The following is a 114,900-nucleotide window of genomic DNA, read 5'->3' on the forward strand; positions in this document are numbered from 1 at the left end:
CACAGCAGGAAGACCTGCCCCTGGACCGAGAGGGACCAGAAGTGCTGGAACGGCGAGGCCGAGGAGTGGTCCGCCGCGTAGTAGTCCACCGCGTTGAAAGCGAGCGTCCAGTTCTCGAAGTACAGGATCGAGGCCACGCCCTGAAAACGGAAGTCCGCCACGTCCTGTGCGGGGTACAGCCACCACACGAGGAACAGCGTGGCCAGGATGACCACGGTCGCCAGCGGCAGCAGCCGCTTGAAGGTGTGGAGCCAGTAGCGGCCCAGCGCCAGGGGACGCCCGCCCTCGAGCTTGCGGACGAACGAGAGGGTCATGAAGAACGCGGAGATGAACAGGAAGACGTCCACACCACCGGACACCCGGCCCATGAACACGTGGTAGACGACCACCAGGAGCACGGCCACGGCCCGCAGCCCCTGCACCTCGGGGCGGAACCCCGAGAACCGGGCCACACGGGCCGCGGCATCCGAGGATCCCGGGGACGCGGACGCGGTCGGTGCCCCGGCGGAGGAGACGTTCCCCCAGGGCGCGGGCGCCGAGGACGGCGCAGCGGTGGCTGAGGTCTCGTCACGGGGAAGCACGCAGGCCATCGTAGACGTTTCCCCCAGTCGGGTGGCAGGCGGGACTCAGCGGGGCGCGTCGAGACCCGCTCCACCGTCCGCGCTCATCGCCTCCGCGGTGCGCTCTGCGAAGATCGGCGCGGTCGTGGCCGAGTACATGCCCGTGATGTGGTCGTCGTCCAGGTACACGTACACGTTGCCGATCACGGGGTGGCACTGCTCGCGCGGGCAGATCACGTCCGTCATGTCCACGGCCGAGAACCCGGGCAGCACCTCCGCGAGGGTCTGCTGCGGGTCCTCGGTGCCCAGCATCGGGTGGGTGCCCACGCACTGCGGGGCGTCCTCCCCGTTCTCCACGGCGCACTCGGACGGTGGCTGCGAGAAGCGGGGGACGTCGCGGATGCCCACCACGTCGATGCCCTGGGACACGAGGTCCCGCACCCGGGTCTCCAGACCGGCCTTCCAGAACTCCCCGTCCACGTTGGTGAAGGTTCCCTGGACGAACATGAGACCGGGGTGCACGGCGTCCACCATGGGCTGCGTCCCCTCGAACCATCGGTCGCACGTCTCGAACGGAGGTTGCTCCTCGGCCACGGTGTAGTAGCACCCGGGCTGGATGTAGTTCACGACCCGCCAGTTGTTGGCCTCGGCCAGGGCGGTGATGGCCGGCAGCCAGTGTTGCGCGTGGCTGTTACCCGTGACGAGCACGGTCTCGGCGGGGTTCTCCGCGGCCCTGGTCTCGTGGCAGAACTGCCGGAACTGCTCGGGCAGCTGGATGTCCTCGGGGCATGCGCCGCCCAGCTCCGCCGCGCTGCGGGACAGGTCCTCGGGCAGCGGCAGCGTGGGTGCTTCCGGGTCCCCCGCGAACTGGAAGCCGGGCAGCAGGGACACCGCGCCCGGGTTGTTCTCGGTCGCGTTCCACGTGAGCTGTTGCGTGCGGTGGCGTTCGACGGCGCTCCAGGCCCCCGCGGCGGCGACCACGAGTCCCATGCACACCGCGATCACGAGGCCCATGCGCCACTTCCGGGCCTCGGGCCACGCCCACCGCTTCATCGGCGCCTCGACCCACCGGGTCAGCGCCAGGGCCAGCACGACCGAGAGCACCACGAGCATCACACCCGAACGGGGGCCGGCCTCGGGGCGCTCACGGAGCACCAGGTAGCTGATCAGCAGCGGCCAGTGCACCAGGTAGAGCGCGTAGGCCGCATCCCCGAGTCGCACCACGGGGCCCCACGAGAGGAACCGGTCGAAACCGATCGGCGATCCCGTCTGCCCCGCCACGATGATCGCCGCCGCCGACAGCAGCGGCCACAGTGCGATCCACCCGGGGAACGCACCCTGTACGTCCACGAGGATGCCCACCAGGACCATGCTCACGAACCCGGCCCAGCCCAGCAGCACCCCCAAGCCCCGGCCCACGCGCAGGTAGGGCACCGCCAGGGCCAGCAAGGAGCCCAGTGCGAATTCCCACAGGCGGGCGCGGGTGTCGAAGTACGCGAACTCCTGCCGCGACGCCGTCGTCACCACGGAGAACGCGAGCGAGGCGACGAACACAAGGCCGAAACACCCCGCCAGCACGGGTACGCAGCTGCGCCCCGTGCGCCGTTTGACGAACCACGCGAGCGCGAAGATCAGCGGCCACACCAGGAAGACCTGACCCTGCACCGACAGGGACCAGAAGTGCTGGAACGGGGACGCCGTCGAATGATCCGCGGCGTAGTAGTCCACCTGGTTGGCGGCCAGCGCCCAGTTCTCGACGTACAGGATCGAGGCCACGCCCTGGGACCGGAACTCCGCGACGTCGGTGCGCGGGAACACGAACGCCACGAGGGCCAGCGTGCCCAGGATGATCACCGTGGCCAGCGGCAGCAACCGCTTGAAGGTGTGCAGCCAGTACCGGGCCAGCCCCAGCGGACGCCCACCTTCGATCCGGCGCACGAAGGAGAGGGTCATGAAGAACGCCGAGATCAGCAGGAAGATGTCCACGCCACCGGAGACCCGGCCCATGAACACGTGGTAGATCACCACCAGCAGCACGGCCACCGCCCGCAGCCCCTGCACCTCGGGACGGAATCCCGAGTACCGGGCCACCCGGGTGGCCGAGGCGGAGGAGCCCGGGGGCGCGGAGGCGGTGGGCATCCCGGCGGAGGAGACGTCCGTCCACGGGGCGGGGGCCGTGGTGGGTGACCCGGGGGCCGGCGGAACTGTCGTGACGGATCGATCGGGGGGAAGCACGCAGGCCATAGTAGACCTCCCCCGCCTGACAAGGAGTTACTCGGGTAACGCGATCCCCGTGATCCCGTCCTGCTGCAGGGCGTCCGAGACCCGCTGGGCGAAGCTGTGGGAGGCTGAGGCCGCGTACATCCCGGTGAGGTGGTCGTCGTCGAAGTACACGATCACGTTGCCCACGGCGGGCCGGCACGCGCCGTCGGGACACACGACGTCGGTCATGTCCACGGGCGCGAAACCCTCCAGTTCGGAGCCCAGGTGCCGCTGGGGGTCGGGGGTGTCGAGCATGGGGTGCACGATCTCGCACTCCGGGGACTCGAGGCCGCGCAGCGCGGCGCACTCGGCCGGGGCGTCGTGGAACCGCGGGGTGTCACGGATGCCCACCACCTGGATGCCGTCCGCCACGAGGGCGCGCACGCGGGTCTCCAGGCCCGGTTTCCACGTCTCCCCGTCCGGCTCACTGAAGGTGCCCTGCACGAACACGAGGTTCGGGTCCGCGGCGGCGAGCATCTCGTCGCTGCCCTCGAACCAGGTCGCGCACGCCTCGGCGTCCTCGAGTTCCGCGGCCACCGTGTAGGAGCACCCGTGCTGGATGTAGGCGAGCACGCGCCACCCGTTCGCGCGGGCCAGGGGTTCGAGCGCGGGGACCCAGTGCTGCATGTGGCTGTTGCCGATCACCACCACGGTGCGGGCGGGGTCCTCCGTGGCCACGGGCTCGCGGCAGAACTGCCGGAACTGCTCGGGGAGGTCGACGTCCTCGGGACAGCCCCCACCCAGGTCCGCGGCGCTGTGGGGCAGTTCCTCGGGGCGCGGCAGCGCGGGCGCGGTCGGGTCGCCGTGGAACTCGTAGCCCGGCAGCAGGGCGACGGCGCCGGGGTTGTTCGCGGACGCGTTCTCCCCCAGGCGCTGGTTGCGCTGCAGCTCCGCCCGTTCCCACGTCCCGGCGATCCCGGTCACGAGCCCCACGCACACCGCGATCACGAGCCCCGCGCGCCACGACCGGGCCTCGGGCCACGACCACCGTTTCAGAGGTTCTTCGAACCAGTGCGTGAGCACGAGGGCGAGTGCGATCGAGGCCAGCACGAGGGCGGTTCCCGCGACGGCTCCGGCGTCCGGGCGGTCGCGGATCACCAGGTAGGTGATCAGCAGGGGCCAGTGCACGAGGTAGAGCGCGTAGGCCGCGTCCCCCAGGCGCACGACCGGACCCCATGAGAGGAACCGGTCGAAACCGATCGGCGATCCCGTCTGCCCGGCCACGATGATCGCCGCCGCCGAGAGCAGCGGCCACAGGGCGATCCACCCGGGGAACGCGCCCTGCACGTCCACGAGCACGCCCACGGAGATCATGCTCACGAATCCGAGCCACCCCAGGAGCACCCCCGCCACCCGGCCGACCCGGACGTACGGGAGCGCCAGGGCCAGCAGGGAACCGAGCGCGAACTCCCACAGGCGGGCGCGGGTGTCGAAGTACGCGAACTCCTGCCGGGACGCCGTCGTCACCACGGAGAACGCCAGGGAGGTCGCGAAGACGAGACCGAAGCAGCCCGCGAGGACGGGCACGCAACTGCGGGCGGTGCGGCGTCGCCACCACCACGCGAGGGCGAAGATCAGCGGCCACACCAGGAAGACCTGACCCTGGACCGACAGGGACCAGAAATGCTGGAACGGGGACGCCGTCGAGTGGTCCGCGGCGTAGTAATCCACCTGTTCGGCAGCGAGCGCCCAGTTCTCCATGTACAGCACGGACGCCACACCCTGCGAACGGAACTGGGCGATCTGCGTGGCCGGGAAGAACGCCCACAGCGCGGCGAAGGTGAGCAGGATCGTGAGCGTGGCCAGGGGTAACAGGCGTTTGAACGTGTGCAGCCAGTACCGGCCCAGTCCAAGAGCCCGGCCACCCTCGATCCGGCGCACGAACGACAGCGTCATGAAAAAGGCGGAGATCAGCAGGAAGATGTCCACGCCGCCGGACACCCGGCTCATGAACACGTGGTAGATCACGACCAACAGCACCGCGACCGCCCGCAGCCCCTGTACCTCCGGGCGGAATCCCGAGTACCGGGCCACCCGGGCCGCGGCATCGGCGGGGCGCGCGTCCCGCGGTGCCGCGGGTCCGGTACGGGGGTGGGCGCCGTCGTCCGCGGAGGTGACCCCGGAAGCGACCGCGGCGCCGGTCACGGAACCGGCAGCGCTCGACCCGGGATCGTGCGAGGAGCGCTTCGGGGCGGACGGCATTGATTCAGCCAAGGGGGCGCCGCGGCAGGATGCGAACCGTTCGCGGTGCGGGTCCTTACGCGACACGACATGGGAAAAGGCGGCCCACTCCCGGGAGGAGTGGACCGCCGATTCCCGGTCACCCACCGAGGTGGGCGGGGTGGGACGCGTCAGGCGTCCTCGCCCTTGTGCTCGGCCACGAGCGTCTCGGTGGTGAGCACGAGCGCCGCGATGGACGCCGCGTTCTGCAGAGCGGAACGGGTGACCTTGACGGGGTCGATGATGCCCGCGGCGAGCAGGTCCTCGTACTCGTCCGTCAGGGCGTTGTAGCCGTTGCCGGGCTCGAGGTCCGCCACACGCGCCGCGACGACGTTGCCGTCCTGACCCGCGTTCTCCGCGATCCAGCGCAGGGGCTGGGTCAGGGCGCGCCTCACGATGGTCACGGCCGTAGCCGCGTCCCCGGTCAGACCGAGGTCCGTGCCGTCGAGCGCCTTGGAGGCGTGGACCAGCGCGGAACCGCCGCCGGCCACGATGCCCTCCTCGAGGGCCGCGCGGGTCGAGGACACGGCGTCCTCGATGCGGTGCTTGCGTTCCTTCTGCTCGACCTCGGTCGCGGCACCGACCTTGATCACCGAGATGCCACCGGCCAGGCGCGCGAGGCGCTCCTGGAGCTTCTCACGGTCCCACTCGGAGTCCGTGCGGGCGATCTCCGCCTTGATCTCCGCCACGCGCTCGGCCACGGCCTCCGAGGAGCCCGCACCGTCCACGAGCGTGGTCTGGTTCTTGGTCACGGTGATCCGGCGGGCGTTGCCCAGCTGGGACACGTCCACGCCCTCGAGCGAGATGCCGAGCTCGGGGGTGATCACGGTCGCATCCGTGAGCACGGCCAGGTCCTGCATGATCGCCTTGCGGCGGTCACCGAAACCGGGGGCCTTCAGGGCCACGACGTCGAGCGTGCCGCGCAGCTTGTTGACCACCAGGGTGGACAGGGCCTCGCCCTCGACGTCCTCGGCGATGATGGTCAGCGGCTTCTTGGCCTGCAGCACCTTCTCGAGCACGGGCATGAGGTCCTGGACCGAGGAGATCTTGCCCTGGAACAGCAGCACGAAGGTGTCGTCCAGGACGGCTTCCTGGCGCTCCGGGTCCGTGACGAAGGACGGGGACAGGTAGCCCTTGTCGAACTGCATGCCCTCGGTGACGTCCAGCTCCACCTCGGTGGAGGAACCGTCCTCGATGGTGATCACACCGTCCGTGCCCACGGTCTCGAAGGCGCGGGCGATCAGTTCGCCGATCTCCATGGACTGCGCGGAGATCGCGGCCACGTGGGCCACGTCCTTGCCCTCCACGGGGCGGGCGTTGTCGAGCAGACGCTGGGCCACGGTGGCCACGGCCGCTTCCACGCCGCGCTTGATGTCGCTCGGGGCCGCTCCGGCGGCCACGTTGCGCAGACCCTCCTTGACGATGGCCTGCGCGAGGACGGTCGCCGTGGTGGTGCCGTCACCGGCGACGTCATTGGTCTTGGTGGCCACTTCCTTGGCCAGCTGGGCGCCGAGGTTCTCGTAGGGATCCTCGAGCTCCACCTCACGGGCGATGGTCACGCCGTCGTTGGTGATGGTGGGTGCGCCCCACTTCTTGTCCAGGACCACGTTGCGCCCGCGGGGGCCCAGCGTGACCTTGACGGTGTCGGCCAGTCGGTTGACACCGGATTCGAGCGCTTTGCGAGCGGCGTCGTTGAACACCAACTGCTTGGGCATGTGTGCTCCTTACGAAACGAGAAGGGTGTGGAAATGACGGCGCGGTGCCCCCGTGGCCCGTTCTCGGGCGAACGTCCGGGCACCGCGCACGAAAGTCGTTGCGGGGATTACTTCTCGATGACGGCCAGCACGTCGCGCGCGGGGAGCACCAGGTACTCCTCGCCGTTGTACTTGACCTCGGTCCCGCCGTACTTGGAGAAGATGACCACGTCACCCTCCTTGACGTCCACGGGGATGCGGTTGCCCTTGTCGTCCACGCGGCCCGGGCCCACGGCCAGGACGGTGCCTTCCTGCGGCTTCTCCTTGGCGGTGTCCGGGATGACCAGACCGGAAGCGGTGGTCTGTTCAGCGGCCAGCGGCTGAACCACGATGCGATCCTCGAGAGGCTTGATGGAGACCGACACGATCTCTCCCTTTCTTCTAGGCGTGTGAGACGGTGTGCGAACGCGCCGTGTCATGGGGTCCCATGACCGCGTCCGCCACAGGCCAGTTGGCGTGCCAACCGTCGTCGCGGTGCCGATTGAGCGCCTGGCCTTTAGCACCCTCACCATGAGAGTGCTAATCATCACTGTAGGGAGACGGGCCGCGCGCGGTCAAGGCGCGCCCGCCGCGCTCGTCTCTGGGCACAATCCGCGGGTACGACGCCGCCGTCCCCGCGGCCGCGTCAGTCGAGGCCGGCGAGCCGTCCGTGCCGCGTCAGTAGTAGACCGCGAGCCGCCCGTGGGGACCGTCGTGGCACGTGACCGGGGTGTCGAACACGCGCGTGAGGGTCTCGTCCGTCATGATCTGCTCGGGCGGGCCGAACTCCACCACGCGACCGTCCTTCACGGCGCAGATCCAGTCCGAGTAGTGGCTCGCGAAGTTGATGTCGTGCAGCACGATCAGCACGGTGCGTCCGAGCTCGTCCGCGACGCGGCGCAAGTGATGCATCATGTGCACCGAGTGGCGCATGTCCAGGTTGTTCAGGGGCTCGTCCAGCAGGAGGTACTCGGTGTCCTGGCACAGCACCATGGCCACGTAGGCGCGCTGGCGCTGACCGCCCGAGAGCTGGTCCAGGTAGCGGTTCTGCAGGGGTCCCAGGTCGAAGAATTCGATCGACTCGGAGATGATCCGCTCGTCGTCTCGGGTGATCCGCCCACGCGTGTAGGGGAAGCGACCCAGCGCCACGAGCTGGCGCACGGTGAGCCGCGCGGTGAAGTGGTTCTCCTGGCGCAGCGTGGAGACGACCTTGGCGAGTTCACGCGGCGGCGTCCTGCTCACGTCGTGACCGCCGATCTCCACGGTGCCGGCCTCGGGACCCAACAGGTGACCCATCATGGTCAACAGCGTGGACTTCCCCGCGCCGTTGGGCCCCACGAGCGCGGTCACGCCACCGGCGGGGATCTGCAGATCCACCGGCCCGATCGCCAAGTCCGTGCCGTACTCCTTGACCAGTCCGGTCAACTGGATCACAGTCTGCCCCTCCTCAGGATCACGAAGAGGAAGACACTGCCACCCACCAGCTCGATGATGATGGACACAGCGCCCTCCGCGTAGAAGACGTTCTTCAGGACGAAATAGGCCCCGGACAGCACCGCGAAACCGATCAGCGCGGCCATGGGGAACACGTAGCGGTGGTCGTGGGTGTCCGCGAACTGGTACGCCAGGATCGCCACGAGGAACCCCAGGAACGTCATGGGCCCGATCAGGGACGTGGAGACCGCCATCAGAATGGACACCCAGAACAGGGTGAGCAGCAGCTCCCGGCGGTGGTCCATGCCCAGGTTCGTGGCCACGTCCCGCCCCATAGCCATGACATTGAGCGTGCGGGAGTGCACGTACAGGGCCACCGTGGCCACCACGCACAGCGGCACGGCCAGCGGGAAGTACCCGGGATCCGCGTTGGCCACCGAGCCGAACAAGCGGGCGCTGAGCACGTCGAACTCGCTCGGTGCGAGCAAGCGCTGCATGAAGGTGGACACCGCGCCGAGCCCGCCGCCCAGGACGATGCCGATCAGCAGCATCACCTGCACGTTGGCGTACTTGCCCGAGAGCAACCAACTGTAGAGCCCCAGCGCGAACACGATCATGAGGCTCACCTGCAGGGCGTACTGCGGCAGCCCCTGCACCGCACTGACCCCCACCGCACCCAGGAAGTAGACCGCCGAGGTCTGGATGAGCACGTACAGGGACTCGAAACCCATGATCGACGGCGTGATGATCCGGTTGTTCGCGGCGGTCTGGAACGCGACCGTGGCCATGGCTTGGCTCACCGCCACGATCAGGATCACCACCACGCTCGTGGCCCGGGACTCGGCGATCCGCCAGAACCCCGGAGTGCCGAACGGCAGGGGGTTGTCCCACGTGAGGATGCCCGCGCAGAACACGAGTCCCGCCACGAGCAGGGATAGCGCGGTGATCCAGTAGCGGCGACGGTGGGCCGGGGAGACGAAGGCCCCCGATCCAGTGCGCGCCCGGTCGTGGCGCAGCGCGGTCACCTCAGACATGGCGCCGGCTTCGCAGCAACAGGGCGATGAACACCGCAGCGCCCACGATGCCCAGGATCAGGGACACGGGGACCTCGAACGGCGCGATAATCGTGCGCCCGATCAGGTCACACACCGTGACCAGGCCGATCCCGAGCAGGCACACCCACGGCAGGTTGGAGCGCAGGTCGTCGCCCCGGAACAGGGACACCACGTTGGGCACGATCAACCCCAGGAACGGCAGGTTGCCCACGACCACCGTGACCACGCCGGTGGCCGCGGCCACGAGTCCGGTGCCGATCAGGATGATCCGGTTGTAGTTCAATCCCACGTTGGTCGCGATGTCCTCGCCGAGTCCCGCCACGGTGAGCCGGTCCGCGGTGATGACCACGAGCACCGCCACGAGTGCCACGACCCAGAGGGTCTCGTACTGGCCGCGCAGCACGGACGTGAAACTGCCGGCGAACCACACGCCCAGGTTCTGCAACCGGTCCGTGACGAGCGCCAGGTAGGTGGAGATCGACCCCACCACGGCCCCGAGCATGATCCCCACGATCGGCACGATCAGGGAGGAACGCAGCGTAACCCGGCGCAGGAACGCGAAGAACACCATGGTCCCCACGAACGCGGCCACGATCGCGCCGATCATCCGCGCACTCAACCCGGCGTCCGGGGCCAGGATCATCATGAGCAACAACCCCAGCCCGGCCCACTCGGTGGTGCCCGTGGTCGTGGGTTCCACGAACCGGTTCTGGGTGAGCAACTGCATGACCAACCCGGACATGGCCATCGCGGCACCGGCCAGGACCAGGGCCACCGTGCGGGGAATCCGGGTCAGACCCAGGAACTGCTCACCCTGGGCGTCCGAAAGGTCCGCGACCCCCGTGACCAGGGACAGCCAGAGCAGTCCCAGGACCACCAGCAGGGCGAGCCAGAACTTCCAGTCCCGGGCCACCCCCGTGCGGGTCGGACGTTGTGCAGTGAAGACCATCACGTGTGCTTCCTGGATCATGCCGAAGCCCCGCGGGAGGCTCCCGCGGGGCGTCGGTGGTCGTGCGGGGTGGGAGGGATCAGTTGCTCCGGCCTCCCAGTTTCTCCGCGATGTCGTCGAGGATCTCGGTGTAGGTCTGGATCCCCTCGTTCGTGTAGGTGTCCGCGGGCAGGTAGACCACGTTGCCGTTCTTCACTGCGGGGACGTCCTTGAGGGCCTCGGACTTCTCGATCACCTCGGACGCCGGGCTAGCACCCTCGGAGGTCTTCACGCCCGCGTCACGGTCCAGCACGATGAGCAGTTCCGGGCGGGACTGGGCGATGGCCTCCACGGAGATGTCGTCCCCCTGGTGGTTGTCGGAGCCCTCGACCTTCAGCGCGGGCTGCAGCCCCACCATGTCGAACAGCGGGCCGATCGTGCGTCCCTTGCTCGGTGCCACGTACCCGATGTCACCACCGGAGACGATCACGCCCATCGTGGACTGGCCGTCGTAGGCGTCCTTGGCGCGCTGGGCGGCCTGGTCGAGCCCGTCGGTGAGTCGGCGGGCTTCCTCCTGCTTGCCGAAGACCTCGCCCAGGGCCGTGGTCTGGCGCTTGAGTTCCTCGTCCAGCGGCTGATCGTCGCGCGGATCCAGTTCCAGCATGGCGGCGTCCGGGACGAGCTTTTTGATGTCGTCGTAGTACTGCGCGAAGCGCTGCCCGTTGATCACGAGGTCCGGGTCCACCCCGGCGATCGCCTCGAGATTCGGTTCACGGTGCGAACCCAGGTCCACCACGGCGTCGTCGTTCGCATAGGAGATGCCGTTCGGGATCAGCTGCTTGGGGGCGGCCTTGAGCTGTACGCCCCAGTCCGCGAGCGTCTCGAACACCCGGTTGTCGGTGGCCACCACGGACTGCGGCGGTGCGGGAACGGTCTGCTCGCCCTTGTTGTCCGTGACGGTCACGGTGGCCGAGGACGCCTGGGTGTCGGAGGCGTTCTGGGCGTTGGCACCGCATCCCACGAGGGCCAGTGCCGCCACGGCACTCAGCGCCACACCGGGGATCAATCGGTTCATGGACATGGATCTTCTCGCAATCTCGCGGGGTCGTCTGTTACGGGCGGCCAGCCACTAGGTGAGCCTAACCTAATTAGGGATGCGGATCGTAATGTAAATGGCTCTGTGACGGGCGTCGCGGCCCGCGCGTTCGCCGCGGCTTCCCCGCGCCGTGATGTGATGGACGTGTGAACGCCTCCACCGCCCCCGACGACGCCGAGACCCGCAGCCTCGCCCAGCTGCTGACCCCGCGGGGGATGCGGCTGCTGGATTCGCTGGGCCCCTACGACCCGGACGCCACGTTCGCGCTCTCCCAGTCCCTGCGAGCACAGGGCCATGACCCGGAGCTCGTGGCCGCGGTCCTCACCCAGTCCCGGTTGCGCGCCAAGGCCCACGCCAAGTTCGGGGACTTCGCCCGTCATATGGTCTTCACGCGCGATGGTGTGGAGCAGGCCACCCGGTGGTCGGTGGCCGCCCTGCACGCCCAGCGGTTCGCGCAAGCGGGGATCGAGCACGTGGTGGACCTGGGATGTGGGATCGGCGCGGACTCGCTGGCCCTGGCCGCGCTCGAGCGCACGGTCACCGCGGTCGAGCGGGACCCGGTCACCGCGGCCGTGGCGACCGTCAACCTCACGGGGTGGCCGCGCGCTCGCGTCGTGTGCGCGGACGCGCAGTCCTTGGACCTGGACGCCCTTGAGTCCGGTCCCGCGCAGGGCGTGTGGTTGGACCCCGCGCGCCGGGTCTCGGGTCATGGGCGCACGCGGCGGTTGTTCGACCCGGAGGCCTTCTCCCCTCCCCTGTCCTTCGTTACGGACCTCGCGGACCGGGGGCTCTCCGTGGGCGCCAAGCTCGGTCCCGGCATCCCCCACGAGCACGTCCCGCGCGCCGCGGAGGCCCAGTGGATCTCACAGCACGGTGACGTGGTGGAGGCCGCGCTGTGGTTCAACGCCGTGCGCCGCCCGGACGTCGCACGCGCCGCCCTGGTCCTCGGACACGACGGCGCACCCCGCCTTCCCGGCGCCGCCGACGACGCGCTCGTGCCGGGTGACGACGCGCCGGGTGCCGGGGACGGCCGGAGCGGTGACGCATCCCGGGACGGTGCCGCGGCGTCGTCGGCGGCCGAACTGACCTCCGCGACGTGGGAGTCGCCCGCGGCGGAAGGGGAACTGCTGGGCGCGGTGGGGCAGTACTTCTACGAGCCCGACGGCGCGGTGATCCGCGCGGGGCTCGTGACCGATCTCGCGCAGCGCATCGGAGCGCGTCTGATCCATCCCGCGATCGCGTACCTGAGCTCGGACACGCTCGTGCACACCCCGCTGGCCACCGCGTACGAGGTGCGCGAGGTGCTGCCCCACACCGTGAAGACCCTCAAGAAGTGGGTGCGGGAGCAGGACGTGGGGACCCTGGAGATCAAGAAACGCGGCACGGACGTGACCCCCGAGCAACTGCGTAAGCAACTTGCACCCCGGGGTTCGCAGCGAGCGACCCTGGTCATGACGCGACTCGAACAGGCGGGGAAGGAACGGCGCGTGGTGCTCGCCGTAAACCTCGTACACTGATACCCCTGTGTTCGGACCGCGCGCGACACCCCGGTGGTCGGCAACGACGTCCCGGTTCAGGTCACGACCGCCGATCCCGGTGCACCCATGAGAGGACCACGCCGTGCAGATTGATTTCCACAGCTCCGAACGTTCCACCCTGGGTGTGGAGTGGGAGGTCGCCCTGGTCGAGCGCGAGAGCGGCGAGCTCGCCCCGCGCGGCCAGGAGGTCCTCGATGCCCTCGTGGCGCAGCACCCGCAGTTCGGTGAGGAGGGGGACCACCCCCATGTCACGGGCGAGTTCCTGCAGAACACCGTGGAGATGGTGACCGGTGTGTGCGACACCGTGGGCGAGGCCGTGGACCAGCTCGCGGACACCCAGGACCGGATCCGGGAAATCACGGATCCTCGGTCCCTCGAGATCTTCGGCGCGGGGACCCACCCGTTCTCCCAGTGGGCGGACCAGCCCGTGGTGGACAAGGAACGCTACTTCAAGGTCCTGGACCGGGCGCAGTACTGGGGCCGGCAGATGGTGATCTTCGGGGCCCACGTGCACGTGGGCATCGACCACCGGGACAAGGCCCTGCCCGTCCTGGAGGGCCTGCTCAACTACTACCCCCACCTGCTCGCGTTGTCCGCGAACTCGCCGTACTGGTGCGGCCAGGACACGGGGTACGCGTCCCACCGGGCACTGATCTTCCAGCAGCTGTCCACGGCGGGGCTGCCCTTCCACTTCGACACGTGGGGCGAGTACGAGTCCTACGTCAACGACCTCATCGAGACCGGCGTGATCGAGGAGATCTCCGAGAACCGCTGGGACATCCGCCCCGTCCCCCGCTTCGGGACCGTGGAGATGCGCGTGTGCGACGGTCCCTCGACCCTGCGGGAGGTGGGCGCGATCGCCGCACTGACGCAGTGCCTGGTGGAGTCCTTCTCCCGTTCCCTCAACGACGGCGGGACGATCCCCGTGATGCCCCCGTGGCACCACCAGGAGAACAAGTGGCGCGCCGCGCGCTACGGTCTCGAGGCCGTGGTGATCCGGGACACCCGCAACCGCGAGCGCCTGGTCACGGAGGACCTCGCGGATCTGCTCACCGATCTGGAACCCCTCGCGGACGAGCTCGGCTGCGCCCGCGAGCTCGCGCACGTGGAGACCATGATGAGCGGGGCTGTGGGCTATCAGCGCCAACGGCGCGTGGCCCGGGAGAACGGCGGGGACCTGCGCGCCGTGGTCATGGACATCGTGGAGCGCAACCGCTCGGAACGCTGATCCGGATACGGCCCGGCAGGACTACGCCGCGGGCATCGACACCGCGGACACCGGCAGGCCGGGGTCCGCGGTGAACGAGATCCCGGTGGGCTGACGGCCCTGCGCCACCAGCCGGGAGCCCAGGGCGGCCACCATCGCGCCGTTGTCGGTGCACAGGGACAGCGGCGGGATCACCACGGGAATCCCGTGCTCACCGCACCGCGCGGTCACGACCTCCCGCAACCGGGAATTGGCGGCCACGCCCCCGCCCATGAGAAGGGTGGTGATCCCGTGTTCGGTGCACGCCAGCACGGTCTTGCGCGCGATCACGTCCACGACCGACTCCTGAAAGCTTGCGGCCACGTCCGCCACGGGGACGGGTTGACCGGCGGCGTCGAACGCCTCGACCACGCGGGCCACGGCCGTCTTCAAGCCGGAGAAGGACATGTCGTAACGGTGCGGACCGGGATTCTCGGCCGACCCCATGTACTTGCCCGCCGTCAGCCCCCGGGGGAACGCGAAAGCCGTCGGGTCGCCGTCCTTCGCGGCCTTGTCGATCGCCGGTCCACCGGGGTAGGAGAGTCCGAGCAGGCGGGCGACCTTGTCGTAGGCCTCGCCGGCGGCGTCGTCGATCGTGGCGCCCAGTAGCCGCACGTCGCTCGTGATGTCGGGGACGGCCAGGATCTCGGTGTGGCCCCCGGAGACGAGCAGCGCGCCCAGGCCGTCGGGCAGCTCACCGCGGTCGTCGAGCAGACCCACCCCCACGTGGGCCACGAGGTGGTTGATCGCGTACAGGGGTTTGCCCGTGGCCACCGCGAGTGCCTTGGCCGCCGCGACCCCTACCATGAGCGCCCCGGCGAGCCCGGGCCCGGAGGTCACGGCGATCGCGTCGAGCTGGTCCAGGGTCACACCGGCGTCGTCGAGCGCAGCACGCACCGCGGGGACGAACGCCTCGAGGTGCGCGCGCGAGGCGATCTCGGGGATCACCCCGCCGAAGCGCACGTGTTCGGCCATGGACGAGGACACCGTGTTGGTGAGCAGCTCGGTGCCCCGCACGATCCCGATACCCGTCTCGTCGCACGAGGACTCGATGCCCATGACGAGCGGTTCAGCGGTGTTCATGAATGGTCCTTCCGTCCGCGCTGCGGGTGGGCTCCTTCGCGGGAACCAGTTCGCAGCGCATGATCAGCGCGTCGTGGCCGGGCCCGTAGTAGTGCGCCCGGGTGTGGATGTGGTGATAGCCGAAGTGGCGGTACAGCTCTTGTGCCCGCGGATTGTCCGCCCGCACCTCGAGCATCATCTCGGTGGCGCCGCTGCGAATCGCGGCCTCGTGCAGCACGCGCAGCAGGGCACTGCCCAGGCCCTTGCCCTCGTGGTCCTTCGCGACCGCGATGGTCTGCACATCCGCGACCGGCGGGATGCTCATCATCCCCGCGTAGCCCACGATCTCCCGGTCCCGGGTGAGCACCCAGTACTGCCGTGTGGGGTGGGTCAGTTCCTCGTGGAACATGTGCCGGGGCCAGGCGTCCTCGGGGAACAGGACAGCCTCCAGCGCGTACACGTCCTCGAGGTCCCCAGGTTGCATGGGGCGCAGCGCGTAGCCCGCCGGTAACGACGACGCCGCTCCCACCGCAGCCGCGTGCCCTCCCGTCATGGGGTGGCCCGTCATCGTGTGGCCCGCTTGGGGGATGCGGGCACCTTGGCGTCGGAATCGCGCAGGTACAGGGGAGACGTGTCGGTGCTCAGTTCCTGACCGCGGCTCGTGATCGCCCACGCCGCCCGGGCGAGATCTGCGGCGGAGGGGTGCAGGTCCGAGAATCCCGGGACCGCGTGCGACAACCGATCGGGGTAGAGCCCCGCACCGGAGCCGTAGCACGGCAGCGCGGGAACGTCCTCCGGGGGGCCAACCCGGGGATCGCCCAGCGGGGTGATCACGGGTCCGCGCTCGTCCTCGTGCACCCGGTAGTCGCGGCGGTAGAGCTCCTTGCGGCGCGCATCGGTGACCACCACGAACTCCGCATGACCCGCGGCGAGCGCCTCCGGGGCCACGTGGAACGCCGCCGCGTCCAGGGAACACACCCCATGGACAGGCAAGGCCCATGCAAAGCCCAAGGTGCGACCGGTCACAAGTCCCGCGCGCAGACCCGTGAACGGTCCGGGACCGGTGCCCACGAGAACGGCGTCCAGGTCGGTGCCGGTGAGGCCCGCCTCCGCCATGAGGTCGTGCACGGCGGGAGCCAGGGCCTCGGCGTGGGATCGGGTGTCGACGGTGTCGAACCTGCTCAAGACCTCACCGTCCCGGGACAGTGCCACGGACGCGATCGACGAGGAATCCAGACTCAGCACAAGCACCCGAACAGTCTAAGCCCGGCCCCGCAACCGCTCCGGGCCCCGGCGACCGCCCGCCGCCATCACTCCGGGCTCCGGCCGCCCCTCACCCCGGCACTGCGTGGCGAGGTCACAACTGGAGGGGGTCCGCCCAACGGGGTCCGTAGCCGCGCACGATTACCGCGCGCGGTTCATCGCTGAGTTGCTCCGCGGATTTCCACTCGTCGTTGAGGGCGCGGATCACGTCCGCCGCGGAGGGGGAATGGCCCTCTCCGTCGGAACCTGATCCGCCGGAGAGCACCGCCCCCCTGAGATCCGCGGGGTCCTCACCGTCCGTGGTCCCCACGGTGGACTCCGCACCCGTCGCGTCCGACACCGGATCCGCCGAGCCGGGCCCGTCCTGCGTACCCCGCGCCCGGACGATGTCGATCACCAACCGGGAATCGCTGAGGTGTTCCACCTTGCCGGTCCCCCACTCCACGACGGTCACGCACGTGTCCACGGTGTCCTCGAGGTCGATGTCGTCCACGTCCGCCGCGGAGTCCAAGCGATAGGCGTCCACGTGCACGAGATCGGGTCCGCCCGGGCGGGGCCCGTCCGGATCGTTGGTGTGCACGCGGCTCAACACGAACGTGGGGGATATGATCCCGTCGCGCACGCCGAGGCCCCGGCCGAGCCCCTGGGTGAACGTGGTCTTCCCGGCGCCGAGGTCACCGTTGAGCATGACCAGGTCCCCGGCCCGCAGGTGCTCGGCCACCCGCTCGGCGAGCACCCGGGTGTCATGAGCGGTGTCGGGATGCCGAGTCACGGTCCAGGCAGCACCGTCCGCCGCGCTCCCGGCTGTTCCGACGCCGTCGGCATCGGGAGCGTTCACGTACTCCCGGGGTACGCGCGGCGAGATCCTCGTGACGATCTCGTAGTTGATCGTCCCCGCGGCATCCGCCCACCGCGTAGCGGACGGGTCCTCCCCCGCCCCGAACAGCACGGCCTCGTCCCCCACGCGCACGGGCGGTTCCGCCGCGGACGAGTCCACTCCGGGCGGTTCCGATCCGGACGACGACGCCGCGGGCTCCCCGCCCCGCGACAGGTCCACGACGCACTGGTCCATCGCGATCCGCCCCACCACGGGGTACACCCGGTCCCCGATCCGCACGGGGGCGCCCGTGGCTACCCGGGGAACGCCGTCGGCGTAGCCCAGCGGGATCAGCGCAAGGTGCGTTGGCCCGGTGGTGCGGTACGCGAAACCGTACGAGACCCCGTGGCCCGCGGGCACGGCTTTGACGTTGGCCACACGGGTCCGCAGGGTCATGACCGGGCGCAGGCCGAAGTCCTCGGGGGTGCGATCCGCGAACGGGCTCAGCCCGTACAGGCCCAGCCCCACCCGCACGGCGTCGCGGAGCACGAGATCGGGGTCCGCCATGTCCTGTGCCCCGAATAATCCGGGGGTGTTGGCCGCGTGGATCAGGGTGGGGTCCAGGCCCGCGTCGCGCGCGATCCGCACCGCATCGCTGAGTGCGTGTAATTGCGCAACGGTCTCGGCCTCGCGCTGCGGTTCGTCCGCGACGGCGAGGTGCGTGAAGATCCCTTCCACGCTCAGCAGACCGGCGTTCTGAGCTGCCACCACGCGCTCGACGAACCCGGGCCACTCCTCCACCGTGGCACCGTTGCGGCCGAGCCCGGAATCGAGTTTGAGGTGCACCGTGGCCGGGGTGCCCGTGTCGCGGGCGGCGGCCAGAACGGCGTCGAGCTCCCACCCGTTGAGACCCAGGCGGACGTCGCGTCGCAGCGCCTGTTCGAAGTCCGTGGCAGGGGTGTGCAGCCACGCGAGCACGGGGGCGGTGATGCCCGCGTCGCGCAGGGCCACCGCCTCGGACGCGTGCGCCGTGCCGAGCATATGGGCGCCGGCGGCGAGCACCGCGCGCGCCACCGGAACCGCCCCGTGGCCGTACGCATCTGCCTTGACCACGGCGATCAGCGTGCGCCCCCGGGCGAGTTCCGCGAGGCGCCGCACGTTGTGCTGCACGGCGGAGAGGTCCACCACCGCGCTGCGTTCGCTGGGTTGCCGGGGCTGTCGGTCTGTCATCGCACTCACCATTCCATTGTGCCCTGCGCCGCCGGCACGCCCGGCCCCGCCTGAGTCACGCGCACTCGTTCCCGGGCGGGCGGTCCCGGTACGCCGCCCCAGTAGGCTGGTCGCGTGTCCTCTCCCGATCGGCCCCGTGTCCTGCTGCTGAGCATGCACACGTCCCCCGTGGACCAGCCCGGGACCGGGGACGCCGGTGGCATGAACGTGTACGTGTGGCACCTAGCCCACGCGCTCGCCCACGCGGGCTGGGCCGTGGACATGGCCACCCTCGATCGCGATCCGTCCCATTCCCCCGGCATTCGCACGACGGACCTCGCCCCGGGCGTGCGGCTGCTCACCGTGGCGCTCGCGGGCGCCGCAGAGGTCCCCAAGGAGGGCCTGCCCCGGTTCGCTCGTGCCTTCGGCGAGGCCCTCGCACAGCATTACGCCGACGACGCCGCGCCCGTCGTGCACGCCCACTACTGGCTCTCCGGCGTGGCCGGGCTCCACGTGGCCAGCTTCCTCCGGGCTCCCCTCGTCCTGACCCTGCACACCTCCGCCGCCGCCAAGAACCTGCGCGCCGGATCGGACGAGTCCCCCGAACCGGCCGAGCGCGAGGCCGCCGAACGAGATCTGATCGCCCACGCCTGCCGCACCGTGGTGAACACCCCCGCGGAACAGCGGCAGGTCGTGGAGCTGTACGGCGCGGATCCGGCGAGCGTGGTCGTGATCCCGCCCGGGGTGGACCCCGAGGTCTTCCACCCGCCGGTCCCGGACGAACGGGACGAGTTACGGAACGGGCCCTTCACCGTCCTGTCCGCGGGACGCATGCAACCCCTCAAGGGACAGCAGATCCTGGTCCGCGCGCTCGGAGAGTTGCACCGCAGTCACCCCGACGTTCCCGTTCGCTTGATCCTGGCCGGTGTGGGCTCCCCCGATTTCCTGACCCACCTGCGCGGGCTGGCGGACGCGGGGGGCGTGGCGAGCGCCGTCGACTTCCGCGGCTCCCTGCCCCGCGAGGACCTCGCCCGACTCATGGGCCGGGTGGACGCGGTGGCCGTGGCGTCGTCGTCGGAGACGTTCGGGCTCGTGGCGGTCGAGGCCCAGGCGTGCGGGACGCCCGTCCTGGCCACGGACGTGGACGGATTGCGCTACACCGTGCGCGACGGTGAGACCGGCCGGCTCGTCCCGGACCGCGAGCCCGCGAGCTGGGCGGACGCCCTGTACCGCGCGGCCCGGGACCCGGGCGCGTGGCGAGCAATGTCACCCGCTGCTCGGCTGCGAGCGCGCGAGCTGACGTGGGACGACGTCGCCGCGCAGCACGCTGCGGCCTACCTCGCCTGTGCGGCGCGCGAGCACGACGCCTAAACTTTCCCGTGTGACCACCGCGTACCTGAGCCGTGATTCCCTTGCCCGTTACCTGGACCGCTCCCGGATCACCGGGGCCGTCGCAACCCCCCGTGAAGCCAACCTCCGCAACATCCAGGGTTTCCTGGACGGGGACCAGCACCAGCACATGGGGGTCGAGCGCATCAGGGACTGGGATTTCGACTCCGTCTTCGAGCTCATGCGCGACCGCGTGGGGATCAACGACGACCCCGAGTACGCCGAGGGCCAGGACTTCATTTCCGCGCAGCTGTGCGTGGCCGGACTCGACCGCTACGCCGAGCTGTTCAGCCGCGCGGTGCAGGGCCGCAAGCGGTTGTTGTTCGCGACCGGTCATCCCTCCGGCCTCGCGCCCGTCTACGCCCGCCTCGCGCGGGTGGCCCGCAAGTCCGGGGCGCGCGTGCTGCGCTTCGACGAGGCCCTGCCGTTCGAGGACGGGGACGTCCGCCAGATCGAGGACGTCGTGATGGTCGAGCAGTACGGCGGCCTGCGCCACACCCACTTCCCCGAGCCCATGCAGCTGGTCCTCGATCACCTGCGGGACCAGGGCCGCGAGGCGCCGGACCTCGTGATCGCCGATCACGGGATGGCCGGGTACGCGGGCTCGCGGGCGGGGCTGTCCACCATCGCGATGGGTGACTGCAACGACCCCGGGATCTTCGTCGCTGAGGCCCAGGGGCAGGTGGAGGTCGTGGTCCCGCTGGACGACAACGTCCCCCCGCACCTCTACGACCCCGTGGTGGACTACATCATTTCCCGTGCGGGGCTCGCGGGGCAGGAACGCGGCTGAGTTCGGCGATCCCGTCCGGCCACTCGCACGCCTGCCGCGCGGGCGGTCGGCCCTCGGCGGCGTCGTGCCGACCCACGTCCCCGAACCGGGACGCGCCCGCTGCCGCGAGGGTCTCGTCCAGCACGACGACGCCGCGCGAGAACGTCTCCCCGTACGTGCGGTCCCCGAGGCCGAACGCCGCGTAGCGCACGCTGCTCAGATCCGCGGCTCCTTCGGCCACCGCCGTCGCGAAGGCCCGCGCGGATGTGGGCAGCTCGCCACCCCCGTACGTGGAACACACCATGACGTGCGGGTGGGAGGTGTCCAGCGCGGCGGGATCCGTTCCTGGGCGTGGGGACGGAGCTGAGTCGGGAGGGACTACCCGTGGTGTGCCGCCCGGTGTCCCCGGGGAACGAACGGGAATCGGTCGTGCTGACCTGGCCGCGGGGTGTGACCGTGCCCCGGCGGGTCCGGGCGGTCGCGGACCTGGCGCGCGCGTCCGCCGAGGGCTGGGCGATCTTTCGCTGAACCGCGCGAGGGCCGGGCCGCACCCCCGCCCCCAGGGACCCGGGCCGCCGTACCGCGGGCCCGGGCCAGCGGCAGGACGCGCGCCCCCGGACGCGACCGAGGGCCGCCCGGTACGTGCCGGACGGCCCTCGCGGCGTCGTCGTGTGGTGCTACGAGACGATCAGCGCTCGACCTCGCCGCGGATGAACTTCTCCACGTTCTCGCGGGCGGTGTCGTCGTCGAACTGCTCGGGCGGGGACTTCATGAAGTAGGAGGACGCCGAGGTCAGCGGTCCCCCGATGCCGCGGTCCAGGCCGATCTTCGCAGCGCGGATCGCGTCGATGATCACACCGGCGGAGTTGGGCGAGTCCCACACCTCGAGCTTGTACTCGAGCGAGATCGGGGCGTTGCCGAAGCCGTGGCCCTCGAGGCGGACGAAGGCGAACTTGCGGTCGTCAAGCCACCCCACGTAGTCCGAGGGGCCGATGTGCACGTCCTTGGCCCGCATCTCGTGCGGCACGTTGGACGTCACGGCCTGGGTCTTGGAGATCTTCTTGGACTCGAGCCGCGAGCGCTCGAGCATGTTCTTGAAGTCCATGTTCCCGCCCACGTTGAGCTGGTACGTGCGGTCCAGGACGTAGCCGCGGTCCTCGAGCAGCTTGGCCAGCACGCGGTGGGTGATGGTCGCGCCCACCTGGGACTTGATGTCGTCGCCCACGATCGGCACGCCGGCGTCCGTGAACTTCTGCGCCCACTCGTCGGTCCCGGCAATGAACACGGGCAGGGCATTGACGAACGCCACACCGGCGTCGATCGCGGCCTGCGCGTAGTAGCGGTCGGCCTCCTCGGAACCCACCGGGAGGTAGGAGACGAGCACGTCCACCTCGCGTTCGCGCAGCACCTGCGCGACGTCCACGGGCTCGGCGTCCGATTCCGTGATGGTCTCGCGGTAGTACTGGCCCAGCCCGTCCAGGGTGGGTCCGCGCTGCACGTTCACGTCCAGGTTGGGGACCTTTGCGATCTCCATGGTGTTGTTCTCGGAGGCCAGGATCGCCTGGGAGAGGTCCAAGCCCACCTTGGCGGCGTCCACGTCGAACGCGGCCACGAACTGCACGTCCCCCACGTGGTAGTCACCGAAGCGCACGTGCATGAGCCCGGGCACGGTCTCGGAGGGGTCTGCGTCCCGGTAGAAGTGGACGCCCTGGATGAGCGATGTGGCGCAGTTGCCCACACCGGCAATGGCCACTCGGATGGGATTTTCGGACACGGTTCTCCTCAGCTCGGGTGATGACGGCCACGCGCACCTCGCGCGTTCGTGCGTGGGCACCGCATCCTGCCGTGCCACGCCGCACGCAACCGACTCCACAGTCTAGCCACGCGCTCGGACGTGCCTCGCCCGGGCACCGCCGTGACGACGACGCCGCTGCCGCCCTCACGCTGCACGGTCACCCGGCCAGGACGACCTCCACGAGCAACAACACCGCGACCAGCAGGAACACGACCCCGGCCGCGATCTCGACCTCGGCCGAACGCGCTTGGAACCGCCGCGCCAGCGCGGGGACGGAACCGAACCACGCGACGGCCAGGAACCATGCCAGGCCCACGGCCATGAGGAGCGCCAGGGTGATCAATCCCTCCCACCACAGGATGTCCGCGGGGACAACGGTCGCGAACAGGGCGATGAAGAAGACGATCGCCTTGGCGTTGGCCAGGTTGGTGATCGTCCCCTGGAGCAGGGCCTTGCCCGATGTGAGGTGGCGGGTCCCGAGCAGACCTCCGGCCTTGGAGAACGCGGGACCCCCGATTGTGCCCGTGGGTGCGGCGGGGCTCGCGGCGACGTCGGGGTCCACTGGTCCGCTGAATCCGGCCGAACCGCCGGGGCCGTCCTGCCCGTCGGTGCAGACCCGTGCGGCGAGGCCCGCTCGTGCATCGGGATCCGAGGTCTCCGCGTGACCCGTTCCACCGCGATTCAGCGCGCGCGTGGCCAGCCCGGCGCGCAGGGATCCGTAGCCCATGCGCGCCAGGAACAGGGCACCAGCGATCTGGATCACGAGTTTGAGCACGTGATTGCTGTTGATCACCAGCGTCACGCCCGTGAGCGAGAGCGTGATCCACATGAGGTTGCCGACCATCACCCCCGCCGCCGTGAGCATGGCCTTGCCACGTGTGGTGAGGAACGCATTGCGCAGAATCACCAGGACGTCCGGACCCGGGGAGATGATCCCCGCGATCCACAGTCCCAGCAGCGCGGCGTACTGCGCCGCGGTCATACGTGCTTGGACTCGGTGGCCGCCCCCCAGATGTTGATGTCCGCGTCCGAGACCAGCTCGTCGATCCGCTGCAGTTCATCGTCGGAGAAGTCCAGGTTCTGCACGGCGCGGGCGGAATCGGCGATCTGCTCGGGCGAGGACGCGCCCACGAGCGCCGTCGTGACCTGTCCCTCCGCCTGCGGACGCAACACCCACGCGATCGCCATCTGGGCCAACGTCTGCCCGCGGTCCCGGGCCATCGCGTTCAGTTCCCGAATCTGATCCAGGGTGTTCTCACTCAACCAGTCCGGGTTGAGTGACTTCCCAGCGGCCGCGCGGGAGTGCTCGGGTACACCGTTCAGGTACTTGTCGGTGAGCATGCCCTGGGCCAGCGGGGAGAAGCTGATAGAGCCCATGCCCGCTTCCGTGAGCGCGCCCAGCAGGTTCTTCCCGTCCGCGTGCTCGTCCGGCTGCTCGATCCAGCGGTTGAGCATGGAGTACGAGGGCTGGTGGATGAGCAGTGGAGTGCCCAGTTCCCGCATGATCCCCTGCGCGGCGAGCGTGAGGTCCGCGCTGTAGGACGAGATCCCCACGTAGCTCGCGCGGCCCGAGCGCACGATATGGTGCAGGGCACCCATGGTCTCCTCGAGGGGAGTGTCCGGGTCCGGGCGGTGGTGGTAGAAGATGTCCACGCGGTCCAGGCCCATGCGTTCGAGCGACTGGTCGATGGAATCGAGCAGGTACTTGCGTGAACCGCCCACACCGCCGTACGGGCCGGGCCACATCTGCCACCCGGCCTTCGTGGAGATCACGAGTTCCTGGCGGTACCGGGCGAAGTCCTCCCGTAGGATGCGCCCGAAGTTCAGCTCCGCGGAGCCCGCGGGCGGGCCGTAGTTGTTGGCCAAGTCGAAGTGCGTGATCCCCAGGTCGAACGCCCGGCGCAGCGTGGCCCGCATGGTCGCGAGCGGGGTGTCATCGCCGAAGTTATGCCACAACCCCAGGGACAGCGCGGGCAGCTTCAGCCCGGAGTTGCCCACCCGCCGGTACGGCATGGTCTCGTAGCGGTCCTCGGCCGCGGTCCAGACAGTGTCATCACCGAAAGTCAGCATGGGAACTAGTCTGCCACCTGACTCAAAGCGACCTGTTATTTGCCTCATAAGCTTTCTCTCGAACACGTCAGGGATACTTGGGGAGGCGGATTTCCGCCACCCCGTTAGTCCGTGTCTGACCACCAAATCTAGGAGATCGCACCGTGTCCCTCACCAATACCGCCATGGCCAAGTTGCGCGCCATGATCCTCAACGGTGAGCTGGGTCCCGGCGACAGGCTGCCCCCAGAGAAGGAACTGGCAGATCGCCTGGGCCTGTCACGCAGTTCGCTACGCGAAGCAGTCAAGGCGCTCGAAGTGGTGCGGATCCTGGACATCAGGCAGGGCGACGGCACCTACGTGACGGAGTTGAACACCCAGCACCTCTCCGAGGCCATCTCTTTTGTAGTGGAGTTGCATCAGAACTCATCAGTCCTGGAGCTGCTGGAAACCCGCCGCGTTCTGGAAGCTGCCGCGGTCGAATTAGCCGCAGCACGGATCTCGGAGGAGCAGCTCGAGAAAATCCAACGGACTCTGGACGACACGGATGTGGAGACCATCGACTCGCTCGTGGACCAGGACCTGGCCTTTCACGGCATCATCGGAGATGCCGCCGGCAATGGCTATCTGAGCTCCCTGACGGCCAGCCTTAACTCCCGAACTGTTCGGGCCCGCGCCTGGCGCGGTATGACGCAGCAGGGCTCGGCCGAACGCACCATGGAAGAGCACCAGGAGATTCTGGACGCCCTCCGCCGCAGGGACCCCGCACTGGCCCGCGCCGCCATGATCCACCACCTTCAGGGCGTGGAGCGCTGGCTGCGCATAGCCCTGACCGAAACCCCCCTCTTAGACATCCCGGAAGACCTCAACGGCCCGGCCGATTGAGCATGTCAACCGGCCGGGCCGTTCTGGGTCATTAACATCGATCACTCGGCAGGGCGCAGGCGCAGAGCCTCCATGCCACCGTCCACGGCAAGATCGACGCCACTGCTCGATGCATTGAGTGGGCTGGCCAGATAGCAAATCGCGGAGGCCACCTCATCCGGTTCCACGAGCCGCCCGTGCGGCTGACGAGCGTTCAGGGCTGTACGTTCAGCTTCGGGGTCCGGCGCCTTGGACAGCAAATTGCCGATCCAGGGGGTGTTGGCGGTTCCTGGATTCACACAGTTCACCCGGATTCCCTCACGCAGGTGATCGGCCGCCATGGCCCGGGTCATCGCGAGAATCGCACCCTTGGTAGCCGAGTACAGCACTCGTTCGGGCAGACCCGCGGTCGCCGCGATGGAGCACGTGTTGACCACGGAAGCATGCGCGGATTTCCGCAGATGAGGCAGTGCTGCGCGGGTCACTCGGACCATACCGACCACGTTGATGTCCCACACGCGGTGCCATTCATCGTCGTCGTTGGCGGCGACGTCACCCTGGGCCCCGATTCCGGCATTGTTAATCACCACGTCGATCCCGCCCAGCTCGGCCACGACCTTGTCGATCGCGTTCTGGACCGAGGCGTCGTCGGCGACGTCGCACTGGACCTGTACCGCACCCGTGGCAGCATTCGCGGGGTTGAGATCGAGAACGGCCACTTTGGCACCTTTAGCCTGCAAAGCCCGGGTCGCGGAATCTCCGATCCCCGAAGCGCCTCCGGTGACAACGGCCACCAGTCCATCGAATTCTTGTGAGCTCATAAAAGTCTCTCCTCGTTACTTCGGTGCTGGACGGTTCAGGAACGGGCAACCATGCGGTGATGCTGTTGACCGATACCCTCGATCTCCACCTCCACCACGTCGCCGTCCTTCAAATACGGGAACTTTCCGGAGAGCGCCACGCCCTTGGGCGTGCCGGTGGAGATGATGTCCCCCGGTTCCAACTGCATGTAATGGGACAGGTGCTTCACGATGTACTCGACCGAGAAGATCATGTCCGAGGTCCGTGATCCCTGCCGCGGCTCACCGTTGACCGAGGAGCCCAGTGACACGTCGTGCGGGTCGAACTCATCCGCGGTCACAACCACCGGGCCCAGTGGCATGTAGTCCTTGATGCACTTGCCCTTGGACCACTGGCCCCCCGAGTCTTCGATCTGATAGGCACGCTCGGACAGATCGTCCGCCAGGGTATAGCCGGCAATACATTCCGCAGCTGCCGCTTCGGTCTCCAAATAGGCCGCTTGCTTGCCTATCACGATGACCAGCTCCACTTCCCAGTCGCTCTTCTTCGATCCTGGAGGCAACGCGATGTTGTCGTTGGGGCCGGTCAAGGTGTTGGGAGTCTTGAAGAAAATGATGGGCAGCTCGGGCGGCGCGTCACCCGACTCGGCAGCGTGCTCTACATAGTTCTGGCCGATGCAGATCACCGCAGAAGGCCTTGTGAGTGGCGCACCGATGCGCTGACCGGTAATGTCCGCGGTCGGCAGCTCGCCGCGTTCCAGGGCGGACCGCAGGGATTCGATCCCCCCGGTCGCGAAAAACTCCGGGTCGAAATCCTTCACCGCTGCGGAAGCATCGTAATGCGCACCCTGATATTCGACGACCGGGATTTCTTGTCCCTTTTCGCCCACTCGCATCAGTTTCATGTGTTCCTCCGTGTATCTCGTTAAGCAGTAAGGTCTTTGGATCAGTGATTGGTGATGAGCCCCGCATCCGCGGCTGCGGACCAGAACTCATCCGGGACGGGTGTCTCGAAGAGCTCCACATTGCGGCGCACGTGATCCGGAGTCCTCATCCCCACCACGCTGGTCACGATCGCAGAATGGCGCATCGGGAAGGCCAGAGCTGCGGCAGGCAAGGTGGTGCCGTACTCTGCCGCGAGATCCGCCAGTTTCCTGGCCCGCGCGATGAGCTCCGGCGGAGCGGCGTCGTAGTTGTAATGCGCGTCGTCCGGGACGTCCTGGCGGGCCAGGAGACCCGAGTTGAAAACTCCCACCGCATTGACTTTCACATTGTGGTCTACGCACGCGGGCAGCAACGATTGGGCCGCCTCCTGTTCCAGGAGCGTGTACCGGCCGGCCAACATGATGATGTCCGGTTGAGTTTCCCTCACGAACCGTTCCAGCATTTGCCACTGGTTCATTCCAGCACCCCAGGCTTGGATCACGCCTTGCTCGCGCAGCTCTGAAAAAGCGGGTACTGCTCCGTGCAGCGCCTGATCCCAGTACCCATCCGGGTCGTGGATATAGGCGATGTCCACCTGGTCCAGCCCCAGGCGTTCCAAGGATTCCTCGAGGGACCGCTTCACGCCGTCCGAGGAGTAATCCCGCACGCGGTACAGGTCATCAGGAACTTCGAATCCCTCGGTGTCCTTTCCCTGAGGATGTGGGTTGTCCCGGAGCAAACGCCCCACCTTGGTGGAGAGAATGAACTCATCGCGAGGCTTGGTCTGTAGAAATGCGCCGAGCCTCCGTTCCGAGAGTCCCAACCCGTAGTGCGGTGCGGTGTCGAAGTGGCGAATTCCCAAGTCCCACGCCGTTTCGAGCGCCTCACGGGCCGTGGCGTCATCGACCGTGCGGTATAGGTTTCCGAGCTGTGCCGCCCCGTAACCCAGTCGACCGTGACGGGCGATTGCTTCTTCGAGTGATGGCTTCATAACGGTTGTCCTCTTGACGTTCACAAGTTGTTCTGGTGGTTGCTGCGCGGATCGCTCCCCGCGTTGGTAGCCGTCGCTGTCTGCTCACTCAGGCCGTAGATGCGCTGCGCGGTCAAGGATGCGATTGATTCGAGCGCTGGTCCGGTCAAGTCGGGTTTCAGCAGCTGGATCTGGAACTGGATGCAGTCCCGTGTTCGAACCCATCCCTTCCCCGATACCGGTGCGTCAGAACCGAGCATGACGCGTTCGTGGCCGAAGTTCCTGAGCGCGAATCGCAGCGGTGCGCTGCACAATTCAGCGGCCTCAGGTGTCAGCACTGTTCGCGAGGTCTGCTCGGTTGCTGGCTCCGATCTGGCTCTCTGCGGCTGATGCGGCGGGGGCATTTCGGCGACCAGGCCCGAACACTTCACAACCACCCGGGGGTCGGCGGCCAGCGTTGTAATGTCGTCACGCCATCGCGTCAGGTCCTGCCCCAGCGGGGGCTTTCCCAGGTGATCAAGCACCAGGATTCCGTCCGTGTCGAGCATCCGCAGCATGTGCGTCATCTCCACGAGCTGGTGGGCCCGCACACACACGTCGAACGGCAATCCGGCCGAATGCACTGCAGCAATGACGCCGACGACGTCGCGAGACGCCAATTCTCCCGGGCCAAGTTCTTGCAGGTTGTGTCTGACTCCAACCACGCGTGGTGTGTCTGCGAGCGCGCTCATCGTGTCCTGAGTGGCACCCATTCCATGGGGTAATGCAGCGATGATGCCCAGGACCTTGTCGTTCCGGTCGGCAATGTCGAGCAGCCATTTCAGCTCAGCTTTCTCGTAGCCGACGTCGACCCCCGCCTCCACCAGCACCGAGGGCAGAGGTTCCGATTCCTCGAACAGGTCCTCCGTGGGAAGGCCTGCTCCTCGCACCCAGTTCCAGGGCAGGTGGTGCAGATCCCACAGGTGACGGTGGGAATCCACCATGGGCACCAGGGTTTGTTCGGGGGCCGACGTCGTCTGATTCATTACTAAGCAGCCCTCCCTGCGCCGGTGGTGTTCACCAAGGGATCACGCCTACCGTGAGCAGGAGATTGGCGTACTGGCGCTGCTCACCGGTGGCGATGACCACAGCCACGTCATTCTCGCGAGCGCGGTCGTAGAACGTGAACCGTTCCAATCCCGTCAATTCGGCCTGGGATCCGAGGGTCTCGCCGTAGCCCTCGACGGCCGGCGAAGCGGCGCCCTCGGCGTTCTCCATGTACTCGGCGGCCTCTACCGGAACCGTGGTAATTAGGAGCTCCAGAACCTGGTCCGCCGTCAGCAACCCCGGTGCCACGTTGAGTGGGATCCGTGTGGCGCGATGGCCCACCCCCGTGACGTGGGGGTAGTTGCCATCGGCGATGAGGATCTTGGTTCCGTGACCGCACCGGGCCAATGCGGCCAACAACTCAGGATGGGTGATCGGTGTTCGCATCATGAGTTACTGCCCGCGGTCTGCTTGTCGGTTAGGGACTTGACCTCACCGAAAATCTCTTCTTCGATCTCCTCGAGGGAACGCCCCTTGGTCTCCGGCACCCGCAGAACCGTGTAAGCCGTTCCTGCCACTGACAGGACAGCGAAGACCATGAAGATCCACGGACCCATGCCTGCGAGCAGCATGGGGAACACCAGGGCGAAAGTCGCGTTGAGCAGGTACTGCGTAAAGGTGATGGCGCCAGTACCGATAGCGCGAGTCTGCAGCGGCAGGATCTCCGGAACGTACAGCCAGAACACCGGGCCCAGTCCGAAGCCGAAGGAGAAGGTGTAGACGAACACCGCCGCCACGGCGATCCACCCGGATTCCGCGAAGAAGGTCAAGACGACCATCGCCACTGCCTGACCAGCCATGGAAATGGCGAGCATTTTCACACGGCCCATCTTGTCGATCAGCGGTAGAGCAATGGCTGTGGAGATCACTAGGGCCGTGCCCACGCCGTAGTTGGCCACGGCACCGGGGTTGTTACCAAGCCCCTCCACGTCCTTGAAGATGATGGGCGCGTAGTAGACCACCGCGTTGATGCCGGTCCACACCTGGAAGAACGTCAGGATGGCAAGAATGGTGAGCGGTTTCCGCGCGTCGGACAGGACACCGCCCAGGCCCTTGGTGGGGCGGTCCAGGACCTCTTCGATTTCCTGGATTTCCTTGGCCGCGAATTCCTCACCACCGCGCATGGTCCGCAGAACATGGAGCGCGTCTCGGGAACGACCACGCATCATCAACCAGCGAGGTGAGGGCGGAGCGATGAACATACCCACGAAGAAGATCACGGCAGGAATTACGCCCAAACCGAGCATCCAGCGCCAGCCGTCGGGGGTGCTGTGGAAGATGTCGCCCACCGCGTAGGCGGCCAGGATTCCGACATTCACGGCAAGCTGGTACAGGCCGGTCAGCAGACCACGAACACGCGTGGGAGCCAACTCCGATAGGTAGATCAAGCCGAACATGTTGGCAATACCGATACCGAACCCCAGAAAGAACCGCGCAGCCATCAGACCAACGGGGCCCGAAACAATGGCGCAGAACAAGGATCCGAGGATGAAGATCACACCGCCAACCAGCAGGATCTGCCGCCGGTCGAAGCGACGAGCCGCAATGGTGGAGACCACGATGGAGGGCAGCGCGCCGTAGAGTAGCAGCGAGGTGATGAGGCCGGTCTGTGATGCCGTGAGGTCAAATTGACCCTCGAGCAATGGCAAGGCACCCGAGATGGCCCCGGAGTCGAAGCCATACAGCAGGCCGGACAAGCCCGCCAGTACCGCGACCAGGTACACCTTGCGCGGGATCGGCTCGCGCATGAAGTCTGTCTGGGCCGCCTTACCGGGAGCAGCCGACGTTGCTGCACCAGTTGTACGTGTGTCACGCGTTTCGCCGTGAATTTCAGGCGTGCCAGCGGCGCGCGGTGAACCAAAATTGGACATGAGAACCCCTAAAGGTCGTTCGTGGGTCGGCATCTTTGCTGGCCCTCACGTTGGATGAGGTAAAAATCAGAACTGAGACGGGCGTTGCTAGACGCTGACGCCCACGGGCGTATCGGTGGTCGCCCACTCGGCACCGTTCGGGAACTCGTACCGGGCCAAGGATGGCTGGGACATTTCCGCTGTGGATCCCGGTGCTTCGGGCGGCCAGTAGCGTCCGTCGTGCACGTCAACGGGAGTCAAGAAATGCTCGTGCAGGTGATCCACGAACTCGATCATCCGCGAGTTGTCCAGCTGCTTGGACACCGCGATCGAATCGAAGAAGGACAAGTGCTGGACCAGTTCGCACAGGCCCACTCCCCCAGCATGGGGGCATACCCGGACTCCGAAGTGCGCGGCGAGTAGCAGGATGGTGATGTTCTCGTTCACACCTGCCACGCGGCAAGCGTCCATCTGCAGAACTTGAAGACTCTTTGCCTGAAGCATCTGTTTGAACACCACGCGGTTCTGCACGTGCTCACCTGTTGCCACGGGAATTGGAGCGATCGCCTCGGCAATTGCCGCATGCCCGAGGACATCGTCCGGGCTGGTGGGCTCTTCAACCCAGGCCAGGTCGTAGGGAGCCAACTCACGAACCCATTCGATGGCATCTGAGACATCCCATCGCTGATTCGCGTCAATGGCGATCGGGAAATCCGGACCACACACCTCGCGAGCCTTGCGGACTCGACGGATATCGTCCTGAAGATTGGCCCCCACTTTGAGTTTGATCTGTGGGAAGCCGTCCGCCATGGCTTCACGCGCTAACCGCTCGAGCTTTTCATCGGAGTAACCCAGCCATCCCGGAGAGGTGGTGTAGGCGGCGTAACCCTCCGCTCGCAATCGGTCGATGCGTGCCCGCTTTCCTTCCGCTCCGCGCCGCAGGATATTCAGAGCCTCCTGCTCCGACATGGCATCGGTGAGGTATCGCAGATCGATGAGCCCGAACAGTTCCTCGGGCGACATCTCCGCCAACAGCAGCCACAAGGGCTTATTGGCCTTCTTGGCCTTGAGATCCCACAGAGCATTGATGACAGCGCCGATGGCCATGTGCATCACACCCTTTTCGGGGCCGAGCCAGCGCAACTGTGAATCGTTATTGAGCTCTCGCCACACACTTCCCAGGTCATCCAGGAGGGGTTCGACCTCCCGTCCGATGAACCGTTGGGCGACCACCTCAATGGCCGCTGCTTGGACGTCGTTGCCACGTCCGATGGTGAAAACGAAACCGTGGCCTTCCAATCCGTCGGTGTGGTCGGTGCGTAGTTCGAGGTACGCCGCTGAGTAATCGGGATCGGGGTTCATGGCGTCCGATCCGTCCAACTCTTTGGAGGTGGGGAACCGAATGTCTCGCACTCGGCTTTCGACAATGGTGCTCATGCTTGGCCTTTCGCAGGCGGATCGCTGAAGTGTGCTCTCGAGTCCAGGCGGCGGGTTCATCCGATGTCTGCTCGATGGTGTCTGTTGTGAGTCACCCACCGCTTATGACTGGAGTCACGTGATTAACGTCTCCCACAGAGTAAACATCTGATGTTTAGTCCGTCAAGAGCCCATTACGCAATTTTTTGCAGCTCTTTTTCCGGATTGGTCCGATGGCTATGGGAGTCTGCGACGCCGAAACCTGTAGCCAGAAGCGCACCAGCCACGTTGTGCCAGATGGTGGCCACCGCTGAGGGCAGTGCGCTCATGGGTTCAAAATTCTGATGACACAGCGCCGCAGCCAGTCCAGCGTTCTGCATACCCACTTCGACGCTGATTGCCCGGCGTTCGCGGTAGCCCAGCCGGGCCAACCTCGCCGCCGCCCAACCCAGGGCAAATCCGAAGGCGTTGTGCAGCACCACCGCCACGAAGACCATCCCCAGTGCGGACGCAAGAACCTGGGCGTTCGCGGCCATAATGCCCGCGATCACCACAGCCAGAGCGGCAATGGAGAGCCATGGGATCACGGAGCTGAGGTGAGAGACCAGACGTTTTGCGACGATGCGAACGAGCACGCCCAATAGCACGGGGATCAGGACAATGGTGAGGATCTGCTTGAGCATAGCGACAAAGGAGACGTCCACGTAGCTACCGGCCAGCCACAAAATCAGCAGCGGTGTCATGAGGGGTGCGATCAGGGTCGAAACGGCCGTGGTGCACACGGACAATGCAACGTTGCCATTCGCCAGATAGGCCACGATGTTCGATGAAGCCCCGCCCGGTGCCGACCCCAGAACAACCATCCCCACAATCAGAATCGGGTCGAGTTGCAGAGCTACACCCACGCCCAATCCGGCCAGGGGCATGATGAAGTACTGGGCAATCGCACCCAGGATCACCGTGTGGGGCTTGGTGGCAAGAATCTTCAGATCGGGTAAGGCAATGGTCATGCCCATGAAGAACATGACCACTCCGAGCAACGGCGTGATCACGGGGCCGAGCGCCGAAGCCTGCTCGTGGAATACCAAGCCGAGCAGGCCCGCAAAAATAATGATGATGGGGAAAGCCAACACTGAGATGCTGGATCGAGAGAGACGGGCCACGGGAGCTCCTGAGGTTCAGGAGCAGACATCGGATGATTATGACGTGAGCCTAATCGTACACACGCGGTGCGCGGATACCAGCTCATTGCGCACCGCCGACGGAACAACGGATGACCTCACGATCACCGACCCCGAGCTAACCGAATCCGTGAACGATCAGGTGTGCGTTTGTTTCGTTGAATCCAGAAACAGAAAAGCCGCGGCAACCAAGAATCCGTCGATCCCGGTCGCCGCGGCTTCAGCCCTGCTCAGACGCGCAGCACCGCAGCAGTATTCGGCGCCAGGGTTGCCTTACCGGGGGTTTCCAGTCCCGGTTCGACGCCGCTCGCAAACAGCACCTGGGGCGCGTCGCCTCCCATGAGGGGCAGGTCGCGCTCCTGGTCGGACAGATTGATCACCACGACCACGCCGTGCTCGGACTCCGGCTCGCTCATCCGCTTGAGTACGAACCACTGCTCGGAGTCGCTCGCCTGGGTGGCCACGGTGGCCCAGTTCTGATCGGTGAGCTCCGGGGTGTCGTGGCGCAGCGCGATCAGCTCCCGGTAGGCGTCCAGGATGCGCTGGTGCTCACCTTCGTGCACCTCGCCCCAGTCGAGCTTGGAACGTTCGAACGTCTGCGGGTCCTGGGGATCCGGGACGGTCGCGTGATCCCAGGCCATCGCGGCGAATTCCGCCTTGCGGCCCGTGGCCACGGCCTCCCCCAGTTCGGGTTCGGGGTGGGCCGTGAAGAACTGCCACGGCGTGCTGGCCCCGAACTCCTCGCCCATGAACAGCATGGGCGTGTAGGGCTGGGTGAGCAGCCACGTGGCGGCCGCGATCGCCCGGTCCACGCTCATGCCGTGGTTCATCCGGTCCCCGGCCGCGCGGTTGCCCACCTGGTCGTGGTTCTGCAGGAACGTCACGAACTGCCACGGCCGCTGCTCGGCAGGATCGATCTCGCGGCCGTGCGAGCGGCCACGGAACGTGGAGTACGTCCCGTTGTGGAAGTACGCCGTGTGCATGGTCTTCTCCAGGGCGTGCAGGGATGCGAAGTCCCCGTAGTACCCGTGGGTCTCCCCGGTGAACGCCACGTGCGCGGCGTGGTGGACGTCGTCGAGCCACTGCGCGTCCATGCCCAGACCGTGCCCCTCCGTACCCGCGATCATGCGGGGATCGTTGAGGTCGGATTCCGCGATGGCCACGAGCTCCTTGCCCGTGCGCTCGGACTCCGCCGCGATGCGCTGGGCGATCTGCTCCAGGATGTGCGTGGCGCGGGAATCGGCGAGCGCATGCACGGCATCCAGGCGGAACCCGTCCACGTGGTAGTCGCGCAGCCACATGGTGATGTTGTCCAGGATGTACTCGCGCACCCCGTCCGAACCCCACCCGTCCAGGTTGATCAGGTCCCCCCAGCTGGAGGCCCCGGGCTTGAAGTACTCCGCGAAGAGCGGCAGGTAGTTCCCGCTGGGTCCCAGGTGGTTGTAGACCACGTCCTGGATCACGGCGATGCCCTTGGTGTGGCACGCGTCCACGAACCGCTGATAGGCCTCGGGCCCACCGTAGGACTCATCCACGGTGTACCAGGCGACGCCGTCGTAGCCCCAGTTGTGGTCCCCGTTGAACCCGTTGACGGGCAACAGTTCCACGGCGTCCACGCCGAGGTCCACGAGGTGGTCCAACTTGCCGATCGCCGCATCGAGCGTGCCCTCCGGGGTGAACGTCCCGGGGTGCAGTTCATAGAGCACCGAGTCCCGCAGCGGACGCGGCCGCCACGCGGCGTCGTGCCATTCGAAGGCGTCCGGGTCGAACGTGCAGGACAAATCGTGCACACCTTGCGGCTGGCGGCGTGAGCGCGGGTCTGGAAGCACCTCGGACACCGAAGTGCGTTCCTTGTCCGTGCCCTCGTCGAAGACCTTGGTCAGCAGGTAGCCGTAGCGCACGGTGCCCCGGGGGACGTCGGCGTCGTCGGGCAGCGTCCACCAGCCGGGGCGATCGGCCAGGCCCTGCATGGGGTGGTCCACACCGTCGATGCGCACGGTGACCTTGCGGGCGTGGGGTGCCCACACGTCGAAACGATGGTCCTGGGTCATGTCTCAGCCGTCCTTCCGGCGCAGGATCGCCACGGGGTAGGTGAAGAGGAGGTCGGCCAGGCGCACGGCGCCGTCCTGGTCCGTGGTGTACTCGCGGTGCGTGAGGACGTCCTGCCACGTCCCCGGCGCGAGGACCACGGTCTCGTCCGTGAAGCCGCCCTCGGGGGCGAGGGTCGCGGGGAAGCGGGTGACCACGGTGGCCACGCCGCCGCGGTCGAAGCCCAGTGCGTGCTCGGCGAGCGCGCCCCGGAACTCCAGCGGTATGTACTCCGTGAACAGCTCGGGGTGCTCGCCGCGCAGCCGCAGGGCGCGCGAGGTCAACAGCATGCGCGCCGCCCCCGTGCCGTCCACGGGCGGGGTGGCGTCCGCGGAACCCGGCCGAGCGGCGTCGAGCCGTGCCAACATCTGCTCGCGCGCCGCGAAGTCCACGGGCCGACGGTTGTCGGGGTCCACGAGCGACGGTTCCCACAACTCCTGCCCCTGGTAGACGTCCGGGACGCCCGGCAGGGTCAGCTGCAGCGCGGTGGCCGCCAGGGCGTTGCTGAACCCCGGTGCGCTCACGCGCTCCACGCACCCCTCCACGATGCCGCGGGCGCGCGGGTTGCTGAAGAGGAAGTCGATGAACCGGGTCAGCTCCGCCTCGAAGTGCTCGTCCCCGTCCACCCACGCGGTGGACACGGACGCCTCGCGCACGGCCTTCATCGCGTAGTCCACGGCACGATTGCGCTCGAGCGGCCACGCACCCACCACGGCCTGCAGGACGAGGTTCACGGCGGGTCCGTCCGCCAGCTCGATCTGCGCGTCCTTGGCGCGGTTGACGAGCGTGGCCACGGTCTCGGACCAGGCCCTGGGCTGCTCCGAGAGCACCGTGATCCGCGCACGCACCGATGCCGAGCGCTTGGTGTCGTGGGTGGTCAGTGCGTTCATGGTCGCGGGCGATTCACGCTGCCGCCGCGCCGCCTCCGCGTGGAACTGCTCGGGCGTGAGCGAGAAGACCGAGGGGTCACCGCCCACCTCGGTGAGGGAGGAGAGCTTGGGGTATCGGTAGAACGCGGTGTCTTCCACGCCCTTGGCCATGACCATGCCCGAGGTCTGCTGGAAACGCTGCGCCACTCCGCTCAGGGTGCCGTTCACGTCCCCGCCGAGTTCACGCGCGAGGTCGTCGAGCACGTCCGCGAGCTCGGGGCGCCATCGCCGCGCGGCGGCGACCGCGTCGCGCAGGTACTGCGCACCCTCGGGCAGGTACGTGCGGTACACCGGGAAGTTGGCGAGGATCTCGGCGAGACCGTCATACGACGCCGCGGCCCCGTGCGGGAAGTCGGCCGGCAGTTCGCGCACCAGGCGGTGCACCTCTGCGGCCAGGCCAGCGTCCGCCATCCGGCGCTTGGTCTCGTGGATCAGCGGGTCCCAGCGCACGGGCTGACCACCGCGCAGCTTGGTGTCCAATGAGGCGAGCTCGTAGTGCCCGCGTGCGTCCGTGAGCACCCGGTCGATCCAGCCCAGCGAGTCGTAGCCCGTGGTCCCGGCCGTGCGCCACTGTTCGGGCAGGTACTCCCCCGGTTCCAAGATCTTCTCGACGACGGTCCACGCGCCGTCCGTGAGCCCGGCCAGCTTCCCGAGGTAGTCCTGCGGGTCCCGCACCCCGTCCGGGTGGTCGATGCGCAGCCCGTCCACGAGTCCCTCGCGGAACCAGCGCGCGACCTCCGCGTGGGATTCCTCGAAGACACGGGCGTCCTCGACCCGCACCCCGGCGAGCGTGGCCACGGTGAAGAACCGGCGGTAGTTCAGCTCGGAGTCACCGCGGCGCCAGTTGATCAGTTCGTAGTGCTGCCGCCCGTGCACCTCGGCGGGATCGTCGCCCTCGCGGTACGTGCCCTCGGCCAGGGGGTAGACGTTGTCGTAGTAGCGCAGCGTCCCGTCCTGGACGGTGAGCGCGGAGAGGTCCTCGTCACCGTCGCCGAGCACCGGGATCAAGATCTTGCCGCCGCCGGCCTGCCAGTCCACGTCGAACGCGTCCGCGTAGGGGCTGTCCTGCCCCTTCTCGAGCAGCGACCACCACCACGGGTTCTCCTGCGGGGCGGCCACGCCCTGGTGGTTGGGCACGATGTCCACGACGACGCCCAGTCCGGCCTCGTGCGCGGCATCGGACAGTGCCTTCAGCCCCTCCGATCCCCCGCGTTCGGGATCCACCTCGGTGGGATCTACGACGTCGTACCCGTGGTCCGAGCCGCTCGTGGCCCGCAGGATGGGCGAGAGGTACACCCACCCCGCCCCCAGACGCTTGATGTAGGGGACCAGTTCCGCCGCGCGATGCAGGTCCTGCTGGGTCGTGATTTGCAACCGGTACGTTGAAGTGGGTGTCAGCACCCTTACAGTCTTGCCGAATGCGCGCGCTCGGGCCAGTCACCCCGCGCTCAACGAGCACCGTGACGTAAACGGCGGACGCGCCACCCGTGTGGGGTGACGCGTCCGCAGTCGTGTTCAGCGCGGCGCGGGCTGCGGGCGATCTGCCCGGTCACGCACCGCGGGGCGCTCAGGCGTCGTCGGACGACGCCGCGTACACCGCTGCCGCGACGGACGCGGCCACGGAGGCGTCCGGCTCTTCCTCGGGGGCCTCCCACGCGCGCAACAGCACCGTGGACTTGCCTGCCATCCGCAACGTGGAGGAGTGCCCGCGCACGGCACCGTCCGCGTGCTCGCCGGCGGTGTCCACGATCTCCTCCCACTTCATGCCGTAGCTGGCCGGGGGTAGTGTGACGTCCACGGGCTCGGGGTTGGAGTTGAAGTACACGATGAAGTTCACGTCCGTGATCCGGCGACCGCGCATATCCACTCCCGTGATGCCCTGACCGTTGAGCCACATGCCCACGGCACGAGCCAGGGGCTCGTCCCAGTCGGCGGGCACCATGGGCGTGCCGTCCGTGTTGAGCCAGGCAATGTCCGGCATGGGATCGCCCTCGGCACGCTCGCCCATGTCCACGGGACGCCCGTCGAAGAACTGCGAGCGGCGGAACGTGGGGTGTTCGTGGCGCAGGTGGGTGATCACGGAGGTGAACTCCACGAGCGGGGTGTCCACCTTCTCCCAGTTGATCCACGTGAGCTCGTTGTCCTGGCAGTACGTGTTGTTGTTGCCCTTCTGGGTGCGCCCCGCCTCGTCACCGTGCAACAGCATGGGCGTGCCCTGGGACAGCATGAGCGTGGCGATGAAGTTGCGCTGCTGACGCGCACGCATCGCGAGCACCTCGGGATCGTCCGTGGGCCCCTCCTCACCGCAGTTCCACGAGCGGTTGTGGGACTCGCCGTCGTTGTTGTCCTCGCCGTTCTCCTCGTTGTGCTTCTCGTTGTAGGACACGAGGTCCCGCAGTGTGAAGCCGTCGTGGGCGGTCACGAAGTTCACCGAGGCGAAGGGGCGCCGGCCGCTGTTCTCGTAGAGGTCCGCAGAACCGGTGACACGGGACGCGAACTCCCCCAGGGTCGAGGGCTCCCCGCGCCAGAAATCACGCACGGTGTCCCGGTACTTGCCGTTCCACTCGGTCCACTGCGGCGGGAAGTTGCCCACCTGGTAGCCACCGGGACCGATGTCCCAGGGCTCGGCGATCAGCTTGACCTGCGAGACGATAGGGTCCTGCTGGACGAGTTCGAAGAACGTGGAGAGCTTGTCCACGTCGTAGAACTCACGGGCCAGCGTGGCGGCGAGGTCGAAACGGAAACCGTCCACGTGCATCTCGGTGACCCAGTAGCGCAGCGAGTCCATGATCAGCTGCAGCGAGTGGGGGTGACGCACGTTCAGGGAGTTACCGGTACCCGTGTAGTCCATGTAGAACTTCTGGTCGTCGTCCACGGTGCGGTAGTACGCGGTGTTGTCGATGCCCTTCATGGACAGTGTGGGGCCCATGTGGTTGCCCTCGGCCGTGTGGTTGTACACCACGTCCAGGATGACCTCGATGTCCGCTTGGTGCAGTGCGCGCACCATGGCCTTGAACTCCTGGACCTGGCTGCCCAGGTGGGAGGCCGCGCTGTACTCGTTGTGGGGCGCGAAGAACGCGATGGTGTTGTACCCCCAGTAGTTGCGCAGCCCCTTCTCGAGCAGCGTGGAGTCCTGGACGAACTGGTGCACGGGCATCAGTTCGATCGCGGTGACACCCAGCTTCTGCAGGTGTTCGATGACCGCGGGGTGGGACACACCGGCGTACGTGCCGCGCTGTTCCTCCGGGACCTCCGGGTGCTGCATGGTGAGGCCCTTGACGTGGGCCTCGTAGATCACGGACTTGTGGTACGGGGTGCGCGGGGTGCGGTCACCCTCCCAGTCGAAGAACGGGTTGATCACCACGCCCTTCATCATGTGTTCCGCGGAGTCCTGGTGGTTCTCGGAGTCCTCGTCGCCGAAGTTGTAGGAGAACAGGGACTCGTCCCAGTCGATCCCGCCCTCCACGGCCTTGGCGTAGGGGTCCAGGAGTAACTTGTCCGGGTTGCACCGCAACCCCTGGGACGGATCCCACGGCCCGTGCACCCGGTACCCGTAGCGCTGACCGGGCTGCACCTGGGGGAGGTAGCAGTGCCACACGTAGCTGTCCACGGCGGTGACCTCCACGCGCGTCTCCGTGCCGTCCTCCTCGAACAGGCACAGTTCCACGCGGTCCGCGACCTCGGAGAAGAGCGCGAAATTGGTCCCCGTGCCGTCGAACGTGGCGCCCAACGGGTACGGTTGTCCTGGCCAAACTTCCATGTACTTCTCCTCAGCGTGTCGTGGGGCTGTGAGCGGATCCCCGCTCACAGCCAGTCACTAACAATAGTCGTTCGGGTCGCGGCTCACGGACGGGTCAGCACCGCGCGCACGTTCTCCGCGAGCACCGACGGCGGGACGGGGCCCTCCCCATTTGCCCGTGAGGCCACCGCGTGCAGACCGGCCCCGAGGGCCGCGGCGGCCGCCCAGCGACCGTCCCCGCGGGCCCAGTCGCCCAGGACCGCGAGCGCGTCCGGGTGCTCGGCCACGTGGGCCACGACCGTGCCCAGGATTCCGGCGAGGGTGTCCCCCGAACCCGCCGTGGCCAGCCAGGGGCTCGCGTGGCCGATGCTCAGGCACAGGCATTCGTCGCGCCCGGAAGCGTTCCCGTCCTCGCATGCGTCCCCGTTCCGTCCCACGGGGGACGCGATCACGGTCGACGCGCCCTTGAGCAACACCGTGGCGCCCGTGAGGCGCGCGGCTTCACCGGCCCAGTGCACGGGGTTGGCCTCGATCTCGGAGCGCTCCACCGTGGAATCGCACACCCCGAAACCGTGGAGCCACTCGAAGACCTGGGACAGCTCCCCCGCGTGGGGCGTGAGGATCTTATGGGGGCCCAGAGCGGCGTCGAGCACGGATCGCGCGGCGGCGTCGAGCGCACCTGCGTCCAGCACAGCCGGCTCCTGGGCCTCGATGATTGCCTGCACGCGCGCGGCCTGGGACTCGTCCCCCACCACGCCGGGGCCCGCGAGCCACGCCTGGACGTGGACGTCCCACGGCTGGTCGTCCGAGCACACGACCTCCGGACTGCGCGCGAGCACCATGCCGCGCGTGGTCGAATCCCCCAGGAAGCGGACCATCCCCGCGCCAGCGTTGACCGCCGCCTGGGTGCACATGATCGCCGCGCCCGGATAGCTCGACGCGCCGGCCACGACGCCCAGTACACCTCGGGTGTACTTAGTGTCGGTCGCGCCGGGACGCGGCCACGCGGCGAGCACGTCACGCGGTTCGAGCCGGTGCACGGCGGGGTCGCTCAGCCGGTCCTCGATCCCGATGGGCACCACCGTGAGCGCCCCCGTGGCCTGCTCCCCCGGGGACACCACGTGGCCCGTCTTGGCCCCGCCGAACGTGATGGTCGCGTGGGCATGCAGGACCGGCTCGGGAGCCTCGCCGGTGTCCGCGCTGACGCCGGAGACGAGGTCGCACGCCACGATCCGTGGGAAGCGCCGTTCACGCGCGGCGGCGGGATCCCGCTGCCGTTCGGTGAACGCCCGCACGAGCTCAGCGGCCGTACCCCGCAGCCCGCCCTGCGCACCGGTGCCGAGCACGGCGTCCACGATCAGGTGGGCGTCGGCCATGAGGGAGACCGCGCGGGACACCTCCACCGGGTGCGCGGCGGCCACGGCGTCCGAGGGTTCGCGCTCCTCGCCGTCCTGGTCGGTGAGCCGCAGCGCGGTGCCGCCGCGAGCGAGCAGCGCCCGCAGGCCCTGTTCGTGCACGCGCGTGCCGGTCAGGATGGCCACGACCTTCACGCCGCTGCGGCGCAGGAATGCGCCCGCCCACAGTCCGTCCCCGCCGTTGTTGCCCGAGCCCACGAGCAGCACCGCCGTGGTGCCACCCAACAACCCTCTCCGGTTGGTCAGGCGCAACTGCGCTTCGCAGCCGCGGGCCAGTCCCAGGGCCGCACGACGCATCAGCACGTCCCCGTAGCCCTCGTCCAGCAGCGGCTGTTCCGCGGCGCGGATGCTCTCGCCCGAGTACGCCTCAATCATCGCGGTGTCCTCCCTGTCCCTCGGCCACGACGAACGCCACGGCCATGCCGCCGTCGTGGGAGATCGTTACGTGCCATGTTTCCACGCCCCTGCGCCGCGCCTGCTCGGCCACGGTGCCCGCGGTGTGCAGACGGGGAGCGCCGTGGGCGTCGTTGCTGATCCAGCAGTCCTGCCAGATCATCCCCGGCGGGGCCAGCAGCGCCTTGGCCGCGGCCTCCTTGACCGCGAAGCGCGCGGCCAGCGAGCGCGGGTGCAGTTCCCGTTCGTGCGGAACGAACAGGCGTTCCCGCAATCGCGGCGTGCGCTCCAGCTGTCGTTCGAAACGCGCGATGTCCACGATGTCCACGCCGGTGCCCACAATCATGTCGCCAGCCTACCGGCGCCGCCCGGCCCCCTCACGGGCGCCGCGGCACGGCCCGGGCCCCATGGGCGTCGCGGCATGCCCGGGTACGACGACGGCGGGTGACGCTCCCGTGGGAAGCGTCACCCGCCGTCGGATGGACGAACCGGATGATTACTCCACGGTCACGGACTTGGCCAGGTTGCGCGGCTGGTCCACGTCGTAGCCCTTGGCCCCGGCGAGTTCGCACGCGAAGATCTGCAGCGGCACCGTGGCCAGCAACGGCTGCAGCAGCGTGGGCGCCTCGGGGACGTAGAAGACGTGGTTGGCGAACTCGCGCACAGCGTCGTCGCCCTCCTCAGCGATCACGATGGTCTCGGCACCGCGAGCGCGGATCTCCTGGATGTTGGAGACCACCTTGGCGTGCAGCGAGTCCCGGCCGTTGGGCGAGGGGACGATCACGAACACGGGCTGGCCCTGGTCGATCAGCGCGATCGGCCCGTGCTTTAGCTCACCGGCGGCGAAGCCCTCCGCGTGGATGTACGCGATCTCCTTGAGCTTCAGGGCGCCCTCCATGGCCACGGGGAAGCCCACGTGACGACCCAGGAACAGCACGGATTCGGCGTCCTTCATCCCGGTCGCGAGTTCCTTGACCTGCGGCTCCACCTCGTCCAGCACGCGCTGGATCTTGGCGGGCATGGCCTCAAGCTCGGCCAGCATGGTGGAGATCTCGTCCTTGAACTTGTTGCCGCGCAACTGGGCCAGGTACAGGCCCAGCAGGTACGCCGCGGTGATCTGGGCGAGGAACGCCTTGGTGGAGGCCACCGCGATCTCGGGACCCGCGTGCGTGTAGAGCACGGCGTCCGCCTCGCGCGGGATTGTGGAACCGTTCGTGTTGCAGATCGCCACGACCTTGGCGCCCTGTTCCTGCGCGTGACGCACGGCCATGAGGGTGTCCATGGTCTCGCCGGACTGGGAGACCGCGACCACCAGGGTCTTCTCGTTCACGATCGGATCGCGGTAGCGGAACTCGTGCGCGAGCTCCACCTCGGTGGGGATCCGGCACCAGTGCTCGATCGCGTAGCGCGCGACCTGCCCGGCGTATGCTGCGGTACCGCATGCGATCACCACGATCTTGTCGATCGAGCGCAGCACGGTCTCGTCGATCTTGATCTCGTCCAGCGTGAGCCGGCCGTTCTCGTCCAGGCGGCCCAGCAGGGTGTCGCCCACGGCGGCGGGCTGGTCGTGGATCTCCTTCTCCATGAAGGACGGGTAGCCGTCCTTCTCCGCGGCGGCGGCGTCCCACTCGATGTCGAAGGGCTTGCCCTCGGCGGCGTTGCCGTGGAAGTCCACGATCGTGTAGTCGTCCGCGGTGATGGTCACGATCTGGTCCTGGCCCATCTCCACGGCCCGCTTGGTGTAGTCGATGAAACCGGAGACGTCCGAGCCCAGGAAGTTCTCGCCGTCGCCCAGCCCGATCACGAGCGGCGAGTTGCGGCGCGCAGCGACCACGCGGTCCGGGTGGTCCGCGTGCACGGCCAGCAGCGTGAACGCGCCCTCGAGGCGGCGACACGTGTCCTGCATGGCCACGGTGAGGTCCTTCTCGTCCGCGCCCTGCGCGTTGTACGTGCGGGCCAGCAGCACCGCGGCGACCTCGGTGTCCGTCTCGGACGTGAAACTCTCGCCCTGGGCGCTGAGTTCGCGCTTGATCTCGCTGAAGTTCTCGATGATCCCGTTGTGGATCATGGCCAGCTTGCCGCCGTCGACCACGTGGGGGTGCGCGTTGACGTCGGAGGGGCCTCCGTGGGTGGCCCAGCGGGTGTGGCCGATCCCGATGTTCGATTCCGGCAGGGGGTGCGCTTCGAGCTCACCGATCAGGTTGCTCAGCTTCCCGGCCTTCTTGCGGTACTCCACCGCACCGTCGGCGATCACTGCGACGCCCGCGGAGTCGTACCCGCGGTATTCCAGTCGACGAAGCCCCTCGAGGATCACCTCGAGCGCACCGTGCTGTCGCCCGTCAGCACGGTTCGAGCCCACATATCCCACAATTCCACACATGAAAAATACTGTACCGGAAACGCTACGCGCCCTAATGCCTTGCGGGAGGGGGCCCGGGCCTACACTGGTCCGAGCATGAGCACACAGCCCATAACCCACCGCGTCTCCCCTTTCGTGGAGTTGGATCGTCAGACCTGGTCCAGGCTTTCGCACGAGATCGACGTCCCGCTCACCGCGCAGGAGATCGAGAACCTGCGCGGTCTCGGTGACCGGTTGGACGTGGACGAGGTCCGCGAGGTCTATCTGCCCCTTTCGCGGTTGCTCACGCTGTACGACATGTCCTCCACGCAGCTCAATGCCGCCACCAACTCGTTCCTGGGCGAGCATCACGCGCGCACCCCGTTCGTGATCGGGATCGCCGGGTCCGTGGCGGCGGGTAAGTCCACCACGGCCCGCTTGCTGCGCGAGATGCTGGCCCGCTGGCCGTCCACCCCGAACGTGCAGCTCGTGACCACAGACGGTTTCCTCTACCCCAACGCCGAACTACGACGGCGTGGACTCATGGACCGCAAAGGCTTCCCCGAGTCCTACGACCGGCGCGGGCTGCTGCGCTTCGTCTCCGAGATCAAGTCCGGCGCCCCCGAGGTGCATGCCCCCAAGTACTCCCACGTCACCTACGACATCCTCCCGGACGAGGAAGTGGTAGTGACCCGCCCCGACGTCGTGATCGTGGAAGGCCTGAACGTGCTCGCGCCCGCGAAGCTGGAGAGCGGCAAACGCACCGCGCTCGCGCTGAGCGATTTCTTCGACTTCAGCATCTATGTGGACGCCCGCACCCAGGACATCGAACGCTGGTACGTGGAGCGCTTCCAGGCCCTGCGCTCCTCCGCGTTCTCGGACCCCGAGTCCTACTTCCACCGCTACGCGGACCTCACGGACGAGCAGGCACAGGACGTGGCCACGGACATCTGGCGGCGGATCAACGAACCTAACTTGGAGCAGAACGTGCGCCCCACACGCGGCCGCGCCCGGCTGATCCTCTCCAAAGACCACGATCACAAGATCCGCAGGGTGCTGCTGCGAAAGAACTGATATTTTAGGCCCGTTTTCACTGTACGATGAGCGCCATGCTCAGTGGTTTCAAAGAATTCATCATGAAGGGCAACGTGATGGATCTGGCCGTTGCCGTGATCATCGGCGCCGCCTTCTCCAAGATCGTCAATGCTCTCGTCGAGAACGTCCTCATGCCCGCCATCTCGGGACTCGTCGGTTCGCCCAACTTCGACAATTTCGCCGCCGTCACGTTCAACGGCAACCAGGTCAAGTTCGGTGTGCTGCTGACCGCGATCGTGAACTTCCTGCTCATCGCCGCCGCCGTGTACTTCTGCATCGTGCTGCCCATGAACAAGATGATCGAACGCCGCAACCGCCGGCTGGGCATCGAGCCCACCGAGGAGCCGGCCGATCCCAACACCGTGCTGCTCACCGAGATCCGCGACGCGCTCACCGGGCACAACGCCGACGCGCTGCGCACGGACGGCACGCAGACCGGCCTCTCGGGACAGCCCGGTACCACCGGAGGAACGATCCGCTGACCCCCACCACCCCTTCGACGTCAGGAAACGGCGAGGCCCCGCACCACTTCCGGTGCGGGGCCTCGCCGTTGGTCCGTTCGGTGACGCTACAGGCTGAGGTGCTGTTCCACCACGGACACGAGCTCTTCCGCCTCGAGCTGGGCGATGTCCTGCGAAGCCGCCTCCACCATGACCCGTACCACGGGTTCGGTGCCGGAGGGGCGTAACAGCACCCGGCCCTCGCTGCCGAGCCGCTCCTCCGTGCGGGCGACGGCGTCGAGCACCGGTTCGCTCGTTTTGGCCGCCGCCTTGTCCACGCCCTTGACGTTGATCATCACCTGGGGCATGCGCGTCATGGACTTGGCGAGCTCTTGCAACGGCATGCCCGTCTGAGCCACCCGTGAGGCGAGCATCAGACCCGTGAGCAGACCGTCACCGGTGGTCGCGTAATCCGCCATGATCACGTGCCCCGACTGTTCGCCACCCAGGTTGTAGCCGTTGGCCACCATGGATTCCAGGACGTAGCGGTCCCCCACGGAGGCGCGCACGAGCTGGATCCCGGCCTCGTCCAGTGCCAGTTGCAGACCCAGGTTGCTCATGACCGTGGCCACGAGCGTGTTCTGGTTGAGCCTGCCCGCGTCCTTCATGGCCATGGCCAGGATGCACATGATCTGGTCGCCGTCCACCTCCGTGCCGGTGTGGTCCACGGCCAGGCAGCGATCTGCGTCGCCGTCGTGTGCGATGCCCAGATCCGCGCCCAGCTCACGCACGGCCTGCTTGAGCGGACCCAGGTGGGTGGAGCCCACGCCGTCGTTGATGTTCAGCCCGTCCGGTTCCGCACCGATCACGTGCACCTTGGCACCGGCGCCGCGGAACGCGTCCGGCGAGGCGCCGGACGCCGCGCCGTTCGCGCAGTCGAGCACGATCGACAGCCCGTCCAGACGGTGCGGGATGGCACCGACCAGGTGCAGGATGTAGCGGTCCTCGGCGTCCGACAAGCGGGTCACGCGGCCCACTTCCGCACCCGTGGGGCGGCGGAAATCCTTGGCCTCGTAGACCTCCTGGATAGTGTCCTCGATCGCGTCCGGTAGTTTCTTGCCCCCGTGCGCCAGGAACTTAATGCCGTTGTCCGGCGCGGGGTTGTGGGACGCGGAGATCATTACGCCGAAATCGGCGTCGATGTCCCCCACCAGGTAGGCGGCTGCCGGCGTGGGCAGCATCCCGGCGTCGTAGACGTCCACGCCGGAGCTCGCGAGACCCGCGATCACGGCCGCGCCGAGGAACTCCCCGCTCGCGCGCCCGTCCCGTGCCACGACGGCGGTGGGTCGCTTCCCGGCCTCCGCGTGGCCGTGGCCCAGGACGATCGCCGCCGCCTGGGACAGCTCCATGGCAAGTTCTGCTGTGAGGAGGCCGTTCGCGAGACCGCGAACGCCGTCCGTTCCAAAGATTCTAGACATCGAGAGTCATCTTACGACCAACGCCCGCGCAAACCCTGCGCATTCGACTCAGCCCTTCCCAGGCCGGACCACCGGGAAACCGTCCGGGTTCTCGTTGCTGTCCTCCGTGAGATCCGCCGCCCCACCCACGATCTTGGTGTCCGGCGTGCCCACCACGGAGTGGTCCTTGTTGGGGTAGTCGAACTGCGTGAGGACGTAGCGCATGGCCTCGAGCCGCGCGCGTTTCTTGTCATTGGACTTGATCACGGTCCACGGGGCGTCCCCCGTGTCCGTGTAGAAGAACATGGCCTCCTTGGCCTCCGTGTAGTCGTCCCACTTGTCCAGGGATGCCACGTCCGTGGGCGAGAGCTTCCACTGCCGCACCGGGTCCGTCCGGCGGGACTGGAACCGCGCGAGCTGCTCCGCGCGCGTCACGGAGAACCAGAATTTGATCAGGTGCGTGTCCGAGTTCACGAGCATCCGTTCGAACTCCGGCGCCTGACGCATGAACTCGTAATACTGCTGGGACGTGCAGTAGCCCATAACCCGTTCCACACCCGCCCGGTTGTACCACGAGCGGTCCATCAGCACGATCTCTCCACCGGACGGCAGGTGCTTGACGTAGCGCTGGAAGTACCATTGCGTCTGCTCGATGTCCGTGGGCTTCTCGAGCGCCACGACCCGCGCACCACGGGGGTTCAGGTGCTCCGTGAACCGCTTGATCGCCCCGCCCTTGCCCGCGGCGTCCCGGCCCTCGAAGATGATGAGCAGCTTCTGGCCGGTCTCCTTGATCCACAACTGCAGCTTGAGCAGTTCGATCTGCAGGGCCCGCTTGGTGCGCTCGTAGTCCTTGCGAGGCAGCTTCTCGTCGTACGGGTAGCCCAGTTTCCACGCGGTGGACGGTTCCGCCCCGCTCGCGTCGCTGAGTTTCTTCCCGAGCTCCGCGATCTCGTCGAGTTCGGCCGCGTAGTCCTCCACCACGGAGACCCGGTGCTGTTCCTTCTTGAGGGCCTCGTCCACCGCCACCCGCTGCTCTGTGCGCTGTTCCGTCTCGGCCTGCTGCTCCTCGACGACGGCGTTCCCCGACTTCTGCTCCGACTGCTTGCTCATACGGGCCCTCTCTCGACGGTACGGCGGGAGCGACCTCGCTCCACACCTTCATGTTACGTCCGTCACCGCGGCAGGTGGCCGCATGGCAACGCCCGGGCAACGAAACAGGGTCCCGTTCCCCGGCCGAAACCGAGGAACGGGACCCTGCACGAAAACGCCCGGCCGAGGCTTGGGCTGCTTCGTTTTAGCGCTTGGAGTACTGCGGAGCCTTGCGGGCCTTCTTGAGGCCTGCCTTCTTGCGCTCGATGACGCGGGCGTCACGGGTCAGGAAGCCGGCCTTCTTGAGGGCGGGGCGGTTGTGCTCGGCGTCGATCTCGTTGAGCGCGCGGGCCACGCCGAGGCGCAGCGCACCGGCCTGGCCGGAGGGGCCACCGCCGCTGATGCGGGCGATGACGTCGTACGCGCCCTGCAGTTCGAGCAGGCGGAAGGGGTCGTTGACCTCCTGCTGGTGCAGCTTGTTGGGGAAGTACTCCTCGAGGCTGCGACCGTTGACGCTCCACTGCCCGGAACCGGGGACCACGCGCACGCGGGCGATGGCCTGCTTGCGGCGGCCCACGGCCTGGCCGGAAACGGTCAGGGCGGGGCGGTCGGACAGGGCGGCACCGGCGACGGGCTCGGTGGACTCGGAGGTGTAGCTGGTCAGCTCCACGTCCTCGGTGATCTGCTCTTCAGTGTTCTGAGCCACGATTCTCCTTATGTGTTATTCGTTGGCCCGAATTACTGGGCGACCTGGGTGAATTCGTAGGGCTTGGGCTGCTGAGCCTGGTGCGGGTGCTCCGCACCGGCGTAGACCTTCAGCTTGGACAGTTGCTGAGCGGCCAGCTTGTTCTTGGGCAGCATGCCCTTGACGGCCTTCTCCACGGCGCGCGTGGGGTTCTTCTCGAGCAACTCGGCGTAGCTGGTGGACTTGAGCCCACCCGGGTAGCCGGAGTGACGGTAGGCGCGCTTCTTCTCGAGCTTGGCACCCGTGAGGGCGACCTTTTCCGCGTTGATGATGATGACGAAATCGCCGGTGTCCACGTGGGGAGCGAAGGTCGGCTTGTGCTTCCCGCGCAGCAGTGTTGCGGTCTGGCTGGCAAGACGACCCAGGACGACGTCGGTGGCGTCGATGACGTGCCACTGACGCTGGACGTCACCGGGCTTCGGAGTGTACGTACGCACGTTGATCTGCCTTCGTTTGTCTGCTGATGACACGAATGCTCGTGTCCGATGGTTCCGCTGTGCTTCGGGGCCCGGGTGAGATCCGGGCGGCATCCGTGCGTCCACAACCCGGTGCACCGCACGGCCCTGCGCTCTGCAACATGAGCGACCGATGCGGGTACACGTGAACCGGGGCAGAACACGCACAACAGCATTCCATATTACCGGATCACCGCCCGCCCCGCCAGTCGTGGGGCGCTATTCGTCGTGTTGGGCGGGGCGCCGAGCGCGCGTGAGCCGGGCGCGTTCGGCGAGCTGGGACTGGTCGGGATAGCGCACGGCATCAAGGACGAGACCGTGCGCGGGTGCCATGAGGACGTTCGCGTCCCGGACCCGGGCGCGCAGCCGCTGACCCGGCCACGCGGCGTCGTACCGCCCCTCCCCCACGCGGACCACCGCGCCCACAATGCAGCGCACCATGTGGTGGCAGAAGGCATCCGCCTGCAGGGCGATTATGATCATGCCGCTCTCGTCGCGGTGCACGCCCGCGCGCTGCAGGTCGCGGATCGTGGTGGCGCCCTCGCGGGGTTTGCAGAAGCTCAGGAAGTCGTGCAGCCCCAGCAGTTCGCGCACGGCCCGGTCCATCGCGGTCACGTCGAGGTGCCAGGGGACCCACCACGAGAACGTGCGCGTCAGGGGGTCGTGGCCGGTCACGGCGTCCGCCACGCGGTACGTGTAGCCGCGGGAGAGCGCGGAGAACCGGGCGTCGAAGCCCTCGGGGGCCACGGCGACGTCGCGCACCACGATCGCACCCACGGCGGGGTCCCAGCCGTGGGCCGCACGGTCCTTACCCAGGACCCGGTTGAGGGCGCCGTTGAGCTTGCGCGTGAGCCCCGCGGCGGCGGCATCGCGGGCCGCGACGTCCTGCACGTCGGCGGGACCGCCTGCGCTGAGATCGCCGGTGTCGGCATCACTTGCCAGGGGCCCGCGGGGACGCGAGCACGCGAACCGGGCCCACAACGGCGCGGGAACGTCCACGTGGACGGTCTGCCGACGCGCATGCACACCCGTGTCCGTGCGCCCGGCCACGACCGTGGCGCACGGCGCGCGGAAGATCAGCTCGAGCGCGTCCTCGAGCGCGCCCTGCACGCTCGGCAGCCCGGGTTGCCGGGCCCAGCCCTTGAACGGGGCGCCGTCGTAGCCCAGTTCCACCCGCAGTCTGAGGGTCTCCCCCGTCATCTGTGCGTTCCTCCCGAGGACGACGACGCCGCCGCAGGAACCTGCGGCGGCGTCGTGACGGTCGTGCTACTCAGAAGTCCCGATCACTCGGAGATCTTCTGGGCGGCGGCACCGCCGGCGGGCTGGAAGCCGGCTGCCTCGGCATTGGCCGGGGAGTCGAACCAGATCTCGGCGGTCGTGCCGGAGTACCAGCGCGAACCGGGCACGTGGTACTTCATGGAGTTGCGGTTGCCCTTGACGGTGAAGCCTTCGGGGGCCTCGCCGGACTCGAGCGGCGCGTGGGAACCGGCGAACTCGGCGTCCTGGTTCTCCTCGGCGACCTCGGCGGCCTCCTCGGAGCCAATGGCCGGAGCCTGCTCTTCGGCGGGGATCTCGTTCTTCTTGACGTCCTCGGCGGTAGAACCGGCGGGGGTGTCCACGGGAGCGGCGGGCTCGGCGGCGGCCTTGGTCGTGGCGCGCTCGGCCTCGGCCACGGTCTCCCGCTTGGCCACGGGCTCCATGACGAGCTCGATCACGGCCATGGGGGCGTTGTCGCCCTTGCGGTTGCCGATCTTGGTGATGCGGGTGTACCCGCCGTCGCGGCCTTCCATGGCGGGCGCGATGCTGGTGAACAGCTCGTGCACCACGGACTTGTCGGTCAGCTGACGCATGACGCGACGGCGGGCCGCGAGGTCACCGCGCTTGGCGAACGTGATCAGGCGCTCGGCCACGGGACGCAGGCGCTTGGCCTTGGTCACGGTGGTGGTGATGCGCTTGTGCTCGAACAGCTGCTGCGACAGGTTCGAGAGGATCATGCGCTGGTGGGTCGGCCCGGCGCCGAGACGGGGTCCCTTGGTAGGGGTAGGCATAGTAGGTCTCCTGATGATCGGGCCCGTGCGGTCCGCTCAGCGGCCGCGGGGCACGGAAAGTGGTGTGGGCGTCAGTCGAGATCGACGTCGAACGGGTTGTTGTTCTCGTCCTCGTCCTCGAGCGACGCCGCGTGGGCGGCGAGGTCGTAACCCGGAGGGGAATCCTTCAGGGCCAGACCGAGCTCACCGAGCTTCTCCTTGACTTCATCGATGGACTTGGCACCGAAGTTGCGGATGTCCATGAGGTCCGCTTCGGAGCGGCCCACGAGTTCACCCACGCTGTGGATGCCCTCGCGCTTGAGGCAGTTGTACGAACGCACGGACAGCTCGAGGTCCTCGATGGGCAGCGCCATGTCCGCGGCAGCCGCGGCGTCCGTGGGCGAAGGCCCGATCTCGATGCCCTCGGCAGCCGAGTTCAGCTCGCGCGCCAGGCCGAACAGCTCGACCAGCGTGGTGCCCGCCGAAGCCACCGCGTCACGCGGGGAGATGGCTTCCTTGGTCTCGACGTCCAGGATGAGCTTGTCGAAGTCGGTGCGCTGTTCCACACGGGTGGCCTCCACGCGGAAGGTCACCTTCAGGACGGGGGAGTAGATGGAATCCACGGGGATCCGACCGACTTCCGCGTCACCCGACTTGTTCTGCGACGCCGAGACGTAACCGCGCCCGCGCTCGATGGTCAGCTCGATCTCGAGCTGGCCCTTGGAGTTCAAGGTCGCGATGTGCAGATCGGGGTTGTGGACCTCGACACCGGCCGGGGCGGAGATGTCCGCCGCGGTGACCTCGCCCGGGCCCTGCTTGCGCAGCCACGCGGTGACGGGCTCGTCCTCCTCGGAGGACAGGGAGAGTTTCTTGATGTTGAGGATGAGCTCGGTGACGTCCTCTTTGACACCCTCCACGGTGGAGAACTCGTGCAGCACACCGTCGATGCGGATGCTGGTCACGGAGGCCCCGGGGATGGAGGACAGGAGCGTACGGCGCAGGGAGTTACCGAGGGTGTAACCGAAACCCGGTTCCAGCGGTTCGATCACGAACCGGGAACGGTTCTCGGCCACAGCCTCTTCCGTGAGGGTGGGGCGCTGTGCGATGAGCACTGATGTTTCCTTTCAGCGTGCCTCCGCCATATGACGCACGCAGGTGGTGGAAAACAAAATGGGTGGGTGCCGCGGTGAGCAGGCGTGAAACACCGCGTCGAAGCGTGGTCACCCGCACCCAGGGGGCACGGGCGACCACGCGGGACGTGTCAGACGCGGCGGCGCTTGGGGGGCCGGCAGCCGTTGTGCGCGGACGGGGTGACGTCCTGGATGGACCCGACCTCCAACCCGGTGGCCTGCAGTGCGCGGATCGCGGTCTCGCGGCCCGAACCGGGGCCCTTAACGAACACGTCCACCTTGCGCATGCCGTGCTCCTGCGCGCCCTTGGCAGCGGCCTCGGCGGCCTGCTGCGCGGCGAACGGGGTGGACTTCCGCGAACCCTTGAAGCCCATGCCGCCGGCCGAGGCCCACGACAGGACCGCACCCGAGGGGTCGGTGATGGAAACGATGGTGTTGTTGAACGTGGACTTGATGTGGGCCTGGCCCTGCGTCACGTTCTTGTTAACCTTGCGACGCGGCTTGCGAGCAGCCGTCGCGCGAGTCTTCTGAGCCATGAATTCTCCTACAAAGATCTTCGACGTAGATCAGCCACCGGCGGCGGTGGCGACCACGATTACTTCTTCTTGCCGGCGACCGTGCGCTTGGGACCCTTGCGGGTGCGAGCGTTGGTCTTCGTGCGCTGGCCGTGGACCGGGAGGCCACGGCGGTGACGCAGTCCCTGGTAGCTGCCGATCTCGACCTTGCGGCGGATGTCGGCGGCAACCTCGCGGCGCAGATCACCTTCGACCTTGTAGTTGCCTTCGATGTAGTCGCGCAGCTCCACGAGCTGGGCGTCGGTGAGATCCTTGACGCGCACGTCGCCCGAGATGCCGGTGGCATCCAGGGTTGCGAGAGCGCGCGTGCGTCCCACGCCGTAGATGTAGGTCAGCGCGATTTCCAGCCGCTTTTCGCGGGGGAGGTCGACGCCTGCGAGACGAGCCATATCGGCGGTTCTCCTTGTACTGTCCGGAGGTCTTGAACACTGCGTCCCGGATGTTTCGTCACATCCGGTCTCCGGCCTCCGTGCCGGGGGTTGCCGCACCCGTGGGTGCCAGCTGCAGTGCCCGTTCTGTCAATCCACTTGCGTGGGGGCGTTCCCGTCAGCCCTGGCGCTGCTTGTGCCGGGGGTTCTCGCAGATCACCATGACCCGCCCGTTACGGCGAATCACCTTGCACTTGTCGCAGATCTGCTTGACGCTCGGTTGGACCTTCATCGCATTCCTTCGCGTACTCGTAATGGCGTGTGCACCGGAGACACCGCGCCCGGGCCGAGGTACCGGCCGTGCACGGTGGTTCTGGGTCTTACTTGTAGCGGTAGACGATCCGGCCTCGGGAAAGGTCATAGGGGCTGAGCTCCACCACGACGCGGTCCTCAGGGAGGATCCGGATGTAGTGCTGGCGCATCTTGCCAGAGATGTGGGCGAGCACCTTGTGACCGTTGGTCAGCTCAACACGGAACGACGCATTGGGCAGTGCCTCGACCACAGTGCCTTCGATCTCGATGACTCCGTCTTTCTTGGCCATATCCTCCGCTAACTTCTCGAGGGGTCCGGTTGTCCTACCGGACGGCGGTGCCCGGACCGGTAGTCCCCCCAGACGAACAACCCCGCACTACGATTCGCAGTGGGGGTCATGGGATGGGTGGGCACGGCTCGGTCTGCGAGCACAAACAACCAACGCACGACACTACGCTGTTTCGCCCGTCTTCGCAAGCTGGAGGGCAGCGCCACGACGACGCCGCGCTGCCCCGCCGTCAGCCCCCGGCACCGCGGTAGTGCTCTTCCGTGAGTGTGGTGCTCTTCCGTGAGTGTGGTCCCGCTAGTCCCTGAGCCTGGTCCCGTCGGCCGACACCGGGCCGCCCGTTCGCTGGGCCCACCCTCACGACGCGGGTGAGCGCGCGCCGGCTCAGACGTCCGTGGCCAACTGGCCGCACGCGCCGTCGATGTCGGAGCCGCGAGTGTCCCGCACCGTGGTGGGGATGCCGTGGGCGCGCAGGCGCTCCACGAAGTTCTGCTCCACGCCACGGCGCGAGGCCGTCCACTTGGAGCCGGGGGTGGGGTTGAGCGGGATGGGGTTCACGTGTACCCACCCGGCACCACGCTTGTTGAGCTTCTCCCCCAGCAGGTCCGCCCGCCAGCCCTGGTCGTTGATGTCACGGATCAGCGCGTACTCGATCGACACGCGCCGGCCGGTGGCGTCGTAGTAGTCGCGCGCGGCGTCGAGCGCCTCGTCCACCTTCCAGCGAGTGTTGATGGGGATCAGTTCGTCGCGCAGTTCGTCGTCCGGGGCGTGCAGGGACAGCGCCAGCGTGATGGGCAGCTTCTCGAGGGTGAACTTGCGGATCCCGGGAACCAGACCCACGGTGGACATGGTGAGCCCGCGCGCGGAGATCCCGAGTCCTTCCGGGGAGGGGTCGATGATCCGATGTACGGCGCCCATGGTGGCCTTGTAGTTGGCGAGGGCCTCCCCCATGCCCATGAACACGATGTTGGACACCCGCTGGGGCACGTCCTCCGGGTCCCCCACCACGCCGTCGCGCAGCGCCCGCACACCCTGGACCACTTGATCGGCGATCTCGGCGGCGGAGAGGTTGCGTGTGAGGCCGGACTGGCCGGTCGCACAGAACGGGCAGTTCATCCCGCACCCCGCCTGGGACGAAATGCACATGGTCACGCGCTTGTCGTAGCGCATGAGTACCGACTCGACCATAGCGCCGTCGAACAACCGGTGGACGGACTTGACGGTCATCCCCTGGTCCGCGCGCAATTGCCGCACGGTGGTCAACAGCGGCGGCAGGGCCTTGGCCGCGAGCTCGCCCCGCTGGGCGGCGGGCAGATCCGTCATGGCCGCGGGGTCCGCCTCGAAGCGCTCGAAGTAGTGCTTGGACAGCTGCGACGCCCGGAACGCGGGGTAGCCCGCGTCCTGTAGGAACTGCTTGCGCCCGGCCATGTCGAAGTCCGCGAGGTGCAGCGGGGGCTTGCCGCGCCGCGCGGGCTTGAACACGAGCTGGCCGGTCTTGGGTTTCGGGGTGATCTCAACGGGTTGTGCCGTCATGGGAATCCTCTCCCTGTTCTCGGGGTGGTTCTGTGGTGTCAGGGGTCGGGTGGACGTTGCGGGACGAGCTGTGACGATCGGACCTGCGGCGGCAGGCCGTCAGGCGGCGGGGCCGTCAGGCAGCGGGGATCGGGACCGGGCGGACCCCCAAGGGTTCGAGTTCGGAGCGGCCACCGTCCTCCGCGGTGAGCACCCACACGCCCTGGCTGTGGCGGCACACGGTGTGCTCCCACTGGCTCGCGCGCGAGCCGTCCGTGGTCACGACCGTCCATTCGTCCTCGAGCACGCGGGTCTCGATCCCGCCGCGCACGAGCATCGGTTCGATGGCCAGAGCCATGCCCGTGACGAGTTTGGGCCCGCGATTGCTGACCGCGTAGTTGGGGACGTCCGGGGCCATGTGCATCTCGGTGCCGATGCCGTGGCCCACGTAGTCCTCGAGGATCCCGAGACGCCCGCCCACGGTGTCCCGCACGTGGTCCTCGACCGCGCGGCCGATGTCCCCCACGTGGGTACCGGTGGCCATCGCGGCGATGCCGCGCCACATGGCCGCACGCGTGACGTCCGACAGTTCCTGGTCGGCGGGGTCGTGGGTGGTCCCCACGAGCACGGTGCGCGCGGAGTCCCCGTGCCAACCGGCCACGATCGCACCGCCGTCGATCGATACGATGTCACCGTCCGCCAAGACGCGCTGCCCGGGGATTCCGTGCACGACCTCGTCGTTGACGGAGGTGCACACCGTGGCCGGGTAGCCGTAGTAGCCCAGGAAGTTGGACTGCGCGTCGTACTCGTCCAGGACCTCGCGGAATGCACGGTCGAGGTCCGCGGTGGTGGCCCCGGGGACGGCGGCCGCGACCGCGGCGTCGAGCGCGAGTGACGTGACCACGCCCGCCCGGGACATGGCCGCCAACTCGGCGTCCGACTTCAATTGGATCTTGCGGCGTCCGAACACGGTGCTCGGGACCTCCCCTGATGGTTGATGTTCGTCTGACGGGCGAGCCCCCAGACCGACTCTTCGCGCCGGTCTGGGGGCTCGTGATGGTTCTGGTGTTCGACGGCGCGCCCCCCGGCCGCGGCCGAGCGGCGCCGTTCGTGTGGATTGCGGCTCAGGCGGGCAATGCCGCCAGGATGCGCTCGGTGACCTCGTCGATGCCGCCGAGTCCGTCCACGCGCGTGACGATGCCCCGGTCCTCGTACAGCTCCACGACCGGTGCGGTCTGCTCGTCGTAGACGTCCAGACGGTGCCGGATGACGTCCTCGGTGTCGTCCGTGCGGCCCTGGTCCTGGGCGCGGCCCAACAACCGGGAGACGAGTTCCTCGTTGTCCGCGGTAAGCAGCAGCACCACGTCCAGGGAGACCCCGTTGGCCTCGAGGATCCGGTCCAGTTCACGGACCTGGGCCACGGTGCGCGGGTACCCGTCCAGCAGGAAGCCGTCGCGGACGTCGTCGTGCGACAACCGGTCACGCACCATGTTGTTGGTCACGGAATCCGGGACCAGGTTCCCGGCGTCCGTGTAGCGCTGGGCTTCCTTGCCGAGTTCGGTCTGTTCCTTGATGTTGGCGCGAAAGATGTCACCGGTCGAGATGGCGGGAACGCCTAGTCGCTCGCAGATCCGCGCGGCCTGGGTGCCCTTGCCCGCGCCCGGCGGTCCAATGATCAACATGCGGGTCATGTTCTCTCCTTGCGTCAACGTCAGGTTCTCCCCCACTCTACCGGGCGGTGGACCCGCCTGCCGTGGCCGTGCACGGGCTCAGGTGCGCAGCAGACCCTCGTAGTGGCGCTGTTGCAACTGGGCGTCGATCTGCTTGACGGTGTCCAGACCCACGCCCACCATGATCAGCAGCGACGGGCCACCGAAGGGGAAGTTCTGGTTCGCGTCGAAGAGCACGAGCGCCACGAGCGGGATCATGGACACGATGCCCAGGTACAGCGCACCGGGCAGCGTAATCCGGGAGAGCACGTAGCGCAGGTAGTTCTCGGTGGGACGGCCCGCGCGGATCCCCGGGATGAAGCCGCCGTAGCGCTTCATGTTGTCGGAGACCTCTTCGGGGTTGAACGTGATGGACACGTAGAAGTACGTGAAGGCCACGATCAGCAGGAAGTAGACCGTCATGTAGATCGGGTGGTCACCGCGGGCCAGGTACGTGTTGACCCAGTTGACCCACCCCGGAACGGGGCTGCCGTCGTCGGGCATCGCGAACTGCGCGATCATCGTGGGCAGCATGAGCATGGAGGACGCGAAGATGATGGGGATCACGCCGGCCATGTTGACCTTGAGCGGGATGTAGGTGCTGGTCCCGCCGATGGTGCGGCGGCCCACCATGCGCTTGGCGTACTGCACCGGGATCCGGCGCTGCGACTGCTCCACGAACACCACGCATGTGATGACCACCAGTCCCAGGGCACACACGCCCAGGAACAGGCCCCAACCGCGGGTGCGCAGGATGTCACCGAGCGCGGACGGGAACGTGGCCGCAATGGAGGTGAAGATCAGCAGGGACATACCGTTACCCACGCCGCGGTCCGTGATGCGCTCACCGAGCCACATGATCACGGTGGTGCCCGCGGTCATCGTGAGGATCATGATCACGAGCACCAAGAGGGAGTCGTCCGGAATGACGGGCAGGGGGCAGTTGCCGAGCAGGTTGCCCGAACGCGCCAGGGAGATCACGGTGGTCGCGTTCAACGCGGCCAGCCCGATCGTGAGGTAGCGGGTGTACTGCGTGAGCTTGGTCTGCCCCTGCGCACCCTCCTCGTGCAGTTCCTGGAACCGCGGGATCACCACGCGCAGCAACTGCACGATGATGCTCGCGGTGATGTAGGGCATCACGCCCAGCGCGAAGATGGACAGCTGCAACAGGGCCCCACCGCTGAACAGGTTGACCAGGTCGTACGCGCCACCCGTGGTGTTGCCCAGGGCGAGACACTGCTGCACGTTGCCGTAGTCCACACCCGGTGCGGGGATGAACGTCCCCAACCGGTAGATCACAATGATCCCCAGTGTGAACAGCAGCTTGTTGCGCAGCTCCGGCGTGGTAAACGCCCGTGCGAAAGCACTGAGCACAGGTCCTCCTCCAAAAACGTGGTGGCCCGGTGGGTTCCGACCCCGGGCAAGTCTAGCGAAGGATCCGCCGCGACCCCGGCGGTCGGTCTTGCGACATCCTGGTAAAGCGATTCGGGCGACGCGGTCCGGGCGTCGTCGTGGGGGTAACGCAACGGGCCCCGCGCCGGCAATCCGGCGCGGGGCCCGTTCCAGTTCAGGGATTCACCCTACAACCGAACACTGGGATCGGTTCATGCGTTCTGCGTGGACCCACCAGCCGCGGCGATCTTCTCCGACGCGGACGCGGAGAACTTGTCCGCGGTGATGTTCAGTGCCACGGAGATCTCCCCGCTACCGAGCACCTTCACGGGCTGGTTCTTGCGCACCGCACCCTTGGCGACCAGGTCCGCGACGGTGACCGTGCCACCCTCGGGGAACAGCTCGCCCAGGCGGTCCAAGTTCACGACCTGGTACTCCACGCGGAACGGGTTCTTGAACCCGCGCAGCTTGGGCAGGCGCATGTGCAGCGGCAGCTGACCGCCCGCGAAACCGGCCTTGACCTGGTAACGCGCCTTGGTGCCCTTGGTACCACGGCCCGCGGTCTTACCCTTCGAGGCCTCGCCACGGCCAAGACGCGTCTTGGCCTGGTGCGAGCCGGGGGCGGGACGCAGGTGGTGGACCTTCAGAGCGTGGCGCTTGCTCTCGGTGTTTTCAGCCATGCTCAGGCCTCCTCAACCTCTACGAGATGCGACACCGTGTTGATCATGCCCACGGTGGCGGCATCGGCCTTGCGCTCCACGACCTGGCCCGGACGCTTGAGACCGAGCGAACGCAGCGTGTCGCGCATGTTCTGCTTCTGACCGACCACGGAGCGGACCTGCTTCACGCGCAGGGACGCGCCGGTGGCCTGAATGCGCTTTCCGTTCATCAGGCACCTGCCTTCTGGATGTCACGCAGCAACGGCGCGGGAACGACCTCGTCCATGGGCAGGCCACGGCGGGCCGCCACGGAGGCGGGCTCCTCGAGCTCACGCAGCGCCTGGATGGTCGCGTGCACGATGTTGATCTGGTTGGACGAGCCCAGGGACTTGGACAGCACGTCGTGGATACCGGCGCACTCGAGCACCGCACGCACCGGACCACCGGCGATCACACCGGTACCCGGGGTCGCCGGGCGCAGCATGACGACGCCAGCCGCGGCCTCACCCTGCACACGGTGCGGGATGGTGCGGTTCTCCACGCGGGGGACCCGGAAGAAGTTCTTCTTGGCCTCCTCCACGCCCTTGGAGATCGCGGCGGGAACTTCCTTGGCCTTGCCGTAGCCCACGCCGACCATGCCGTTGCCGTCACCGACGACCACGAGAGCGGTGAAGCTGAAGCGACGACCACCCTTGACGACCTTGGACACACGGTTGATGGTCACGACGCGCTCGAGGAACTTGTCCTTGTCGTCGTCGCGCCCGCCGCGGCCCCCACGACCACCACGGTCGTTGCGGCCACCGCGCTCGTTGCGACCGCCACGGTCGTTACGACCGCCGCGGCCACCGCGGTTCTCGTCGGTCCCCTGGCGCTCCGAGGTGTTCGCCTCGGTCGTCGTGTTGGAACCGTTGGTGGCTTCGCTCACCTGAGTTTCCTTCTCGTTCTTCTGCTCGCTCACAGCGCCAGACCTCCTTCACGGGCACCCTCGGCCACCGCGGCCACGCGGCCGTGGTACTTGTTGCCGCCGCGGTCGAACACGACGGTCTCGATCCCCGCAGCCTTGGCACGCTCGGCGATCAGCTCACCGATGCGCTTGGCCTTGGCGGTCTTGTCGTCGGACGACGCGCGCAGATCGCTTTCCATGGTGGACGCCGAGACCAGGGTGAAACCCTTGTCGTCGTCGATCACCTGGGCGACCATGTGGCGGGTGGAACGCGTGACCACCAGACGGGGGCGCAGCGCGGTTCCGGCGATGTGCTTGCGCACGCGGCGGTGACGCCGTGCCCGCTGAGCAGCCTTCGACTTTCCCTTGATTACGAGAGCCATGATTACTTACCAGCCTTTCCGGCCTTGCGGCGGATCTGCTCGCCGGCGTAGCGCACGCCCTTGCCCTTGTAGGGATCGGGCAGACGCAGGGAGCGGATCTTCGCGGCGACCTGGCCAACCTGCTGCTTGTCGATACCGGAAACGGTGACCTTGTTGGCGCCCTCGACGGACAGCGTGATGCCGTCCGGAGCGTTGAAGGGCACCGGGTGGCTGTAACCCAGAGCGAACTCCAGGTTGGCACCCCTGGCCTGGACACGGTAACCCGTGCCCACGATCTCCAGCTGCTTGGCGTAGCCCTGCGAGACACCCTGGATCATGTTGGAGATCAGGGTGCGCGTGAGGCCGTGCAAGGAACGGGATTCGCGCTCGTCGTTGGGGCGGGACACCTGCACGGTGCCGTCCTCGACGACCACGGTGATGGGCGCGGGCACGGTGTGGGTCAGTTCGCCCTTGGGGCCCTTGACCTGCACCACGGAACCGTCCACGGAGACCTCCACACCGGCGGGCACAGAGATCGGGAGACGTCCAATACGTGACATGTCTTCTTCCTTTCTTCTTCTGTGCTACCGGTTACCAGACGTACGCGAGGACTTCCCCGCCCACGCCCTTCTTGCCGGCCTGCTTGTCGGTCAGCAGTCCGGAGGACGTGGAGAGGATCGCGATGCCGAGGCCGCCGAACACGCGGGGCAGCTCGGTGGACTTCGCGTACACGCGCAGGCCCGGCTTGGAGATGCGGCGGACACCGGCGATCGAGCGCTCACGGTTGGAACCGAACTTCAGCGACAGGGTCAGGGTCTTGCCCACCCGGGCGGGTTCTTCGGACCAGTCGGCGATGTAGCCCTCGGCCTTGAGGATGTCCGCGATCCGAGCCTTGAGCTTGGAGTACGGCATGCTCACGGTGTCGTGGTAGGCCGAGTTCGCGTTGCGCAGCCGCGTCAGCATGTCTGCGACGGGATCTGTCATTGTCATGTGGGCTTCAGCCCTTCCTCGTCAGGGTTTCCCTGCCGGTTGCAGCCCGCAGGGACCTTCTGACGTCGATGGAATCAGTTGGTCTTGAACGGGAAACCGAGCGCCTTGAGCAGCGCGCGACCCTCGTCGTCGGTCTTGGCGGAGGTGACCACGGTGATGTCCATACCGCGCACGCGATCGATCTTGTCCTGATCGATCTCGTGGAACATGGACTGTTCCGTCAGACCGAAGGTGTAGTTGCCGTTGCCGTCGAAGTGACGGTCGGACAGACCACGGAAGTCACGGATACGCGGCAGCGCGAGCGTGACGAGACGGTCCAGGAATTCCCACATCCGCTCGCCACGCATGGTGACGTGCGCGCCGATGGGCATTCCCTCACGCAGCTTGAACTGCGCAATGGACTTCTTGGCCCGGTTGACCACGGGCTTCTGACCGGTGATGGCGGTGAGGTCCTTGATGGCGTTGTCCACCAGCTTGGAGTCCTTGGCCGCCTCGCCCAGACCCATGTTGACCACGACCTTGACCACGCGCGGCATCTGCATGACGTTCGCGTAGCCGAACTGCTCCTGCAGGGCCGGGACGACGGTCTCCTGGTACTTGGTCTTGAACCGGGGGGTGAACTTGGTTTCGGTGGTTTCGCTCATCACAGATCCTTGCCGGTGCTCTTGGACACGCGAACGCGGACGGTCTTCTGCTTGCCGTTGCGCTCCACGGTCTCGGTGCGGTAGCCCACACGGGTCGGCTTGCCGGTCTCCGGGTCCACGAGCATCACGTTGGAGATGTGGATCGGAGCCTCGGACTTGACGAGGCCGCCGGCTTCGCCCTGGGCGTTGGCGCGCTTGTGCTTGGTCACGACGTTGACGCCCTCGACCACCACGCGGGAGGTCTCGGTGATCACGCGCAGGACCTTGCCCTGCTCGCCCTTGTTCTTACCGGTGATGACCTGAACCAGGTCGCCGGTCTTGATCTTGAATTTCGCCATGTCAGAGCACCTCCGGGGCCAGCGAGACGATCTTCATGAACTTCTTGTCGCGCAGCTCGCGGCCCACGGGGCCGAAGATGCGCGTGCCGCGGGGGTCCCCGTCGTTCTTCAAGATCACTGCGGCGTTCTCGTCGAAACGGATGTAGGAACCGTCGGGACGGCGCCTCTGCTTCTTGGTACGGACCACAACCGCCTTGACGACGTCACCCTTCTTGACGTTGCCGCCGGGGATGGCGTCCTTGACGGTGGCGACGATGATGTCGCCAATGCCTGCGTAACGGCGTCCGGATCCACCGAGCACACGGATGGTGAGAATTTCCTTCGCACCCGTGTTGTCGGCGACCCTCAGCCGCGATTCCTGCTGAATCACTGATTTACTCCTGTCGTCGCGCTGGTTCTCATCCGATGGTGCTGAATGCCGAGCCTTGCGGAACGGTGGTCGTGTGAACGCTCCACGCCACGGTGTTCCCCGTGACCGTAGGAGGGGTCCGGGGCGTGCGCGGAGTTCGTACGCGATGATCGCTCACACATGGATGGCGAACGGGTTCGCCGTGCTGCCCTGCTCGGATTCGTGGCTGAATGCAGAATCAACGAGCAAGTTGTGGCAGCAACCGCGGCGTGCAACGCGCGGAGCCGCCCACGGACGCACCGTGGGGCTTGCCGCCGTCCCGGTACGGTGCGCACAGCGCACGTGGGGCGGACGTGGATTCTGACTCAGCAGGGTCGAAGTCAGAGTGGGCACACGTGTGTCGACACGCGTACTGATCTACTCTACCGCGCCCCGGCGGGTAACGCCAATCGATGTACAGGCCGGCGGCCGGGGCGCGGGTGGACGCGGGAACGGCGCCGGGCAGCGCCGTCGTGCACGCGCAAGGGCCCCCGACCGCAACCGGTCGGGGGCCCTTGACGCTGTCGAGGAGGACTTACTTGGCCTTCTCGATGATCTCCACGATCCGCCAGTTCTTGGTGGCGGACAGCGGACGGGTCTCGGCGATGCGCACGAGGTCCCCGACGCCGCAGGTGTTCTGCTCGTCGTGGGCCTTCACACGCTTGGACTTGCGCAGCACCTTGCCGTACAGGGCGTGCTTGACGCGGTCCTCGACCTGGACGACCACGGTCTTGTCCATCTTGTCGGAGACCACGTAGCCCTGGCGGGTCTTGCGGTCACCGCGCTCGGCCGCGGCCGATTCGTTGTTAACCTGCTCGCTCACTTGGCATCATCCTCAGACTTGGCAGCCTTCTTCGAGGCCTTCTTCTCGGTCTTCTCAGCAGCCGGCGCCACGTCCTCGCGGATCCCGAGCTCGCGCTCACGCAGCACGGTGTAGATCCGGGCAATGTCGCGTTTGACGGACTTGAGACGCCCGTTGCTCTCGAGCTGACCGGTCGCGGCCTGGAAGCGCAGGTTGAACAGCTCTTCCTTGGACTTGCGCAGCTGGTCGGTGAGGGCACCGGTGTCGAGAGCCGCGAGGTTCTCCATGTTCAGATCCTTGGATCCAATAGCCATTGATCATTCACCGCCTTCGCGACGCACGATGCGTGCCTTCATCGGGAGCTTGTGGATGGCCAGGCGCAGCGCCTCACGCGCCACGTCCTCGCTCACGCCGGAGATCTCGAACAACACGCGTCCGGGCTTGACGTTAGCGATCCACCACTCGGGGGAACCCTTACCGGAACCCATGCGGGTCTCGGCGGGCTTCTTGGTCAGGGGACGATCCGGGTAGATGTTGATCCAGACCTTGCCGCCACGCTTGATGTGACGGGTCATGGCGATACGCGCGGCCTCGATCTGACGGTTCGTGACGTACGCCGGGCTCAGCGCCTGGATGCCCCACTCGCCGAACGTGACCTGGGTTCCGCCCTTCGCCTGACCCCGACGACGCGGGTGGTGCTGCTTACGGAACTTCACACGACGTGGGATGAGCATTACTTACCACCCTCTGCGTTGGTCGCCTCCGCAGCGGTGTTCTGCTGCGGGGCTGCGGCGGAGTCGCGCTCACGGCGTCCACCACGGTCGTTACGGTCATTGCGACGACGCCGCTCGCCACCGCCGCGACGGTCGTTGCGTCCGCGCGAGGACGGAGCAGCGGCCTGCTGGGCGGCGAGTTCCTTATCGGTGAGGTCGCCCTTGTAGATCCAGACCTTCACGCCGATGCGGCCGAAGGTGGTCTTGGCCTCGAAGAAGCCGTAGTCGATGTTCGCGCGCAGGGTGTGCAGGGGCACACGGCCTTCGCGGTAGAACTCCGAACGGGACATCTCCGCGCCGCCGAGGCGGCCGGCGCACTGGATCCGGATGCCCTTGGCACCGGCGCGCTGCGCGGACTGGATGGCCTTCTTCATGGCGCGACGGAACGCGACACGGGAGGCCAGCTGCTCGGCGACACCCTGAGCGACGAGCTGGGCATCGGTCTCGGGGTTCTTGACCTCGAGGATGTTGAGCTGGATCTGCTTGCCGGTGAGCTTCTCGAGCTCACCGCGGATCCGGTCCGCCTCGGCGCCGCGGCGGCCGATCACGATGCCCGGGCGCGCCGTGTGGATGTCCACGCGGACGCGGTCACGGGTGCGCTCGATCTCGACCTTGGCGATGCCGGCGCGCTCCATGCCCGTGGACATGAGCTCGCGGATCTTCACGTCCTCGCGGATGTAGTCCTTGTAGCGCTGACCCGGCTGGTTCGAGTCCGCGTACCAGTGCGAGACGTGGTCGGTGGTGATACCCAGACGGAATCCGTTGGGGTTGATTTTCTGTCCCACTTAGCGGACCTCCTCCTTCTCCGGGGTCGCCACGACCACGGTCACGTGGCTCGTGCGCTTGTTGATGCGGAACGCACGGCCCTGGGCACGCGGCTGGAACCGCTTCATGGTGGGTCCCTCGTCCACGAAGGCCGCGGAGACCACGAGGTCTTCCGGCTTGAACGCGAGACCCTCGCGGTCGGCCTTCTGCCGGGCGTTGGCCACGGCGGATTCGAGAACCTTGAACACCGGCTCTGAAGCTGCCTGCGGGGCAAACTTCAGAATCGCCAACGCCTCATTCGCCTGCTGGCCACGAATCAGGTTGACGACGCGCCGGGCCTTCATAGGCGTCACGCGGATGTAGCGCGCAGATGCCTTGGCTTCCATTGCTTTCCTTCTCTCGTCTTGTCGAAGAAGTGCAACGTGCTCACCCCGAGGGGTCAGCGACGCTTGCCCTTCTTGTCGTCCTTCACATGGCCGCGGAACGTGCGGGTGGGGGCGAATTCGCCGAGCTTGTGCCCGACCATCGACTCAGTGATGAACACCGGGACATGCTTGCGTCCGTCGTGCACGGCAATCGTGTGTCCGAGCATGTCGGGCACGATCATCGAGCGGCGGGACCACGTCTTGATGACGTTCTTGGTGCCCTTCTCGTTCTCCTTGGCGACCTTCACGAAGAGGTGCTGATCAACGAAAGGGCCCTTCTTGAGGCTGCGTGGCATTAGTCAGGCTCCTTAGCGCTTGTTCTTGCCGGTACGACGACGACGCACAATGAGCTTGTCGCTTTCCTTGTTGGGGCGACGGGTGCGTCCCTCGGGCTTACCGTTGGGGTTGACCGGGTGACGACCACCGGAGGTCTTGCCCTCGCCACCACCGTGCGGGTGGTCCACGGGGTTCATGACCACACCGCGGACGGTCGGGCGGATGCCCTTCCAGCGGTTACGTCCGGCCTTGCCCCAGTTGATGTTGGACTGCTCGGCGTTACCGACCTCGCCCACGGTCGCGCGGCAGCGCACGTCCACGTTGCGGATTTCACCGGAGGGCAGGCGCAGCTGACCGTACTTGCCCTCACGGGCGACCAACTGCACGGATGCGCCGGCGGAACGGGCGAGCTTGGCTCCCCCACCCGGACGCAGCTCCACCGCGTGCAGCACGGTACCCACGGGGATGTTGCGCAGCGGCAGGTTGTTGCCCGGCTTGATGTCGGCATTGGGGCCAGACTCCACGACGTCGCCCTGACGCAGGCGGTTCGGCGCGATGATGTAGCGCTTGGTGCCGTCCACGTAGTGCAGCAGCGCGATCCGAGCCGTACGGTTCGGGTCGTACTCGATGTGGGCGACCTTCGCGTCCACGCCGTCCTTGTCGTGACGACGGAAGTCAATCACGCGGTACTGGCGCTTGTGCCCGCCACCCTTGTGACGGGTGGTGATGCGGCCGGTGTTGTTACGACCGCCCTTCTTGGGCAGCGGACGCACCAGGGACTTCTCGGGCGTGGTGCGCGTGATTTCTACGAAGTCCGCAACCGACGAGCCACGACGGCCCGGGGTTGTCGGCTTGTGCTTACGGATAGCCATGTTTTGAGTTCCTCGTTAAAGTGGTCTCCGCTCAAGAGAGCGGACCGCCGAAGATGTCGATGGAGCCTTCCCGGAGGGACACGATGGCACGCTTGGTGGCCTTACGCTGTCCCCAGCCGAAGCGCGTGCGCTTACGCTTACCGGGACGGTTGAGGGTGTTCACGGACGCGACCTTGACACCGAAGATGTGCTCGATCGCGTACTTGATCTCGGTCTTGTTGGCGGAGGGGGCCACCTGGAAGGTGTACTTGCCCTCGTCGATCAGACCGTAGGACTTCTCGGAGACCACGGGACGGATGATGACGTCGCGCGGGTCCTTGTTGTAGATAACGCTCACTTGGCGTCCTCCTGCTTGCTACCGGACGCGGCTGCGACGAACGAGTCGTAAGCGGCCTTGGTGAAGACCACGTCGTCCGAGACGAGCACGTCGTACGTGTTGAGCTGATCGGCGTACACGGCGTGCACGTTGACCAGGTTGCGCACGGACAGCGCGGCGTTGTCCTCGCCACGGTTCAGCACCACGAGCAGGTTCTTGCGCTCGGTGAGCGAACGCAGCGCCTCCTTGGCGGCCTTCGTGGACGGCTGCTCGCCGCTCACCAGGTCCGCGACCACGTGGATGCGGCCGTTACGGGCCCGGTCCGAGAGGGCACCGCGCAGGGCGGCAGCCTTCATCTTCTTGGGCGTGCGCTGGGAGTAGTCACGCGGCGTGGGGCCGTGCACCACGCCACCGCCGGTCATGTGCGGGGCGCGGATGGAGCCCTGACGAGCCCGGCCGGTGCCCTTCTGCTTGAACGGCTTGCGACCGGCGCCGGAGACCTCCGCGCGGGTCTTGGTCTTGTGCGTGCCCTGACGGGCGGCGGCCAGCTGGGCGACGACGACCTGGTGCAGCAGCGCCACGTTGGTCTGGGCGTCGAAGATCTCAGCGGGCAGCTCGACGTTGACGGTTTCAGTTGCCATGAGTATCAGGCTCCCTTCACGGTGGAACGGACGAGGACGACCGATCCCTTGGGGCCCGGCAGGGCGCCCTTGATGAGCAGCAGGGAGTTGTCGGCGTCGACAGCGTGCACGGTCAGGTTCATGGTCGTGTGACGGGTGTTGCCCATCCGGCCGGCCATGCGCATGCCCTTGAACACGCGAGCGGGGTACGATGCGCCGCCGATGGAACCCGGCTTGCGGTGGTTCTTGTGTGCACCGTGGGAGGCGCCCACACCGGCGAAGCCGTGGCGCTTCATGACACCCGCGGTGCCCTTACCCTTGGTGGTGCCGACGACGTCGACCTTGGCACCGGCCTCGAAGAGCTCGACGGACAGTTCCTGTCCCAGCTCGTACTCAGCGGCGTCGGAAGTACGAAGTTCGACGACATGACGACGGGGCGTCACGCCTGCAGCGGCGAAGTGACCGGCCAGTGGCTTGGTCACCTTGCGGGGATCGATCGCACCGAAGCCGATCTGCACGGCGTTGTAGCCGTCCTTGTCCTCGTTGCGCAGCTGCGTCACGACGTTGGAGTCGGCCTTGACCACGGTCACCGGCACGAACTTCCCGTTCTCGTCCCAGACCTGGGTCATGCCGAGCTTCGTGCCCAGCAGGCCCTTCACCTGGCGTTCGAAAGTGGTAGTCATTGGGGTGCGATCCTTTTTACAGCTTGATTTCGATGTTCACGTCAGCGGGCAGGTCGAGACGCATGAGCGAGTCGACGGCCTTGGGCGTGGGGTCGATGATGTCGATCAGCCGCTTGTGGGTGCGCATCTCGAAATGCTCACGGCTGTCCTTGTACTTGTGCGGCGAGCGGATCACGCAGTACACATTCTTCTCGGTGGGCAGCGGGACGGGTCCCACCACCGTGGCGCCTGCGCGCGTCACCGTCTCAACGATCTTCCGGGCCGAGACGTCGATGACCTCGTGGTCATAGGACTTCAGCCGGATGCGGATTTTTTGTCCCGCCATGGCGTCGTGACTCTCTTTCTTCAAGTACTTCCCTGTATGGAGTTCGCGGACTCCTTGTGCTCGGCGATCGTGCTCGCCACCCCGCACAGACTGAATCCGGAAACTTCCGGGTTCCTCACCCTGTCGGGGCCCCGGCACCCGAACTCGGGCGTGTCGCGCGAGGAGCGCGCCGCCCGGTCCACACAATGATGCGGTGCCGGTTGAAAAATGGTTGTCCGCGGTGATACCCGCGTGGAAGTTCGCTGCATTGCGTTTGCTTCGGTTGCGCGACTGCTCCGCACCCGGTTCTCGCAATGGACTCCACGCGCTCGAACGGCGCACGGGAATCCCGCGTCGCTGAGCGAACAACAGCGACCATTCTGCCAGAGATCCGGGGGGGCGCGCAAACCGGCCACGCCCCTACTCCCCCGGGCCGGCGGGCACGCCGCCGGCCCGGACATGCGAGAACCCCGCGGTCCTGAACGGACCACGGGGTTCTCGAAGGTTCGACTCAGCGCCTCACCGGATCAACGGGTCTTACTTGTTGATCTTGGTCACACGACCGGAGCCCACGGTGCGGCCACCCTCGCGGATGGCGAAGCCGAGGCCTTCCTCCATGGCGATCGGTTGGATCAGCTCGACCGTCATCTCGGTGTTGTCACCGGGCATGACCATCTCGGTGCCCTCGGGCAGGGTGATGACGCCGGTGACGTCCGTGGTGCGGAAGTAGAACTGCGGGCGGTAGTTCGAGTAGAACGGGTTGTGACGCCCGCCCTCTTCCTTGGACAGGATGTAGACGTTGGCCTCGAAGTCGGTGTGCGGGGTGATGGAACCCGGCTTGCACACGACCTGGCCACGCTCAACGTCGTCGCGCTTGAGACCGCGCAGCAGCAGACCGCAGTTCTCGCCGGCCATGGCCTCGTCCATCTGCTTGTGGAACATCTCGATACCGGTCACCGTGGTCTTCTGCACGGGGCGGATGCCCACGATCTCAACCTCGGAGTTGATCGGCAGGGTACCGCGCTCGGCGCGGCCGGTCACCACGGTGCCGCGACCGGTGATCGTGAAGACGTCCTCGATGGGCATCAGGAAGGGCTTGTCGGTGTCACGCACGGGGTCCGGGACGTTCTCGTCCACGGCCTCCATGAGGTCCTCGACGGACTTGACCCACTCGGCGTCGCCCTCGAGGGCCTTCAGAGCGGAGACGCGCACCACGGGGGCGTTGTCGCCGTCGAAGCCCTGGTCGGACAGCAGCTCGCGGACCTCCATCTCGACGAGGTCGAGCAGCTCTTCGTCGTCGACCATGTCGGACTTGTTCAGCGCCACCAGCAGGTAGGGCACGCCCACCTGGCGGGCGAGCAGGACGTGCTCGCGGGTCTGGGCCATGGGGCCGTCGGTCGCGGCGACCACGAGGATCGCGCCGTCCATCTGAGCGGCACCGGTGATCATGTTCTTCACGTAGTCGGCGTGACCGGGGGCGTCCACGTGGGCGTAGTGACGCTTGTCGGTCTGGTACTCGATGTGAGAGATGTTGATCGTGATGCCGCGCTGCTTCTCCTCCGGGGCGGAGTCGATCGCACCGAAGTCACGCTGCTCGTTGACGTCCGGGTACTTGTCGGCCAGAACCTTGGAGATCGCAGCGGTGAGCGTGGTCTTGCCGTGGTCAACGTGGCCGATGGTGCCAATGTTGAGGTGCGGCTTGGTGCGCTCGAACTTGGCCTTCGCCATGATGTGTTCCTCCTAGAACATTGAGGTGAGACTTGCTCGACTGCTCCGGACCACGGAGCGTGGGACCACAGCGCTTCAGACGCTGCGCGTGTCGAAACCTGTGCAAGTCTACTTCTGGATTACGAATTTACTGAAATCACGGGGCGTGGGCCCCGCCGGCTCACTCGCCGCGGTTCTTCTGGATGATCTCCTCGGCCACGGCCTTGGGGACCTCCGAGTAGCTGTCGAACTCCATCGAGTACACCGCGCGACCCTGGGTCTTGGACCGCAGGTCACCGATGTAGCCGAACATCTCCGACAAGGGCACCAGGGCCTTCACGAGCTTGACACCCGCGACGTCCTCCATGGACTGGATCTGGCCGCGGCGGGAGTTCAGGTCACCGATGACGTCACCCATGTACTCTTCCGGGGTACGCACCTCCACGGCCATGAGCGGCTCGAGCAGGACCGGGTTGGCACGCCGGGCACCTTCCTTGAACACCATCGAGCCGGCGATCTTGAACGCCATTTCCGAGGAGTCCACGTCGTGGTAGGCACCGTCGATCAGGGTGGCCTTGACGCCCACCACCGGGTAGCCCGCGAGGATGCCCAACTGCATGGCGTCCTGGATACCGTGGTCCACCGAGGGGATGTACTCACGCGGCACGCGACCACCGGTCACGGCATTGTCGAACTCGTACAGCTCCTCCGCGTCCAGCGGCAGCGGCTCGAAGGAAACCTGCACCTTGGCGAACTGGCCGGAACCACCGGTCTGCTTCTTGTGGGTGTAGTCGACCTTGTCCACGGCCTTCTTGATGGTCTCGCGGTAGGCCACCTGCGGCTTGCCCACGTTGGCCTCGACCTTGAACTCGCGCTTCATGCGGTCCACCAGGATGTCCAGGTGCAGCTCGCCCATGCCGCCGATCTCGGTCTGGCCGGTCTCGTCGTTGAGGGACACCGTGAAGGTGGGGTCCTCCGCGGAGAGCTTCTGGATGGCGGTGGACAGCTTCTCCTGGTCACCCTTGGTCTTGGGCTCGATGGCCACGAAGATCACAGGCTGGGGGAAGCTCATGGACTCCAGCACGATCTGGTTGTTCGAATCGCACAGGGTGTCGCCCGTGGTGGTGTCCTTCAGACCGATCGCCGCGTAGATGTGACCGGCGGAGATCTCGTCCACCGGGTTCTCCTTGTTGGAGTGCATCTGGAAGAGCTTGCCGATGCGCTCGCGCTTGCCCTTGGTGGAGTTCATGACCTGCTCGCCGGCCTTCGCCTTGCCGGAGTACACGCGGATGTACGTGAGCTGGCCGTAGAACGGGTGCGAGGCGACCTTGAACGCGAGGGCCGCGAAGGGGCCGTTGGCGTCCGCGGCGCGGGTCATGACCTCTTCCTCGTCGTTGATGGCGTGGCCCTGCACGTCCTCCACGTCGAGCGGGGAGGGCAGGTAGTCCACCACGGCGTCGAGCATGGGCTGCACGCCGCGGTTCTTGAACGCCGAGCCACACAGCACGGGGTAGGCCTGGGAAGTGATCGTCAGCTTGCGGATGCCAGCCTTGATCTCGTCCTCGGTGAGCTCCTCGCCGCCGAGGTACTTCTCCATGAGCTCGTCGTCCGCCTCTGCGACGGCCTCGACGAGCTGGTTGCGGTAGTCATCCGCGCGGTCCTTCAGATCCTCCGGGATATCGCGCGTCTCGTACTTGGCGCCCAGGGAGACGTCACCCTTGGAGTCGCCCTCCCACACGAGAGCCTTCATGGTCACCAGGTCGATGACGCCCACGAAGTCGTTCTCGGCACCGATCGGCAGCTGCAACACGAGCGGGGTCGCGCCCAGGCGGGACTTGATGGTGTCCACGGTGAAGTAGAAGTCGGCGCCCAGCTTGTCCATCTTGTTGACGAAGCAGATGCGGGGCACTTCGTACTTATCGGCCTGGCGCCACACGGTCTCGGACTGGGGCTCCACGCCCTCTTTGCCGTCGAAGACGGCCACGGCGCCGTCGAGCACGCGCAGAGAGCGCTCGACCTCGACCGTGAAGTCCACGTGACCCGGGGTGTCGATGATGTTGATCTGGTAGTCGTGCCAGTAGCACGAGGTCGCGGCGGACGTGATGGTGATGCCGCGTTCCTGCTCCTGAGCCATCCAGTCCATCGTGGATGCACCGTCGTGCGTTTCGCCGAGCTTGTGGTTGATGCCCGTGTAGAACAGGATTCGTTCGGTGGTCGTGGTCTTACCGGCATCGATGTGAGCCATGATGCCGATATTGCGGACCTTCTTGAGGTCGGTAAGCACGTCGAGTGCCACGATGGTTCCCTTCGTAAAAGGTAGTGCCGGGCCCTGGTGTCGGCCCCGCGCAGCGCGGGGCCGACAGGACTACCGAATTTTACCAGCGGTAGTGGGCGAAGGCCTTGTTGGATTCGGCCATCTTGTGGGTGTCCTCGCGGCGCTTCACAGCGGCACCGAGGCCGTTGGAGGCGTCGAGGATCTCGTTCTGCAGACGCTCGGTCATGGTGTTCTCACGACGGGCCTTGGAGTAGCCCACGAGCCAGCGCAGGGACAGTGCCTGGGCGCGGCCTGCCTTGACCTCGACCGGCACCTGGTAGGTGGCGCCACCGACACGACGGGAGCGGACCTCGAGGGCGGGCTTGACGTTGTCGAGGGCCTTCTTCAGGGTGGCCACGGGATCGGAGTTGGTCTTGTTGCGTACACCCTCGAGGGCACCGTAGACGATGCGCTCGGCGGTGGACTTCTTGCCGTCCTGCAGGACCTTGTTGATCAGCTGCGTGACCACGGGCGAGCCGTAGACGGGATCGACGACGAGGGGGCGCTTGGGAGCGGGACCTTTACGAGGCATTACTTCTTCTCCTTCTTCGCGCCGTAGCGGGAGCGAGCCTGCTGACGGCCCTTGACACCCTGGGTGTCGAGCGCGCCGCGCACGATCTTGTAACGGACACCCGGCAGGTCCTTCACACGACCACCGCGCACGAGCACGATGGAGTGTTCCTGAAGGTTGTGACCCTCACCCGGGATGTAGGCGGTGACTTCCACGCCGCCGTTGAGCTTCACACGGGCCACCTTGCGCAGCGCCGAATTCGGCTTCTTGGGGGTCGTGGTGAACACGCGGGTGCAGACGCCGCGCTTCATGGGGTTGCCCTTGAGCGCGGGAGCCTTGGTCTTCACGACCTTGGAGTGCCGGCCCTTGCGGACCAGTTGCTGGATAGTTGGCACAGTGCCTCCTGTTGGAACGGGACCGGTGGTGGCCGCCCCCGTTGATGGCGGAATATTGATCCCGGGCCCGCCGGGACGGATCAGCAGTAGTGACTGCGACGAAACCGTGTCCGAGCATGACGAAAGATGGCATCTAGGTACAGGGTGCGTACCACAGGACGGTGTCCGATTTGCCATCTGAGGACTGCCCGGAATCGAGCAATTCTTCCTTAGCATAGCAGCTCGCGTCTCAGGAGGAGAAATCGCTTTTGCCGGAGGTCACGACGTCCGCCGACAGGGCGGCGGCGCACCGTTGCAGGGCGGGGACCACGCGGCGGTCCAGGTGTTCCACGTCCCCGGATCCGAGGCCCGCGCGCATGGACACGTTGATCGCGGCCACCACCGCTCCCGTGCCGTCCGTCACCGGCACGGCCACGGAGCGCAGCCCGAGTTCGAGTTCCTGGTCCACCACGGCGTGGCCGGCACGACGCACGGCGGCGATCTGCGCCCGCAGCTGCGTGTGGTCCGTGAGTGTCAGCGGGGTCAAGCTGCGCGGTTGCGCCCGCTCGAGCAGTTCCGCGAGCTCCTCGGGGGGCAGTGCCGCGAGCAGGACCCGGCCCATGGAGGTTGCGTACGCCGGGAACCTCGTGCCGAGCGAGATGCTCACGCTCATGATCCGCTGGGTGGCCACGCGCGCGACGTAGACGATCTCCGCGCCGTCGAGCACGGACATGGACGTGGATTCCCCGAGCTCGTCCGACAACGAACGCAGGTGGGGCTGGGCCAGTTGCGGCAGCGACAGCGCGGAGAGATAGGAGTAGCCCAGGCTCAGTACCTTGGGCGTGAGTTCGAAGCGCCGCCCGTCCGAGCGCACGTAACCCAGGGACTCGAGCGTGAGCAGGAACCGGCGGGCGGTCGCGCGGGTCAGCTGGGTCTGCCGGGCCACCTCGGACAGGCTCATGGCGGGGCGTTCGGCGTCGAACGCCCCGATCACGGCGAGCCCGCGCGCGAGCGACTGCACGAAACCGTCCCCGGGGGCGGAGTCGTTGCTACCGGTCGTGGTGACCACCCTCTCTCCCCCACGACGCCGCGTGGGTCACTGATCGACACGGCGATGGCACCGCGAACGGTCCGCGCGACACCATCGGCACACTACCCGGCAGACTACCGCGCGGGTCACTGGGCGGGGGTCAGCTCCACATCCACCTGCTGGGCGAGTTCGTCGAAGCCGACACCGAATGTCTCGCGCACCGTGACCTTGCCGTCCTCGAGGAGGAACACGCCGAGGTCCGTGTAGATCCGGGACACGCAGCCCACGCCCGTGAGCGGCATGGTGCACTCCTTCACGAGCTTCGACTGACCCTTCTTGGTCTTCAGGGTCATCATCACGAAGGTCTGCTTGGCGCCGGTGGCGAGGTCCATGGCACCGCCCACGGCGGGGATCGCGTCCGGCTTACCGGTGTGCCAGTTGGCAAGGTTGCCTTGCTGGTCCACCTGGAACGCACCCAGCACGCAGCAGTCCAGGTGACCGCCGCGCATCATGGCGAACGAGTCCGCGTGGTGGAAGTACGAGCAGCCCTCGGTCTCGACCACGGGGATCTTGCCGGCGTTGATCAGGTCCGGGTCCACCTCGTCCCCGTGGGCCTCCGCACCCATCCCGAGCATCCCGTTCTCGGTGTGCAGGGTGACGTCGTCCTCGGCGCTGAGGTAGTTGGAGACCAGGGTGGGCTGGCCGATGCCCAGGTTCACGTACGCCCCGGCGGGGATGTCCCGCGCCACGACCTCCGCGAGTTCCTCCGGGCTCAACGGGTGATCACTGTTCTGCGGAACGCTCATGCCGCACCTTCCTCTCGCGGGTCCTGCTGCTGGGGCCGGTTGATCTGCACCACGGTGTCCACGTAGATCCCAGGGGTCACCACAACCTCGGGATCGATCTGCCCGCGCTCCACGATGTCGCTGACCTGCACGATGGAGTGCGTGGCCGCCGCAGCCATGATGGGGCCGAAGTTGCGCGCCGTCTTGCGGTACACGAGGTTGCCGGCCTTGTCCGCCCGGTACGCCTTGGTCAGGGAGAAGTCCGCGTGGATGGGGTACTCGAGCACCTGGTGCTTGCCGTCCAGCTCGCGCACCTCCTTGCCCTCGGCCAGGGGCGTGCCGTAACCGGTGGGCGTGAAGAACGCCCCGATCCCGGCACCGGCGGCGCGGATCCGCTCGGCGAGGTTGCCCTGCGGGACGACCTCGAGCTCGATCTCACCGGCGCGGTACTTCTCATCGAAGTGCCACGAGTCCGACTGGCGCGGGAACGAGCAGATGATCTTCTGCACGCGGCCCAGCTGGATCAGCTTGGCGAGACCCACGTCCCCGTTGCCGGCGTTGTTGTTCACGACCGTGAGGTCCTTGGCGCCGTGTTCGATCAGGGCGTCGATGAGTTCCACGGGCTGACCGGCCACACCGAAGCCGCCGATCATCACGCACGCACCGTCGTGGATGAGCTCCACGGCCGCCGCGGCGCTGTCTGCAATGTTGAGCATGGTGTGCCTTTCTCGAAAAGGTTGGAGGGGTCTCAGCCCTGGGCGTTCTCGTTCTCGAGCACCACCGCGAGGCCCTGCCCCACGCCGATGCACAGGCTGGCCACACCCCAGCGCTGCCCGCTCTCCTGCAACCGGCGGGCCAGGGTCCCCAACACGCGGGTCCCGGAGGCGCCGAGCGGGTGGCCGATCGCGATGGCCCCGCCCCACTGGTTGACGATGCTCTGGTCCACACCCCACTGGCGCAGGCACGCGAGCGACTGCGCGGCGAAGGCCTCGTTGAGTTCCACGGCGGCAACGTCGTCCCACGTGATCCCCGCGCGGCGCACGGCGATGTTGGCCGCCTCCACGGGCGCCTCACCGAAGAACTGTGGTTCGTTGGCGGCGGCACCGCGGCCGGCGATACGGGCGATGGGCTCGCGACCGAGCAGCTGCGCACCGCGCTCGCTGCCGAGCCACACGGCGGACGCGCCGTCGTTCATGGGAGAGGAGTTACCGGCGGTGACGGTCGCGTTGTCACCGCTGCGGAACACGGTGCGCAGACCGGCGAGCGTCTCCGGGGTGGAGTCCCCGCGCACGGTTTCGTCCCGGGTGAGCTCCACGCCCTTCTTGGTGTTGGGGGCCACGCTGACCGTGATGTCGTCGTACTTGCCCTCGTCCCACGCCTTGGCCGCGAGCTGGTGGGAGTTGGCCGCGAACGCGTCCTGGTCCTCGCGCGAGATGCCGTGCTTCTCGCGCAACTGCTCGGTGGCCTCACCGAGGGACACCGTCCACTCACTCGGCATGTCCGGGTTCACGAGGCGCCAGCCCAGGGTCGTGTTGGCGAGCTCGAGGTTCTGCATGGGGTAGGGCCGCTCGGTCTTGGGCAGCACCCACGGCGCGCGGGACATGGACTCGACGCCGCCCACGAGCAGCAGGTCCCCTTCCCCCACCTCGATCTGACGGGAGCCCATCATCGCGGCGTCCAGGGACGAACCGCACAACCGGTTGATCGTGGAGCCGGGAACGGACACGGGCAGACCCGCGAGCAGCGTGGCCATGCGCGCCACGTTGCGGTTCTCCTCACCGGCGCCGTTGGCATTGCCTAAGTAGACCTCGTCGATCGTGGCGGGGTCCAGCTCGGGTGCGCGTTCCACGAGCGTGCGCACCACGAGGGCCGCGAGGTCGTCGGGACGGTGGCTCGCGAGCGCGCCACCCACCTTCCCGAACGGGGTACGGATGGCGTCGTAGACGTATGCGTGGTTCATGGGGATCCTCACCGTGGTAGCTCACCCGGCCGCGGCCGGGGCGGCGCCGGGCTCGGGTGTCCGGTCACCGCGTTGCATGTGTTCAGTCTAGAGCGCGGTGCTCGCCATGTGAACACTTGTTCGCATGGCGAACAACTCCGGTCAACCCGAGTACTCCGACAGCGCCTTCTGCGCGTGCTTGAACGCGTTGTTGGCGGACGGGACGGAGAGGTAGATCGCGGACTGCAGCAGGATCTCCTTGATCTCGTCCGTGCTCAGCCCGTTGCGCAACGCCGCCTTGACGTGCATCTCGAACTCCTCCCAGTGACCGGCGGCGATCAGCGCGGTCAACACGCACGCGCTGCGCATCCGGCGGTCCAGGCCGGGCCGGGTCCAGATCTCACCCCACGCGTAGCGCGAGATGAAGTCCTGGAAGTCCTCCGTGAACTCGGTCTTGCCGGACTCCGCGCGGTCCACGTGGGCGTCCGAGAGCACCTCCCGGCGCACGGTCATCCCGTCCTGCAGAGCCTGTGCTTCGGTGCGTTGCGAGCGTGGGTTCATGTCTGTTCCTCGTTCCTGGTCTCGTGCTGGTTCGTGTCGTCGTTCCCGAGGTCGTGGCCCGTCATGCCGCGTCCCGTGAATCCGTGTCTCGTGCGCTTGCGGCTCCCCGCGGGTGCCGCGGATCGATCGAGCGCGCGTGGACCGCGTCAGCGCGCGGCCGCCACGAGCTCCGCGATCGTGTGGGCCACGAGCTCGGGTGCGGCCACAGGTACGAGGTGGGCGGCGTCGTCAACGACCTCGCAGCGCGCGTGCAGCGCGTCCGCGAGACCCTGGGCGACGTCGGGCCCCACCATGGCGTCCTGCGCACCGGCCACGACTGCGGTGGGGACGGACGCTGGGCGCGTGCGCTCCCGCAGGTCGAAACCACCCAGCGCACGGCAGGCCGCGGCGTAACTGAACCGGTCCGTCCCCTGCAGGTCGTGCAGCAACGGGGTCCCGCGTTCCGAGTGCTCGGCCAGGAAATCGGGGGCGAACCACGCCTTGGCACACTCGATCACCTGGGTGGGTGTGCCGGCACTCGCGACGAGCTCGGCGCGCTCGCGCCACATCCGCGGGTCCGGGAAGTAGTTGCTCGTGGCGATCAACGCCGCGGACGCCACCCGCTCGGGATCCTGGGCGAGCAATTGCTGCACCGCCGCTCCCCCGATCGAGGTCCCCGCCATGTGCCACGACCGCGCACCGGTGTGCTCGGTGACGGCGTCCGCCACGGCGCGGGCGAGTTCTCCGAGCGTGAATTCCTGCGCGGGATCGCTGACCCCGTGGCCCGGAAGGTCCCAGCCGATCACGTGGAACCGCTCGGCCAGCAGCGGGGCCACGGCCGCGTAGAGATGGGTGACCGAGGTGCCCAGTGCGGGGCCGAGCACCACGAGGGGCGCACCCTCCGCGAGGTCCTGCGGTCGGGTGAATTCCACGAGTCCCGGTGCGGGAACCGTCATGCCGTCGTCCTTTCCTCGTGCCGGGCCACGGCCCGGTCACACAGTTCGCCCGACGCGCCCAGGTAACCGCGCGGGTCCAGCAGGCTCCGGACCCAGCGGGTCACGGACTGCGGATCCCCGACGGACACTCCCTCGGGCAGAGTCGGGTCCTCTTCCGCCGCGATCTCCCGCGCCAGGGCGCTCGCGAGCGCGTCCGCGTCCCACGGCTCGGCGCGCACCGCGGCCTGCACGCGCTGCTTCGCGTTCTTGACCTCGCGCTCGCTCAGCACCGGCGCGAGTGCCGCGCTCAGCCGTTCCGCCATCACGCCCGTTCCCGCGCGCTCGAGGTTCTGCGCCATGCGCTCGGTGTCCACCGTGAGCCCCCCGGCCAGCTCGGCAGCGTGCGACGACGCCGCGGTCGCCAGTACCGCGAGCTCGCGCAACGCGGCCCATTCGGCATGCCAGCCGCCGTCCGGGCGTTCGTCGTCCGCGGCGCTCGCACCCGCGAACACCTGGGACAGCAGCCCCGGGGCCGCGATGCCCGTGCGCTTGAGCAGCACGCTCAGCACGGGGTTCTGCTTCTGCGGCATGGCCGAGGAAACACCTCGTCCCTCCGCGGTGGGTTCGCGCAGCTCCCCCACCTCCGGCCGGGACATCATGAGGACGTCGTTGGCCATGCGGGCCAGTGCGGCGGTGGTCTGCGCGTAGCCGCTCGCGACCCGCAGCACCGGCACGCGGTCGGTGTGCCACACACCGTTCGGCAGCTCCAGGCCGAGCTCGTCCGCCCAGTGGCCCAGCAAATCGGTGACCCGCCCGAAGGTCTGCTCCGACGTTGCGCCGTCGGAGCAGCGGGCCATCGTGGCGGCCAGGCTCCCGGACGCCCCGCCGTACGACACGGGAAGCCGTGCGGCGAGCACGGCGTCCACGGCGTCGTCGACCGCTGCGAGCCACGAGGCGGCCTTGAGACCGAAAGAAATGGGGAGTGCGTGCTGGGTGAGGGTCCGTCCGACCATCACGGTGTCGCGGTGCTCAGCCACGATGCGAGCGAGAGCGTCCCCCGTGCGGGCGAGGTGCGCGAGGATGCTCGAGCGGACGTCACGCATCACCAGCGCGAGGGCCGTGTCCATGACGTCCTGGCTGGTCAGCGAGGCGTGCACCGCACTAATCGGCGCGTCGTTCTCCTCGGTGACCGCTGCACGGTAGGCCGCGAGCAGGGGGATCACGGGATTGCCTCCGCCCTCGGACGCGACCGCGAGGTCGTTCAGGGCCGCTTCGTCGAGCGCCACGCTTTCAGCTGCGGCGTGGGCCGCCCGAGCGGCGTCGGGCGCAACGAGCCCGGACCGCGACTGGGCCGCGACCCACGCGTCCTCCACACGGAGGATCGCGCGGGCCACGGCACGGTCGTCGGCGAGCTCTGCGGCTCGGTGGCTCCCCGGAGTGAGAAGACCGGTGAAGATCATCAGATCCCCGGGTAGGCCAAGAACACGGTCTCGCGGTCCCCCTGCAGGTGCACGTCGAAGTGCAACGAGCCGTCCGACTGACGCTCTGCGATCATCGTGGCGCGTTCGGCCTCGGACAGCGAGGACAGCAGCGGATCGTTGGTCAGTGCGTCCGTATCCTCGGGGAGGTACACACGGGTGAACAGGCGGTTCAGCAGACCGCGCGCGAACACCGTGAGGCAGATGAACGGGGCCTTGCCGTCCTCGGTAGGGCCGGGGTTGACCGTGGTGAAGTCGTAGTGCCCCACGTTGTCCACCGCCACGCGGCCGAAACCGGTGAAGGTGTAGCCGTCCCGCTTGAGCGAACCGGGCTCCTGCGAGACCTGGCCGTTCTCGTCCGCCTGCCAGATCTCGAGCATGGAGTCCGGAACCGGCGTGCCGTGGCCGTCATACACCGTGCCGTGCAGGCGCACGGCGTTCGGGTGCGAACGATCCACGAGGAACTCCCCGCCCTCGTAGGGCAGCGCGTAGCCGTAGAAGGGTCCGATGGTCTGGCCCGGGGTGGGCACCAGGCGCTCAGTGTTCTCAGACATTGCTGTCGTCCTCCGTCCAGGTTCGGTTCGAACCGCTCAGCACGATGTCCCAGCGGTAGCCGAGCAGCCATTCGTGCTCGGAGATGTCGTGGTCGTAGTCCGCCACGAGACGCTCGCGCGCCTTGGGGTCCACGATCGACTGGTAGATGGGGTCCAACGCGAACAGCGGGTCACCCGGGAAGTACATCTGGGTGATCATGCGCTGCGTGAAGTCCGTGCCGAACAGCGAGAAGTGCACGTGCGCGGGGCGCCACGCGTTGAGGTGGTTCTTCCACGGGTACGGGCCCGGCTTGATGGTGATGAACGAGTAGGAACCGTCGTCACCCGTCAGACAGCGGCCCACGCCCGTGAAGTTCGGGTCGATCGGGGCCGGGTGCTGATCGCGCTTGTGGATGTAGCGACCGGCGGCGTTGGCCTGCCAGATCTCCACGAGCTGGTTGCGCACGGGGCGGCCGTCGCCGTCCAGGATGCGCCCGGAGATCCGGATCCGCTCACCGATGGGCTCGCCGCCGTCCTGGATTGTCAGATCCGACTCCAGCGCGTGCACGTCCCGCTGGCCGAAGGCCGGCGCGTAGAGCTCGATGGTCTCCGGGTCCGCGTGACGGGGGTCCTTGGTGGGGTGACGCAGGATCGAGCTGCGGTACGGGGCGTAGTCCAGACGAGGCTGGGTCTCATCCGTGCCGGCCTTCTCGTACTGCTTGCTGATGGCGGCCATCTCGTCGTTGAGCTGGTTCTGGGTGTCGGCGGCGTCGTCCGCGCCCTTGACGTACGGCGGGTCGAAGGTGTCGTCGTTCTCGGTGGTCATGATCATCTCCTTGGGTGAGTGGATCGGAGTCTGGGTCCGGTGTGCTCAGGTGCGGTCCTGCCAGCCGGTGTATGACTCGGCGAAGTAGCCCGAGCCGTACGTGGAGTTCGTGACGGTCTCGAACTCGCCCCGGCGGCGCTTCATGTTGAAGGGGTTCTCCCCCGGCTGGACGTGCATCAGGTTGGTGACCCAGTACGAGAAGTTCTGGGCCTTCCAGATCCGGTCCAGGGCCTTGGCGGAGTACCCGGCCAACCCGCGCTCGTCACCGGAACCGAAGAACTCAATGATCGCCGGCGCGAGCACCCGCACGTCGCAGAACGCGAGGTTCAGACCCTTGGCGCCCGTGGGCGGCACGGTGTGCCCGGCGTCCCCCACCAGGAACATGTTCCCGTAGCGCAGGGGCTCGCACACGTACGAGCGGAACGGCAGCACGGTTTTGTCGAAGATGGGCCCGCGCTGCAGCTGCAACCCGTCCGGGCCGTCGATGCGCCGCTGCAACTCGGTCCAGATCCGCTCGTCGTCCCAGTCGTCCACGTTCTCGTTGGGGTCGCACTGGAAGTACATGCGCTGCACGGTGTCGCTGCGCTGCGAGATCAACGCGAAACCGTACTGCGAGTTCGCGTAGATCAGCTCGGGGGCCGACGGCGGCGCTTCGCACAGGATCCCGAACCACGCGAACGGGTACTCGATGAAATTGTCCGTGCGCACGTCCTGCGGGATCTGACGCTTGCAGATGCCCTTGGAACCGTCCGCGCCCACGAGCAGGCGGCTACGGATCTCGAGCTTCTCGCCCTCCTTGGTGGTGCACAGCACCGTGGGCTGCTCCGTGGTCAGGTCCCGGACCTCGGTGTCCGTGACTTCCCAGCGCACGTCACCGCCGTCGCGCTCGCGCGCCGCCGCAAGATCCGCGAATACCTCGTTCTGGGGGTACAGCCACACGGACTGACCCACGAGCTTTTGGAAGTCGATGCGACGGCTCTCGCCCTCGAAGCGCAGCACGGTGCCCTCGTGCTCGTGGCCGTGCGACAGCACGCGCCCGTCCACGCCGGTCTCGGCGAGCATCTGCACGGTCCCCGCTTCGAGGATGCCCGCACGGTGGGTATTGGCGATCTCGTCGTGGCTGCGTTTCTCCACGACCACGTTGTCGATCCCGGCCCGGTACAACAGGTGGGAGAGCATCAGTCCGGCGGGCCCCGCCCCCACGATGGCCACCTGGGTGTCGATGATCGTTCGCTCCTCGAGCATGTGTCCTCCTTGCGCACGTCGTGGGTCACATTATGTTGGAGCCATATGGCGCGTATCTCATTGATTCCGTTCAATGGGACGGGGGCCGCGTCTGTGACGCGGGGTACGACATCGCTGCGGCCGGTACGAGGCTCCCCGTTGCGCCTTGGGCGGAGGGGTTTCCCGCGAAGATCACCCACAAGAGGTTGTCAGAATGCCCCCAGGGCACGGGAGATCCCGTGGCCGGCAACCCGTAACGTTTGCACGATGGCCGAGACGTCCGGATCCCGCATGTCGCTCAGGGGCAGCACCGCTCCTAGGGCCGCCGCGCGGTGCCCCGGGGGGACCTTGAGTGGGACCGCCACTCCCCCACTGCCCTCGTCGATGCGTTCGCGCTGGATCGCATAACCGCGCTGCGCGAAGACCCGCAGGTCCGCCGCGAAGCGTTCCCTGCCCACGAGGGCACCGCCCGGTTCATCCGCGACCGCCCGCGCCGCGGCGGCGTCATGGTACTGCGCGATGAACTCGTCCGAACAGTGGCACAACAGGGCGAGACCCGTGGCCGAGCGGTGCAGTGGAAGGCGTCCGGCGACGATCGAGCGCAGTGGGACCGCCGAGTCACTCGCGGCGATCCGCTCGGCGAACAGGACGTCGTGGCCCTCGATCACCCCCACGTGCACGTGTTGGCGCAGCACCGCGTGCACGTCCGACATGAACGGGATCGCGACCGCTGCGAGGTTCTCGGCGGATGCCGCGCGGGACGCGAGCTCCCACAACCGGGTCCCCACCCGGTAGGTCTGCGCGGAACCGGACTCGAGCCACCTCGCGCGCTTCATGTCCCCCAGGATCCGGTGCACCGTGGAGGATGGCAATCCGGTGGCCGCGCAGATCTCGCGGAAGGTCAGCTCGGGACGTGCGGGGCCGAACGCGTCCAGGACGCGATCGAACCGGGTGATCAGTGATTCACCGGACGCCGAGTTGGCCATGCTTCGCCTCCGTTCATGGCTCCCGCGAAAGCCGAACCGCGGGATCCTTGCCCGCTTCAGCCTACGACCCCGCGGCCGTGCCTCTCCCGGCACGAAGCCGCGGCGAGGGTGGCCGCGACCGGGACGAACGCGTTCGGGTCGGTCGCAACCGGGGCGCGGTGGCCGGGTACCGCGCCGTCGTCCGGAACGGGTCCGGGTACGCGAGAGCCCGGGTGGCCCTCCCCGAAGGGAAGCCCACCCGGGCTCTCAGATCACACGCCTACTCGGCTCAGTGACCGCCGAAATCGTAGTCGTCCAGGGGGATCGCATGGAACTCGGAACCGAGCCCCCCGGCGTTCTCCTCGGCGTAGCTGAAATCGGTGAACGCGGAGGGATCCGTGAACATGGAGGCCTTGGCCTCCTCGGTGGGCTCCACGTCCACGCTGTTGTACCGCTCCAGACCGGTACCGGCGGGGATGAGCTTACCGATGATCACGTTCTCCTTCAGACCCAGCAGCGGATCCGACTTGCCCTCCATGGCGGCCTGCGTGAGCACACGGGTGGTCTCCTGGAAGGACGCGGCGGACAGCCACGAGTCCGTGGCCAGGGAGGCCTTGGTGATGCCCATGAGCTCCGGACGCCCGGCCGCGGGACGCTTGCCCTCCGCCACCGCGGCGCGGTTGGCCTCGAGGAAGCGCACGTTGTCCACCAGCTCACCCGGCAGCAACGAGGTGTCGCCGGACTCGATGATGGTCACGCGCCGCAGCATCTGGCGCACGATGACCTCCACGTGCTTGTCGTGGATGCCCACGCCCTGGGAGCGGTACACGCCCTGGACCTCATCCACGAGGTGCTTCTGCGCCTCGCGAGGACCGCGGATACGCAGTACCTCCTTGGGGTCCACGGCTCCGGTCACGAGCTGCTGACCGACCTCCACGTGATCGCCGTCCGCGACGAGCAGCTTGGCGCGGCGCAGCACTGGGTAGGCGAACTCCTCGTCACCGTTGTCCGGGACCACCACGATCTTCAGCGACTTGTCCGTGTCCTCGATGCGGATTCGGCCAGCCACCTCGGAGATTGGGGCCACACCCTTGGGCGTGCGGGCCTCGAACAGCTCCTGGATACGGGGCAGACCCTGCGTGATGTCACCGTCCGAGGACGCCACACCACCGGTGTGGAACGTACGCATGGTCAGCTGGGTACCGGGCTCACCGATGGACTGGGCGGCCACGATGCCCACGGCCTCGCCGATGTCCACCAACTGGTTGGTGGCCAGCGAACGACCGTAGCACGCGGCGCACACGCCCACGGCGGACTCGCACGTGAGGACCGAGCGCACGCGCACCTGGTCCACACCGGCGTTGTAGAGCTTGTTGATCATGGCGTCGGACATGTCCGCGCCCGCCTCGGCAAGCACTTCGTCGTTCTCGTCCGCCACGGCGCTGGCCAGCACGCGGCCGTGCACCGTGTTCTCGATGTCCTCGTGCAGCGTGCGCACACCGGTGTCGGTGATGTCCGCGAGCGGCAGGGTCAACCCGCGCACCGTCTGGCAATCGGACTCTCGCACGATCACGTCCTGCGAGACGTCCACCAGACGACGGGTCAGGTAACCCGAGTTGGCGGTACGCAGAGCGGTGTCCGCGAGGCCCTTACGCGCACCGTGGGTCGCGATGAAGTACTCCAACACGGACAGGCCCTCACGGTAGGAGGACTTGATCGGTCGGGGCATGATCTCGCCCTTGGGGTTTGCCACCAGACCACGGATACCCGCGATCTGACGCACCTGCATCCAGTTACCACGTGCACCGGAGGAGACCATCCGGTTGATCGTGTTCCCGGCGGTCAGGTTGTTGCGCATGGCCTCGGCGACCTCGTCGGTGGCCTTGGACCAGATGTCGATGAGCTCGGAGCGGCGCTCGTCGTCGTCGATCAGACCCTTGTCGTACTGGCCCTGGATCCGCGCGGCCTGCGCCTCGTAGCCCTCCATGATGGCGGGCTTCTCCGGCGGGGTGGCGATGTCCGAGATGGCCACGGTGACACCCGAGCGGGAGGCCCAGTGGAAGCCGGCGTCCTTGAGGTTGTCCAAGGTCTTGGCCACCTGGGTCATGGGGTAACGCTCTGCGAGGTCGTTCACGAGCGCGGACAGGTGCTTCTTGTCCGCGACGTTCTCGTCCCACGGGTAGTCGGCAGGCAGCGTCTCGTTGAACAGCACGCGACCGAGCGTGGTCTCCACGACGGCGGGCTGACCTTGCTCCCAGCCCTCGGGCGCTTCCCACCCGGCGTACGGCACGAAGTCCTCGAGCTCGATCTTGCAGCGCGAGTTCAGGTGCAGCTCACCGGAGTCCGCGGCCATGATGGCCTCGGCCACTGAGGAGTAGCTGTTGCCCTCCCCGGCCCAACCCTCACGCACGGTGGTGAGGTGGTAGAGGCCGATGATCATGTCCTGCGAGGGCAGGGCGATCGGCTTGCCGTCCGAGGGCTTGAGGATGTTGTTCGAGGACAGCATCAGCACACGCGCCTCGGCCTGCGCCTCCGGAGACAGCGGCAGGTGCACGGCCATCTGGTCACCGTCGAAGTCGGCGTTGAACGCGCCGCACACGAGCGGGTGCAGCTGGATGGCCTTGCCCTCCACGAGCTGCGGCTCGAACGCCTGGATGCCCAGACGGTGCAGGGTCGGTGCGCGGTTGAGCAGCACGGGGTGCTCCGTGATGACCTCTTCCAGCACGTCCCACACCTGCGGGCGGTAGCGCTCCACCATCCGCTTGGCGGACTTGATGTTCTGCGCGTGGTTGAGGTCCACGAGGCGCTTCATCACGAAGGGCTTGAACAGCTCCAACGCCATCTGCTTGGGCAGCCCGCACTGGTGCAGCTTGAGCTGCGGGCCCACCACGATCACGGAACGACCGGAGTAGTCCACGCGTTTGCCCAGCAGGTTCTGACGGAAGCGGCCCTGCTTGCCCTTGAGCATGTCGGACAGCGACTTCAACGCACGGTTGCCGGGGCCCGTGACCGGGCGACCGCGGCGGCCGTTGTCGAACAGCGAGTCCACGGCCTCCTGGAGCATGCGCTTCTCGTTGTTCACGATGATCTCGGGGGCACCGAGGTCCAACAGCCGCTTGAGGCGGTTGTTGCGGTTGATCACACGACGGTAGAGGTCGTTGAGATCGGACGTCGCGAAGCGGCCGCCGTCCAGCTGGACCATGGGGCGCAGTTCCGGCGGGATGACCGGGACGGCGTCCAGGACCATGCCGAGCGGCGAGTTGTCCGTGGTCAGGAACGCGTTGACAACCTTGAGGCGCTTGAGCGCACGCGTCTTGCGCTGGCCCTTGCCCGTGGCGATGGTCTCGCGCAGGGCCTCGGCCTCGGCAGCGAGATCGAAGGTCTCGAGGCGCTTCTTGATGGACTCGGCGCCCATGGAGCCCTCGAAGTACATGCCGTAGCGGTCCACCATCTGGCGGTACAGGGCCTCGTCGCCCTCGAGGTCGTTGACCTTGAGGTTCTTGAAGCGGTCCCAGACCTTCTCGAGGTAGTCGATCTCGCGATCGGCGCGCTTGCGCACGTTTGCCATCTGGCGGTCCGCGGAGTCGCGCAGCTTGCGCTTCTCGGCGGCCTTGCCACCCTCTTCCTCGACGCGCGCGAGATCGTTCTCGAGGTCACGGGCGATCGCGTTGATGTCCGCGTCGCGGGTGTCCTCGAGCTGCTTCTTCTCACGGTCGATCGCGGCCTGCAGGTTGGGCAGGTCGTCGTGACGGGCCTGCTCGTCCACGGACGTGATCATGTACGCCGCGAAGTAGATGACCTTTTCGAGGTCCTTCGGGGCGAGGTCCAGCAGGTATCCCAAGCGCGAGGGCACGCCCTTGAAGTACCAGATGTGGGTCACGGGAGCGGCGAGCTCGATGTGACCCATCCGCTCACGACGCACCTTGGCGCGCGTGACCTCCACGCCGCAGCGCTCGCAGATGATGCCCTTGTAGCGCACACGCTTGTACTTACCGCAGTAGCACTCCCAGTCCCGGGTGGGGCCGAAGATCTTCTCGCAGAACAAGCCGTCCTTCTCAGGCTTGAGCGTGCGGTAGTTGATGGTCTCGGGCTTCTTGACCTCGCCGTAGGACCAGCCGCGGATCTGATCCGCGGTCGCGAGGCCGATACGCATGAGGCCCAGTGAAGAATCGTTGGACATAAGGTCCTGTCCCTCTTTCTAAAATCCTGAAGTGTGTTCGGGCTGATCGATGAACGAAAGGGGTCTCAGACCTCTTCGACCGAGCTGGGCTCGGAGTGGGAGAGGTCGATACCGAGTTCGTCCGCAGCCCGGAAGCTGTCGTCCTCGGAATCACGCATTTCCACCGCGTTACCGTCCGCGGAGAGGACCTCCACGTTCAGGCACAGGGACTGCATTTCCTTGATGAGCACCTTGAAGGATTCGGGCACACCCGGTTCAGGGATGTTCTCGCCCTTGACGATCGCCTCGTACACCTTGACGCGGCCGTGGACATCGTCCGACTTGACGGTGAGCAGTTCCTGCAGGGTGTAGGCCGCGCCGTACGCCTCGAGCGCCCACACCTCCATCTCACCGAAACGCTGACCACCGAACTGCGCCTTACCGCCCAGCGGCTGCTGGGTGATCATGGAGTACGGGCCGGTGGAGCGCGCGTGGATCTTGTCGTCCACCAGGTGGTGGAGCTTCAAGATGTACTGGTAGCCCACGGACACGGGGTCCGGGAACGGCTGACCGGAACGGCCGTCGTAGAGCTTGGCCTTGCCGGAACGCCCGATCAAGCGGTCACCGTCCCGCGTGGGGTTGGTGTGGTCCAGCAGGTCGAAGATCTCGTCCTCGCGAGCGCCGTCGAACACCGGGGTGGCCACGTTAGTGGGACCGGTGGACTTCGGGAAGTTGCTCAGACCGTGCAGCCACTCGGGATCGCCCTCGATGTTCCAGCCCTGCTTGGCGAGCCAGCCGGTGTGGACCTCGAGCACCTGGCCCAGGTTCATACGACCGGGCACGCCCAGCGGGTTCAGGATCACGTCCACGGGGGTGCCGTCCTCCATGAACGGCATGTCCTCGATGGGCAGGATCTTGGAGATAACGCCCTTGTTGCCGTGACGACCGGCGAGCTTGTCGCCGTCCGTGATCTTGCGCTTCTGCGCCACGTACACGCGCACGACCTGGTTGACGCCGGCCGGGAGGTCGTCGTCCTCGTCGTCGCGGTCGAACACGCGCACACCGATCACGGTGCCGGACTCGCCGTGGGGCACCTTGAGGGAGGTGTCACGGACCTCGCGGGACTTCTCACCGAAGATCGCGCGCAGCAGCCGCTCCTCCGGGGTCAGTTCGGTCTCGCCCTTGGGCGTGACCTTACCCACGAGGATGTCACCGGCCTGGACCTCGGCACCGATGTGGATGATGCCTCGCTCGTCCAGGGCGGAGAGCACCTCTTCCGACACGTTGGGGATGTCACGGGTGATCTCCTCGGCACCGAGCTTGGTGTCGCGGGCGTCGATCTCGTGCTCCTCGATGTGGATGGACGTCAGGACGTCCTCGGAGACCATGCGCTGGGACAGGATGATGGCGTCCTCGTAGTTGAGGCCTTCCCAGGACATGTACGCGATCAGCAGGTTCTTGCCCAGTGCGAGTTCACCGTGGTCGGTGGAGGGCCCGTCCGCGATCACGGTGCGGGGCTCCACGCGGTCGCCCTCGGAGACGATCACGCGCTGGTTGTACGTGTTGCCCGGGTTCGAGCGCACGAACTTGTTGATCGGGTAGAGCTTGGTGGTGCCGTCGTCGTTCAGGACGGTCACGAGGTCCGCGGAGACTTCCTCGACCACGCCGGACTTGGTGGCCAGCACCGAGTCGCCGGCGTCCAGGGCGGCGTAGCGCTCCATACCGGTGCCCACGAGCGGCGCCTCGGACGTGAGCAGCGGCACGGCCTGACGCTGCATGTTGGCGCCCATGAGCGCGCGGTTGGCGTCGTCGTGTTCGAGGTACGGGATCAGGGCGGTGGCCACCGACACCATCTGGCGCGGGGACACGTCCATGAACTCGATGTCCGTGGGGGCCACGAGCACCGCTTCACCCGAGCCGTCGGAGGCACGCGCGAGGACGGCATCCTCGGCGAAGCGACCGTCGTCGGTCAACGGGGCGTTGGCCTGCGCAATGGTGAGCCCGCGCTCGTCGTCCGCGGTGAGGTAGACGACGTCGTTGGTTACGGTGCCGTCCACGACGCGGCGGTAGGGCGTCTCGATGAAACCGAACGGGTTGATCCGCGCGTAGGTCGCGAGCGAACCGATCAGACCGATGTTCGAGCCTTCCGGCGTCTCGATCGGGCACATGCGGCCGTAGTGCGAGGGGTGCACGTCACGGACCTCCATGCCCGCGCGATCGCGGGAGAGGCCACCGGGACCCAGCGCGGATAGACGACGCTTGTGCGTGAGGCCCGCGAGCGGGTTGTTCTGGTCCATGAACTGCGACAGCTGGGAGGTCCCGAAGAACTCCTTGATCGCGGCCACGACCGGGCGGATGTTGATCAGGGTCTGCGGCGTGATCGCCTCGACGTCCTGGGTGGTCATCCGCTCGCGCACCACGCGCTCCATGCGGGACAGACCCGTGCGGATCTGGTTCTCGATCAGCTCGCCCACCGCGCGGATGCGACGGTTGCCGAAGTGGTCGATGTCGTCCACGTCCACGTGGATCTCACGGGCCTCGCCGTCACGCGTACCGGGCATGGTGGAGCCGCCGTCGTGCAGGGTCACGAGGTAGCGAATCATGGCGACGATGTCGTCGAGGGACAGCACCGAGGCGTCCGAGTCCGTGAACGGCTTGTCCAGACCGAGCTTGCGGTTGAGCTTGTAGCGGCCCACCTTGGCGAGGTCGTAGCGCTTGGGGTTGAAGTACATGTTGTCCAGCAGGGACTGGGCGGCGTCCACCGTGGGCGGCTCCCCCGGGCGCAACTTGCGGTAGATGTCCAGCAGCGCCTCCTCGCGGGTCTCCGTGGTGTCCTTCTCCAGCGTCGCGCGGATGGAGTCGAACTCGCCGAACTCCTCGAGGATCTTGGACTCGGTCCAGCCCAGCGCCTTGAGCAGCACGGTCACGGACTGCTTGCGCTTGCGGTCCAGGCGCACACCCACCTGATCGCGCTTGTCGATCTCGAGCTCGAACCACGCACCGCGGGACGGGATGATCTTGGCGGAGTAGATGTCCTTGTCGGACGTGCGGTCCTGGCCCTTCTCGAAGTAGGCACCCGGGGAACGCACGAGCTGGGAGACGACGACGCGCTCGGAGCCGTTGATCACGAACGTGCCCTTGTCGGTCATCAGGGGGAAGTCACCCATGAACACGGTCTGCTGCTTGATCTCGCCCGTGTTGTTGTTCATGAACTCGGCCTTGACGTACAGCGGGGCCGAGAAGGTCGCGTCGCGGTCCTTGCACTCGACCATTGTGTACTTGGGGTCGTAGAACTCCGGCTCGGAGAAGGACAGGGACATGGTGCCCTGGAAGTCCTCGATCGGGGAGATCTCCTCGAAGATGTCGGACAGACCGGAGGTCGTGGGAACGCTGGTGTCACCCGTCTCCTGGGCTTCGACCACGCGTGCCTGCCAGCGCTCGTTGCCGACCAGCCGATCGAAGCTGTCGGTCTGCAGAGCAAGCAGGTTGGGGACGTCCAGCGGTTCGTGGATCTTCGCGAAGGAAACGCGGCGAGGAGTGTTATCACTCGTGGGGTGGTTGGCGGAGACGTTCGTATCGGTGCTCGAGGCGACCAAGATGTGATCCTTCCACAGACATGCAGTGAATACGCGAGGTTCCCGGGGAGAGAAAAAGGGGCCGGTTTTCGATGCTCGTCGACAACCGCCCCTGCGGCGCCCACCGCTATATGAAGGCACGCATGCATAAGGGACAACGCAAAGTACTAGCTTAGGCGAACTGCGCCCGTTTGTCCACACCGGTGCTGGACGAAATCCCGTCCGGGCCGTAAGATGCCCGCCCCTCGGGCGGCGCCCCCTCAGGCGACCCCGTTCTCCCGGGCCAGTTCGACGGCGCGTCCCACGCCTTCACGCCACGGGTCGCCGTGTCCGGGCAGCACCAGGGTGGCTCCCGTGACCTCGAGTGCGGCGAGGGATTCCACGGCCATCGCGCTGTCCGCGGTGGCGGCGCGGGCCACGATGCGGGGGCCCGTGAGACCCGAGTAGGGGTCCAGGGTCACGAGCGCGTCCCCCGATATCACGGCGTCCGCTGTGGGGACGTACAGCGCGCAGTGCCCGTACGTGTGGCCCGCGGTGAACACGACCCGCGGGCGGCCCGGGACGGGGACGGTCTCCCCCGCGGTCAGCTCGCGGGTCACGGTCACGCCCCGCACCATCGCGGCGCCACCGGCGATCATGGACGCGAGGATCGGCACGGCGCGCGGGTGACGCAGCGGGTAGACGGCCGTGGGGTTCTCGTGCGCGTAGCTGTAAGGGTGTGCCGCGAGGTGCTTGTCCCGCTGGTGGGCGTACACGGGGATCCCGAGCCGGTCCACGAGTTTCGCGGCGACCCCCACGTGGTCGAAGTGTGCGTGGGTCAGCACGAGCGCTTTGATGTCCTCGGGGGCGTGGCCGAGTTCGCGCACGGCCCACCCGAGTTCGTTCCATACCCTGGGCAGACCGGCGTCCACGACCGTGAGGCCGTCCGAGTCCTCCAGGACGTAGCAGTTCACGTTGTGGTTCTGGATCATGTGGATCCCGGGGGCGACGTTGCGCAGGAACACGGCGTTCTCCTTGTCCGTCCCGCCCCGATCACACGGGGCGGGACCCTCACCGGCCCGCGCGGTCCTCGGAACGTGCACGGCGGAGCGGGCCTGCCTGGAAGACTACTCCGGGCGGCCCGCTCCCCACACCATCCTTCAGGACCGCTTGTAGAAGGGCAGAGCGGTGCGCGTGACCTCCACGGCGCGCCCGCGTGCGTCCTGGACGCTCACCTCACCGGCGTCGATCCCGTCGACGGCGTCCGTGGCCACGAGCGCCATGGCCACCGGCTTGCCCAGCGTGGGCGAGGGCAGCCCGCTCGTGACCTCACCCACGGTGCGCTCCCCCACGTGCACGGTGTAGCCCGCGCGCACGGGTTTGCGACCCAGGCCCTCCAGACCGATGAGGGTGCGTTCGGGCGTGCCTTCCAGCATCGCCGCGAGCACCTCCTCGCCGACCGTGGTGGTGCCGGCCTCCGCCTTCTTGCGCAGGGCGATCTCCACGAGCTTGCCGAGTCCCGCTTCGACCGGGGTGATCTCCGTGGACAGTTCGTGACCGTACAGCGGCATCCCGGCCTCGAGCCGCAGGGAGTCGCGCGCCGCGAGACCCGCCGCTCCCACGGGGGCCTCCTCCGTGCCGAGCTCGGCCGCGGTCGCCAGGAGCGCGTCCCACAACACGGGCGCGTCCTGGTTGTCGCAGTACAGTTCGAAACCGTCCTCGCCCGTGTACCCGGTGCGGGCCACGAGCACGGCCACGTCCGCGCAGCGTGCGCGCACGCACGCGTAGTACTTCAGCGCGGCGACGTCCTCGGCCGGTTCCAAACGCGTGGCCTCGAGCACCTCGAGGGCGCGCGGACCCTGGACGGCGATCAGCGACGTCGCCGGACCGTTGTCCGTGACGCGCACGTCGAAGCCCTGGGCGCGCTCCTGGAGCGCACGCACGACCGTCTCCTGGTTGCCCGCGTTCGGCACCACGAGGTACTCGTCCTCGTCCGTACGGTAGGTAATGAGGTCGTCCAGGATCCTGCCCTGTTCGTCCACGATGATCGAGTACTTGGCGCGGCCCACCGTGAGCCCGGAGAGCACACCCACGAGGGCGTAGTCCAGGAACGCGCCGGCCTGCGGACCCGAGACCGAGACCTCCCCCATGTGGGACAGGTCGAAGATCCCGGCGCCGCGGCGCACCGCGTGGTGCTCGGCGGTGTCGCTCGCGTAGCGCACGGGCATGGTCCAGCCACCGAAGTCGGTGAACCGCGCCCCCAACCGCTCGTGGGCCTCGTACAGTGCGGTGTGCTGCTCGCTCATCGAGTCTCCCCCTGTGCTACTGCTGCGGTGTTGTACGCGGCGTCGAACGCCTCGATGGGCGGGCACTCGCACACGAGGTTGCGGTCCCCCGCGGCGTTGTCGATCCGGCCCACGGGGGGCCAGTACTTGACCCGGCGCAGGGACGCGACCGGGTAGGCGGCCTGCGAGCGCGGGTAGGCGCGCTGCCACTCGTCCGCGGTGAGCACTTGGGCGGTGTGCGGGGCGTTGCGGATCACGGAGTCCTCGAGGGACACGGTGCCGTCCGCGATCTCCTGCATCTCCGCGTGGATCGTGCGCATCGCGGCGATGAACCGGTCCTGCTCCTCGAGGCCCTCGGACTCGGTGGGCTCGACCATCAGGGTCCCGGCGACCGGGAACGCGAGCGTGGGCGCGTGGAATCCGAAGTCCACGAGGCGCTTGCACACGTCCTCGGCCGTGACGCCGGAGGCCTTGGTCATGGGCCGCAGGTCCAGGATGCACTCGTGGGCCACGAGCCCGCCGTCCCCGGTGTACAGCGTGGGGAACACGTCCGCGAGCGCGCGGGAGATGTAGTTGGCCCCGAGCACCGCGGTGCGCGTGGACTCGGTCAGCCCCTGCGCGCCCGTCATGGCGATGTACATCCACGTGATGGGCAGAACCCCCGCGGAACCGTAGGGAGCCTGCGCCACGGGGAAGCCCGCGCCGTGCTCGTCCAGGTCCGCGTCCGCCGGGTTGCCCGGCAGGTACGGCACGAGGTGTTCGGCCACGGCCACGGGACCCACACCGGGCCCGCCGCCGCCGTGCGGGATGCAGAAGGTCTTGTGCAGGTTCAGGTGGGAGACGTCCCCGCCGAAGCGGCCGGGCCGTGCCAGCCCCATGAGCGCGTTGAGGTTCGCGCCGTCCACGTAGACCTGACCACCGGCGTCGTGTACCGCGGCGCACACCTCGGTGATGTCCGTGTCGTAGACGCCGTGGGTCGAGGGGTAGGTGACCATGATGCCCGCGAGCTCGTCCCCCACCGCCTCGATCTTGGCCGCGAGGTCCGCCTGATCGATCGTGCCGTCCGCGGCGGTCGCCACGACCACGACCTTGAGGTCCGCGAGCACGGCCGATGCCGCGTTGGTCCCGTGCGCGGAGGACGGGATGAGGATCGTCTTGCGCTGACCCTCGCCGCGGGCCAGCTGGTACCGCCGGATGGCCAGCAGACCCGCGAGTTCACCCTGCGAACCGGCGTTGGGCTGCACGGACACCGCCGCGTAGCCGGTGATCTCCGCGAGCCATGTCTGCAACTGCTCGATCAGTTCGGTCCAGCCCCGGGTCTGATCCGCAGGGGCCAACGGGTGGATACTCGCGAACTCGGGCCACGAGATGGGTTCCATCTCCGCCGCCGCGTTGAGCTTCATGGTGCACGAGCCCAGCGGGATCATGGTGCGGTCCAGCGCCAGGTCCTTGTCGGAGAGTTCGCGCAGCCACCGCATGAGCGAGGTCTCGGAGCGGTGCGTGTGGAAGACCGGGTGGGACATGTACTCGTCCGTACGCAGCCACTCGTCCGGCAGTGCGTCCGCGCTCGCGGCTTCCCCGGAGTCCGAGGTGCGCGCGCCGCACGCCTCGGACACCGCGGTGAGCACGTCCTGGACGTCCCGCTGCGTATGGGGTTCACCGAAGCTCACGCCCACCGTGTCCTGGTCGATGCGACGGAGGTTGATCCCGCGGTCCGCGGCCGCGGCCACGATGCCGTCCGCCCGGCCCGGCGCGGAGAAGGTCACGGTGTCGAAGAACCGCTCGTGGGCGACGTCGATCCCGCGCTCCCGCAACCCGGCGGCGAGCTCCGTGGCGAGACCGTGCAGCCGCTCGGCGAGGGCGCGCAGTGCGACGGGACCGTGGTGCACCGCGTAGGCCGCGGCCACGATCGCGAGCAGGGCCTGCGCCGTGCAGATGTTGGAGGTCGCCTTCTCGCGTCGGATGTGCTGCTCGCGTGTCTGCAGCGCGAGCCGGTACGCGGGTGCGCCCGAGGAATCGGTGGACACCCCCACGATGCGCCCCGGCAGGGAGCGTTCGGTACCCTTGCGGGTCGCCATGAACGCGGCGTGCGGGCCCCCGAAGAACAGGGGCACCCCGAAGCGCTGGGCCGAACCGACCGCGATGTCCGCGCCCAGCTCACCCGGGCTGCGCAGCATGGTCAAGGCGAGCAGGTCGGTGCTCACGGTCACGAGCGCGCCCGCCTCGTGCGCGGCGTCGATCACCGCGGTGGGATCCGTGACGTCCCCGTCCGCACCGATCTGCGCGACGACGACGCCGAAGACGTCACCCTCCGAGACCGCCCGCGCGGCGGCGTCGGGATCACCGAGGTCCGCCGTGACAAGCTCGATACCCGCGGCACGGGTGCGGCCCGTGAGCACGGCGAGGGTCTGGGGCAGGCTGCGGCTGTCCACGAGCACGCGCAGGCTCTTGGATCGGCGGTTGGCGCGGCGCATCATGAGCACGGCCTCGGCCACGGCGGAGGACTCGTCCAGAAGGGACGCGTTGGCCACCTCGAGGCCGGTGAGGTCGATCACCGCGTTCTGGAACGTGAGCAGCAACTCGAGCCGGCCTTGGGAGATCTCGGGCTGGTACGGCGTGTAGGACGTGTAGAACCCGGGGTTCTCCAGGATGTTGCGTCGGATCGCGGCGGGCGTCACGGTGTCGTGGTAGCCCTGCCCGATCATCTGGCGCATCACGGTGTTGCGCGCAGCGATCGAGCGCAGGGCCGCGAGGGCCTCGGGCTCGTCGAGGGGTTCCGGCAGGTCCAGGGCGTCCCGGACACGGATGCTCTCGGGGACGGCGCGGTCGATCAGTTCGTCGAGGCTGGCTACCCCCACGGTGCGGAGCATGACGGCCATGTCATCGGCGTCGGGGCCGATGTGGCGTGACAGGAAGGACATACGAGGGTCTCCTGGGCTGCTTGTGGGCGCGCGAGGGCCCGGTGAGTCCTCCCCGCTCTGTATCGCAACCTGAGAGATTTCGCCGGCGGGCGCAGCAACTCGCGCCCGTCGACCTGCCCCGTCGGTGCTCTCCCCGTGACAGGGGTGAGCTCTTCAGAGTGGCCCGGTGCGGCGGTACGGGTGCCTGAGAGATTCCCGGGGAGGGTTTGCTCCTTCGGCGATGGCGCGATGCCCGCGGTACCGGTTCACGTGGTTCCGGCTCACGAGGATCCGCCATGCTCTCCCGCCGTACGGTGACGGCCAGATGGTCACACACAGTTTCGCACATCACACCGCTACGGGGAATGCGCGAAACCCCGCACCGATGATCGGTGCGGGGTTTCGCGGGGATGTCGTGCCGGACGGACCCGGGGGTCACGTCACGGGACACGGCGGGCGCACGAGGCGCCGTGGATCACTTGACGGTGACGGAGGCGCCGGCGCCCTCGAGGGCTTCCTTCGCCTTGTCAGCGGCTTCCTTGGTGGCGCCTTCGAGGACGGCCTTGGGAGCGCTGTCCACGAGGTCCTTGGCTTCCTTCAGGCCCAGGGAGGTCAGGCCGCGAACTTCCTTGATGACCTGGATCTTCTTGTCACCGGCGGATTCGAGGATGACGTCGAACTCGGTCTTCTCCTCCTCGGCCCCACCGGCGTCGCCGCCGGCGGGAGCGGCACCGGCCACGGCCACGGGGGCGGCAGCGGTGACGTCGAAGGTCTCCTCGAACGCCTTCACGAACTCGGACAGCTCGATGAGGGACAGTTCCTTGAAGGCCTCGATGAGTTCTTCGGTGGTCAGCTTAGCCATGGTATTGGCTCCTTACTTGTACGTGGTGCCGGTGCTGGTGGCGCCGGCGAGGTGTGCGTGGGAAGAACACGGGTGTTTCCCGGGCGCTCGCCCGGGACCCCGCAACCGGGTCCCCGAAGGGATCAGGCGGCGTTCTCGCCCTGTTCGTCCAGCTTGGCGCGCAGAGCCTCGGCGGTGCGCACGGTCTTGGACAGCGGGGCCTGGAACAGCGCAGCAGCCTTGGACATCGACGCCTTGGCGGCGCCGGCGACCTTGGCCAGCAGAACCTCGCGGGACTCGAGGTCCGCGAGCTTCTTGATCTCGGACTCGTCCATCGCGACGCCATCCAGGTAACCGCCCTTGACGACCAACTGGGGGTTGTCCTTGGCGAAGTCACGCAGACTCTTGGCGGCCTCGACGGCGTCACCGGAGACGAACGCGATGGCCGAGGGGCCCGTGAGCTTGCCCTCGAACGCGTCGATACCGGACTCGCGAGCCGCGATGGCGGTGAGCGTGTTCTTCACCACGGCGTATTCGGCGTTCTCACCGAGGGAACGGCGCAGCGTCTTCAGCTGAGCCACGGTGAGACCGCGGTACTCCGTCAGGACGGCAGCGTGCGAGTTGGAGAAGAATTCCTTCAACTCCGCAACCGCGGCAGCCTTTTCAGGATTCGCCATGGTGCTCCTTCCTTACATGTGGGTGCCGGCCCGCGTCCCGTACGAGGACACGAAAAAAGCCCCGCGCAGATGCCCGGGGCTCGAGACCACGTCCTGATCACACGCATGAAGATGCGGTTTTGAGGAGCGGAATCCGTGCTGGTTCACCTGCGCTGGACGGTTCACGTTTCAGAGAACCTCTTAGATCGCGCGTACCGGGGCACGCGTGATGACCGGCGGTCTTTGGTACATCCATCGTACCCCAGGGCGCGGGTGCCCATCAAATCGTCAGGGCCCGGTTCACTCCCCCGTGATGCGCTCCGGGTGGGTGTAGACGTTGCACCGGCCCTTGCGGTTGAACCCCACGACCGTGACCCCGCGCTCCCGCCCGTGGGTCACGGCGAGTGCGGAGGGTGCGCTGACCGCGGAGAGCACGGGGATCCCGGCCATGGCGGCCTTGCTCACAAGCTCGAACGACGCCCGAGCGGAGACCTGCAGGACCGCTTCGTGCAGCGGCAGCAGTCCTCGCTGCACCGCCCACCCGATGACCTTGTCCACGGCGTTGTGTCGGCCCACGTCCTCCCGGACCACGAGGGGTTCGTCCCGGCCCACGGGGAACAGCGCCGCCGCGTGCACCCCGCCCGTGGCGGAGAAGACCCGCTGGTGCTCCCGCAACTCATCCGGCAGGGACACGAGCCGCGCCGCGGTGACGAGTGGACGCGGGTGCGCCACGGGGTACGCGGAGGACTTGACCACCCCGTCCAACGACGGCGTGCCACACACCCCGCACGACGAGGATGTGAACACCTGGCGCTGGGCGTCCGCGCGCGGCCCCGGGGCCGCCGGTGCGAGCCGGACGTCCACCACGTTGTACGTGCGGTGCCCGTCCTGGTCCACGCCCGAGCGGTAGTCCATCTTCACGATGTGCGAGACCTCCGTGATCACGGCCTCGCTCAGCAGCAGCCCCGTCACGAGTTCGAAGTCGTCCCCGGGCGTGCGCATGGTCACGGTGAACTGTTGCCCGTTCAGCCGGATCTCCAGGGGTTCCTCCCCCGCGAGCCGGTCCGGACCCGCGCGCACTTCCCCGTGGGCGTCGAACGTGCGCACGCGGGCGGGGACGATGATCCGAGCGGCCATCTCAGGCGTCCAGCCCCACCCAGTTGTGCTGCCCGTCCTCGAAGCTCTGCCGCTTCCAGATGGGCACGCGTTCCTTGATGAGGTCCACGAGCTGCGCGCACGCTTCGAACGCCTCGCGACGGTGTCCCGCGGCCACGGCCACCTCGAGCGCGCTGTCCCCCACGGCGAGCGCGCCGATCCGGTGCGCGGCCCACAAGCGCACGTCCGGGTGGGCGCTCGCGATCTCACCGACCACGTCCCGCATGACCTCGCCCGCGCTGGGGTGGGCGCTGTACTCAAGCGCCGTGACACCGTCCTTGCCGCCGTCGTGGTCGCGGATCACGCCGCTGAACCCGACGACCGCCCCGCACCGCGGATGCTGGACCGCACGCTGCGCCTCGGCCGCATCCAGGGGGTCGGTCGTGACGAGCGCCAGCAGCACCTCGCCCGCCGAGGGCTCGGCGCCCGGCGCGTCGTCGTCGTCGGACGACGACGCCGCCGCTGCGGGCACCCGCGCGCCGACCGTGCCCGCGGCGGGGGCGGCGTCATGGCCGGGCACGTCCGTGCGCTCGGCGTGGCCCGGGGAGTCCGGGACCGCCGCGGGGACGACCTCCCCCTGCGCGGAGCGCGTCACGGAGCGGTCCTCCCCGTGACCGTGCACGTCCTCGAGCTGCGCGCTGATGTGGTCCAGCAGGGGGTCCAGCACGGTCATCCCGTCCTTGACGCCCCCGCGCGAGCCCGGGAGGTTCACCATGAAGGTCTGGCCGGTGTGCCCCGCGACCCCGCGGCTCATCACGGCCGTGGGGGTCTTCTGCAGCCCCGCGCTCCACAGCGCGTGCATGATCCCCGGCGACTCGCGCTCCAGCACCCGGGCCGTGGACTCGGGCGTGACGTCGTCCGAGTTCAGTCCGGTGCCCCCGGTCGTGATCACGAACCGCGGGGCGGCAGGCCCGGACGCCGATGTGAGGTTGCGCAGCAGCTCGAGGACCTCGGGCCCGTCCGGGATCACGCGCAGCGTCACGTCCAGGCCGCGGCCCCGCAACCAGTCCCGCAGTAGCGGCCCGCAGCGGTCCTCCGCCGTGCCCGACGCCGCCGAGCTGGACACCACGACCACCACGGCGCTGCGCCCCTCCAGGTGGGTGTCGCCTACCTCGTGTCGACGGGAGGGACGGCCGTGGGCCGGATCCGCGTGCTCACTCATCGGGCGCTCCAATCGCCGCTCTTGCCGCCGGACTTGGCGAGCACGCGGGTGTCGGTGATCGTGGCGGCCTTGTCCACGGCCTTGATCATGTCGTACAGGGTCAGCGCGGCCACGCTCGCCGCAGTGAGGGCCTCCATCTCCACGCCGGTCACACCGCGGGTGCGCACGGTCGTCTCGATCACCACGCGGTCCTCACGCGGGGTGAGGTCCACGGTCACCTTGCTCAGGGGCAGCGGGTGGCACAGGGGCACGAGGTCCGGGGTGCGCTTGGCGGCCATGATCCCGGCCACGCGCGCCACGGCGAGCGCGTCCCCCTTGGGCAGCCCCCCCGAGGCCAGCAGGTCGATCACGTCCGGGCGGGTCATGAGCACGGCCTGGGCGGTGGCCTCGCGCGAGGTCACCGCCTTCTCGCTCACGTCCACCATGTGCGCCGTGCCGTCCTCCCGCACGTGTGTCAGGTGCTGTTGTCCGGGCTCCGGCTCTCGTTCGCTCACGCTGGCTCTCCTGTTCGTTCCGTTCCGTCTGCTGCGCCCGCGGGCACCGGGTCGTCGTCCGCGGGCAGCACGCCGCCGTCCACCGGCAGCACCGCCACGGTCGTCCCGGCAGCGAGTTCGTGCTCTCCGGGCGGGATGCGCACCAGGACGTCCGCATGGGCGGCGGCGCTCAGCAGGTGCGACGACGCTCCCCCCACGAGACGCACGCGCGGGACCGTTCCGTCCCCCGGGTGTTCCATACTCCCGCGGCGCAGCTGGGTCCTGGTGACCAGCGGTCGAACCGCCTCGCCCAATTCGGCCGTGAACCACCGCGGCGACGGGCAACACCCCCACGCGGCCGCGAGCGCGGGACGCACGAAGACCTCGCACGAGACCCACGTGCTCACGGGATTACCGGGCAGGCAGATCACGGGCACGCCACGGAACGTGCCGTGTCCCTGGGGGCCTCCCGGTTGCATGGCCACGTGGCCGAACCACGTGTCCCGGCCCTCCCGCTCGAGGCCCTGGCGCACGACCTCGAACGCGCCCGCGCTGATCCCGCCGCTCGTGATCACGAGGTGGGGTCGTGCCTCGGTGACAACGTGATCCAGGGCTCGCACGAAGGCGTCCGGGTCGTCGTCCACACGGACCCGGGTCACCGATTCGGCGCCCGCCTCGGACAACCACGCGGCCAGCAAGGGGCCGTTGGCGTCGTGGTACATCCCGGGGCGCGGCGCGTGCCCGTCGGGCGCGATCTCGTCCCCTCCGCTCACCACGACCACACGCGGTCCGGTGCGCACGGACACCTCGGTTCCCGGGCCCAGTCCGAGCGCGGCGCACGCACCGAGCGCCGCAGCCCCCAGCCGCGTTCCGGCGGGCAGCGCCACGGCGCCGCGGGCGACGTCGCTCCCGGCCGCTCGCACGAAGGTGCCCTCGGTGACGGACCGGGCGACGTCGGGGCTGATCGTCACGGCCGGGACGTCGAAGCGCGGGGGACGCACCCGTTCCACGGGGATCACCGCGTCCGCGCCCTCGGGGAGCACGGCCCCGGTCATCACGGCGGTCGCGGTACCGGGTGTGTGCCGCGCCGGTTGGGCACCCGCGGGCCGCACGTCCGCGACGGGCAGTTCGATCCCTTCAACATCCCCTGGCTGGGGCGGGACGGAGGGGGTCAGATCGGCCACGCGCACCGCGAACCCGTCCATCTGCGAGTTCGCCAACGGTGGCAGGTCCGCCTCCGCCACGAGGTCCCGGGCGAGCACGCGTCCCGCGGCGCGCGTGAGGGGCAGGAGTGCGGCGTCGTCGTGGGACGCCGAGTTGAGCAACTCGACCAGCGTGCGCTGGTGCGTTTCGATACAGCGGGACATGGCTCCAGGGTAGCCACCCCGCCGGGGGTTCCGCCCGTGCTGGGGGCAGCACCTACACTGGACGGTATGTCCGTTTTCCTCGGTAATCCCCATGTCCTCCCCGTTCGCGGGGTGCCCACGCAGGGGCCGTTGACGGACCGCTTCGGACGTACCGCCACGGACCTGCGCATCTCCCTCACGGACAAGTGCAACCTCCGGTGCACGTACTGCATGCCCGCGGAGGGCATGCAGTGGCTGCCGCGTGAATCGTTGCTGACGGTCCCGGAGATCGTGCGTTTGGCCGCCATCGCCGTCTCGGACTTCGGGGTGCGGGAGATCCGACTCACGGGCGGGGAACCGCTCATCCGCCCCGATCTCGAGGAGCTCGTGGCCGCCCTGACCGAGCGCATGCCGGGGATCCCCGTGTCCATGACGAGCAACGGCATCGGACTCGCCGGGCGTGCCCAGGCCCTCGCGGACGGCGGGATGACCCGCGTGAACATCTCCCTGGACACCCTGTGCGCGGACACCTACGAGAAGCTCGCCCGCCGCGGGCGGCTCACCCAAACGCTCGAGGGCGTGGCTGCCGCCCAGGACGCGGGCATGAGCCCGGTCAAGCTCAATGCCGTCCTGATGCGCGGGATCAACGACCACGAGGCGCCCGCGCTGCTGCGCTGGGCCCTGGACCACGACTGCGCCCTGCGCTTCATCGAACAGATGCCCCTGGACGCGGACCACGGCTGGACCCGGAAGAACATGGTCACGGCCACCGAGATCCGCGAGTCCCTGTCCCGGGACTTCGACATCACCCCGGACACCGCACCCCGCGCGGGCGCCCCCGCGGAGAAGTACCTCGTGCGGGAACGCGGTCAGGACACCGTGGTGGGGACCGTGGGGATCATCGCGTCCGTCACGGAACCGTTCTGCGAGGACTGCACGCGCACTCGGATCACCGCGGACGGCCACGTGCGCTCGTGTCTGTTCTCCCACCACGAGACGGATCTGATGCACCTGTTGCGCTCGAACGCGACCGACCGGGACATCGCCCAACGCTGGCGCGATGCCATGTGGGTCAAGCCGCGCGCCCACGGGATGGACCACGCGGGCCTCGACTCCGGGGACTACGTCCAGCCCGACCGCAGCATGAGCGCGATCGGGGGCTGAGACCGTGCTCGTGCGTTATTTCGCGGCGGCCGCTGCCGCGGCCGGGACAGAGGAAGAGCACGTGGAGACCACCACGGCGCTGACCCGCTCCGAGCTGCAGCAACTGTTGGTCACCCTGCACCCCGTGGCCCCACCGGGCGAACGCACGTTGGCCCAGGTGTTGCCGCAATGCTCGTGGCTCGTGGACGGTGTGGCCGCCCGGGACCAGGAGTCCCCGCTGGCCCCGGCCGCCACGGTGGACGTCCTCCCGCCCTTCGCGGGGGGCTGATCGGATGCCTGGTCCTACCCCACCCGCGTGGAGTAGCGGTCTCGAACCCCTGCACCACGCGGCGCGTGACGCCGCCCGGACCCTCGCACACCGGGCCGGTTCGGTGCTCGCGGACTCCCGGCCCGGCGGCGCGATCGAGATCGTCCCCCTGGACCGGGCGGCGGGTCGCACCGCGGCCCACGACGTCCGCGCGGCATGTTCCGTCCCGCACTACGCCTCGAGCGCGATGGACGGGTACGCGGTCCACGGACCGGGACCGTGGCGCGTCGTCGCCCCGGGCTCCCGTGCGGGGGCATCCGACGGACGGCGACTGGATGATCACCTGGCCGACGGCGCTGCGCCGTCCGCGCCGCTGCCGAGTGCCGCGTCCGCGGTCACGCTTGCGCCCGGCACGGCCGTCCCCGTGGTCACGGGCGGCGTGATCCCGGACAGCACCACCACGGTCATCCGCGAGGAATTCGCAACCCGCCGCGGCGAGCTCCTTGAGCTGTCCCCCGGCAGCCCGCGCACGGAACTCGCGGGCAGGCACATTCGCCCGGCCGGAACGGAATGCGCCGAGGGCGAGACCGTGGTGCGGGCGGGCGCCGTGCTCTCCCCCGCGCACGCGGCGTTCCTGGCCGTGGCCGGACGGGACGACGTGCCCGTGTGTACCGTCCCGCGCGTGGCCCTGCTGCTCACGGGTTCCGAGGTGCGCACCAGCGGGCTCCCGGCTCCCGGGTACGTGCGCGATGCGTTCAGCATGTCCCTGCCGCCCATGGTGAAGGCCTTCGGCGGGCGCACGGTCACGGTGAGCCGCGGTCCCGACGACGCCGCGGCGCTGCGTTGCCTGCTCCGCGAACTGAGTGCCGAGCACGACCTCGTGGTCACCACGGGTGGCACGTCCCGCTCGCACGCGGACTTCGTGCGTCCCCTGGTGCAGGACGAGTGCCACGTGCTCGTGGACCAGCTGGACCTCATGCCCGGTCACCCCACATTGTTCGCAGCCGCGCGGGACACCGCCGTGCTCGCGCTGCCCGGCAATCCCCTGGGCGCCATGGTGGCGTTCCTGCTGCTGGGTGGGGCGTTCCTGGCCGGCCACCTGGGCCGCGATGCCCAACCTTTCGCCCCCGCGATTGCCGGGGAGGATCTGGCCGACGCCCGCTCCGAACGATTGCTACCGGCCCGGCGGCACGAGGACGGCTGGGTGCCGTGCCGCGCGGTGGGCTCCAACATGGTGCGCGGACTCGCCGCGGCGCAAGGGCTGCTGTCCGTGCCCCGGGACGGGCTGGCCCGCGGACAGGAGACCGTGGTGCTGCCCCTGCCGTGGTGAGTGACCGGCCCCGGCGGTCAGTGGATGCTGAAGTCCTGCTCCCAGATCGCGGACTGACCGGCGTCCCGGAAGCCTAGCTGGGCGTTGACCCAGTTCATCCGGTCGTTGCCGCTGTGGGTCCACGAGTACACGGTCCGGACCTCGGGGGCCACGTTCGTGAGCTGCTCGAGGTTGGCGAGCTTGAGCCGCATCCCCAACCGGTGCCCGCGGTGGGTGCGCACCACGAGGGTCTCGTCCTGCAGGGCCAGGGCCGGGCGGTGCTGCGCGAGGATCAGTTCGGTCATCCCCACGAGCTCGCTCGTGCGCACGTCCTGGACCACGGCCATCAGGGACCGGTCGCCGTCCTCCTGACGCAGCTGTTCCGTGCGGCGCACCCGCGCGCTGTCCCACGGGTCCGGGTCCGCCACGATCGGGCGCACGAACGAGTCCGTGGGGATCTTGGCGTGCAGCTGCGCGAGCGGGGCCAGGAGCTCGTCCGGGGCCTCCCCCACCCACGTGTGCAGGCGGTAGTGGTCCGCGAAGGGCACGGCCTCGAGGGATTCGTGGATGCGCGCGGCGCGCTGTTCGTCCAGCGGCACGGGCAGGAGCGCGAAACTGCTGACCGTGCGCAGGGTGTACCCGGCGTGCTGGGCGAAGCGGGTCTGGCGGTGGCTCGCGGGCAGGCGCCCGGAACCATCGGCGGCGTCGAGCCATGGGACGGGAGCCACGGGGCTCGCACCGCCGTCGGCCGTGCCGTCCGCGCTGCCGTCCCCGGGGCCGGAGGGATCGCGCGCCTCGGACGCGGGGTGCTCGGTCACGAGGCGGATGAACCGGCGGGACTCACCCCGCGCAAGTTGCTCCGCAGCACTCAGAAGAGCGCGCCCGATCCCCTCGGAGGTCTCGTCCGGGGCCACGTCCACCGCGATCTGCGCCATGTCGGTGTCCGTGATCAGGGGCATCCGCACCTCGGCGCGCCCCACGAGACGGTCGTCGAAGTACGCGCACAGGACGTTCACGCGCTCGTAGGGGTCGTGCAGGTCCCGGAAGATGTCGTGGGCGCCGTTGCTGAGCTGACCGGTGCCCCACACGTGTCGCCGGGAGGACTGCACGAGCGCGGCCACGCGCCCCAGGACCCGCTGCGCCTCGTCATCGAAGGTGTCGGGGATGCACAACAATTCGATGCGTACCGGTGACGGCTCCGTCACAGTGATCTCCTTCCGCGCCGCCCGGCCGGGACGGCACCCGGGCGACGGGCCCCGTCCACGGAACCCGGCCTCAAGTACATCAAGAATTCGTAACGGTGTTTCCATCGTCCCACGAAAGAAGGGTCCGGCCGGTGACGGCACGGACCCTTCCCTCGACGGCAGGGAATGCGAGCGTTCCCTCGTTACGTACCCGCGATCACGCCTGGGTGGTGACCTCGGTGGCGCTCGGGTCCACAGGGATGCCCGGGCCGAACGTGGTGGCCACGGTAGCCTTGGTGATGTAACGGCCCTTGGACGCGGCCGGCTTCAGACGAAGCACCTCTTCCAGCGCGGCACCGTAGTTCTCGGCCAGCTTCTGGGCGTCGAAGGACGCCTTGCCGATGATGAAGTGCAGGTTGGAGTGCTTGTCCACGCGGAAGTCGATCTTACCGCCCTTGATGTCGGACACGGCCTTGGCCACGTCCATCGTCACGGTGCCGGTCTTGGGGTTCGGCATGAGGTTACGGGGACCCAGGATCTTGCCCAGGCGGCCCACCTTGCCCATCATGTCCGGGGTGGCCACGGCGGCGTCGAAATCGGTCCAACCGCCCTGGACCTTGGCGATCAGGTCGTCGGAACCCACGAAGTCCGCACCGGCGGCCTCGGCCGCGGCGGCCTTGTCACCGGTTGCGAACACGACCACGCGGGCGGTCTTGCCCGTGCCGTTGGGCAGGTTCACGGTGCCGCGGACCATCTGGTCCGCCTTGCGGGGATCCACACCGAGGCGCATGGACACCTCGACGGTGGAATCGGACTTGCTGTTCTCGGCCAGTTCCTTGGCCAGGGCGACCGCCTCGGCGGGAGCGTAGAACTTGCCCGCCTCGATCTTCTCGGCAGCTGCCCGGTATGCCTTGCTGCGCTGTGCCATCTGCTTGTTCTCCTTGTGCAGTTGTGGTCAGCGGGCCGCGCTCGGCCCTGCCACGATGGTTGTTTTCGGTACGAGCTCGGAAGAGCTCAGTTGACCTCGATGCCCATGGAACGGGCGGTGCCGGCGATGATCTTCGCGGCGGCCTCGACGTCGTTGGCGTTGAGGTCTTCCTTCTTGGTCTCGGCGATCTCACGGACCTGGTCCATGGTGATCTTCCCGACCTTATTGGTGTGTGGGACACCGGAGCCCTTGGCGACGCCGGCGGCCTTCTTGATCAGCTGCGCGGCCGGCGGGGTCTTGGTTACGAACGTGAACGAGCGGTCCTCGTACACGGTGATCTCGACCGGTACGATGTTGCCGCGCTGGGATTCCGTGGCCGCGTTATAGGCCTTGCAGAATTCCATGATGTTGACGCCGTGCTGACCCAGCGCGGGACCCACCGGGGGAGCCGGGTTGGCGGCGCCCGCCTGGATCTGCAGCTTGATCAGGCCTGCGACCTTCTTCTTGGGAGCCATGTGATGGTCCTTCTTCTAGCTGTGCGTACCGCCGCACAGGAGCGTACGACGGCGAGTGGTCGCCGTGGCGCGGCGACCGAACGGAAACACCCCGGACCAAAGCACATCCGAGGCCGGATTCCGAAACCTGATGGGACTAGATCTTGGTGACCTGGTCGAAACCGAGGGTCACGGGGGTCTCGCGTTCGAAGATGGACACCAGTACCACGAGCTGCTGGGATTCCACCTTGATCTCGGAGATCGTGGCCGGGAGGGTCTCGAAGGGGCCCTCCTTCACGATCACGGACTCGCCGACCTCGAAGTCCACGGTGACCTGCTGGGCGCCACCCTGGGCACCCGCGCCGGAACCGGCGGTCTCGCCCAGGCCCTTGGCCTTTTCGGGGGTCTCGAACGTGGGGGCGAGCATGTCGAAGACCTCGTCCAGGCGCAGCGGCACCGGGTTGTAGGCGTCCTGGCCCACGAAGCCCGTGACACCCGGGGTGTGGCGCACAGCGCCCCAGGAGGCATCCGTGAGGTTCATGCGCACGAGCACGTACCCGGGGATCCGCACGCGGCGCACGGTCTTGCGCTGCGAGTTCTTGATCTCCACGACCTCTTCCATGGGCACCTCGATCTGGAAGATGTCCTCTTCCATGTTGAGGGACTGGATGCGGGTCTCGAGGTTGGTCTTCACACGGTTCTCGTACCCCGCGTACGTGTGGATCACGAACCAGTCGCCCTCTTGGCGGCGCAGCTTGGCCTTAAATTCCACCGCGGGGTCGACGTCGTCCTCGGCGGCTTCTGCCGTGGCCGCGGCGTCCTCGGTGGGGACGGGCACGGCCTCGCCGTTACCCTCGGCGGCGTCGAGGTCGGCTTCCTGCACGGTGCGCTCCTCGGAGTCCTGCTGCGGATCCGTGGTCTCGGTGGTCTCGGACGTGCTCTGCGCCGACTCGTCCCGCGCAGCGTCCGCCATCAGGGAGTCGAACTGAGCGGGCTGGGTGTCGTCGTTATCGAGCTCGTGATCGGTCACCGGGGATTCCTGCTTTCTGTGGACGTCTGGAAGTGGTGGAAGGACTTACTGGGCCTGGTCGCCGTTCCCGAACAGCCAGATGGCCACCTGACCGAAGCCCAGGTCCAACAGGGAGATCAACACCATCATGAACGCCACGAACGCCAGCACGACCAGGACGAAGTTGACCAGTTCCCGGCGGGACGGGGCGACGACCTTCTTGAGTTCTCCCACGACCTGACGGATAAACAGCCAGATCCGGCCGAAGATCCCACGTTTGTGATCGGAACCGGCAGGTTGACCCGGGGTCTGTCCTGTGACGGTGTGCGACATCGGCTCTCCCCTGCGTGAAGCAACTTCTCGGCGGTGGTGTGCGTGCCGTTGTGGGTCCTGAAGCAGGGCAGACAGGACTCGAACCTGCAACCTGCGGTTTTGGAGACCGCTGCGCTACCAATTGCGCCACTGCCCTTCGACACCGTGCCGCAGCCGTGCGCGACACGAAATCCGGTGCCCGAGCCTATCATCGGCCCATCATCCCGCCGACGGGAGTCCATCCCGGGGCAGAGCGCACCGAACTGGTGGCGGCACCAACAGACCATGGTACGCGCCCGCCGCGTCCCGTGCAAAGCAAGGGTCCGGCCACCTAAGCTGGGAGCGGTGTCCGCGTCCCCGGTTGGACCCCGGGCCCGTCAGGTTCCCGTACGGATCCGTGCGCGGGCCAGTGAGAGGCCCGCCCGCCGGGACGACCCGGTCAGTCCAAGCAGCCCAGTCAGCCCAGGAGAAATGATCACCATGTCACCAGCGCAGCAGCGCATCTCGCATCGGATCTCGGCGATCGCGGAGTCCGCGACCCTCGCCGTGGACGCCAAGGCCAAGGCCCTCAAGGCCGAGGGGCGGCCGGTGATCGGCTTCGGCGCGGGTGAACCGGACTTCGCGACCCCCGACTACATCGTGGATGCCGCCGCCGAGGCCCTCCAGGACCCCAAGAACTTCCGCTACTCCCCCGCCGCGGGACTGCCCGAGCTGCGTTCAGCGATCGCGCAAGCCACGCAGCGCGACAGCGGATGGGCCGTGGAGCCCTCCCAGGTGCTCGTGACCAACGGCGGCAAGCAGGCCGTGTACCAGGCGTTCCAGACGGTCGTGGACGACGGCGACGACGTCCTGCTGCCCGCCCCATATTGGACCACCTACCCTGAAGCCATCCGACTGGCCGGCGGCAACCCCGTGGAGGTCTTCGCGGGTGCGGACCAGGAGTACAAGGTCACGCCCGAACAACTTGAGGCCGCATACACGGAGCACACCAAGGCCCTGTTGTTCTGCTCGCCCTCCAACCCCACGGGTGCGGTCTACACCGCCGAGGAGACCCGGGCCGTGGGTGAATGGGCCGCGGCCAAGGGCATCTTCGTGATCAGCGACGAGATTTACCAGCACCTCACGTACGACGACGTGGAGTTCACCTCCATGGCCCGCGCCGTACCCGAGCTGCACGAGAACCTCATCCTGCTCAACGGCGTGGCCAAGACCTACGCGATGACCGGGTGGCGTGTGGGCTGGCTGATCGGTCCCGCGGACGTCGTGAAGGCCGCGACCAACCTGCAGTCGCACCTGAGTTCCAACGTGAACAACGTGGCCCAGCGCGCGGCCTTGGCCGCCCTGAACGGGCCCATGGACCAGGTGGAGCGCATGCGCGAGGCCTTCGACCGGCGTCGTCGCACGATCGTGGACGGGCTCAACGCGATCGACGGCGTGGTGTGCCCCACCCCCACCGGTGCGTTCTACGCGTACCCAGACATCACGGCGTTGTTGGGCCGCGAGTTCGCGGGCGTCACGCCCACCACGAGCGCGGAGCTCGCGGAACTGATCCTCGAGAAGGCCGAGGTGGCAGTGGTCCCGGGTGAGGCCTTCGGCCCGTCCGGGTACCTGCGCCTGTCCTACGCCCTGGGCGACGACGATCTCGCCGAGGGCCTGTCCCGTCTGCAGAACTTCCTGGGAGGCACCGAATGAGCGTCAAAGAGACCTTGCACGAGCTGGACGAATTGCTGCCCTCCGCCGTGGCCCTGCCCAGCTCGGCTGTGGTGGCCGGCGGACTGATCGGCGGTTACGCGGTGGCCCGTTTCACGGGGGTGCGCGCCCTGGGCGGCGCGGTCCTGCTCGCGAAGGGCGTGGTCGCCGGGCGCACGTGGTACCGCTCCGCGGGACCCGCCACGACCGCGGGCCTGAGTGTGCTGTACCTCGCCGGGTTCGGACTGTCCCACCCGCTGGCCAAGAAGATCGGCGCGTGGCCCTCGGTGTTCACCGTGGCCGCTGTCAACGCCGCGGCGTCGTGGGCGCTCGTGGACCGGCACAACTTCCGGGGCGAGACCGCCTGAGGCCCCCGCGCGGACGCACCCTTCACCGCGCACGCACCCTCCCCAGCGCACGCACCCCCGACGGCGGATGACCGCTGTTGGGGGCGCCGTTCGTTCAGGGGCGCTGTTCGTGCAGGGAGCGCCTTCCGTTCAGACGGCGCGGTCCGTTCAGGCCGTAAGGCCCGTTCGGGGAGCGCCGTCCGCACGGATGATCAGTGCGCGGATTCCCGGGCCGAGCGGCGTTTGCGACGACGGCGACCGCGAGATCCGCCGCGAGCACGAGGCCGCGAGTTCGCTGTAGAGCCGCCCGGGCTCACCCACCAGCAGGTCCCGGCGCAACCGGTCGATCGTGGTGCGCAGTGGCAGAGTGCAGTCTTTGCAGCAGGGCCATGAACCAGGCGTGGGAGGGGCGCGCACCCTCGCAGGCACGTTCGGACGACGGTGCGTTCCGTGTTGCGGACATGATGAAGTACCTCTCGACGGCATGTGGTGAGGACACCCCGCAGGTGAGTGCCCGGGGTGTGCTCGAAAGGAAAGCGGCTCAGACGGAGAGAGCCGGCGGTCCGCGTGGGGAGATGATGCGCACGGGTGACCACGCGCGCGGGGGCAGGGGGTAGGCCAGGGGGACGGGGCGCAGGGCGTGACCCTGGGCGTGGGCCGTCCCGATCACGTGGGAGGACGGCCCCGCAGCATGACCGCCCAGCGAGAACGGCGCGTGGAAGGGCACCTGGCTCAGCGCCACGGCACACGCGGTTCGTACGGCGCCGAGACGCCGCCCGGCGAGAAGCACGCACACGAGCCCCACGATCGAGAGGGTCAACGCCAGGAGGGCCACGTTCGGCGGGTTCGGGTCCACCGCGTAGTGGGACGTGGCCGCGCACAGGGTGGATACGCCAGCGGCCGCCCAGCCTCGAATCAATCAGGCCGGGCGGCTCACGGGGGTGGAACCAACCATGGACGCTTCCGGGGGACGGTGGGAGGAGCCGGGTATCAGTCGTCCACGGCGTCGCGGCCGCGGCGCACGATCAGCGGGTCTGGCGGGTACACCACGGAGGTGTCCTTGTCCTCGTAGTCGAACTGGTTGAGGAAGAAGCGCATGGCGTTGAGGCGGGCGCGCTTCTTGTCGTTGGACTTGATGGTGATCCACGGGGCGTGGTCCGTGTCCGTGCGGCGGAAGGTCTCCTCCTTGGCCACGGTGTAGTCCTCCCAGCGGTCCAGGGACGCGAGGTCCATGGGCGAGAGCTTCCAGCGGCGCACCGGGTCGATCTGGCGGATCGCAAAGCGCGTGCGCTGCTCGTGCTGCGTCACCGAGAACCAGAACTTGGTCAGGTGGATCCCCGAGTCCACGAGCATCTTCTCGAACACGGGCGCCTGCAGCATGAAGCTCTCGTACTGCTCGTCCGTGCAGAAGCCCATCACGCGCTCCACGTTGCCGCGGTTGTACCACGAGCGGTCGAACAGCACGATCTCACCGTTGGTGGGCAGGTGCTGGATGTAGCGCTGGAAGTACCACTGGCCCTGCTCGCGGTCCGAGGGCTTGTTCAGGGCCACCACGCGGGCGGCGCGGGGGTTGAGGTGCTCGGTGAAACGCTTGATGGTCCCGCCCTTGCCCGCGGCGTCCCGGCCCTCGAACACGATCACGTGTTTGAGGTCGTTGTCCTGACCCCAGTACTGGAACTTCAACAGTTCGATCTGCAACTGGTACTTCTCGAGCTCATAGTCCTCGCGGGACATCCGCTCGTCGTACGGGTACCCCTCACGCCACGTCTCCACCGCGCTTCCACCCGGGTCGATCAGATCGGGGTCCGGGGACTGCCCGTCCCGCACGGTGTACCCCTGGTCCACGAGCTTGTCGATGAACTCGCGCAGGTTCTCCCGGGCCGGTTCTTGCTGGGCGGTCATAACGTCCTCCTGGTGGCCTGACATCGCGAACGGCGTGTTCACAGATCCTCCCCCGATCTTAGTTGTCCACATTAACCACGGGTGGACGGGACCCACCGTGTGCCGCGCATCCGTTCATCCGGTGTCCCGGGCAACGCCGAGCGCGCGTCACTAGGATGGAAGGGGAACAACGAGACGACACGACACGACAGAGGGGAACTGAGGCACACATGCGAATCGGGCTCATGACCAGCGGCGGGGACTGCCCCGGACTCAACGCGGTGATCCGCGGCGCGGTGTTGCACGGCATCAAATCCTTCGATCACGAGTTCGTGGGCTTTCGGGACGGCTGGCGCGGCGTCGTCGAAGGGGACATCATCGACCTGCCGCGGCAAAGCGTGCGCGGCCTCGCGCGCCAGGGCGGGACCATCCTGGGCACCTCGCGCACCAACCCCTTCGACGGCCCCCAGGGCGGTCCCGAGAACATCGCCAAGGTCCTGGAGCGTCACGGGATCGACGCCGTGGTCGCGATCGGCGGCGAAGGCACCCTGGCCGGCGCCAAGCGGCTCGCGGATGCGGGGCTGCCCGTGGTGGGCGTGCCCAAGACCATCGACAACGACCTGCAGGCCACCGACTTCACGTTCGGTTTCGACACCGCGGTCTCGATCGCAACGGATGCGATGGACCGGCTGCGCACCACCGGCGAATCGCATCACCGGTGCATGGTCGCGGAGGTCATGGGCCGCCACGTGGGCTGGATCGCGCTGCACTCCGGCATGGCCGCCGGCGCGCACGCCATCCTGATCCCCGAATTCCGGGAGTCCATGGAGCAGGTTTCCGAGTGGGTCCGTGAGGTCCACGAGCGTGGCCGCTCACCGCTCGTTGTCGTGGCGGAGGGCTTCATCCCCGACGACCGCGAGGAGGCCATCGCGGGCAAGGGCACCGAGGCGTCCGGGCGCCCGCGGCTGGGGGGCATCGGGGACTTCGTGACGCGGGAGATCGAGGAGAACACCGGCATCGAGACCCGCAACACGATCCTGGGTCACATCCAGCGCGGCGGCGCGCCCACCGGCTTCGACCGTGTCCTGGCCACGCGACTGGGGATCGCCGCCGTGGGGATGGCCACCGAGAAGCAGTGGGGCAAGATGTGCGCGCTGCGCGGCACGGACGTGGTGCGCGTGGACTTCTCCGAGGCGCTCGACGGGCTCAAGGTGGTACCGCAGGACCGCTACGACGAGGCCAAGGTGCTGTTCGGTCGCTGAGCCCCGACTCGTGGTGACGCCCCGTTCCCCTCCGAGGGGAACGGGGCGTCACCACATGTCAGTCGTGTTAGGTCAGAGCCGCATTCCGCCGCCGCGCGGACCGCGCATGAGCCCCTGGGCCCGGCCCACCACGGACCCGGCATCCGGGGGGACCACCACGGTCTGGGCGGCGGCCCACTGTTCGGCGGGTGCGTCCGCGGACGTGCCGCCCG

The 114,900-nt window shown here is 67.8% G+C and carries 113 protein-coding genes, 1 tRNA gene and 1 riboswitch (2 of these 115 cut by a window edge); of the genes, 13 read left to right on the forward strand and 101 right to left on the reverse strand.

What is annotated here, in order from left to right:
- From IE157_RS00835 to IE157_RS00875, 9 genes are all read right to left on the reverse strand, one after another.
- Positions 1-581, reverse strand: partial view of an acyltransferase family protein gene (locus IE157_RS00835; RefSeq protein ID WP_318281236.1) — the 5' portion only. The gene continues 1,561 nt to the left of window position 1, outside the view; the window shows 581 of its 2,142 coding nt (coding positions 1-581); the start codon lies at positions 579-581; its stop codon lies off the left edge, out of view.
- A 45-nt stretch (positions 582-626) separates the two neighbouring features.
- Positions 627-2,795 (reverse strand): acyltransferase family protein, encoded by a 2,169-nt coding sequence (locus IE157_RS00840; RefSeq protein WP_318281237.1) that lies wholly within the window; start codon positions 2,793-2,795, stop codon positions 627-629.
- A gap of 36 nt (positions 2,796-2,831) precedes the next feature.
- The gene (locus IE157_RS00845; RefSeq protein WP_193518873.1) at positions 2,832-5,024 is read right to left on the reverse strand and encodes an acyltransferase family protein; all 2,193 of its coding nucleotides are present in this window, start codon (positions 5,022-5,024) and stop codon (positions 2,832-2,834) included.
- A 149-nt stretch (positions 5,025-5,173) separates the two neighbouring features.
- Positions 5,174-6,757, reverse strand: a complete 1,584-nt coding sequence (gene groL / locus IE157_RS00850) for a chaperonin GroEL (protein WP_193518874.1) — start codon at positions 6,755-6,757, stop codon at positions 5,174-5,176.
- A 107-nt stretch (positions 6,758-6,864) separates the two neighbouring features.
- Entirely contained in the window at positions 6,865-7,161 is a 297-nt protein-coding gene (gene groES / locus IE157_RS00855) for a co-chaperone GroES (RefSeq protein ID WP_035959438.1), read from the reverse strand.
- Positions 7,162-7,453: 292 nt separating this feature from the next.
- On the reverse strand, positions 7,454-8,209 hold the full coding sequence (locus tag IE157_RS00860) for an iron ABC transporter ATP-binding protein (protein ID WP_193518875.1): 756 nt from the start codon (positions 8,207-8,209) through the stop codon (positions 7,454-7,456).
- Positions 8,206-9,243 carry an iron chelate uptake ABC transporter family permease subunit gene (locus IE157_RS00865; RefSeq protein WP_193518876.1) on the reverse strand — a complete coding sequence of 346 codons (1,038 nt, stop codon included), beginning with the start codon at positions 9,241-9,243 and terminating at the stop codon, positions 8,206-8,208. Before IE157_RS00865 ends, IE157_RS00860 begins: the two co-directional genes overlap by 4 nt.
- Entirely contained in the window at positions 9,236-10,213 is a 978-nt protein-coding gene (locus IE157_RS00870) for an ABC transporter permease (RefSeq protein WP_193519300.1), read from the reverse strand. The genes IE157_RS00865 and IE157_RS00870 overlap by 8 nt, the downstream gene beginning before the upstream one ends.
- Positions 10,214-10,292: 79 nt before the next feature.
- Complete coding sequence (locus IE157_RS00875) at positions 10,293-11,273, reverse strand: siderophore ABC transporter substrate-binding protein (RefSeq protein ID WP_064847325.1); 981 nt, start codon at positions 11,271-11,273, stop codon at positions 10,293-10,295.
- Positions 11,274-11,434: 161 nt separating this feature from the next.
- Here IE157_RS00875 and IE157_RS00880 point away from each other — a divergent pair, with 161 nt between their 5' ends.
- Positions 11,435-12,805, forward strand: coding sequence for a class I SAM-dependent methyltransferase (locus IE157_RS00880; protein ID WP_064847326.1), 1,371 nt, complete (start codon positions 11,435-11,437; stop codon positions 12,803-12,805).
- Between the two features lie 103 nt (positions 12,806-12,908).
- Complete coding sequence (locus IE157_RS00885; protein ID WP_064847327.1) at positions 12,909-14,054, forward strand: glutamate--cysteine ligase; 1,146 nt, start codon at positions 12,909-12,911, stop codon at positions 14,052-14,054.
- 21 nt (positions 14,055-14,075) lie between these two features.
- On the opposite strand, the gene tsaD is transcribed toward IE157_RS00885, so the two are convergent.
- The 4 genes from tsaD to alr form a co-directional block, all read right to left on the reverse strand.
- Positions 14,076-15,155, reverse strand: coding sequence for a tRNA (adenosine(37)-N6)-threonylcarbamoyltransferase complex transferase subunit TsaD (gene tsaD, locus IE157_RS00890; protein WP_064847328.1), 1,080 nt, complete (start codon positions 15,153-15,155; stop codon positions 14,076-14,078).
- A complete protein-coding gene (gene rimI / locus IE157_RS00895) occupies positions 15,142-15,687 on the reverse strand; it encodes a ribosomal protein S18-alanine N-acetyltransferase (RefSeq protein WP_064847356.1) in 546 nt (181 codons plus the stop codon). The genes tsaD and rimI overlap by 14 nt, the downstream gene beginning before the upstream one ends.
- Positions 15,688-15,698: 11 nt before the next feature.
- The gene (tsaB, locus tag IE157_RS00900; protein WP_064847329.1) at positions 15,699-16,385 is read right to left on the reverse strand and encodes a tRNA (adenosine(37)-N6)-threonylcarbamoyltransferase complex dimerization subunit type 1 TsaB; all 687 of its coding nucleotides are present in this window, start codon (positions 16,383-16,385) and stop codon (positions 15,699-15,701) included.
- Positions 16,386-16,491: 106 nt separating this feature from the next.
- Entirely contained in the window at positions 16,492-18,444 is a 1,953-nt protein-coding gene (alr, locus tag IE157_RS00905) for an alanine racemase (RefSeq protein WP_318281238.1), read from the reverse strand.
- A gap of 114 nt (positions 18,445-18,558) precedes the next feature.
- Here alr and IE157_RS00910 point away from each other — a divergent pair, with 114 nt between their 5' ends.
- A complete protein-coding gene (locus IE157_RS00910; protein WP_318281239.1) occupies positions 18,559-19,794 on the forward strand; it encodes a glycosyltransferase in 1,236 nt (411 codons plus the stop codon).
- Between the two features lie 10 nt (positions 19,795-19,804).
- Complete coding sequence (locus IE157_RS00915) at positions 19,805-20,602, forward strand: phosphatase (protein WP_064847332.1); 798 nt, start codon at positions 19,805-19,807, stop codon at positions 20,600-20,602.
- Here the strand turns inward: IE157_RS00915 and IE157_RS00920 are convergent.
- The 4 genes from IE157_RS00920 to mgrA all read right to left on the reverse strand — a co-directional run bounded on the left by IE157_RS00920 (position 20,562) and on the right by mgrA (position 24,446).
- A complete protein-coding gene (locus IE157_RS00920; RefSeq protein ID WP_318281327.1) occupies positions 20,562-21,005 on the reverse strand; it encodes a flavodoxin domain-containing protein in 444 nt (147 codons plus the stop codon). The two genes, IE157_RS00915 and IE157_RS00920, sit on opposite strands and share 41 nt — an antisense overlap.
- A gap of 264 nt (positions 21,006-21,269) precedes the next feature.
- Complete coding sequence (locus tag IE157_RS00925) at positions 21,270-22,355, reverse strand: inositol-3-phosphate synthase (protein ID WP_064847334.1); 1,086 nt, start codon at positions 22,353-22,355, stop codon at positions 21,270-21,272.
- A 178-nt stretch (positions 22,356-22,533) separates the two neighbouring features.
- Positions 22,534-23,358, reverse strand: coding sequence for a LysE family translocator (locus IE157_RS00930; RefSeq protein ID WP_193518879.1), 825 nt, complete (start codon positions 23,356-23,358; stop codon positions 22,534-22,536).
- Positions 23,355-24,446 carry an L-glyceraldehyde 3-phosphate reductase gene (gene mgrA / locus IE157_RS00935; RefSeq protein WP_193518880.1) on the reverse strand — a complete coding sequence of 364 codons (1,092 nt, stop codon included), beginning with the start codon at positions 24,444-24,446 and terminating at the stop codon, positions 23,355-23,357. The genes IE157_RS00930 and mgrA overlap by 4 nt, the downstream gene beginning before the upstream one ends.
- A 143-nt stretch (positions 24,447-24,589) precedes the next feature.
- Here mgrA and IE157_RS00940 point away from each other — a divergent pair, with 143 nt between their 5' ends.
- The gene (locus IE157_RS00940; RefSeq protein WP_193518881.1) at positions 24,590-25,309 is read left to right on the forward strand and encodes a FadR/GntR family transcriptional regulator; all 720 of its coding nucleotides are present in this window, start codon (positions 24,590-24,592) and stop codon (positions 25,307-25,309) included.
- Between the two features lie 41 nt (positions 25,310-25,350).
- Here IE157_RS00940 and IE157_RS00945 read toward each other — a convergent pair whose 3' ends face one another.
- The 14 genes from IE157_RS00945 to glmS all read right to left on the reverse strand — a co-directional run bounded on the left by IE157_RS00945 (position 25,351) and on the right by glmS (position 44,459).
- Positions 25,351-26,109, reverse strand: a complete 759-nt coding sequence (locus tag IE157_RS00945; RefSeq protein ID WP_193518882.1) for an SDR family NAD(P)-dependent oxidoreductase — start codon at positions 26,107-26,109, stop codon at positions 25,351-25,353.
- A 35-nt stretch (positions 26,110-26,144) separates the two neighbouring features.
- Positions 26,145-26,993: a fumarylacetoacetate hydrolase family protein gene (locus tag IE157_RS00950; RefSeq protein ID WP_193518883.1), complete on the reverse strand. Its 849-nt coding sequence runs from the start codon at positions 26,991-26,993 to the stop codon at positions 26,145-26,147.
- A gap of 41 nt (positions 26,994-27,034) precedes the next feature.
- Positions 27,035-28,027 (reverse strand): aldo/keto reductase, encoded by a 993-nt coding sequence (locus IE157_RS00955; RefSeq protein ID WP_318281240.1) that lies wholly within the window; start codon positions 28,025-28,027, stop codon positions 27,035-27,037.
- Positions 28,024-29,007 carry an amidohydrolase family protein gene (locus tag IE157_RS00960; RefSeq protein ID WP_193518884.1) on the reverse strand — a complete coding sequence of 328 codons (984 nt, stop codon included), beginning with the start codon at positions 29,005-29,007 and terminating at the stop codon, positions 28,024-28,026. Before IE157_RS00960 ends, IE157_RS00955 begins: the two co-directional genes overlap by 4 nt.
- A gap of 31 nt (positions 29,008-29,038) precedes the next feature.
- Positions 29,039-29,458 (reverse strand): RbsD/FucU family protein, encoded by a 420-nt coding sequence (locus IE157_RS00965; protein WP_193518885.1) that lies wholly within the window; start codon positions 29,456-29,458, stop codon positions 29,039-29,041.
- Entirely contained in the window at positions 29,455-30,939 is a 1,485-nt protein-coding gene (locus IE157_RS00970) for a sugar porter family MFS transporter (RefSeq protein ID WP_318281241.1), read from the reverse strand. Before IE157_RS00970 ends, IE157_RS00965 begins: the two co-directional genes overlap by 4 nt.
- 87 nt (positions 30,940-31,026) lie before the next feature.
- Positions 31,027-32,355, reverse strand: a complete 1,329-nt coding sequence (locus tag IE157_RS00975; RefSeq protein WP_193518886.1) for an enolase C-terminal domain-like protein — start codon at positions 32,353-32,355, stop codon at positions 31,027-31,029.
- Between the two features lie 173 nt (positions 32,356-32,528).
- Positions 32,529-33,464, reverse strand: coding sequence for a bile acid:sodium symporter family protein (locus IE157_RS00980; RefSeq protein WP_193518887.1), 936 nt, complete (start codon positions 33,462-33,464; stop codon positions 32,529-32,531).
- Positions 33,465-33,745: 281 nt separating this feature from the next.
- Positions 33,746-35,566, reverse strand: a complete 1,821-nt coding sequence (gene treZ, locus IE157_RS00985) for a malto-oligosyltrehalose trehalohydrolase (RefSeq protein WP_193518888.1) — start codon at positions 35,564-35,566, stop codon at positions 33,746-33,748.
- Between the two features lie 3 nt (positions 35,567-35,569).
- Positions 35,570-37,933: a malto-oligosyltrehalose synthase gene (gene treY, locus IE157_RS00990; RefSeq protein ID WP_193518889.1), complete on the reverse strand. Its 2,364-nt coding sequence runs from the start codon at positions 37,931-37,933 to the stop codon at positions 35,570-35,572.
- 166 nt (positions 37,934-38,099) lie between these two features.
- Entirely contained in the window at positions 38,100-40,292 is a 2,193-nt protein-coding gene (glgX, locus tag IE157_RS00995; RefSeq protein WP_064847339.1) for a glycogen debranching protein GlgX, read from the reverse strand.
- An 83-nt stretch (positions 40,293-40,375) separates the two neighbouring features.
- Positions 40,376-42,061: a bifunctional ADP-dependent NAD(P)H-hydrate dehydratase/NAD(P)H-hydrate epimerase gene (locus IE157_RS01000; protein ID WP_064847340.1), complete on the reverse strand. Its 1,686-nt coding sequence runs from the start codon at positions 42,059-42,061 to the stop codon at positions 40,376-40,378.
- A complete protein-coding gene (locus IE157_RS01005) occupies positions 42,054-42,425 on the reverse strand; it encodes a holo-ACP synthase (RefSeq protein ID WP_035959524.1) in 372 nt (123 codons plus the stop codon). Before IE157_RS01005 ends, IE157_RS01000 begins: the two co-directional genes overlap by 8 nt.
- Positions 42,426-42,575: 150 nt before the next feature.
- The gene (gene glmS / locus IE157_RS01010) at positions 42,576-44,459 is read right to left on the reverse strand and encodes a glutamine--fructose-6-phosphate transaminase (isomerizing) (RefSeq protein WP_064847341.1); all 1,884 of its coding nucleotides are present in this window, start codon (positions 44,457-44,459) and stop codon (positions 42,576-42,578) included.
- A 75-nt stretch (positions 44,460-44,534) separates the two neighbouring features.
- Between glmS and coaA the strand changes: the two genes are divergently transcribed.
- Together coaA and mscL are read left to right on the forward strand one after the other, a co-directional pair.
- Entirely contained in the window at positions 44,535-45,491 is a 957-nt protein-coding gene (gene coaA, locus IE157_RS01015) for a type I pantothenate kinase (RefSeq protein ID WP_082943466.1), read from the forward strand.
- Positions 45,492-45,526: 35 nt separating this feature from the next.
- Positions 45,527-45,994 carry a large conductance mechanosensitive channel protein MscL gene (mscL, locus tag IE157_RS01020; protein WP_064847343.1) on the forward strand — a complete coding sequence of 156 codons (468 nt, stop codon included), beginning with the start codon at positions 45,527-45,529 and terminating at the stop codon, positions 45,992-45,994.
- A gap of 86 nt (positions 45,995-46,080) precedes the next feature.
- Here the strand turns inward: mscL and glmM are convergent, their stop codons facing one another.
- The 61 genes from glmM to IE157_RS01325 all read right to left on the reverse strand — a co-directional run bounded on the left by glmM (position 46,081) and on the right by IE157_RS01325 (position 102,883).
- Complete coding sequence (gene glmM, locus IE157_RS01025; RefSeq protein ID WP_064847344.1) at positions 46,081-47,430, reverse strand: phosphoglucosamine mutase; 1,350 nt, start codon at positions 47,428-47,430, stop codon at positions 46,081-46,083.
- Between the two features lie 48 nt (positions 47,431-47,478).
- Positions 47,479-48,519, reverse strand: a complete 1,041-nt coding sequence (gene ppk2 / locus IE157_RS01030; RefSeq protein ID WP_064847345.1) for a polyphosphate kinase 2 — start codon at positions 48,517-48,519, stop codon at positions 47,479-47,481.
- Positions 48,520-48,703: 184 nt separating this feature from the next.
- Positions 48,704-49,204, reverse strand: a complete 501-nt coding sequence (gene rpsI, locus IE157_RS01035; protein WP_064847346.1) for a 30S ribosomal protein S9 — start codon at positions 49,202-49,204, stop codon at positions 48,704-48,706.
- A 32-nt stretch (positions 49,205-49,236) separates the two neighbouring features.
- The gene (gene rplM / locus IE157_RS01040) at positions 49,237-49,680 is read right to left on the reverse strand and encodes a 50S ribosomal protein L13 (protein WP_035959569.1); all 444 of its coding nucleotides are present in this window, start codon (positions 49,678-49,680) and stop codon (positions 49,237-49,239) included.
- A 237-nt stretch (positions 49,681-49,917) separates the two neighbouring features.
- Complete coding sequence (locus IE157_RS01045; protein WP_193518890.1) at positions 49,918-50,898, reverse strand: tRNA pseudouridine synthase A; 981 nt, start codon at positions 50,896-50,898, stop codon at positions 49,918-49,920.
- An 83-nt stretch (positions 50,899-50,981) separates the two neighbouring features.
- Positions 50,982-51,746: a 50S ribosomal protein L17, sunset domain variant gene (gene rplQ, locus IE157_RS01050; protein ID WP_064847277.1), complete on the reverse strand. Its 765-nt coding sequence runs from the start codon at positions 51,744-51,746 to the stop codon at positions 50,982-50,984.
- A 71-nt stretch (positions 51,747-51,817) separates the two neighbouring features.
- Complete coding sequence (locus IE157_RS01055) at positions 51,818-52,837, reverse strand: DNA-directed RNA polymerase subunit alpha (RefSeq protein ID WP_064847278.1); 1,020 nt, start codon at positions 52,835-52,837, stop codon at positions 51,818-51,820.
- 149 nt (positions 52,838-52,986) lie between these two features.
- Positions 52,987-53,391: a 30S ribosomal protein S11 gene (gene rpsK, locus IE157_RS01060; protein ID WP_012397714.1), complete on the reverse strand. Its 405-nt coding sequence runs from the start codon at positions 53,389-53,391 to the stop codon at positions 52,987-52,989.
- Between the two features lie 59 nt (positions 53,392-53,450).
- Positions 53,451-53,819 (reverse strand): 30S ribosomal protein S13, encoded by a 369-nt coding sequence (rpsM, locus tag IE157_RS01065; protein WP_035959599.1) that lies wholly within the window; start codon positions 53,817-53,819, stop codon positions 53,451-53,453.
- Between the two features lie 157 nt (positions 53,820-53,976).
- Positions 53,977-54,090, reverse strand: coding sequence for a 50S ribosomal protein L36 (rpmJ, locus tag IE157_RS01070; protein ID WP_012397712.1), 114 nt, complete (start codon positions 54,088-54,090; stop codon positions 53,977-53,979).
- Positions 54,091-54,178: 88 nt separating this feature from the next.
- Entirely contained in the window at positions 54,179-54,400 is a 222-nt protein-coding gene (gene infA, locus IE157_RS01075; RefSeq protein WP_012397711.1) for a translation initiation factor IF-1, read from the reverse strand.
- 381 nt (positions 54,401-54,781) lie between these two features.
- The gene (gene rlmN / locus IE157_RS01080; RefSeq protein WP_193518891.1) at positions 54,782-55,930 is read right to left on the reverse strand and encodes a 23S rRNA (adenine(2503)-C(2))-methyltransferase RlmN; all 1,149 of its coding nucleotides are present in this window, start codon (positions 55,928-55,930) and stop codon (positions 54,782-54,784) included.
- 115 nt (positions 55,931-56,045) lie between these two features.
- A complete protein-coding gene (gene map, locus IE157_RS01085; protein WP_082943453.1) occupies positions 56,046-56,879 on the reverse strand; it encodes a type I methionyl aminopeptidase in 834 nt (277 codons plus the stop codon).
- 154 nt (positions 56,880-57,033) lie between these two features.
- On the reverse strand, positions 57,034-57,600 hold the full coding sequence (locus tag IE157_RS01090) for an adenylate kinase (protein ID WP_064847280.1): 567 nt from the start codon (positions 57,598-57,600) through the stop codon (positions 57,034-57,036).
- Positions 57,601-57,678: 78 nt separating this feature from the next.
- The gene (gene secY, locus IE157_RS01095; RefSeq protein WP_193518892.1) at positions 57,679-58,992 is read right to left on the reverse strand and encodes a preprotein translocase subunit SecY; all 1,314 of its coding nucleotides are present in this window, start codon (positions 58,990-58,992) and stop codon (positions 57,679-57,681) included.
- 230 nt (positions 58,993-59,222) lie between these two features.
- Positions 59,223-59,690, reverse strand: coding sequence for a 50S ribosomal protein L15 (gene rplO / locus IE157_RS01100; protein ID WP_064845207.1), 468 nt, complete (start codon positions 59,688-59,690; stop codon positions 59,223-59,225).
- A gap of 2 nt (positions 59,691-59,692) precedes the next feature.
- Positions 59,693-59,899: a 50S ribosomal protein L30 gene (gene rpmD, locus IE157_RS01105; RefSeq protein WP_035959642.1), complete on the reverse strand. Its 207-nt coding sequence runs from the start codon at positions 59,897-59,899 to the stop codon at positions 59,693-59,695.
- Positions 59,899-60,627, reverse strand: coding sequence for a 30S ribosomal protein S5 (gene rpsE / locus IE157_RS01110; RefSeq protein ID WP_064845208.1), 729 nt, complete (start codon positions 60,625-60,627; stop codon positions 59,899-59,901). The genes rpmD and rpsE overlap by 1 nt, the downstream gene beginning before the upstream one ends.
- Positions 60,624-60,995 carry a 50S ribosomal protein L18 gene (gene rplR / locus IE157_RS01115; protein ID WP_035959658.1) on the reverse strand — a complete coding sequence of 124 codons (372 nt, stop codon included), beginning with the start codon at positions 60,993-60,995 and terminating at the stop codon, positions 60,624-60,626. The genes rpsE and rplR overlap by 4 nt, the downstream gene beginning before the upstream one ends.
- Positions 60,996-60,997: 2 nt before the next feature.
- Positions 60,998-61,534, reverse strand: a complete 537-nt coding sequence (gene rplF, locus IE157_RS01120; protein WP_064845209.1) for a 50S ribosomal protein L6 — start codon at positions 61,532-61,534, stop codon at positions 60,998-61,000.
- Between the two features lie 31 nt (positions 61,535-61,565).
- Positions 61,566-61,964 carry a 30S ribosomal protein S8 gene (gene rpsH, locus IE157_RS01125; protein WP_035959672.1) on the reverse strand — a complete coding sequence of 133 codons (399 nt, stop codon included), beginning with the start codon at positions 61,962-61,964 and terminating at the stop codon, positions 61,566-61,568.
- A gap of 74 nt (positions 61,965-62,038) precedes the next feature.
- The gene (gene rplE, locus IE157_RS01130) at positions 62,039-62,608 is read right to left on the reverse strand and encodes a 50S ribosomal protein L5 (protein WP_035959679.1); all 570 of its coding nucleotides are present in this window, start codon (positions 62,606-62,608) and stop codon (positions 62,039-62,041) included.
- Positions 62,608-62,946 carry a 50S ribosomal protein L24 gene (gene rplX / locus IE157_RS01135; RefSeq protein WP_035959685.1) on the reverse strand — a complete coding sequence of 113 codons (339 nt, stop codon included), beginning with the start codon at positions 62,944-62,946 and terminating at the stop codon, positions 62,608-62,610. Before rplX ends, rplE begins: the two co-directional genes overlap by 1 nt.
- Before the next feature lies 1 nt (position 62,947).
- Complete coding sequence (rplN, locus tag IE157_RS01140) at positions 62,948-63,316, reverse strand: 50S ribosomal protein L14 (protein WP_035959693.1); 369 nt, start codon at positions 63,314-63,316, stop codon at positions 62,948-62,950.
- A 553-nt stretch (positions 63,317-63,869) separates the two neighbouring features.
- Positions 63,870-64,157 (reverse strand): 30S ribosomal protein S17, encoded by a 288-nt coding sequence (gene rpsQ, locus IE157_RS01145; RefSeq protein WP_035959699.1) that lies wholly within the window; start codon positions 64,155-64,157, stop codon positions 63,870-63,872.
- On the reverse strand, positions 64,154-64,450 hold the full coding sequence (gene rpmC, locus IE157_RS01150; RefSeq protein WP_035959707.1) for a 50S ribosomal protein L29: 297 nt from the start codon (positions 64,448-64,450) through the stop codon (positions 64,154-64,156). The genes rpsQ and rpmC overlap by 4 nt, the downstream gene beginning before the upstream one ends.
- A 3-nt stretch (positions 64,451-64,453) precedes the next feature.
- Complete coding sequence (gene rplP, locus IE157_RS01155; RefSeq protein WP_064845210.1) at positions 64,454-64,870, reverse strand: 50S ribosomal protein L16; 417 nt, start codon at positions 64,868-64,870, stop codon at positions 64,454-64,456.
- The gene (gene rpsC, locus IE157_RS01160; protein ID WP_035959714.1) at positions 64,870-65,694 is read right to left on the reverse strand and encodes a 30S ribosomal protein S3; all 825 of its coding nucleotides are present in this window, start codon (positions 65,692-65,694) and stop codon (positions 64,870-64,872) included. The genes rplP and rpsC overlap by 1 nt, the downstream gene beginning before the upstream one ends.
- On the reverse strand, positions 65,695-66,060 hold the full coding sequence (gene rplV, locus IE157_RS01165) for a 50S ribosomal protein L22 (protein ID WP_012397693.1): 366 nt from the start codon (positions 66,058-66,060) through the stop codon (positions 65,695-65,697). It lies immediately after the preceding gene.
- A gap of 53 nt (positions 66,061-66,113) precedes the next feature.
- Positions 66,114-66,395 (reverse strand): 30S ribosomal protein S19, encoded by a 282-nt coding sequence (gene rpsS / locus IE157_RS01170; RefSeq protein ID WP_035959716.1) that lies wholly within the window; start codon positions 66,393-66,395, stop codon positions 66,114-66,116.
- A gap of 12 nt (positions 66,396-66,407) precedes the next feature.
- Positions 66,408-67,247 (reverse strand): 50S ribosomal protein L2, encoded by an 840-nt coding sequence (rplB, locus tag IE157_RS01175; protein WP_035959718.1) that lies wholly within the window; start codon positions 67,245-67,247, stop codon positions 66,408-66,410.
- Between the two features lie 31 nt (positions 67,248-67,278).
- Entirely contained in the window at positions 67,279-67,584 is a 306-nt protein-coding gene (gene rplW, locus IE157_RS01180) for a 50S ribosomal protein L23 (protein ID WP_035959727.1), read from the reverse strand.
- Positions 67,581-68,204, reverse strand: coding sequence for a 50S ribosomal protein L4 (rplD, locus tag IE157_RS01185; protein ID WP_035959733.1), 624 nt, complete (start codon positions 68,202-68,204; stop codon positions 67,581-67,583). Before rplD ends, rplW begins: the two co-directional genes overlap by 4 nt.
- A gap of 5 nt (positions 68,205-68,209) precedes the next feature.
- A complete protein-coding gene (gene rplC, locus IE157_RS01190; RefSeq protein WP_193518893.1) occupies positions 68,210-68,866 on the reverse strand; it encodes a 50S ribosomal protein L3 in 657 nt (218 codons plus the stop codon).
- 16 nt (positions 68,867-68,882) lie between these two features.
- Positions 68,883-69,191 carry a 30S ribosomal protein S10 gene (rpsJ, locus tag IE157_RS01195; RefSeq protein ID WP_003803825.1) on the reverse strand — a complete coding sequence of 103 codons (309 nt, stop codon included), beginning with the start codon at positions 69,189-69,191 and terminating at the stop codon, positions 68,883-68,885.
- A 516-nt stretch (positions 69,192-69,707) separates the two neighbouring features.
- The gene (gene tuf / locus IE157_RS01200; RefSeq protein WP_064845211.1) at positions 69,708-70,898 is read right to left on the reverse strand and encodes an elongation factor Tu; all 1,191 of its coding nucleotides are present in this window, start codon (positions 70,896-70,898) and stop codon (positions 69,708-69,710) included.
- 160 nt (positions 70,899-71,058) lie between these two features.
- Complete coding sequence (gene fusA / locus IE157_RS01205; protein WP_098054389.1) at positions 71,059-73,173, reverse strand: elongation factor G; 2,115 nt, start codon at positions 73,171-73,173, stop codon at positions 71,059-71,061.
- A gap of 79 nt (positions 73,174-73,252) precedes the next feature.
- Complete coding sequence (rpsG, locus tag IE157_RS01210; protein ID WP_064845213.1) at positions 73,253-73,723, reverse strand: 30S ribosomal protein S7; 471 nt, start codon at positions 73,721-73,723, stop codon at positions 73,253-73,255.
- On the reverse strand, positions 73,723-74,097 hold the full coding sequence (gene rpsL, locus IE157_RS01215) for a 30S ribosomal protein S12 (protein ID WP_012397684.1): 375 nt from the start codon (positions 74,095-74,097) through the stop codon (positions 73,723-73,725). The genes rpsG and rpsL overlap by 1 nt, the downstream gene beginning before the upstream one ends.
- Before the next feature lie 229 nt (positions 74,098-74,326).
- Positions 74,327-75,145, reverse strand: a complete 819-nt coding sequence (locus IE157_RS01220) for an IclR family transcriptional regulator domain-containing protein (protein WP_098054391.1) — start codon at positions 75,143-75,145, stop codon at positions 74,327-74,329.
- A 107-nt stretch (positions 75,146-75,252) separates the two neighbouring features.
- A complete protein-coding gene (locus IE157_RS01225; RefSeq protein WP_064845215.1) occupies positions 75,253-75,912 on the reverse strand; it encodes a 3-oxoacid CoA-transferase subunit B in 660 nt (219 codons plus the stop codon).
- Positions 75,909-76,607 carry a 3-oxoacid CoA-transferase subunit A gene (locus IE157_RS01230; protein ID WP_064845216.1) on the reverse strand — a complete coding sequence of 233 codons (699 nt, stop codon included), beginning with the start codon at positions 76,605-76,607 and terminating at the stop codon, positions 75,909-75,911. The genes IE157_RS01225 and IE157_RS01230 overlap by 4 nt, the downstream gene beginning before the upstream one ends.
- Positions 76,608-76,639: 32 nt before the next feature.
- Positions 76,640-77,851 carry a thiolase family protein gene (locus tag IE157_RS01235; protein ID WP_193518894.1) on the reverse strand — a complete coding sequence of 404 codons (1,212 nt, stop codon included), beginning with the start codon at positions 77,849-77,851 and terminating at the stop codon, positions 76,640-76,642.
- 141 nt (positions 77,852-77,992) lie between these two features.
- The gene (locus IE157_RS01240) at positions 77,993-78,391 is read right to left on the reverse strand and encodes a carboxymuconolactone decarboxylase family protein (RefSeq protein ID WP_064845218.1); all 399 of its coding nucleotides are present in this window, start codon (positions 78,389-78,391) and stop codon (positions 77,993-77,995) included.
- Positions 78,392-78,537: 146 nt separating this feature from the next.
- Positions 78,538-79,326 (reverse strand): alpha/beta fold hydrolase, encoded by a 789-nt coding sequence (locus IE157_RS01245; RefSeq protein ID WP_144998327.1) that lies wholly within the window; start codon positions 79,324-79,326, stop codon positions 78,538-78,540.
- Positions 79,323-80,765: a lyase family protein gene (locus IE157_RS01250; RefSeq protein ID WP_193518895.1), complete on the reverse strand. Its 1,443-nt coding sequence runs from the start codon at positions 80,763-80,765 to the stop codon at positions 79,323-79,325. The genes IE157_RS01245 and IE157_RS01250 overlap by 4 nt, the downstream gene beginning before the upstream one ends.
- The gene (pcaG, locus tag IE157_RS01255) at positions 80,765-81,337 is read right to left on the reverse strand and encodes a protocatechuate 3,4-dioxygenase subunit alpha (RefSeq protein WP_064845221.1); all 573 of its coding nucleotides are present in this window, start codon (positions 81,335-81,337) and stop codon (positions 80,765-80,767) included. The genes IE157_RS01250 and pcaG overlap by 1 nt, the downstream gene beginning before the upstream one ends.
- Entirely contained in the window at positions 81,330-82,142 is an 813-nt protein-coding gene (gene pcaH / locus IE157_RS01260; protein WP_193518896.1) for a protocatechuate 3,4-dioxygenase subunit beta, read from the reverse strand. Before pcaH ends, pcaG begins: the two co-directional genes overlap by 8 nt.
- A gap of 45 nt (positions 82,143-82,187) precedes the next feature.
- Positions 82,188-83,387 carry a 4-hydroxybenzoate 3-monooxygenase gene (locus IE157_RS01265; RefSeq protein WP_193518897.1) on the reverse strand — a complete coding sequence of 400 codons (1,200 nt, stop codon included), beginning with the start codon at positions 83,385-83,387 and terminating at the stop codon, positions 82,188-82,190.
- Between the two features lie 188 nt (positions 83,388-83,575).
- Positions 83,576-84,352, reverse strand: coding sequence for an IclR family transcriptional regulator (locus IE157_RS01270; protein ID WP_064845223.1), 777 nt, complete (start codon positions 84,350-84,352; stop codon positions 83,576-83,578).
- Positions 84,353-84,620: 268 nt separating this feature from the next.
- A complete protein-coding gene (locus IE157_RS01275; protein WP_193518898.1) occupies positions 84,621-88,511 on the reverse strand; it encodes a DNA-directed RNA polymerase subunit beta' in 3,891 nt (1,296 codons plus the stop codon).
- A gap of 65 nt (positions 88,512-88,576) precedes the next feature.
- Positions 88,577-92,086 (reverse strand): DNA-directed RNA polymerase subunit beta, encoded by a 3,510-nt coding sequence (rpoB, locus tag IE157_RS01280; protein WP_131332461.1) that lies wholly within the window; start codon positions 92,084-92,086, stop codon positions 88,577-88,579.
- Between the two features lie 239 nt (positions 92,087-92,325).
- Positions 92,326-93,069, reverse strand: coding sequence for an MBL fold metallo-hydrolase (locus tag IE157_RS01285; protein ID WP_193518899.1), 744 nt, complete (start codon positions 93,067-93,069; stop codon positions 92,326-92,328).
- 135 nt (positions 93,070-93,204) lie between these two features.
- Entirely contained in the window at positions 93,205-94,350 is a 1,146-nt protein-coding gene (gene gcvT, locus IE157_RS01290; RefSeq protein ID WP_193518900.1) for a glycine cleavage system aminomethyltransferase GcvT, read from the reverse strand.
- The gene (gcvP, locus tag IE157_RS01295) at positions 94,347-97,250 is read right to left on the reverse strand and encodes an aminomethyl-transferring glycine dehydrogenase (RefSeq protein WP_193518901.1); all 2,904 of its coding nucleotides are present in this window, start codon (positions 97,248-97,250) and stop codon (positions 94,347-94,349) included. The genes gcvT and gcvP overlap by 4 nt, the downstream gene beginning before the upstream one ends.
- A gap of 162 nt (positions 97,251-97,412) precedes the next feature.
- A riboswitch (glycine riboswitch) is annotated at positions 97,413-97,546 on the reverse strand.
- Between the two features lie 158 nt (positions 97,547-97,704).
- On the reverse strand, positions 97,705-98,091 hold the full coding sequence (rplL, locus tag IE157_RS01300) for a 50S ribosomal protein L7/L12 (RefSeq protein WP_035959869.1): 387 nt from the start codon (positions 98,089-98,091) through the stop codon (positions 97,705-97,707).
- 122 nt (positions 98,092-98,213) lie between these two features.
- The gene (gene rplJ / locus IE157_RS01305; RefSeq protein WP_035959878.1) at positions 98,214-98,747 is read right to left on the reverse strand and encodes a 50S ribosomal protein L10; all 534 of its coding nucleotides are present in this window, start codon (positions 98,745-98,747) and stop codon (positions 98,214-98,216) included.
- Positions 98,748-99,026: 279 nt separating this feature from the next.
- Positions 99,027-99,863 (reverse strand): formate dehydrogenase accessory sulfurtransferase FdhD, encoded by an 837-nt coding sequence (gene fdhD, locus IE157_RS01310; RefSeq protein WP_064845229.1) that lies wholly within the window; start codon positions 99,861-99,863, stop codon positions 99,027-99,029.
- A 1-nt stretch (position 99,864) separates the two neighbouring features.
- Positions 99,865-101,043 carry a molybdenum cofactor biosynthesis protein MoaE gene (locus IE157_RS01315; RefSeq protein ID WP_193518902.1) on the reverse strand — a complete coding sequence of 393 codons (1,179 nt, stop codon included), beginning with the start codon at positions 101,041-101,043 and terminating at the stop codon, positions 99,865-99,867.
- A complete protein-coding gene (moaC, locus tag IE157_RS01320; protein ID WP_240505604.1) occupies positions 101,040-101,468 on the reverse strand; it encodes a cyclic pyranopterin monophosphate synthase MoaC in 429 nt (142 codons plus the stop codon). Before moaC ends, IE157_RS01315 begins: the two co-directional genes overlap by 4 nt.
- A gap of 65 nt (positions 101,469-101,533) precedes the next feature.
- Positions 101,534-102,883, reverse strand: coding sequence for a molybdopterin molybdotransferase MoeA (locus tag IE157_RS01325; protein WP_193518903.1), 1,350 nt, complete (start codon positions 102,881-102,883; stop codon positions 101,534-101,536).
- A 66-nt stretch (positions 102,884-102,949) separates the two neighbouring features.
- On the opposite strand from IE157_RS01325, the gene moaA reads away from it, so the two are divergent.
- From moaA to IE157_RS01340, 3 genes are read left to right on the forward strand one after another with little or no spacing between them, the layout of a single operon-like run.
- Positions 102,950-104,026, forward strand: coding sequence for a GTP 3',8-cyclase MoaA (moaA, locus tag IE157_RS01330; RefSeq protein ID WP_082943125.1), 1,077 nt, complete (start codon positions 102,950-102,952; stop codon positions 104,024-104,026).
- A gap of 4 nt (positions 104,027-104,030) precedes the next feature.
- Complete coding sequence (locus IE157_RS01335) at positions 104,031-104,294, forward strand: MoaD/ThiS family protein (protein WP_064845233.1); 264 nt, start codon at positions 104,031-104,033, stop codon at positions 104,292-104,294.
- A gap of 4 nt (positions 104,295-104,298) precedes the next feature.
- Complete coding sequence (locus IE157_RS01340; RefSeq protein WP_098055951.1) at positions 104,299-105,603, forward strand: molybdopterin molybdotransferase MoeA; 1,305 nt, start codon at positions 104,299-104,301, stop codon at positions 105,601-105,603.
- Between the two features lie 17 nt (positions 105,604-105,620).
- On the opposite strand, the gene IE157_RS01345 is transcribed toward IE157_RS01340, so the two are convergent.
- The 6 genes from IE157_RS01345 to IE157_RS01370 all read right to left on the reverse strand — a co-directional run bounded on the left by IE157_RS01345 (position 105,621) and on the right by IE157_RS01370 (position 109,666).
- Entirely contained in the window at positions 105,621-106,787 is a 1,167-nt protein-coding gene (locus IE157_RS01345) for a GNAT family N-acetyltransferase (RefSeq protein WP_193518904.1), read from the reverse strand.
- A 196-nt stretch (positions 106,788-106,983) separates the two neighbouring features.
- Positions 106,984-107,694: a 50S ribosomal protein L1 gene (gene rplA / locus IE157_RS01350; RefSeq protein ID WP_064845235.1), complete on the reverse strand. Its 711-nt coding sequence runs from the start codon at positions 107,692-107,694 to the stop codon at positions 106,984-106,986.
- 86 nt (positions 107,695-107,780) lie between these two features.
- Positions 107,781-108,209, reverse strand: coding sequence for a 50S ribosomal protein L11 (gene rplK, locus IE157_RS01355; protein WP_035959909.1), 429 nt, complete (start codon positions 108,207-108,209; stop codon positions 107,781-107,783).
- Between the two features lie 136 nt (positions 108,210-108,345).
- Positions 108,346-109,218, reverse strand: a complete 873-nt coding sequence (gene nusG, locus IE157_RS01360) for a transcription termination/antitermination protein NusG (protein WP_098055949.1) — start codon at positions 109,216-109,218, stop codon at positions 108,346-108,348.
- 45 nt (positions 109,219-109,263) lie between these two features.
- A complete protein-coding gene (gene secE / locus IE157_RS01365; RefSeq protein ID WP_064845237.1) occupies positions 109,264-109,530 on the reverse strand; it encodes a preprotein translocase subunit SecE in 267 nt (88 codons plus the stop codon).
- Between the two features lie 63 nt (positions 109,531-109,593).
- A tRNA-Trp gene (locus IE157_RS01370) sits at positions 109,594-109,666 on the reverse strand.
- 314 nt (positions 109,667-109,980) lie between these two features.
- On the opposite strand from IE157_RS01370, the gene IE157_RS01375 reads away from it, so the two are divergent.
- Both IE157_RS01375 and IE157_RS01380 read left to right on the forward strand, forming a co-directional pair.
- On the forward strand, positions 109,981-111,201 hold the full coding sequence (locus tag IE157_RS01375; protein ID WP_193518905.1) for a pyridoxal phosphate-dependent aminotransferase: 1,221 nt from the start codon (positions 109,981-109,983) through the stop codon (positions 111,199-111,201).
- Positions 111,198-111,566 carry a hypothetical protein gene (locus IE157_RS01380; protein ID WP_131332449.1) on the forward strand — a complete coding sequence of 123 codons (369 nt, stop codon included), beginning with the start codon at positions 111,198-111,200 and terminating at the stop codon, positions 111,564-111,566. The genes IE157_RS01375 and IE157_RS01380 overlap by 4 nt, the downstream gene beginning before the upstream one ends.
- Before the next feature lie 520 nt (positions 111,567-112,086).
- On the opposite strand, the gene IE157_RS01385 is transcribed toward IE157_RS01380, so the two are convergent.
- Together IE157_RS01385 and ppk2 (IE157_RS01390) are read right to left on the reverse strand one after the other, a co-directional pair.
- Positions 112,087-112,464, reverse strand: a complete 378-nt coding sequence (locus tag IE157_RS01385; RefSeq protein WP_318281244.1) for a hypothetical protein — start codon at positions 112,462-112,464, stop codon at positions 112,087-112,089.
- 71 nt (positions 112,465-112,535) lie between these two features.
- On the reverse strand, positions 112,536-113,447 hold the full coding sequence (ppk2, locus tag IE157_RS01390; RefSeq protein WP_172644385.1) for a polyphosphate kinase 2: 912 nt from the start codon (positions 113,445-113,447) through the stop codon (positions 112,536-112,538).
- Between the two features lie 209 nt (positions 113,448-113,656).
- Here ppk2 (IE157_RS01390) and IE157_RS01395 point away from each other — a divergent pair, with 209 nt between their 5' ends.
- Positions 113,657-114,688, forward strand: a complete 1,032-nt coding sequence (locus IE157_RS01395) for a 6-phosphofructokinase (RefSeq protein ID WP_085108437.1) — start codon at positions 113,657-113,659, stop codon at positions 114,686-114,688.
- 72 nt (positions 114,689-114,760) lie between these two features.
- On the opposite strand, the gene ygfZ is transcribed toward IE157_RS01395, so the two are convergent.
- Positions 114,761-114,900, reverse strand: the 3' portion of a protein-coding gene (ygfZ, locus tag IE157_RS01400) for a CAF17-like 4Fe-4S cluster assembly/insertion protein YgfZ (RefSeq protein WP_193518906.1). It continues 1,084 nt past the right edge of the window; only the last 140 of its 1,224 coding nucleotides appear in the window; the start codon falls outside the window, past its right edge — the gene reads right to left on this strand; it ends in the stop codon at positions 114,761-114,763.

The organism is Kocuria marina (assembly GCA_014652975.1).
GTDB lineage: Bacteria > Actinomycetota > Actinomycetes > Actinomycetales > Micrococcaceae > Kocuria > Kocuria marina.

Coding starts and splice junctions, on each gene's coding strand:
- IE157_RS00845 (WP_193518873.1), bottom strand. CDS start 5,024: ATGCCGTCCGCCCCGAAGCGCTCCTCGCACGATCCCGGGTCGAGCGCT.
- groL (WP_193518874.1), bottom strand. CDS start 6,757: ATGCCCAAGCAGTTGGTGTTCAACGACGCCGCTCGCAAAGCGCTCGAA.
- IE157_RS00865 (WP_193518876.1), bottom strand. CDS start 9,243: ATGTCTGAGGTGACCGCGCTGCGCCACGACCGGGCGCGCACTGGATCG.
- IE157_RS00870 (WP_193519300.1), bottom strand. CDS start 10,213: ATGGTCTTCACTGCACAACGTCCGACCCGCACGGGGGTGGCCCGGGAC.
- IE157_RS00875 (WP_064847325.1), bottom strand. CDS start 11,273: ATGTCCATGAACCGATTGATCCCCGGTGTGGCGCTGAGTGCCGTGGCG.
- tsaD (WP_064847328.1), bottom strand. CDS start 15,155: ATGAACACCGCTGAACCGCTCGTCATGGGCATCGAGTCCTCGTGCGAC.
- rimI (WP_064847356.1), bottom strand. CDS start 15,687: ATGACGGGAGGGCACGCGGCTGCGGTGGGAGCGGCGTCGTCGTTACCG.
- alr (WP_318281238.1), bottom strand. CDS start 18,444: ATGACAGACCGACAGCCCCGGCAACCCAGCGAACGCAGCGCGGTGGTG.
- IE157_RS00930 (WP_193518879.1), bottom strand. CDS start 23,358: ATGACCGCGGCGCAGTACGCCGCGCTGCTGGGACTGTGGATCGCGGGG.
- mgrA (WP_193518880.1), bottom strand. CDS start 24,446: ATGCTGACTTTCGGTGATGACACTGTCTGGACCGCGGCCGAGGACCGC.
- IE157_RS00945 (WP_193518882.1), bottom strand. CDS start 26,109: ATGAGCTCACAAGAATTCGATGGACTGGTGGCCGTTGTCACCGGAGGC.
- IE157_RS00950 (WP_193518883.1), bottom strand. CDS start 26,993: ATGAAACTGATGCGAGTGGGCGAAAAGGGACAAGAAATCCCGGTCGTC.
- IE157_RS00960 (WP_193518884.1), bottom strand. CDS start 29,007: ATGAATCAGACGACGTCGGCCCCCGAACAAACCCTGGTGCCCATGGTG.
- IE157_RS00965 (WP_193518885.1), bottom strand. CDS start 29,458: ATGATGCGAACACCGATCACCCATCCTGAGTTGTTGGCCGCATTGGCC.
- IE157_RS00970 (WP_318281241.1), bottom strand. CDS start 30,939: ATGTCCAATTTTGGTTCACCGCGCGCCGCTGGCACGCCTGAAATTCAC.
- IE157_RS00975 (WP_193518886.1), bottom strand. CDS start 32,355: ATGAGCACCATTGTCGAAAGCCGAGTGCGAGACATTCGGTTCCCCACC.
- treZ (WP_193518888.1), bottom strand. CDS start 35,566: ATGACCCAGGACCATCGTTTCGACGTGTGGGCACCCCACGCCCGCAAG.
- glgX (WP_064847339.1), bottom strand. CDS start 40,292: ATGGAAGTTTGGCCAGGACAACCGTACCCGTTGGGCGCCACGTTCGAC.
- IE157_RS01000 (WP_064847340.1), bottom strand. CDS start 42,061: ATGATTGAGGCGTACTCGGGCGAGAGCATCCGCGCCGCGGAACAGCCG.
- IE157_RS01005 (WP_035959524.1), bottom strand. CDS start 42,425: ATGATTGTGGGCACCGGCGTGGACATCGTGGACATCGCGCGTTTCGAA.
- glmS (WP_064847341.1), bottom strand. CDS start 44,459: ATGTGTGGAATTGTGGGATATGTGGGCTCGAACCGTGCTGACGGGCGA.
- coaA (WP_082943466.1), top strand. CDS start 44,535: ATGAGCACACAGCCCATAACCCACCGCGTCTCCCCTTTCGTGGAGTTG.
- mscL (WP_064847343.1), top strand. CDS start 45,527: ATGCTCAGTGGTTTCAAAGAATTCATCATGAAGGGCAACGTGATGGAT.
- glmM (WP_064847344.1), bottom strand. CDS start 47,430: ATGTCTAGAATCTTTGGAACGGACGGCGTTCGCGGTCTCGCGAACGGC.
- ppk2 (WP_064847345.1), bottom strand. CDS start 48,519: ATGAGCAAGCAGTCGGAGCAGAAGTCGGGGAACGCCGTCGTCGAGGAG.
- IE157_RS01045 (WP_193518890.1), bottom strand. CDS start 50,898: ATGACGGGGGAGACCCTCAGACTGCGGGTGGAACTGGGCTACGACGGC.
- rplQ (WP_064847277.1), bottom strand. CDS start 51,746: ATGCCTACCCCTACCAAGGGACCCCGTCTCGGCGCCGGGCCGACCCAC.
- rpsK (WP_012397714.1), bottom strand. CDS start 53,391: ATGGCTCAGAAGACTCGCGCGACGGCTGCTCGCAAGCCGCGTCGCAAG.
- rpsM (WP_035959599.1), bottom strand. CDS start 53,819: ATGGCTCGTCTCGCAGGCGTCGACCTCCCCCGCGAAAAGCGGCTGGAA.
- rpmJ (WP_012397712.1), bottom strand. CDS start 54,090: ATGAAGGTCCAACCGAGCGTCAAGCAGATCTGCGACAAGTGCAAGGTG.
- infA (WP_012397711.1), bottom strand. CDS start 54,400: ATGGCCAAGAAAGACGGAGTCATCGAGATCGAAGGCACTGTGGTCGAG.
- rlmN (WP_193518891.1), bottom strand. CDS start 55,930: ATGACGGCACAACCCGTTGAGATCACCCCGAAACCCAAGACCGGCCAG.
- IE157_RS01090 (WP_064847280.1), bottom strand. CDS start 57,600: ATGACCCGCATGTTGATCATTGGACCGCCGGGCGCGGGCAAGGGCACC.
- rplO (WP_064845207.1), bottom strand. CDS start 59,690: ATGGCTGAAAACACCGAGAGCAAGCGCCACGCTCTGAAGGTCCACCAC.
- rpmD (WP_035959642.1), bottom strand. CDS start 59,899: ATGAACGGAAAGCGCATTCAGGCCACCGGCGCGTCCCTGCGCGTGAAG.
- rplR (WP_035959658.1), bottom strand. CDS start 60,995: ATGGCTCTCGTAATCAAGGGAAAGTCGAAGGCTGCTCAGCGGGCACGG.
- rplF (WP_064845209.1), bottom strand. CDS start 61,534: ATGTCACGTATTGGACGTCTCCCGATCTCTGTGCCCGCCGGTGTGGAG.
- rpsH (WP_035959672.1), bottom strand. CDS start 61,964: ATGACAATGACAGATCCCGTCGCAGACATGCTGACGCGGCTGCGCAAC.
- rplE (WP_035959679.1), bottom strand. CDS start 62,608: ATGAGCGAAACCACCGAAACCAAGTTCACCCCCCGGTTCAAGACCAAG.
- rplX (WP_035959685.1), bottom strand. CDS start 62,946: ATGGCGAAATTCAAGATCAAGACCGGCGACCTGGTTCAGGTCATCACC.
- rpmC (WP_035959707.1), bottom strand. CDS start 64,450: ATGGCTATTGGATCCAAGGATCTGAACATGGAGAACCTCGCGGCTCTC.
- rplP (WP_064845210.1), bottom strand. CDS start 64,870: ATGCTCATCCCACGTCGTGTGAAGTTCCGTAAGCAGCACCACCCGCGT.
- rplV (WP_012397693.1), bottom strand. CDS start 66,060: ATGGAAGCCAAGGCATCTGCGCGCTACATCCGCGTGACGCCTATGAAG.
- rpsS (WP_035959716.1), bottom strand. CDS start 66,395: ATGCCACGCAGCCTCAAGAAGGGCCCTTTCGTTGATCAGCACCTCTTC.
- rplB (WP_035959718.1), bottom strand. CDS start 67,247: ATGGCTATCCGTAAGCACAAGCCGACAACCCCGGGCCGTCGTGGCTCG.
- rplD (WP_035959733.1), bottom strand. CDS start 68,204: ATGGCAACTGAAACCGTCAACGTCGAGCTGCCCGCTGAGATCTTCGAC.
- rplC (WP_193518893.1), bottom strand. CDS start 68,866: ATGACTACCACTTTCGAACGCCAGGTGAAGGGCCTGCTGGGCACGAAG.
- rpsJ (WP_003803825.1), bottom strand. CDS start 69,191: ATGGCGGGACAAAAAATCCGCATCCGGCTGAAGTCCTATGACCACGAG.
- tuf (WP_064845211.1), bottom strand. CDS start 70,898: ATGGCGAAGGCCAAGTTCGAGCGCACCAAGCCGCACCTCAACATTGGC.
- rpsG (WP_064845213.1), bottom strand. CDS start 73,723: ATGCCTCGTAAAGGTCCCGCTCCCAAGCGCCCCCTCGTCGTCGATCCC.
- IE157_RS01225 (WP_064845215.1), bottom strand. CDS start 75,912: ATGAGCGTTCCGCAGAACAGTGATCACCCGTTGAGCCCGGAGGAACTC.
- IE157_RS01230 (WP_064845216.1), bottom strand. CDS start 76,607: ATGCTCAACATTGCAGACAGCGCCGCGGCGGCCGTGGAGCTCATCCAC.
- IE157_RS01235 (WP_193518894.1), bottom strand. CDS start 77,851: ATGAACCACGCATACGTCTACGACGCCATCCGTACCCCGTTCGGGAAG.
- IE157_RS01240 (WP_064845218.1), bottom strand. CDS start 78,391: ATGAACCCACGCTCGCAACGCACCGAAGCACAGGCTCTGCAGGACGGG.
- IE157_RS01245 (WP_144998327.1), bottom strand. CDS start 79,326: ATGACGGTTCCCGCACCGGGACTCGTGGAATTCACCCGACCGCAGGAC.
- IE157_RS01250 (WP_193518895.1), bottom strand. CDS start 80,765: ATGATCTTCACCGGTCTTCTCACTCCGGGGAGCCACCGAGCCGCAGAG.
- pcaG (WP_064845221.1), bottom strand. CDS start 81,337: ATGTCTGAGAACACTGAGCGCCTGGTGCCCACCCCGGGCCAGACCATC.
- pcaH (WP_193518896.1), bottom strand. CDS start 82,142: ATGACCACCGAGAACGACGACACCTTCGACCCGCCGTACGTCAAGGGC.
- IE157_RS01265 (WP_193518897.1), bottom strand. CDS start 83,387: ATGCTCGAGGAGCGAACGATCATCGACACCCAGGTGGCCATCGTGGGG.
- IE157_RS01270 (WP_064845223.1), bottom strand. CDS start 84,352: ATGGCCAACTCGGCGTCCGGTGAATCACTGATCACCCGGTTCGATCGC.
- IE157_RS01275 (WP_193518898.1), bottom strand. CDS start 88,511: ATGTCCAACGATTCTTCACTGGGCCTCATGCGTATCGGCCTCGCGACC.
- gcvT (WP_193518900.1), bottom strand. CDS start 94,350: ATGAGCGAGCAGCACACCGCACTGTACGAGGCCCACGAGCGGTTGGGG.
- gcvP (WP_193518901.1), bottom strand. CDS start 97,250: ATGTCCTTCCTGTCACGCCACATCGGCCCCGACGCCGATGACATGGCC.
- rplL (WP_035959869.1), bottom strand. CDS start 98,091: ATGGCTAAGCTGACCACCGAAGAACTCATCGAGGCCTTCAAGGAACTG.
- rplJ (WP_035959878.1), bottom strand. CDS start 98,747: ATGGCGAATCCTGAAAAGGCTGCCGCGGTTGCGGAGTTGAAGGAATTC.
- fdhD (WP_064845229.1), bottom strand. CDS start 99,863: ATGGCCGCTCGGATCATCGTCCCCGCCCGCGTGCGCACGTTCGACGCC.
- IE157_RS01315 (WP_193518902.1), bottom strand. CDS start 101,043: ATGAGTGAGCACGCGGATCCGGCCCACGGCCGTCCCTCCCGTCGACAC.
- moaC (WP_240505604.1), bottom strand. CDS start 101,468: ATGGTGGACGTGAGCGAGAAGGCGGTGACCTCGCGCGAGGCCACCGCC.
- IE157_RS01325 (WP_193518903.1), bottom strand. CDS start 102,883: ATGTCCCGCTGTATCGAAACGCACCAGCGCACGCTGGTCGAGTTGCTC.
- moaA (WP_082943125.1), top strand. CDS start 102,950: ATGTCCGTTTTCCTCGGTAATCCCCATGTCCTCCCCGTTCGCGGGGTG.
- IE157_RS01340 (WP_098055951.1), top strand. CDS start 104,299: ATGCCTGGTCCTACCCCACCCGCGTGGAGTAGCGGTCTCGAACCCCTG.
- rplA (WP_064845235.1), bottom strand. CDS start 107,694: ATGGCACAGCGCAGCAAGGCATACCGGGCAGCTGCCGAGAAGATCGAG.
- rplK (WP_035959909.1), bottom strand. CDS start 108,209: ATGGCTCCCAAGAAGAAGGTCGCAGGCCTGATCAAGCTGCAGATCCAG.
- secE (WP_064845237.1), bottom strand. CDS start 109,530: ATGTCGCACACCGTCACAGGACAGACCCCGGGTCAACCTGCCGGTTCC.
- IE157_RS01375 (WP_193518905.1), top strand. CDS start 109,981: ATGATCACCATGTCACCAGCGCAGCAGCGCATCTCGCATCGGATCTCG.
- IE157_RS01380 (WP_131332449.1), top strand. CDS start 111,198: ATGAGCGTCAAAGAGACCTTGCACGAGCTGGACGAATTGCTGCCCTCC.
- ppk2 (WP_172644385.1), bottom strand. CDS start 113,447: ATGACCGCCCAGCAAGAACCGGCCCGGGAGAACCTGCGCGAGTTCATC.
- IE157_RS01395 (WP_085108437.1), top strand. CDS start 113,657: ATGCGAATCGGGCTCATGACCAGCGGCGGGGACTGCCCCGGACTCAAC.